Raw genomic sequence first — 110,764 nt, forward strand, 5'->3', positions numbered from 1 at the left:
CGGGCCGGCCAGCTAGCGTGGATGTCGTGGCCGCCGGCGGACGAGATCGGATGTGGGACTTCGCGACGGCCCCACCGCGCACCGCTCCCGGCGTGGTGTCGATGGTGGGGTACCGCAGCGTCGATGACTCAGGGGAGTTGCATCGCGGAATGCCGTCGGCGTCGCTGACATTCATCGTCAGCCTCGACGACGGCGTCGAAGCCGCCGAGAGCGCCGAGGCTCTTCCGGCCGCCAAGCCGAATCCCCTCCTACTGGGCGGGCTGCATGTGCAGGCCGCGCACGTTCGGCAGCGTGGTGGCCAGACCGGAGTGCAGTTGGCAGTCCACCCTCTCGCCGCACGTGCGCTGTTCGGTGCGCCCAGCGCCGAGTTGGCCGCGGCCGAGTGGGATGCGACGAGCGTGCTGGGCCGCAGTGCGATCGCACTGCATCACCGGGTCAGTGAGGCGGTTCAGTGGGGCGACGCATTCGGCTCGATTGCCGGGTACCTGTCGGATTCGTGGCGGCGCCACGACGGTGCGACGGTTCGCCCCGAGCTGGCGCACGCATGGCAGTTGTTGCAGCGCAGCGGCGGCCGTGTCCCGGTGGGCACACTGGCCGACCGCGTCGGTCTGACGGCCCGGCATCTGACCACGCTGTTCCAGCGCGAAGTCGGCCGCTCACCGAAGACCGTCGCGATGTTGATGCGATTCGAGCAGGCAACCGCCCGGATCGCGGAATCGGTGGGGCGCTGCGGGACGGTGGATCTGGCGGCTGTCGCCACCGAGACCGGGTACAGCGACCAGGCCCACCTGACCCGTGAATTCACCCGGTTTTCGGGCGTGCCGCCCACCCGCTGGATTGGCGAGGAGTTCCGAAACATTCAAGACGGTGGCCACACGCTGGGCGCAAACTGCGAGCATGACTGCTGACAATCCGACCGTCTGGCCGACTCTGCAGGCGCACGACGCACCGAAACTCATCGACTACTACGTCGAGACCTTCGGCATGATCGTCGCCGCCCGCTACGGCGAAGGTGAAACCGTTGATCACGCCCAACTGCTCTGGCCCGAGGGCAGCGGCGGCATCATGCTCGGGAGTTTCAAGCCTGGCGCCCAATGGTGCCGGGAGCCCGGAACGGCGGGCGGATACATCGTGACTGCCGATCCGAGCGCGCTGTACGACCGTGTCCGCGCGCAGGGTGCCGACGTCATCCGGCCGCTGGCCGAGACCGACTACGGCGCAAACGAATTCGCTGTTCGTGACCCTGAGGGCAACTTGTGGTCGTTCGGTGACTACCGCGGTGAGCCGCTGCCGAGCTGACCGCAACGCTACGAAAGGGACGCATGCAAGCCACGAAGATCTTCGCCAACCTGCCGGTGGCCGACATCGATGCCGCCAAGAGCTTCTACACCGACTATCTGGGGCTACCCGTCGAGGAATTCAATCTGGGCTGGGTGGCCCGCTTCTCCTCACCCGACGCCCAGGCCAGGCTGCAACTGGTCACCGGTGACCTGACCGCAGCCGAAGACTCGGTGATATCGGTGTGCACGACGGACATCGACGGCGCGTACGCCGAGGCGCAGAACCTCGGCTTCGAGATCGTGCACCCGCTGACTGCGGAAGCCTGGGGACCCCGGCGGTTCTTCGTCCGGGCGCCCGACGGCAACGTCGTCAACGTTGTAGATCATCACGACTGAAATTCGATGTTTTAGGCGTGTGTGCAAGGGGGTAAGTCCCTAGACATGTCCATGTTCAGTGTGTTGAAACCATTTGTTGTTGGTGGCGCTGTTGCTGCAGCGATGGCTGTGATGCCCATTGCTGCGGCAGAGGCCAGCGTAGGTCCGGTCGGCGGGACCCCCACCCACGTGATCGTGAAGCAGGAACCGGGCGGTAGCGGCTGCGACGCCAATGGGGCCTGCGGATCCGGAGGTCAGGACAGTGGTCCCGGAGGCGGCCCCGGCGGGCAGGGCTGTGTGCCCGGCGTCGGCTGTGGGTTCGGCGGACAGTTCGCGGGACCGGGCGGAACGCCGGGTGGTTGTCTCGCGGGCGTCGGCTGCGGTCACGGCTAAACCCAGCTAAAAAGTCCTTAGTTTTTTGGGCTACTTCTGTCCCTTGAGGCTGCCGATGCGCAGCGAGAAGTCGGTGCGCCGAGGCTGCTTTTCGGCTTGCTCGTATTCCTCGACATATTCCTGCGGGTCTCGGTCGACAATGCGAAGCCCTCGTGTGGTCGGATGCTCGGCCATGAACTCGCGGTACTGGCGTCCAAGTGCCTCGCGCAGCCCGATCGGGGCATTGCGGCGAAAATCGGCCAGCCCCTCGCGTTCCTCCTCGGCCATGTGTTCGTCGTTGGCCACCCGGGTCCGGCCGACTGCCGCCCACCACTCGTCACTGGCCACGCCGGCCGCGCCGGCGTCGCGCACTCCGTCGCGAATGTCGTTGTGGTCACCGATCGCATCGAGCGTCTCGCCCTCGGCGTCGTCGCCGCCCCGCGTCAGTAATTGCGGGTAGAAGATCTTCTCCTCGATGTAGGCGTGCACATCGAGCTTGTCGGCAAGTGGGCGCCACACCCGTTCGAGCGCGCGCTGATCGACCGGCGTCTGCGCCTGCAGTTCGTCCAGCTTGGCGAACTGCAGGCGAAACCATTCGTGGTCTTCGAGAATCAACATGGTGATGTCAGCCATCTCGACCAGTAAATCAGGTCGGCTTTGAGTCAGGCGGTCGATGGTGACCCTTCGGCCGCGGGGCGCCAGCCGAAGGCCAATGCGGCGGCGATCAGTGCGGCCGTGCCCGCGGCCGACGCGACGAACACCCATCCCCATCGGACGGCGGCGAGGTCCACACCCGGCTGGTAGATCATCGTCAACGCGGTTGTGCCGAGGACCATGCCCATCTGCCTGGCGGTATTGATAACGGCCGATCCGGCTCCCCACCGATGGGGCGGCAGCGCCACACCCGTGACCGCGGAGAGGCTGGGCATCACCAACCCGACGCCGATGCCGGTGAACAGCTGAGCGGGCAGATACGCGGTGAAGTAGTGCGGTACGGGCCCGATGGTGCACAGCCAGATCCCGATGCCGACCGCGTAGAGCGCCGCGCCGGCGGCGGCCACCGCGCCGATGCCGGCTTTGCCGATCAGCCGACCGGCAACCGTCAAAGACACGACTGCGACGACAATCGGACCCGGTGACAGACACAACCCGGCCATGGCAGGCGGCATACCCCATACGGTGGTCAGCAGCAGGACACCGCTGAGCAGCATGGCACCGTGTGCTGACGAAAAAACCAGCAGCGCAAGGCAACTCGCCCACATCGGCAGGACTCGCACCGCGGCGAGATCGACCGCCGGCGAGGGATGGCGCAGCGAGCGCCACACCGCCAGCGCCATCCCGCCGACGGCGACGGTGAAGCCGGCCGCGATCGCGAAGGTGTTGTGATCGACGACCGGCAGCTCGATGAGCGCCCACACCAGGGCGCCGACGCCGACCACGAGACTCACTGCCCCGTAGAGATCGGGAACGCCGGTCCCGGTGCCGGTGGCTTTGGACAGCACGATGCCTCCGGCGACCACCGCCAGCAGCCCGATCGGCACGTTGACGAAAAAGATCCAGCGCCAGGACAATTGGACGAGAAAGCCGCCTACCGGTGGACCGAGCGCGGCTGCCATCGCACCCACCGCCGACCAAGTGCTGACGGCTGCGGCGCGCCGCTGAGCAGGGACCGCCGCCAGCAGCAGCGCCAGCGAGCTGGGCATCAACATCGCGGCGCCGAGCGCCTGGACGGCCCGGGATATGACGAGCATCGCGAAGGAGCCGGACAGCCCGCAGGTGGCCGAGCCCAACGTGAAGACCACCAGCCCGGAGAGGAAGATCCGTCGATGCCCGTAACGGTCGCCGAGGCGCCCCGCCGGGTTCATGAAGGCCGCGAAGACGAGCGTGTAGGCGTTCAGGATCCACGACATCGCCCCGAGGTCGGCGGTGCCGAAGGCTTGCCGGATCTCGGGAAAAGCGATGTTCACGATGAACAGGTCCAGGCTCGCCAGGAAAGCGGCGGTCGACACCACCAGAATCGTGGCGGTCGGACGCGCGGCCGGCAGCGGCGTGGTGGTTGTTGTCGTCACGCCCGCCTCGCGATTGATTCGATCGGCAGCGGTATCGCCGTCGCCGATTGCTGGATATAGGCAACAATACTTAGGCGGCCGGCGGCGGGATACCGCTGCGCGGGTTGCATTGGTCACTACGCTCGCCTGATGACCATCCCGTACGACGATGCGCTGCGCGAGCAGATTCGCGGCCGGCTCGCTGCTCATCGCCGACGGGTGGTGGCCGACCCGACCAAACGCCACGCCGCTGTCGCGGTGCTGCTGGTCGACTCCGAGGTCGGTGAGGACAGAATCGACCCGGCGCCGGTCGACGACTGGATCGCCGGACGTCCGATGCCGGAGGCCCTCGACGGCCGCATGGTCGACGTGTCAGGAGGAGCAGCTTTTCTTCTGTGTCGCAGGACATCTCGCCTCACGTCGCATCCCGCCCAGTGGGCACTTCCGGGCGGGCGGCTGGACCCGGGGGAGGGTGCGGTCGACGCGGCCCTCCGCGAAGTCGAGGAGGAGGTCGGGATCACCCTGACCCCGTCTGCGGTGTTGGGCCTGCTCGACGACTACCCGACCCGGTCCGGATATGTGATCACACCGGTGGTGCTCTGGGGTGGCGGCCGGCTCGATCCGCAACCCGCTCCCGACGAAGTGGTGGCGGTCTACCGGGTCGGCTTGCACCAACTGCAGCGTTCGGACTCGCCGCGGTTCATCAGCATCCCGGAGAGCCCCCGGCCGGTTGTGCAGATACCGCTGGGCAATGACCTGATCCACGCCCCGACCGGCGCCGTGCTGCTGCAGTTGCGCTGGCTGTGTCTCGACGGCCGCAACGATCCGGTCGATGAATTGGAACAGCCGGTCTTCGCCTGGAAGTGAATCCCGGCTCACTACCGGCGCGTGCGCCGGTCTCCGGCCTGGAGCGGGGCCTGCGCGACGAGCGGTCGGCTCGGAATACGTTGTCGCAGAACGGGTGCGACGTCCGACTGGAAAAGCTCCAAGCTTCGGCGTTGCTGAGCCCGCGTGACACCGTCGGCGTCGGCACTCACATGCATCACTTCGTGGCCCAATTCCTGGTGGTATCGCCCGACCTTGTCGATGACCTGTTGCGGGCTGCCGACCAGAGCGGAGCTGCGCTCGATGAAGTCGTCGATCGTGTCGAACACCACCGGAAGTCCGGCGCGACGGGCGAACGCCCGGCGGGCTTCGAACGTCGGACGATACGCCGACACCGCTTCTTGCGACGTGGGCGTCACATAGAAGCCGGCAGTTCCGGCGCCGACCAGCGCATCGTCGGGGTGATGCCCGTAGTGCTGCCATCGTTCACGGTAGTGACGCACCAACTCGGCGTACGGCTCGACCGAGTTGGTGACGTTCGCGGAGAAGATCGGGTCGCCGTGGCGAGCCGCCAGGTCTACTGATTCCGTGCTGGTCGCACTCCCGTGCCAGATCCGGATCCGGCTTTGCAGTGGACGTGGAAGGGCCTTGGCGTGCACCAGTTCTGGCCGGAATCGCCCGGACCATGTCACGTCGTCGCTGTCCCACAGCAGGCGGAACAGTTCGTATCCCTCGCGATTGCGGTCCCACTGGTCGGCTGTGGAGACGTGGAACAACTCGGCCTGGGCCGCTCCGTTGCCCTTGCCGATGATCAGTTCCAGGCGCCCACCGGACAGGTTGTCCAGAGTCGAGTAGTCCTCGAAGGCGCGGACCGGGTCCAGCAGGCTCAACGTCGTCACCGCGGTGAACAGGCTGATTTCGGTGGTGCGCGCCGCGATGTTGCTGAGCACGACCGGCGGTGAGGACGAGATGAAAGGGTCTTCATGTCGCTCGCCGACCGCGAAGCCGTCGAAGCCCAACTCCTCAGCAACGACCGCCTTGTCGACGACCTCGCGCAACCGGTCGGCCGGGCTTTTCTTCTCGCCCGAGACCGGGTCGGGAACGTGAGTGATCAGGGTGATCAGCAGGAACTTCATTCGCCTATCAGGATTTCCTCGAGGGGACGCGGGCGAAGCGCCCCGGCGTCCCGCGACTGGTCATTCTTCTGCCGGGCAACACCACGTCATCAACATGGCGAGACGCCATCGCATTCCCGACACTTCGAGCCAATCGTCAATCAGTATCCGGTTTTTCGGGTCGTCTGAGAGCTGCCGGCTCCGGGCTGCGGAAGCCCGGCCCGGGTTCGGGTGTCACGTTGTGCGCGGTGATCTCCTGCCGGCAGTGCGCACACACCAGCATCGGCTCGGCGGTCTGCTCGCACGGTTGGTGATGCAGCACGATCGGCGGGCCCTGCGGACTAGGCAGATGCTGGTCGCCCCACTGCATCAACACCACGATCGCCGCGAACAGGTCGCGGCCGGGATCGGTCAGCCGATACTCGTGGCGCTCGGGATCTGTTGCGTAAGGTACCTTTTCGAGTAGTCCCTTGTCGACCAAAGTCCGAAGCCGCGTCGACAACGTCGGCCGCGGGATCTGGAGGTTGCGCGCCAACTGGCCGAAGCGGCGCACCCCGAAAAACGCTTCGCGCAGGATCAGCAGAGTCCACCGCTCGCCCACGACCTCCAGCGCACGCGCGACGGACTCGCCGTCGAAGCGGTGGGACAGGTCGGGATACTCCATGGTTCACATAATGTACCGGTTCAAAAACTGAACCGGTAGTGCTAACGTGACAGAACCACCGCCACCGTCGTGTAAAGCGAGGACGTATGGACACCGACGTCGCAACCGCGTCTGTGTTGGCGCGGGCCCGCGAGATCGCCGAGATGGCCCGCGGCATGGCCGACAAGATCGACTCCGCGCGCCGTCTTCCCGTTGAACTCGTTGACGCGCTACGGGATTCGGGATTACTGCGGGCCGGAGCGCCGGCCGAGGTCGACGCGTTGGAACTACCGGCAGGCACCGCGCTGCGATGCGCCGAAGAGGTGGCACGCGGCGACGCGTCGGCCGGTTGGTGCGTATCGATCGGGATCACCAGCACCTTGCTTGTCGGGTACCTGCCGCCGTCTAGTCGCGACGAGTTGTTCGGTGGCGGTCGGGGACTGGCCGCTGGGGTCTGGGCACCGCAGGGCACGGCGAGACGGGTGGCCGGCGGGGTGATGGTGTCCGGACGCTGGGCGTTCTGCAGCGGGATCACCCATGCCGACGTGTTGTTCGCCGGCTGTCTGCTGGAAGACCGGCCCGCCGTCGTCGCCTTGCCCACCGCGCAACTGCAGATCCTGGACACCTGGCACACCCTCGGCCTGCGCGGCACCGGCAGTCACGACACGGTCGCCGACGAGGTCTTCGTCCCGGACGACCGGGTGCTCTCGATTTTCGACGGTCCGGTGATCGACCGTCCGCTGTACCGGTTTCCGCCCTTCGGGTTCTTCGCGGCGTGCATCGCAGCGGCCGCGATGGGCAATGCGCGGGCTGCGATCGAGAACTTCGTCGATCTCGCCGGCAGCAAGAAGGGTGTTGCCGCGAGCCGTACGCTCGCCGAGCGGTCGACGATCCAGGCGGCGGTGGCGACCGCCGATTCGGCACTCGAAGCCGCCCGGGCGGGTTACTACCAGGCCATCGAAGAAGCCTGGCGGGCAAGCGAAGACGGGTCACCGGTATCGCTGCAGGCGCGGACCAGGCTGCGACTCGCCGCCACGCACGGTGCCCGCGTCTCCGCCGATGTGGTGCGATCGATGTACGACCTGGCCGGTGGCAGTGCCATCTATGACGGCGCACCGCTACAACGACGCCTGCGTGATGCGTTCACCGCCACCGCGCACTTCCAGGTGAACGAGGCCTCGCGTGAGTTGCCCGGCCGCATCCTGTTGGGCCAGGCCGCCGAGGCGGCGATGTTGTGAGGTCGCCGATCGAAGCCGTCCTGCCGTTCTGGCTGGACCGGCCGGATCTGGAGGCGCTGGAAATCGCCGAAGCCGTTCAGGCCGCCGGGATCCGGGGGCTGTGGATCGGTGAGATGGCGACTTTCGACGCGTTCGCGCTGGCCACCGCCATCGGTGTCCGCGCCCCGAGAGTGGGCCTGCGCCTGGGGCCGCTGCCGGTCAGCGTGCGCACGCCCGCCTCGATCGCGCTGGGTGCCAGTTCGGTGGCAGCCGTCACCGGCGCCGAGGTCGACGTCGCGCTGGGGGCCTCGAGCCCGTTCATCGTGTCGGGTTGGCATGACCGGGACTGGTCACACAGTGCCGCGCGAATGCGCGAGACGATCGAGTGCCTGCGGCCGATACTGTGCGGGGAACGAGCGGACTATGACGGCCGGTTTGTCCGCAGCCACGGCTTCCGGTTACGGAACCCGTTGCCGCACAGCCGTATCGGCGTGGGCGCCTTCGGCCCGTCGATGCTGAAGCTCTCGGCTCGGATCGCCGACGAAGTGGTGCTGAACCTGGTTACCGTGCAGCGGGTTTCGCAGATTCGTCAGCAGATCGAGCAGCATGCCACCGCCGCGGGGCGGGTACCGCCGCATGTGACAGCCTGGATACCGGTGGCGGTGCGGCCCGGTGCGGCCGCCTTACGGCAACTCGCCGGCCAGGTCGCGGTGTACCTCGCCCCACCCGGCTACGGCGAGATGTTCATCGAACTCGGCTACGCCGACCTGGTCGAACGGGCCCGCGCGGGTGCGCGGCGCGCGGATCTGGCGGCGGCGATTCCCGTCGAATTGGCCGGGCAGCTGGCGGCTTTGGGTACGCCCGAGCAAGTCGCCGACCGGATCCGGGCCTACCTGGATGCCGGCGCCGACACCGTCGCGGTGATACCCGTGACGGCCGAGGACCCCGCCGGCCGGATCGCGCTCGGATGCGCCGCCGACATCGCCCGCACGACCTCAACCGACCAGGAGAACGCCAGATGAGCACCGTCAACGTCCAATGCCGACTCGCCGAACGGCCGACCGAAGGGCTGTCGGCACGCAACTGGTCATTCGTCGAGGAGGCCAAACCTACTGCCGCCGAGGGTGAATTCGTCGTCGGAGTGGAATACCTCTCGATCGATCCGGCAATGCGCACCTGGATGAATGCCGGGCGCAGCTACATCCCGCCGGTGGAGATCGGTGAAGTGATGCGGGCCCTGGGCGTCGGCCGAGTCTTCGAATCACGGCACCCAGGCTTCGCGGTCGGAGACGACGTGTCCGGGATCTTCGGTGTCCAGCGCTACGCGGTGTCCGACGGCAGCGGGGTCAACAAGATCGACACCAGTCTGGCGCCGGCACCGGTGTATCTCAGTGCGCTGGGCATCAGCGGGTTGACCGCGTACTTCGGCCTGATCGATATCGGACGCCCCGAGCCGGGCCAGACCGTACTGGTCTCCGGGGCAGCCGGTTCGGTGGGCAGCGTTGTCGGGCAGATCGCCAAGATCAAGGGCTGCCGCGCGGTCGGTGTGGCCGGCGGCGCGGACAAATGCCGGTGGCTCGTCGAGGACGTCGGATTCGACGCGGCGATCGACTACAAGTCCGCCGACCTGCGCAAGGAACTCAAGACGCACGCTCCGGACGGGGTCGACGTGTACTTCGACAATGTCGGCGGTGCAACGCTGGAAGCCGCGCTCAACCGCCTGGCCCACGGTGCCCGCATCGTGCTCTGCGGCGCGGTGTCGCAGTACAACGACACCCCGCGGGGCCCGTCGAATTACATGCAGCTGCTGGTGGCACGTGCGTCGATGACCGGCTTCGTCATCTTCGACTATGCCGATCGCTACCCGGAAGCTGTTGTGCAACTGGGTAAATGGCTGAACAGCGGCGAGCTGCGGTCGCACGAGCAGATCGAGCGCGGCGACGTCGCCGACTTCCCCGACACCCTGGCCAAACTGTTCCGTGGAGAAAACACCGGAAAGCTCATTCTCGGGCTGGGGGAATAGCGCGACCGCAGGGACTAGTTGAATTGGGCCATGGCTGCGTTTACCGAGACCCAACGTGAAGAATTCCTTGCCGACAAGCACGTCGCGGTGTTGTCCGTGGCGGCGACCGACGGACGTCCCCCGGCCAGTGCGCCGATGTGGTACGGCTACACACCCGGTGGAGACATTCTGGTCAACACCGGGGTGAAAGCCCGCAAGACCAAGCTGATCGAGAAAGCCGGCGTGGTGACGCTCACCGTGCAACGCGAGGAGCCGCCATATCAGTACGTGGTGGTCGAGGGCACGGTCATCGACGCCACCACGCCCGCGCCGCTCGACGTGCGCGAGGCGATCGCCATCCGCTACCTCGGCGAGGAAGGCGGCCGCGCCTTCGTCCAGGGGATGGCCGATCAGCCGGGGATCCTGTTCACCATTCGGCCCGACCGCTGGATCACCGCGGACTTCTCCGGCGAGTTGTGACCTTCGCGTTTTCGAGCATGCCGCGGCCCGTCGTGTCGCGGCCGCCGGTGACCCGACCCGACATAGGATGACGTTCTCGACAACGTCGGTCGGCAAGCTCGAAAACCCTTAGGAAGCAGCTCAAATGGACCTGGACCGCATCACCAGCCCCATGCGGCTGGCGAGGGGATCGCACCAGCCCGGATCGGGCAAGGGGTGCGCGATGAACGTGATTTCCTACATCAACGGCGACGAACAGATCACCGATTTCCCCGCGACGTCGGCCCGCCCGTTGGCGTCGTTCGTGCAGTTGTGCAACGACCTGCTGGCCGAACCGGATGGTTACCTGTCACCGGAGAACAGCCTGCTGGTGCTCGACCTCGGATGGCTGACCGTGGGAACCGCGGACGTCGCCGACGCGATCCTGCACCTCTGGGTGACCAAACTGCTGACCAGTCCGCCGTGGGGAGTCCTCCGCTATGCCGGCGACGAAGCGGCCAGGGCCATCGCCGACATCGCGGATCTGCATCGAACGTTCGTGCCCGGCGACGTGCCGTCGATCGTGAACTGGGACGGCGCCGCGCGGGCCGGCCGCGCCGCAGCCGAGGCGTCGGAAGGCGCCCAGTTGTATGCGGTGCGGGCAGCCTGCCAATCCACGGCGCTCGTCGAGACCGACGACTGGGACACCCTCGACGCCGTCACCGGAAATGCTCTGCGGGCGCACCGATTGGCCAACGGTGACGCCGGCGCCGCGCGAATCGTCGAGGTGACTCGCAACGCGATTCGGTCGTGGCGGCGCCTCGCCGGCCTGAGCGTGGTGGGCAACGATCCGATCCCGGTCGCCGGTGCCCGGACCCGCAAGGTAGTCGCGGCCTGATCAGTTCTGCCGGTGGCTGTCTCGCCGCAGCCGAACCGCTCGGAGTACCGCCGCGGACGCCGCCAGGCCGGCCATCGCGGCCAGGATGACCTGCGACCCGCTGAAACCGACACTGGTCAGCAGCAGTGGCAGGCCGAAGCCGATATAGGTAGCTGAGTAGAACGCTCCGGTCAGTGCACCCCGAACATGTTGTGGCGCAGCAGCTTCGAGGTCGATCAGACCCTCGCGCAACGATAGACCGGACGCGCAGCCGAGAGTTACGAGCAGCGGCAGCGCCAGCGCGAGCGTCATCGTCGACGGCGCGGCCGCGATCACCAGGTAGGCGAATGCGGCCAACGCCGCCCCGGCTGTCCCGGCCCGTGGACCCCACGAGCCCAGCCGGGCGACGACCTGGACGACGCCGCTGGATCCGTTGACGATCAGCGCGGCGAGTCCGGCCGCCGTCGGCGCCGCGAGGCCGGTGTGCACCCGGGCCGGGATGGTGATGAAACCCAGTGTCGCCGAAGCGAACACCCAGGGCGCCATCGGCATCGCCCAGCTCAGCGCGCGCTTGCTCGACGCTTTCTCAGCGGCCGGTCGGTTCGCATTCGCCGTCGCGGCCGGTGCCGGCACCCGGCGTCGCGCCACCGCGACGGTGACCGACATCGCCACCAGGACGAGTGCCGCCGCCAGCCCGAAGGACAGTCGAACACCGGGATCACCGACGCCGGCGATCAATCCGCCGGCCAACGGACCGACCGCGAACCCGATGATCATCACGGCTCCGGCCGTCGCAGCACCCGCGGGACCGCGGAGGTCGGATGCCCAGGCGGTGCCCGACGTCATCGCCAGACCCACACCGGCGCCCACCACCAGGCGGCCCACCAATAGCACCTCCGGCTGCTGAGACAGCAGCATCGCGACGGTGCCGACCACCGCGGTGGCCGATCCGGTCAAGGCCACCGCTTGGCGTCCGAACTTGTCGGAGGCCCGGCCACCGATCAGCAGGCCGGGCAGTAATCCCACGGCGTAAATGCCGAAGATCGCGTCGAGGGTCGCGGTGCTGAGGTGCTGATGATCGCTGATGCTGGGCATCAGGGCGACGAAGTGATTCGCGATCCAGCCGGTGACGAGCAGCACCGCCAGGACGGTTCTGAATTGCAGGTTGGAATCGGGCGGCGTCGCACCCGGGGTTGGCAGCACAGCCGTCGACCCTCTTGGCGCGGTCATCGATTCCCCTCCTTGACTTGCGATCTGCAACGACCACAACGTCAGGGAAGTTATTCCCGGCCGGCGCGCGATTGCAACGCAATTAACCCAGCGTCGCGGCGCACGACCCGCGTTCGTCGTCGTCGATGCGACCCGTCCGGCTCTATGATTCGGCCATGGCAACCAGCAACGATGCGGTCAGCTGTACTCCGGTGTCAGGCAGACCCGCACTCCTGTTGGGCGCCTTCGACATCGGCGATGTGGGATATGTCGCAGAGGAGTTCTTCGTCTCGGGAACGGCGTCGTCCTACCAGGCCGCCGGCGAACTCGGACCCGATGGCCGGTGGAGCGTGGCTCCGGCGGCCGCGGCGAACTACACCACCCGGATCGTGGCGCTGACGCCGGCGGATGCGTCCCGCTTCAACGGGACGGTGCTGGTCGAGTGGCTCAACGTCAGCGGCGGCATCGACGCGCCCGCGGTCTGGATGATGGCGCATCGCGAAATGCTGCGTGGTGGCTACGCGTACGTCGCGGTGTCGGCGCAGCAGGTGGGGGTCGAGGGCGGTGAAAACCTTACGGGCATCGACATGTCACTGAAAAGTCAGAATCCGCAAAGGTATTCATCGCTGGTACACCCCGGCGACGCCTACGCGTATGACATATTTTCACAGGCTGGGCAACTGGCCCGGCGGCCGGAGGTCCTGCGCGGTCTGCGCGCCGAGCACGTCATCGCGCTCGGCGAATCGCAATCGGCCATGTTTCTGACCACCTACATCAACGCCGTCGACCCGCACGGTGGGGTGTACGACGGGTTTCTGGTGCATTCGCGATTCGGCCCCGCGGCCCCGCTGAACGGCGACTCGGTGTTCGAAGCGCTCGAGAGCACGTCCTCGGACGCGGTCGCGTTTCGGCCGGACGTGGCGGTGCCGCTGGTCACGATCATCACCGAGACGGACCTCTTCGGCGGCCGTCGACAGGGCTACTTCCGCGCCAGACAGGCCGACAACGAACGGCTTCGGGTGTGGGAGATCGCCGGCACCGCGCACGCCGACAACTACACGATCCAGGTTGCGCCGATCGACACCGGTGCCGCGGAATTGGCCGATCTCGTTGCGGCTTATGCGCCGACCGACATGCTGATGGGCCAGCAACTGGATCATTGCGTCAACTTCGCGCCACAGCACCACTACGTCCTGCAGGCGGCGTTGTCGTCGTTGAACGCCTGGGTGAGCGCCGGCCGGCCCGCACCTCACGGTGTGCCCATCGAGCTGGACGGTGGTCAACCAGTGGTCGACGAACACGGTCTGGTGCGGGGTGGGATCAGGACCCCGTGGGTGGACGTGCCGATCGCCCGCACGTCCGGCGTCGGCGGGGAGCAGACCGCGTTGTCGCCGATCTTCGGCTCCGGTGAGGCATTCGATTCCGCAACCGTGCAACGGCTCTACCCGGGCGGGTCGGGCGAATACCTGGAACGCTTCACCGCGTCGCTCGATTCGGCGATCGAGGCGGGCTTCCTGCTGGCCGCGGATCGCGCCGAGATTCTCGAGCTGGCCGCCGCGACTTTCCCGGTCTAGAGGGGAGCGGCGTCGAGCGTCAGATTGAACAAGGCCCACGCCATGCAGAACAAGAAGTTCAGTGTGACGAGGACCATTCCGACGAAGAGCAGCGAGCGTGCGCCGCGGCGCTTCACCCGACGCACGCGTGCCCGGAACTGGTCCCGCTTGAACTGCGCCGCGATCCGCGCGAAGTCGAAGTCGCATACTTCGGCCTGCGCTACCGGCGAGCCGGCCAGCATCTGCCGCAGCCGGTCGGGCGACGTGCTCACGCCGACCCGGGCGAACCGCCGGCTGAGTCGCCGAGCCTGCCAGCGACCGACGACCTGATCGCTTGCCCGCAGGAGCTGTCCACGGTGGTGTCCCCGCGGGGTCGACGGCGTCATCACACGCCGAAGTGTAGCCAGCCGCGGTCGGATATCGGGGGTTTACCGCGCTTTGCGATACTGCCGCCTCGCCCGGCGGGTCAGGTGTGTGGTGTCACCACATCAGGCCGCGAATGAGTTCGGCTGGGGGGATGTCCTCGACGGCGATCAGCCCCTGCGGTGCGCGGCAGACCCAGTCGATCGCGTTGACCACTCGGGCCGCGGTCGACAGACAGCCCGCCTCGGTGACGTCGAGACCCGGATGGGACACGTGCGTGTTCAGCTCGACACGCGGATCCCCGTCGATCACGACGCGGTGGACCCCGATATGGCCGTCCGGCGGATAGGGCCAATCGGGGGCCGAGTCGGCAGTGAGCCGGGTGATGTGTTCCATGGTGATCACCGGGTCGCCGTCGCGAACGCCTTCGACTGCGAACGTGACCGCGGCCATCTGTCCCGGCTCGACCGTGGCCATCGTGCATTCGATCCGTTTGTCGGTGTACCACGGCTCGATGCGTTGCCGAACGTCGTCGAGTTGCACTCCGAGCTGCTCGGCGAGGTTGCGCACCGCGCCGCCCCACATCGTGGTCAGCACGCCCGGCAGGAACAACATCGGTGTGTCGTCCTCGGCGCTGACACCGAAACCCATTTGCTTGCCGGTGAATTCGTAATCGTCATAGTTGGCGTAGTCGAAGATCTCCTGAACGGTGATGGCCCGGGCGCGGGTGACCAGACTCAACGCCGTGTGTACCTCGGTGTCGCCGGAGTAACCCGGGTCGATGCCGTTGACGTACAGCGATGCGTTACCGGCCGCGCAGGCCTGCGCGAGCGGCGCCCGGAGCCAGTCGTCGGCCTGACGAGGAGTCACCAGCCACACCATCGACGTCGCCACGATGTTGATGCCCGCCGAAAGGAATTTCGACATCTGGTCGATGACTTCCATCGGCCGGGTCTCGCCTTGCGCGGTGTAGACCACGCAGTCCGGCTCGAGCGCGATGAGTGCGTCGATGTTGTCGGTCGCGACGATGCCGGTCGGCTCGCTCAGCCCGCACAGCTCGGCGGCGTCACGGCCGATCTTGTCCGGACTGGCGGCGTGCACACCGACCAATTCCAGATCGGGGCGCCCGATGATCGCCGGTAGCGAATGGATCCCGACGTTGCCGGTCGAAAATTGAACCACCCTGCGCATTCCGCGTCCGTCCTTGCTCAGTAGTCAGGAATCGGCAACGGCGAATTGTTGGAGTCGATTCCGCCGTCCACGTGGAAGATCGCGTTGGTCGCGTAGCAGTCCCGCGTGGACAGATAAACGCACAACCGCCCCAGGTCGGCGACGTCGCCCAAGCGATGCAGCGGTGTCGCTTCTTGCATCTTCTCCCGTGATCCGGGCATCAGGTCGAGGCTTCCCTGTAAGCCGTCGGTGGCGAACGAGCCCAGGGCTATCGCGTTGACGCGGATCTTCGGTGCGAGTTCCTGCGCCATCGCCCGGGTGAGAGCCTCGAGTCCGCCCTTGGCGACGCAGTATGCCGTCAGCGCGCGAATGCCGAAACGTGCTGAGCCAGACGAGATGTTGACGATGTTGCCATGACCGGCCTCGATCATGTGGGCCGCTACCAGCTGGCTCATGATGAACGCCGATGTGACACACCAGTCGAAGGTGTGGCGGAAGTCTTCGTCGGTGATGTCGAGGAAGCGCGCGTAGGTCGAACCGCCGACATTGTTCACCAGGATGTCGATGCGCCCGAAGGTGTCCATCGCGGCAGAGACCACACGCTCACTGTCTGGACGACTCATGGCATCCGCGACGATCGCCAGCCCCTTGCCGCCGGCATCTTCGATACCGGTGATCGTCTCGCGGATATCGGATTCCGTACGCGCGGTGCCGACTACGGTGGCGCCCGCTTCCGCCAAGACCCTGGCGATACCCTGCCCGACCCCCTTGCCGGCACCGGTGACGATTGCGACTTGTCCGTCCAGGCTGAATTGCTCGAGCGCCATCGGAATCCTCTCACCGCGTCGTGTGGTGCAGTTCTAACAAACAAAACTGACTAAAGTCAATGACATGAATGCGCAGGTGACCGCTTCGGCGGCTATTCTGCACACTGGGTGGGGAACCCGGACCAGAGGAAACGCACTATGGCAACGGTGGAAAAGCCTTCGGCGCGTGAGACCAAGCGCCTGCAGACCCGAGAGCGCCTGCTGGGAGCCGCCATCGCCGAATTCAAACGGGGCGGTATGGCCGACGCCGACGTCGGCTCGATCGTCACCTCCGCCGGTGTCGCGCACGGCACGTTCTTCTTTCATTTCCCGACCAAGGAACACGTGCTGCTGGAACTCGAACGACGCGAAGAAGAACGCATCGCCAAACAGCTCGACCGCTACGAGGGCGCGGCAGACGATCTGCCCTCCACTCTCAAAGAGGCAGTGCGGCTGATCCTTGGCCTCGAGCGTCGGCTTGGTGCCCGTCTCTTCAAGGACTTTCTTGCCCTGCACTTCTCGCAGACCCGTCCTGCAGACGAAAGCCACGAACATCCGGTCATCGTCCGGGTCGCCCAGGAGATCGAGCGAGCCCAACAGCTGGGCCACGTTGCACCGGAGGTCGTTCCGGTGAACAGTGCCGTGTTCTTCCTGCTGGGTCTGTACGCGTTGCTGACCACGACACACGACTGGCCCACTCAGAGCGCCATGCTCGACGACTACGTGGCCAGCACACTGAGGGGCCTGCACCGTAGCGACTGATTGACGGCAGTCAGTCGTTACGGCAAGATCGGGCCAACCGATCAGGTAGGAGCAGGCCTTGAGTTCGTCCATGTTGACCTCTGCCAACCAACTCGACGAGCACTTCGAGCAGTCGCAGCTCGCCCAGAAGCGGGCGGACAAGTGGCTCATCTCCGGCAGCATCCTGATCGGCACTGCCGCCCTGGGTATTTTCGGTCTCCCCCTGTTCCTCCGCGGGGTGTGGCTGCTGCGCAAGGCGCAGCGCGACGGCTTGTCGGTGCGCCCGATGCTGGTGACGCTGCTCGGCTACCTGGTGATCATCGACGCCGCCATCAACACGGTCGGATGGGCGCTCGACCTGGTGGCCAACCACACCATCCTGGCCCGAATTCTGTTGAACGGCTGGGGCGCAATGTTCGACGCCGGCTATTTCTGGCACTACAACGAGCTCTGGCTCGGCGGCGCGGCAGGGCCGGGTGAGAAGGCACTCGAAGTGGGATTGATCCTCACCGTGTTCACCATGCGGATCGCGGCCGCGATCGGTTTCCTGCAGATGAAGCGCTGGGGGCACCAGTGGATGGTGATCACCTGCTGGATGGGTGTGCTGATCTGGTGTGTCTACGTCTTCAACATGACGATGTTCGCCGACGTCCGCTTCGCCGGCGTCATCTTCCCGGTTGTCGGCTGGTGGCTCTACGACATCTTCTACATCACCCCGTTCCTGGCCATTCCTTACCTGCACACCGTCAATCACGAGATCTTCACCGACTGACCAACCCCGGTTATTGACCTCAATCATTGACTCTGGTCAGCAAAAGCGCTACAAAGACCAGACCATGACGCCACAGCTCAAGGCCACGGCACGCGAGGTGCAGCGGCGACAAACCCGGGAGCGCGTGCTCGGTGCGGCTATCGCCGAGTTCAAGCGCTCGGGAATGAGCCGCGCCGACGTGAATGCGATCGCCGCTGCCGCGGGTGTCGCGCATGGCACGTTCTTCTTCCACTTCCCGAGCAAAGAGCATGTTCTCCTTGCCCTGGAGTCCAGCGAAGAAGCACGTATCGCAGCGGAATTTGCCGCGTATCTCATCAATGCCCACGGCTTGGCCGCCTCGTTGACCGAGGTTGTTCGTCTGGTGGCCGGGCTTGAGCAGCGACTCGGTCCGATCCTCTTCAAAGAGCTGCTTGCGCTGCACTTCTCGCCGACACGTCCCTGTCGGGACGACTGGAGCGATCATCCCGTCATCGTTCTTCTTGTCGAGGAGATAGAACGTGCCCGCAGTGACGGAGAAGCGCACCCGGAAGTGGACGCCTTCTACAGCGCCACCTTTTTTCTACTCGGCATCTACGGCGTCCTGACCACCACCGACGACGCCGCCAAACGCGACACGATGCTGTCGAAGCTGATTGCGACCGCCGTTCGCGGTCTGGAGGTCCGATGACGCAATCGCCTGTGCGACAACCCATCAACAAGGAGGTCTGACGTGGATTGGCTCTGGGAGATTCTGCGCTATGTCGCAGCGTGGGGAGGGACGGGACTGGTCATCTGGTTCTGGTACTGGATGTTCTCCAACCTCGGCACGTTCTGATCGTCGATGATCGAGCTGTCCGATCCGGACGCCATGGGCGCCGAACGCAGTTGTTCGGTGACGGCTGTCGCGCTCAGCGGGCAACGTCGCGAGGGCGCCCGATTGGTGACGGGTGAGCATCGCGAGTTCAGCCTGAGTCCGCGGCTCGATTTCGTCCATGTCCCGTACCCGTCGATCGAACGGGGATGGAACCGCAGAACCCTGACATGTGGTGTTGCCCTTCAATGTTCACCCTCGAAGGAGCGGCTCGCGGAATATCGACTGCACGAGCTGTCCACCCGGGAATTGCGGGCGGTCACCCTCGTCGAGGCGAGCGTCGCGCTGGGGTGGATCGCCGTGAACTGGCCCGGACTGCTGGTCGAGGCGCGTCGAATGCTGCCGGACCTCCAAGCGTTGCCCGCCGACACCGACGCCGGCGAGATGGTCGACCGGGCGATCTCGATGTCGCGTACCGCTGCGCCGCTGAGCGTCCCGCGGCTGGTGGGCCGTCTGCCCCTGGCCCACACCGCGCCGCAAGGACTGTCCGACAAACTGCGCCGCAGCTTCGGCAGAATGCCCTGGACCACAACACAAAAGCGGTTGCCACGCCCGTATTCCGTCCCGGTCGGCGGCGACGGCGGCGTGCGTAATCCGAACCTGCCACCGCCGAGTCGGCCTCAGGACAACGACCTCGACACCACCCCCGAGCACAGGCCTGGCATCCCCTATCCGGAGTGGAATCTGTGGACCAGGAGTTTCCTGCGAGACCATGTCGCAGTACTTGAACGCGCGCATGCCACACCGTCGCGAACCCCCGAGCCCGCGTCGGCGGAATTGCGCAAATGGTTCGAAGAACACACCCACCGGGCGATGAAGAACCGCCTCGAGGACGGTTCAGACCTCGACGTCGAACAGTATGTGCGGCATTACATCGACCTGGCGACCGGCGAGGCGGTCGAGCCGCGCATCTTCCGGGACGTGCTGCCTGCCAGCCGTGACGTCACAACGGCGTTATTACTGGATGGCAGTTCGTCTTTGGGTGTGCATGGCGGGCGGATCTTCAAGCTGGAGTTGGCCTGTGCCGACGCTTTGTCGAAGGCGATGACGCTCGCAAGGGAACGCCACGGAATCTTCGTCTTCACCGGCAACACGCGGCACCGCGTCGAAGTGAGCTGCCTGAAGGACTTCGAGGACCGGCGATTCGTGCCACCGGGCCGCCTGGGCCTGGCCACCGGCGGTTACACCAGGCTCGGCGCCCCGTTACGTCACCTGACCAGTCGGCTGCTGGCCCAGCCCTCGGAGCGGCGTCTGTTGATCGTGATCGGCGACGGACTGATGTCCGACGAAGGATATGAGGGGCGCTACGCGTGGGCCGACGTCGCGCACGCAGTCGAGGAGGCCAACGACGCGGGAGTGTCCATCTACTACCTGGGCGTCGGACCGACTCGCGTCGACCCGCTGCCGGAGGTCTTCGGACCCCTTCGTTCCCAACGTATTCGGCGCGTCGAGGAGCTTCCGCGGGTGTTGGCGCACGTCCACCGCGAGCTGGTGACCGCATGACCGACGACAGCCTGGGGGGCACATGACCACCGACACCTACTATTCGAACGGCAACGAAGTCCAGTTGTTCGAGCAGGCCTACCGCCAACGACTCCCGGTGATGCTCACCGGCCCGACCGGCTGCGGCAAGACTCGGTTGGTCGAGCACATGGGCCTGCTGCTGAGCCGCCCAGTGGTGACGATCAGCTGCCACGACGATCTGACCAGTTCCGATCTCGTCGGCAGGTTCATGGTGACCGGCGGCGACGTGGTGTGGACAGACGGCCCGCTGACCCGCGCTGTGAAGGCCGGCGCGATCTGCTACCTCGACGAGGTCGTGGAGGCTCGCCACGACTCGCTGGCAATCCTGCATTCGCTGACCGACCACCGCCGCGCGCTCTATCTCGACCGGGCCGACGAAGTCGTCACTGCGCCGGAGACTTTCATGCTCGTCTGCTCCTACAACCCGGCCTATCGCAGTTCCCTCAAGGAACTGAAGCCGTCCTTCCGCCAGCGGTTCGTCACCCTTCCGATGCGGTATCTGCCCGCGGATCGCGAAGCCGAGGTGATCGTCGCCGAAGCGGGCATCGACATCGCGGTCGCGAGGAGGCTCGTTGCCTGCGCCACCGCGATCCGGACCGCCGACCACGCCTTCCACTTCGAACCGCCGTCCACCCGGGTGTTGGTCACCGCCGCGCAGCTGATCGCCTCCGGCGCAGGTGAATTCGAGGCGGCAGAAGCCTGCGTGCTGGCGCCGCTGTCTGCCGACGGTGCCATCACGGACGGCTTGCGCGAAGTCGCCGTCGCCAGCCTCGCCGCCGACAAATCGCGCACGTCGCACTAGGAGAACCGCCGAAAGGAGTCACCACCATGGACCAGAAGGAACGGCAGCGCAAGAAGGCCCTGATCATCCTCCAGGTCGTCATCTACGGCTATCTGCTGCTGATGTTCGGTATTCAGCTCTACATGTCATTTGCCCGTGGGTGGTGGGACCTGTGAATCCCAAGCTGCTGAATCCGCGTGCCGACGACCCGGTGAGCCTCGAGGACCATCACGACGAATCACGTCTGGCCCAGCGCCGGGCCGACAAGTGGATGATCGTCGGCGCCGCACTGATGGGGATGTGGGCGCCCGGGCTGATCGGCTTCCCGATCTTCATGCGCGGGGTGTGGTTGCAGCGCCAGGCATTACGGGCCGGACTGTCGGTGCGACCGATGATCGTGACCCTGATCGGATACCTGGTGTTGATCGACGGCGCCCTCAACAGCCTGGGCTGGGCATTGGATCTCGTCGCCAACCACACGCTGATCAACCGGGTGCTGATGGTCGGCTGGGGCAACATGTTCGACGCCGGTTACTTCTGGCATTACAACGAATTGTGGGTCGGTGGCGCCGCAGGTCCCGGTGAAAAAGCCTATGTGGCCGGACTGATCCTGACCGTGTTCGCGATGCGGTGTGCTGCGGCCATCGGTTTCCTGCAGATGAAGCGATGGGGCCACCAGTGGATGGTGATCACCTGCTGGATGGGTGTGGTCATCTGGTGCGCCTACGTCTTCAACATGACCATGTTCGCCGACGTGCGCTATGCGGGCGTCGTGTTCCCGGTCGTCGGCTGGTGGCTGTACGACATCTTCTACATCACGCCATTTCTGGCCATCCCGTATCTACATACGGTCAACCGCGAAATCTTCACCGACTGAACACGTTAAGGAGCCCAGCCGTGACTTCACCTCATGCCTCGCCGGAGTCGACCGAGGACAAGGACCCGGGCGCGGATCTGCCGCCCGGCACGACCCCGTACTACGCCAGGATGCACAAGTACATCAAGAGAGCCGTCCTCGTCTGTCTGGTCGCCCTGGTCATCGAGGGCGCTTTCACCCTGCCCTTCATGGCGGTCTACTACGGGTACCCGACTTTGAGCCTGACTCAGATCTGCAGTGAACTCCTGAAAGTCCGCTATTCCGACGACACCCTGGAATGCAAGGTCCCCTATCCGATGCTGGGGCCGCCGGAAGGCGCCGAGGGCAAGGACACCGCCCGCGACCAGTGGGGCATTCAGCCGGTGCCGAAATACCACCGGCTGAAATTCCGCGAACTGGTACGCATCCACGATGCTCGGGTGGCTCAACAAGGCACGCAACACTATTCGGCGCCGCACCCGTGACATTCCGGGTCGTCCAGTGGACCACGGGCAACATCGGCGTGAAGTCGGTGCACGCGATCGTGGAGAACTCGCAGCTGGAGTTGGTCGGATGCTACGCGTGGTCGCCGGACAAGGTGGGACGCGATGTCGGAGAGTTGTGCGGCATCGAACCGCTCGGCCTGCGTGCCACCGACGACATCGGTGCGCTCATCGCACTCGACCCGAATTGCGTTGTGTACAACCCGATGTTCGCCAACGTCGACGATCTGGTCCGCATCCTCGAGGCGGGCATCAACGTCGTCACCACGTCGGAGTTCATCACCGGTCATCGGCTCGGTGAGGGTCGCGACCGCATCATCGCGGCGTGCGAACTCGGCGGGTCGACCATTTTCGGTACCGGCCTCAACCCCGGCTTCATCGAACTCTTCGCGATCGTTTCCGCTGGGCTCTCGGACAGGATCGACCGGGTGTGCATCGTCGAGTCGTTCGACACCACCATCTACAACTCGCCGGAGACCGAGAAGATCATGGGATTCGGCTATCCGATCGATCATCCGGGCCTGCCGGCGGTGACCGAGGAGGGCTCCGGGATCTTCCGCGAAGCCGTCCTCATCGTGGCCGAAGCGCTCGGGGTGGAGCTCGACGAGATCCGTTGCCAGGCCGAGTATGCCCAAGCCACCGAAGATGTGCGTCTTCCGGGGGACTGGGTGATCGCGAAGGGGTGTGTGGCCGGAATCGACGTGAGCTGGCGAGGATTCGTCGGCGAGCGCGACGTCATCGAGGTGCGTGGGGTGTGGACCAAGGGCCAGTCGCTGGAGCCCACCTGGACGATGGGGTTCGGCTACAACATCACCGTGGAGGGCCGGCCGACGATCAAGACAACGCTGGCGTTCGAACCGCCTGCGGATTTCGTCGCGGAGACGATCGAAGACTATGTCCTGCTCGGTCTGACCATCACCGCGGTGCCGGCCATCACCGCGATCCCGGCGGTCGTCGCGGCTCCACCCGGCATCGCGACGTACAACGATCTGCCGCTGCTACTTCCGCGGGGAGTCCTCAATGTCTGAAAAAACCTATCGAATCATCCAGTGGATGACCGGCGACGTCGGACAGGTCGGGGTCCGCCACTTCGCCGACAGCCCGGTGTTCGACCTGGTCGGCGTTCTGGTGCACAGCGAGGACAAGGTCGGCAAGGATGCCGGTGAGATCGCCGGGATAGAACCGATCGGCGTGATCGCGACCGACGACATCGAGTCGATCGTTGCCCTGGAGGCGGATTGCGTGTTCTACACACCGATCATCATGGATGTCGACACGGTCTGCCGACTCTTGCGCTCCGGGAAGAACGTCGTCACCACGAGCGGCTTCTTTCATCCGACCGACGACTTCCGCGAGGGCGGTGACCAGATAGCCGCCGCCTGCCGAGAGGGCGGGACGTCTTTTCATGCCGGCGGAATCCACCCGGGCTATGCCGGTGACATTCTGCCGCTCACGCTTGCCCGGGTGGTCAGCAAGATCGAGCAGATTCGCGTGTACGAAGTCGTGAACGTGCTCACGGATGCGCCCACCGATCACATCGACTGGCTGGGTTTCGGCAAGGCGAAGGACAAGTTCCTTTCCGAGCCAACGATTCTGGGGTTCGGCATGACGTTCTTCGCGCAGTCGATGCACATGATCGCCGACGGCCTGGGCGTCAGCATCGACGATGTGACCGCCGAGCTCCGAGCCGCGGTTGCGACCGAAGACATTCCGCATGAACTGGGGGCAATCCCCTGTGGCACGGTCGCCGCGCAGCATCACGAATGGACGGCCTGGGTCGACGGCCGACCGCTCATCGTCTTTCATGCGATCTACCTGACCTGCGGTCCGGAAAGCCTTGATCCGGCCTGGGATTGGGGAAGAACGAGGTATCGGATCGTCATCGACGGAGATCCGCCGACCGAAATGACGCTCGAGGGCGTCGCTCAGCCCGACGGCTCGATGACGCATCCCGGCTACAACTGGACCGCGATGGGCGCCATCAACGCGATCCCCGACGTCTGCGACGCCGCGCCGGGTTGGCTCACCCATCTGGACCTCGGACTGATCCGGCCGCGCGGGCTGGTGCGGGCATGACCGAACAACGCGGAACGCAGCTTCATCACGTCGTGTTCGCCGTCTCGCCCGATCGTCAGGCCGACGTGGCGCGGCTGTTCACCGAGCTCGGCTTCAGCTTTCAGAACACCGAGCTGACCGAACTCGGGGTGACGGTGTACCTGGACTGGAACGGCGGTGTCGAACTGATCAGCGCCGTCCCCGGTTCGACCGCGGACGTGGCAACTTCGGTGACTGAATTCGTAGAGCGCAATGGAGACGGCGTGTACACCGTGGTGCTCCGGGTCCCGGGAGCGTCCGACGCCGAAGGCATCGCCGAACGCTACGGATCGAAAACCCGTTTCCGGCAAAGCTTTTCCGGTGACGGCTCCTACCTCGACGAGATCGACCTGTCGGTGTTCGGCCTTCCGCTGACGATGCTGTCGACCAATGTCCCTTGATGGCTCGTCAGCGAGGAGAGTGCCGTGACCGTTGACGCGGCCAAACAGAGTGTGTTCGAGGCTGGACTGCCCGTCCTCAGCTACGCCCTGACCGACACCCCGCAGCAGATCTATCCGCAGTTCCACGCGGCCCAGCAGGTGGCTCCGATTGCAGTGGGGCCCATCGGTCCCGAGATTCTCTCGTACGAATTGGCCCGTGTGGTGCTTCGCGATCCACGATTCGTCATCCCGCCGGGTATCCATCTGTCCGCCCACGGGATCACGTCAGGCCCGTTGTGGGACAGGGTGACTCACAGCATCCTGAACATGGAAGGCGACGAACACCGCCGGCTGCGCAGCCTGGTGTCCAAAGCATTCACGCCACGCGCGACGGCGGGCATGGACGACACGATCCACGCGATAGTCAACGAGCTCGTCGATCGCATCGCGGACTCGGGACGCTGCGAATTCGTCGCGGACGTCGCGCGTCCCTATCCGATACCGGTCATTTGCGCGCTGCTCGGCGCACCTCGCGAGGACTGGGAGCAGTTCTCCCGGTGGGCCGAGGACATCTTCAAGATCGTGAGCTTCGACTGCGATCTCGCTCAGGAAGAGCCCGTCGTCCTCAAAGCCTGGGGTGAGTTCGACGCCTATATCGACGACATGGTCGCGCACCGGCGTCGCCACCTGACCGAAGATCTGCTGTCCGAGCTGATCGTCATCGAGGATGCGGGTGACCGGCTCAACGCCGCCGAGTTGCGGATGCTCGCGTTCAGCATTCTGGTGGCCGGCACCGACACCACACGCAGCCAACTCGCGGCCTCCATGCAGGTGCTGTGCGACCACCCGGATCAGTGGGCGCTGCTGCGCGACCAGCCCGAGCTGGCGATGCGTGCCGTCGAGGAGACCATGCGCCATTCGCCGTCCATGTGCAGCACGGTGCGCAGCGTCAACGACGACGTCGCCATCGGAGACTTCACCTTTCCCGCAGGCACTTTCATCCTGGTGAACACCTACGCGGCCAACCGCGACTCTGCGGTCTACGACGAGCCGACCCGCTTCGACATCACCCGCGATGCGCCTCCGCCGATCCTGACATTCGGCGGCGGAGTGCATTACTGCCTCGGCGCGAACCTGGCCCGACGTGAACTCGCCGAGGCGCTCAAGATCCTGACCCGCCGCCTGCCGAATCCGCGGCGGGCCGGGTCGGCGCCGTGGAAGCCGTTGCTCGGCATGAGCGGGCCTACCAGCCTGCCCATTGAGTTCGGTGCGGCATCACCCACAATCCAGAACTAGAACCTGTTACAGTTTTGCCGCATGAGCCGCAAACGCGTCGTCGTCGCGGGCCTGGGCGATGTGGGTGTCCTTGCTGCGATTCGGCTCGCGAAGCATTTCGACGTGGTCGGCGTTTCGGTCAAGCCAGGCCTGGTCAGCGGGCAGGAACTCGGCGTCCGGCTGGCCCGGCCGCGGGACTGGGCTCGTGACTACTGGATTCCCTTCGACCGGTTCCGGCGACTGGACCGGGTGCGGATCATCCAGGGCACGCTGACCGGCGTCGATCTTGCCGCGCGGACGATCTCCGGTGACGGCGACGACGGCACCCCGTTCGTCGAAGGCTATGACGCGCTGGTCATCTCGACCGGAGTGAGCAACGGCTTCTGGCGCCGGCCCACCCTGCAATCGGCCGCCGACGTCGGCGCCGACCTGCACGCCGCGCATCAGCGCCTGGCCACCGCCGACTCCGTGATCGTCGTCGGTGGCGGCGCGGCCGCCGTCACCAGCGCGGTGAACCTGGCAACGACCTGGCCGGACAAGCGAATCGACCTGTACTTCCCGGCGGATCGGGCGCTGGGCGACTACCACCCGCGGATCTGGCAGCGCATCCAGCGCCGGCTGACCGGGCTCGGCGTCGGCCTGCACCCGGGCCATCGTGCCGCACTGTCCAACGGTTTCACCGGCGACGAGATCACCAGCGGCGGAGTCGACTGGAGCACCGGTCAACCGGCGGCCTCCGCCGACGCCGTGCTCTGGGCGATCGGGAAGGTGCAGCCGAACACCGACTGGCTGCCGGCCGAACTGCTGGACGACAGCGGCTTCGTCCGCGTCAACGCCGAGCTGCGGGTGACCGGTCGTCCGGAGGTGTTCGCTGCCGGCGACGTCGCGGCCACCGACCCGCTGCGCAGCTCTGCCCGCAACCGGGGTGACGCGCTGGTCGCCCACAACGTCCGAGCCGAACTGGCGGGAGGGCGGACGAAGACCTACCGTGCCCCCGGCCGCCGGTGGGGTTCGGTTCTCGGCATCCAGCCCGACGGGCTGGAGGTCTTCCTGCCGACGGGCCAGGCGTTCCGGCTGCCGTCCTGGCCGGTGCAGCGGCTGGTGATGCCGCTGATCGTGCGCCGCGGCATGTACGGCGGTGTCCGGGAGAACTCGCCGCTGGTGTGACGGTCAGTTCCGGGTGCCGCGCACCCACTGGAACGTGCCGACGCTCTTGACCCGCACACCGGTGAAGCCGTGGTCTTCGAAGATGTCGCCGACCTCGTCCTCGTCGAAGATGTGCGCACCACCGGTGGGCAACGCCCGCCACAGGTCGACCGGAGGACGCAGGGTGGGAACCATGACCGCCAGGCGGCTACCGGGTTTCAGGACGCGGCCGATCTCGGCCAACGCCGCCGCCGGATCGGGGATCAACTGCAACACCGCGAGCGAGATCGCCGCGTCGAAGCTCTCGTCGCGGAACGGCAGCTTCTGGGCGTCCGCCCGCAGGAAACCGACCTGCGGACTCGCCGCGGCACGCACCGCGCGGGTCAGCATCGGCTCGGAGATGTCGACACCCAGCGCAAGTCCACCCGGCCCGGCCGCGTGAGCCAGCGAGGTGGTGATGTTTCCGGGCCCGGAGCCGACGTCGAGCGCGACTCCGCCGTCCGGGATGTTCAGCCAGTCGATCGGAAGCTGCATGGCTGCGATGAACCGTCGGGTCAGTGCCTGTGCGTTGTCGTAGAGGAACGACCCGATCGGTGACGCCCAGGCCGCCTGGATCGCGCCGTCGTTCTTCGCGACGTCCGCGTCAGCGCCGCCGAGCAGGTCGAGATAGCCGTGCTGGGCGTCCGGCTCCGCGGGCGGTTCGGCGAGCAGATCCAGCGCCCTGCTCAGCGCCGGCGGCAACGTCGTCGTCAGTTCGGTCATCGTGCGCTACTCCTCCTCATGTTCACGCGCGCGTCTTCGCCCGCGTGCACGGGCATCGCTTCGGCGAAACACTCAGTTGGCCAAGCGTTTACGCGTCGAGAACGGCGACGCGTGGCTCTTGTGGCCCCGTGGGCAGCCTACGCCGCGGTGCCGATCGCCTCCACCTGCCGAGGCCACAGGGGTTACTGTCGAGCGGTGACGACATCGTGGTCGCCGAGCCGACTCGGCAACTTGTCCGGCAAGCGCATCATCGTGACCGGGGCGACCAACGGGGTGGGCCTCGGCACCGCTCGTCTGTTGGCCCGCGCGGGCGCGCACGTGATCCTGGCCGTCCGTAATACCGAGTTGGGTGCTCAACGAGCCGCCGAGATCGGCGGCTCCACCGAGATCGCCAAGCTCGACCTCGCCGATCTCGCCTCGGTGCGGGCGTTCCCCGACCAGTTCACCGGCGACGTCGACATCTTGATCAACAATGCCGGGGGCCTGAGTCAGCATCGCACCGAAACCGTCGACGGCTTCGAAATGACGATCGGCACAAATTATTTGGGTCCATTCGCGTTGACCAACCTGCTGTTGGATCGGGTGCGATCACAGATCATCAACGTCGGATCCGACGCCCACAAGTCCGCGACGCTACGACTCGACGACATGCATCTGCGCTCGCACAAGTGGGCGGCCTACCCGGCGTACGCGCGCTCCAAGCTGGCGGTGATGCTGTGGAGCCTCGAGCTCGATCGCCGGCTGCGGGCGGCGAAGTCACCGGTCGTCACCCAGCTCACCCACCCGGGCTGGGTGTCGTCCAACCTGTCGAATGTGTCGGACAAGAAATTCATGGCGGGTTTCCATCAGGTGGTCGCCGCGCTGGCGGACCGCTTCGGTAACGACATCGAACAGGGCGCGGCGCCGACCCTGTACTGCATCAGCGAGCCGATACCGCCCGGCAGCTATGTCGGTGTCGACGGGCGACTCGGACTCAAGGGTGGCCCGGTGCTCATCGGGCGTTCTGCGCTGGCAGCCGACTACGAGATCGCCGGCCGGGTGTTCGAGTTCGGCGAAAAAGAGACCGGCACAACGTCTCCCGTCTAACTAGACCGGCGTCGCGAAGATGGCCACCGCGTCGCCGCCGACCGATACCCCGGCCGGCCCGATCCGTTCGACCAAGCGCGCGCGCAGTTCGTCGGTCTTGTCGGCGGGGACCAGCAGCTGTTGGGAGAACGTGAACGCGATGTCGACCCATTGCTGCGCGGAGTAGTGCAGATCGTGCGGATACTCATGCTGCGTCACGGTGAACCCCGCCGCGGCGATCACGTCGGCAACCTCGCCGGGACTGCCGTCGCCACTGTGGTTTTCGACGTCGGTGTACTCGGAGTAGATCTCGTCGAACTCGGCCCGCGTCGGACTGGTGGTGCGCAGCCGGTTCCAGATCAGCGCGAGCTTGCCGCCGTCGTCGAGGACGTCACGAATCTTCGGCAGTGCCACTGCGGGGTCCACCCAGTGAAACGACGCCGCGAAGACCACCCGGTCGAACCGGCGGCCGGCCGGCTCCCAGTCCTCGAACGTCGCGAGCTCGACGGCAACGCCCTTGGCCCGCGCGACGGCCGCCATCCGCGCATCGGGCTCGACGGCCAGCAGATCGGCGCCCCGTTCGATGAGCTGCATCGAGGCGATCCCGGTGCCGGCTCCGCCCTCGAGTACCCGTCGCGCACCGGGCGCCAGCACGTCGTCGATCAACTGGTCGGGATAGCGCGGCCGGTGGGTGTCGTAGTTGTGTGCCGCACCTCCAAATGAGTTGGCGCGCTCGCGATTAGTGAACAAATTCAGTCGCGGTGGCATGGCGTCGAGCGTAGCCACGACAGTTGTGACCCGGCTGTGAAGTCGCGCTGCTGACCGTGCTCAGGGTGTCGGTGGCCCGCTGGTTCTTGCACCCGTGAGGTCGTCACCGACGTACTGGGCGAACAGGTCGGCCAGGGCGCCGGCGAACTCGGCCGGAGCCTTGCCCGACGGGACGGCGGCAGCCTGTAGTGCGCCGTCGCGGGTCAGTACCACGAGACCGTGCACGAGCGCCCAGCTGATCAGGGCAAGGGTCGGGGGAGTCTCCGGTTGCGCTGAAGCGTTTCCGGACAGCTCACTCACTGCGGCAGTGAGTGAGCTGATGGCCTGCTGCTGTGCCGCAGCGAGTTCCGGATCGTCGCCGTGCAATTCACCGGGCGTGAACATCAATTCGAAGAGGGCACGGTGGGCCAGGCCGAAGTCGATGTAAGCCCGCCCGAGCGCTGCGAGCTGCTGCCTGGCATCGGACTCGTGCACGGTGGACAACCGCTCGGCGAGGGCGTGGAATCCTTCCGCGGCGATCGCGGTCAGCAGACCGGACCGGTCGCCGAAATGGTACTTCGGCGAGGCGTGCGACAGACCCGCGCGGCGGGCGACGGCACGCAGGCTGATTGCGGCCCGGCCGTGTTCGACGAGTTCCGCTCGCGCGGCGGCCAGCAGGGCCTCACGCACGTCGGGGCGGGATTCAGATGCCATGGGCGGAATTCTCGCCTACGCGTCTTGACAGTGTCAAATACCTCTGAAATGCTGATGGGGGGATTTTGACAGTGTCAAACAAGAGGCCAACATCCAGTCGAGGAGTCAACGATGAACTGCCCAGTCACCATCGCAGCGGCACGGCCGTATCGTCCGTCCCACACCGAGCCGAGCTTCCGGGTCGGGGATCACCAGCGAGAGAAAGTCGTCGCGCGACTCGGTCAAGCGTTCGCCCAGGGGTACCTGTCGATGCCGGACTACGAGACCCGGCTCGACCGGGCTTTCCAGGCGCAGACCGCCGGAGAGCTGACCCAGGTCCTCGGCGACCTTCCGGTCGGTCGCATAGCGCGCGACGACCCACAGCGGCGCGCCGCAAAGGCCGCGGCCGCACGCCGCGGCGTGCGGATCCACGTGGCCGCGTACCTGGCGGCGTCACTGCTGATGATCGGCATCTGGCTGGCCGTTGCGGTCGCCGCGGGCGCCTGGTACTTCTGGCCGGTCTGGCCGATTATGGGGATGGGCATCGGCGTCGTCTCCCACGCCGTTCCGGTCCTGCGTAGCAGGGGCTTTCGCCTCAGCGCGTGACGCCGGCGTGTACACGTTCCAGCGCGCACAGCCGCCACTGGCCCGGGACACCCTTCAGGGTGTGCTCGCCACGATCCGCGAATCGGTGCCGTGAGCCGGTGACGATGTCGCGGACCGTCGAGGACACCAGCACTTCGCTCGGTCCGGCCAGCGCCGCGACGCGCGCGCCGATGTGCACCGCCATTCCGGCGACGTCGTCGCCGCGCACCTCGACCTCGCCGGCGTGAATACCGACCCGAATCTCGATGCCCAGCAACCGGATCGCGTTGATCAGCGAGTCTGCGCAGGCGATCGCGGCACTCGGGCTGGGGAAGGACGCGACGAAGCCGTCACCGGCGGTGTTCACCTCGAAACCGCCGAACCGTTCGAGTTCGTGCCGGACCATCCTGTCGTGGTTGTCCAGCAGGTTCCGCCACCGACCATCGCCGAGCGACGCGGCCCGTTCGGTCGAGCCGACGATGTCGGTGAACATGATCGTGGTCAGCACCCGGTCGGCGCCGAATCCGCCGCGCACACCGGTGACGAACTCTTCGATCTCGTCGAGCATCGGCGCGGTGTCGCCGACCCAGTACAGCGCGTCCGCTCCGGGCAGTTCGATGAAATGCGCTCCGGAAATGTGCTCGGCGATGTATCGACCGTTGTCCACCGGGCAGAAGTCGGAATCCCGTCGATGCAGCACCAGGGTCGGCGCGGTGATCCGTGCGAGGGTGTCGCGGACGTCGGAATGGCGGGCCTTCAAGATGATGGCGCGGGCCATGCTCGGCGAGGCCGCCCGGTTGCCGGCCATGTCCCACCACGAGCGGAACGCGTCGTCGTCGACCATGCTGGGCGCGATGAAACCGAGCATGTCGAACCCCTGGTCGACGGCATCCGGCTCCATCGCCACCGTGGTGTACGGGTCCTCCTCGACGATCTCGAATCCCATCGGGTAGTCATCGGCGCGCAGCGTGCGGGCGGCGCCGTTGATGACGATTAAGTTGGCGACGCGTTCCGGGTAGTCGGCCGCGAGCACGAGTCCGGTCATCGAGCAAGCCGGGGGCGAGAATCGTCGCCCGCTCGCAGCCGATCGCATCCATCACCGAGATGGCATCCTTGGCCCAGAACTCCGGCCCGATCACGTCCTGCGACACCCGCGAGGACATGCCGACACCGCGCTGGTCGAGCCGGATGACCCGGCTGAACGACGCCAATCGCCGGTGGAAGCGGTACATGGACGGATCGGCGTCGATGGTGTCGATCGGAATCGACGGCCCCGGCAACACCAGCACGTCGGTCGGCCCATCGCCCAGGGTCTGGTAAGCGATGTCGGCCTCGCCGCAACTCGCGTAGCGAGTCCGTGGAAACTGCGCCACGCTCTACAGGCTAGATCACCGAAACCGACACGTTTCGGTGTCAGCTGCGCGGTAGTCGCATCGTGGCCGCGCTGCCGCGAGTATGCAGGTAGCAGTAAGCAACGAGAGGAAACAACGCCATGCAGTTGACGGGTAACACCGTTCTGGTCACCGGAGGGGGCACCGGGATCGGCCGGGGCCTGGCCGAGGCATTTCATCGGCAGGGCAACAACGTCATCATCGCGGGCCGTCGCCTCGAGGTACTGAAGGAGGTTGCCGAGGCCAACCCGGGCATTCAATACCTGACCCTGGACCAGGGCGACGCCGGTGACATCAGGCGATTCGCCATCGAGGTCAAGGACAACCACCCCGACGTCAATGTGCTGATCAACAACGCCGCCATCCAGAGGGTCGAGAATCTCGCCACCGGCGGCCCCGGGCGCGCCGAGCAGACCATCAACATCAACCTGCTCGGCCCCATCCGGGTCACGGCGGCGTTGTTGCACGCGTTGCTCGGCAAGCCGCGAGCCACGATCATCAACGTCACATCCGGGCTGGCTTTCATGCCCAGCGCTCTGACGCCGACGTACTGCGCCACCAAGGCCGCGCTGCACTCCTACACGCAGTCACTGCGATTCCAGTTGCGCGACAGCGATGTTCAGGTCATCGAGATCATTCCGCCACGAGTGCAGACGGCACTGCAGGGAGCCCGCGGGTTCGATCCGCGCGGATTGCCGGTCGACGAGTTCATCGCCGAGACGATGACGCTGCTGCAGACCAAGCCTGAGGCCGCGGAGATCATCGTCGAACGCGTCAAAGGATTCCGGTTCGCCGAACGGGACGGCGCATTCGACGAGATCTATCCCGCATTCAACGAGCGGATGACGGCGCAGGTCGACTAGGGCAGCAGCGCCATCTCACGGGCGTTCTTGATCGCCGTCGCGACCTGGCGCTGTTGCTGAACGGTCAAGCCGGTCACCCTGCGCGACCGGATTTTGCCGCGGTCGGAGATGAACATCCGCAGATGTGCGACGTCCTTGTAATCGACGCTGGTGACGCCGAGCGTCCTGAGCAGATTCTTCTTGGCGGGTTTGATCTCCGCGGTAGTGGCCCGGCGGGTGCGGTGGGACTTGCCGGCCATCACCAACTCGCTTTCCGGATGCCGGGAAGTTGTCCCTGGTGCGCCATTTCGCGTACGCGAACCCTGGACAGTCCGAACTTGCGCAGATGTCCGCGGGGCCGTCCGTCGACGGCGTCGCGGTTGCGTAACCGCACCGGGCTGGCGTCGCGCGGCTGCCGATTGAGTTCGCGCTGCGCATCCAGTCGCTGTTCCGCCGTGCTGGCGGGCGCGCGGATGACGCGCTTGAGTTCGGCCCGGCGATCGGCGTGCCGGGCGACGATGTCACGACGCCGGTCGTTCTTGACGATCTTGGATTTCTTGGCCATTCAGCGTTCCTCTCGGAAGTCGACGTGCCGTCGGACCACCGGGTCGTACTTCTTGAGCACCAGGCGGTCCGGGTCGTTGCGCCGGTTCTTGCGCGTGACGTAGGTGTAACCGGTGCCCGCGGTCGAGCGCAGCTTCACGATGGGACGAATCTCATTGCGCGCCATCAGATTCGCTCTCCCGCGCGACGCAACCGGGCGACGACTGCTTCGATGCCGTCGCGATCGATGACCTTGATGCCTTTGGCACTGACCCGCAACGTGATCCGCCGATTCTGCGACGGCAGGTAATAGGTCTTGCGCTGGATGTTCGGCGTCCATCGCCGCCGGGTACGGCGGTGCGAGTGCGAGACGGTGTTTCCAAAACTCACCGAACGTCCGGTGACCTGGCAGCGAGCGGACACAGCCCCTCCCCCTTAATGAAAATCGTTTTCGACAAGCGGTGCGTTGCACTGTAGCGTGTCGGCAGGGTTATTGAAAACCATTTTTAAGAGGGAGTGGGATGCGGACACCTGTGGTTCTGGTCGCCGGCCAGGGCGGAACCGATGCGGTCGCCGGCACGCTGCTGCGCCGACCGGGAACGGTGGTGGTGGAGCACCGCTTCGACGGCCACGTAGTGCGACGAACGGTCGTCCGGTTGCGCGACGGCGACCTGGTGATCGCCGAAGAGGCATTGGAACTGGCGCACGGTTGCCTGGCCTGCACGATCCGCAACGACCTGCTGGTGCTGCTGCGTAAGCTGCACCGCCGGGCCGACATCGAGCGGATCGTCGTCCACCTGGCGCCGTGGCTGGAGCCCGAACCGATCTGCTGGGCGATCAACCACGTCCGCGTGCGCGTGGGGCCGGGATATCTCGACGGCGTGGCCGCCCGTGACGTGGTGATCGCCGGGGTGGTCACGTGCGTGGACACCGTCGACTGGCTGGGTCAGGCGCTGGGCCAAGACGAGTTGTCCGACGGCCGCACGGTGGCCCAGGCGGTCGTCTGCCAGGCCGAATTCGCCGACGTCCTGGTGCTCAACCGGGCCGATCCGTCGACGCTCGCCGTCCTGCGCAGGCTGGCGCCCCGCGCCCGGATCACCGTCGGTGTCGAGCGCGTCGAGATGTCGCTGGCTCACGTCGACGACGAATCACGCCGCGGCCGAAGCGATCACCCGCACGCCCCGCTGCTGGCCGGGCTGCCACCGCTGGCCGCCGAGGGCGCGATCAGGATTCTGGAGTTCAGTGCCCGCCGGCCGTTCCACCCGGAGCGGCTGCACGCCGCGGTGGACACGCTGCTCGACGGCGTGATCCGATCGCGCGGCCGGCTGTGGCTGGCCAACCGGGGAGACCAGGTGATGTGGCTCGAATCGGCCGGTGGCGGACTCCGTGTCGCATCGGCCGGAAAGTGGTTGGCGGCCATGACATCGTCCGAGGTCGCCTACGTCGACCCGGAACGGCGGGCCTTCGCCGACCTGATGTGGGAACACCGGTTCGGCGACCGGCACACCTCCATGACGATTCTGGCCTGCGGCGCCGACCCGGCCGAGATCGCCGATGCGCTCAACGGTGCGTTGCTCACCGATGACGAGCTGGCCGATCCGGATGCGTGGTCTGGCTACGATGACCCGTTCGGTGACTGGCACCAAGACCCGTGCCACGAAACACCGGATATGGCAGGCGAATTCACAGCACATCGCACCAGTAACGGAGAATCCGAATGAAACCCGGCATCCATCCGGACTATCGGCCGGTGGTGTTCCAGGACGCGAACACCGGCAAGCAATTCCTCACCCGATCGACGATGACCAGTTCGCGGATCATCGAGTGGGAGACCTCGACCGGTGTCGAGACCTACCCGCTGGTGGTGGTCGAAGTGTCGAGTGACTCGCACCCGTTCTGGACCGGCACCAAGCGCACGCTCGACACCGAGGGCCGGGTGGAGAAGTTCTACCAGCGCTACGGCCGGCGCGCGAAATAGACTGATGGGCAATCTCAGTCGCGGATGAGCCCCGACCCTCGGGGCGGTGATTGCCACCACCCAGATCGACGTGAGCGCGGTGGTTACTCGCACGTTCTCTCGCTGGCGTCGATCTCGACGAAGTGACGAGCGCTACTGCAGGCAGCCTCAGTCGCGGATGAGCCCCTTGTTGCGCATCAGGAAGTCCGCGAGGTATCCGTCGTGCGGGATCTCGGGTGCTGTGTAGTGGGTCGGGTGGTGACCACCGTAGACGTTGGCGATGGTCGGGTCGGCGAGTAGATCGTCGACCAGATCGTCGTCGGTGGTGATCGCACTGATCACCAGCGAATGCCGCAGCGGCGCCAGCCCGTCGGCCCGCGACCAGGGGGCCACCCAGACGCACGGAAAGGGCAATTCGACGTTCAGCTTGTCGACGTCGGGTGAATCCAGCAGGTGTACCGCGGGGCGCAATACCGCGTAGCCGTCACCGAGCGGCGCAATGACCTGCTCGGCCCCCAGCAGCGCTGTGGCGCCCGCGGCCACCTTGGCCAGGTGACCCGCCAAAGCCGTTGCGGTCTCCATCTTCTGGACGGGCAGGGATTGGCTGTCGATGGTCGACAGGTGCTCGGCGATCGCCGCGGCCAGGGGGGCTGGGTCGCCCTCGTAGAGCACGGCGGTGGTGTTGACGCAGGCGATGCCGCCGAGGTCGGCGACGGAGTCCGTGATCACGTCGAGGTAGTCGCGCCAGTCGTGCTCGGCGGTGATCAGCAGCTTGGCCCGACCCGGTCCGTTGACGAAAACCGTTGCGTCCCCGGCGTATTTGTCGACCACGTCCTGCCCGCCGTAGACCATGCTGAGATCGGCCGACCGGATGATCTCGTCGGCTCCGCGATGATCGGTGGGCAGATAGACGGCGTCATGGGGGCGAAATCCAGCCTGCCGCAGAGCATGCACCAACCGGTGGGCGGTCAGGGGCTCGCGGCGTGACGGGCGGACCGCGACCCGGTAGCCCAAAGCCAGTGCCTGTGGCCACAGGGCGTGCACACCGGGACCGTTTCCGGAGGCCAGCACCGCGAATACGTCGCCGCGACGGGCCCAGACCGCGCCGCCGCGGCGTTTTTCCCGCCAGTCGAGCGCCGCGCCCGCGGGCCGGGCCTGCTGTACTGCGGTGAATGCCGATGCGACGCCGTCGGCGACGCCGCGCGCCCCGGCGCGGGTGACCGAGACCGGAACCCCGGAAATGCGGCCGGCCAAATCGACATAGGCGTCGAAGTCCAATCCCGCGATCACGCCGCCGGCGAACTCGTCGGCGGCCTTGGCCAGCGCGGCCTCGCGCTCACCGGCCGCCAGCGGCCGGACTCTGCGCTGTGCTCCGATCGCCCGCGAGATGTACAGCGGCGGTACGAGACTGAGCTCGGCGACCGCGGCTCCGCTGGTGGTCGACACGGTCTCGCGGGTGCGGGTACGGTATTCACCACCCGGGCCGAGTGCGTCGATCACCAGCAGATCCGTTGTGTCGGTCGCCATCTCAATAGACCCCTTCGATGACCGGCTCACCTTCGAAGGCGGCGACCGGGCTCACCTCGCTGAGCGAATCGCCCACCTGCCCGTCGATCCCCGGTAGCCGGATGGCGCTGTCGCGCTCCAGGTTATTGGGCAGGAACATGCCCTTGCTGACGTGATTCATGATCACCTGACCGCGTTGCCCGTACGGCACCTCGTCACCGCTGTCCGGGTCGACCACCCAGAACGTCGCATACGGACTGCGCGGATGGAACACGAACGGACCGTCACCGTCGATGCGTCTGGTGATCGCCTGCGAGAGGATCATCGTGCTGCCGAACGCCATGGTGATGGCCGTGTCCGGGAAGATGTCGCCGAGCAGGTCGAGGGTGTCGAGATCGACGTGCGCGCCGCTGAGCAACACGAAGCGGACCTTCTCGTTGAGCAGGTTGACCACCTCGTCGTCGCGAGCCATCGCCTCGAGTAGTGGGGGAGTGGTGTGCAGGTTCGCGATGTGCTGGGTGTGCAGCACATGGACCGCCTGCTCGACGACGTGATCGACGTACGCCGTCATCTCCGCGGCGGCGCCGCGGGCAACCAGCTTCTTCACCCAGCGGGGGTCGAGGTCGATGGCGTGAAAGGTCGATCCGAGCCGTTCGGAGACCAGCCGCGAGAAGTAGCCCACTCCATGCGGTCCGCTCGGCATCATGCACAGGAATCCGCGACCCCGCACAAAACCGCCCTCGGCGAAGTCCTCGGTCTGCCACTGCACGACCTGAGCGACCCAATCCGGCAGTTGCACGGTCCGTTTCGGTGCTCCAGTGGTGCCGCCGGATTCGAAGATCTGCGGAACCGGCGGTGGTGACCCCGCCGAGAAGTAGCCCCGCGGGACGAGGTCGTCGACCGACTCATTGCGTAACTCGCTGAGCAGGTTGGGAAATCGTCGGAGATCGGCGAAGGTGGTGACGTCGGTGAGTGGGTCGAAGTCCAGGGTCTGAGCCGCCCGCAGCCAGAACGCGCTGCCGGTCCGTTCGCCGAAATGCCACGCGACGGCGGCGCGCAGGTAGGCGTCCGGGTCGCCGACCCGGTCCGGGCGTGGCACATCCAGCAGCGAGAAGTCGATGTCTGCCATGGCTCCGATCATGTCGCAGGCCAACAGTACGGGCAATTGACGTGTCGCCAATCTGCTTCACCGAGAACGGTTTTCGTGCCACGTTCACCCGCTGTAGCCAAGGTATTCGCTGCGCCGACATCTAGCCCACCGGGTCGACGCCGGGACACCTGCCAGGGAATTCGCAGGACGAACGCTGGCGCACAGCCGACCATCGCGTAAACTCGACCTGGACATTCAGTGAACCAAAAGTGAACAAACGGTTAACATGCCTGGTCGTGGCCATCGCGAAGAGTGTCTCGACTGAACGGAAGGTACCGAGATGTATGTGCCCAGCTTGCCCGCCGTGGTCCTAGACAGCACCGTCGATCCCGCTGACCGGGTCAGCGCCATCGACTTCATCAACCGGGTCAACTGGCTGTTCGATGCGTGGGACGTCGACGCGATGGTGGAGGCCTTCCTCCCCGACTGCACCACCTACCACACCCACGGGGTCAGCCACGGAAAGCTCGAGACGCGACGCTTTTTCCAGGATCAGAGCCCCCACGTGGTGGCCGGAGTCAGCCGGCAAGCTCTCAACCCGATCGTCGATGCCGACGACGACGGCGGGGTGATCGTTCGCTACCACAACCTTCTCGTCCGGCACACGGCGCAGGCGTCGTTGCCGAGAATCGTTTCCGGCCAGGTCATCACGGCCGCTCCGGACGCGCCGGAGATCTGGATCTACTCGGCGATGACGGATCGGCTGCGCCGCACCGAGAACGGATGGCGCATCTTCGAACGACACGTCGGAGCGACGTCAATGAACGAGAGCGGCTCGTCGCGTCGTCACGCCGACCCGCACCTCGAAGCGGCGGGCTGGTAACTAACCCCGGTAGGGCCGCCAGCCGCCTTCGGGCTGGGCGAGCCGGTCGGCCATCACCGACAGTGCCTGCACGTTGTGCCCGTAGCCGAGATGACTGCTGCGCACTTCGATGTTCTCGGTCTGCGGGGCGGGCACGCTGGTGCAGCACTGCCACGCCACGATGCCGTCGGACTTGCTGTAGATGCACGTCGTCGGGACCGACAGCGGCTGCGCGCGACGGTCGAGTGCGCGTTCGGAGACCGACTCGGTGGCATCGGAGCCGCGGTTGACCAGTCGCCACACCCGCCACGCCGTGCTCGCCTGATGATTGCCGCGAAACGGTGAGCCCAAGGTGATCACCGACCGGATGTCGTCGGGCCGCGCGCGGGCGAGTTCGCGGGCGTAGATGCCGCCGGCGCTCCAGCCGATGAGACTGACCCGCCGCCCGTCGTTACGCTCCCGAATGTGTTGCACGCGTGCGGGTAACGACTCTTTCATGCTGGCGCGGTAGCCCATGTTGGTGCCCAGGCCCCAGTCGTAAACGCGATAGTTCAACTGTCGCAACACATTACGCAGTAGGTCGGTCGAGAGCGGTCCGGCCAGGAATCCCGGCAACACCAGGACGGGATGGCCGTCACCGGATTCCCAGCCCGCGATGCGTCGCATCGCCAGCCGAGCCGACAGGTACTCCAGGCCGGTGCGCCACTCGAGCGTGCGGAGCAGATGTCCCGGCGGTGCCGCGTTGGCCGCGTCCGGAAGCTCGGTGACCGGCTCAGGAGTAGAAGCCATCCAGTGTCTCCTTGTTTTGCTCAGCGACCACACCGCGCTTCACCTTCAGCGACGGGGTCAGTTGACCACCGTCGACCGAGAGGTCGTGGTCGAGCACCGCCCACTTCTTGATCGTCTCCCAACGGTTCAGGCTGGCGTTGAGCTTGTCGACGTGCTCGGCGATCATGTCGTGCACCGCATCGGATTTGGTGAGGTCCTCATACGACTTGCCGCTCAGCCCATTGTCTTTGGCCCACCCGCTGATCGAATCCTCGTCCAGGGTGACCAGGGCCGCGGCGAAGTTCTTGCCCTCGCCGAACACCATGAACTGACTGGCATACGGGCACAGCGTCGCGAACTTGGCCTCGATCGCCGGCGGCGCCACGTACTTTCCGTTGGAGAGCTTGAACAGCTCCTTGATCCGGCCGGTGATCGACAGGAAGCCGTCGTCGTCGAGCTTGCCCTGATCCCCGGTCGACAGCCAGCCGTCCTTCAACGACTCGGCGGTGGCGTCGTCGAGGTGGTGGTAGCCGGCCATCACGCAGTCGCTGCGGAACTGCACCTCGCCGGCATCGCTGATCCGGACCTCGGTGCCCTCGAAGGGCAGGCCGACGGTTCCGAGCTTGTAGTTGTCCGGCCGGTTGATGAAACCGGCGCCGGAGGACTCGGTCAGCCCGTAGCCCTCCAGGATCAAAACGCCTGCCGCCTCGAAGAATTCGGCGACGTCACGGTTCAGCGGCGCCGAACCCGAGATGAAGAAGCGGACCCGGCCGCCGAACACGTCGCGAATCTTGGCGAACACCAGCCCGTCGAACAGCTTCTGCTGAGCCACCAGATGCGGCCACACGAACTTGCCCTCACGGCGACGGCGGGCGACCTCCTTGCCCACCGCGACGGCCCAGCCGAACAGCACCTTCTTGGCGCCCTTCTGCTGGGTGATGATCTTGTTGTAGGCCTTTTCGAAGATGCGCGGCGCGGCGCCCATGAACGTCGGTTTGACCACGCCACAGTTCTCGACGATCTTGTCGACGCGGCCGTCGATCGCGCTGGAGAAGCCGCACGCCAGCTGGGTGGCGATCAGCACCTTGCCGAAGGCGTGCGCCAATGGCAGCCACAACAGCTGCAGATCAGTCTCGTCGAGCAGCCCCATCCCGGAGATCACGTCACCGGTGTAGACCCATGACTTGTGGTGCAGCCGAACGCCTTTCGGCTTTCCGGTGGTTCCGGAGGTGTAGATCAGGGTCGCCAGCTGGTCGGGCTTGATGTCGTCGGCGACCTTCTTGACGACGTCGGCGTGCTCGGCCAGGTATTTGGCGCCCTGGTCGGCGAGGTCGTCGAGGGTGATCACCCAATCGTCGTCGGAGGTGCCGTCGATCAGCACGACCTTGGCCAGGTTGGACAGCTCGCCGCGCTGGTCGGTGAGCTTCTTCAGCTGGGTGTCGTCCTCGGCGAACACGATCTTGGAATCGGAGTCGGCCAGGATGTAGGCGGTGTCCTCGGCGTTGGTGCTGGGGTAGACGGTCGTCGTCGCCCCGCCGGCGCACAGGATCGCGAGGTCGGCCAGGATCCACTCCAGCCGGGTGGTGGAGGCGATGCCGATCCGGTCTTCGGGCTCGACGCCCAGCGACAGCAGACCGGCCGCCAGCGCCTCGACCCGTTCGGCGGCCTGACCCCAGGTGACCGAGGTCCAGTCGCCGTTCTCCGGAAAACGGAACGCCTCGCGATCAGCGGAGGTCTTGACGCGCTGCAAGAACAGCTGCGCCAGGTTGTTCGCTCGGTTAGCACTCTTCTCGGCCATGGCAGTTCCTTCTCGGTCGCAGCAATATGCGAATCGCACAACAGTTCCGCAGCGTTGTGTCAGCGATCACCCTATTGATCTTGCTGGGAGTGCCCAACCCGGCGAGGCCGAAACGCGAATCTGCCGCCCGCATCCGCCGAGATCGACATTCCGCAGGCCGCTGGTCGCACTTCTGCTGCAATACGTCAATCTCGGCGGCTTGCCAAGGCCTCGGCCAGTTCGGGCTGGACCACTCCCGCGGTTTTCGCCAACCAGTTGGGCGCCAGCACCGACAGCCCGGTGGCGCCCGCGGTCGCCCCCACGACTGCGGTCCAGGCGACCGGCCCCAGCGGGGTGCAGCCGAAGAAATGGCTGACGCCCGGCGTCTGGACGATGGCCACCAGCACAGCGGAGCTGCCCAGCGCAGTCGCGACCACGAGTGGGCTGTGTCGCCGCGTCAGCAGCGTCTGCGCCAGCTGCGTCGTCACCAGCGCCGTCAATCCCATTGTGGAGGTGCGCCTTTCGGTACCGGGCGTCCATCGTCCGACGGCCCAGGCCGCGGTTGCGCCGGCCGCCGTCACGGCGCCGCGGGTGATGATCTGGCGCATCAGCTCCGCGTCCAGCGACGGCGTCGGCCCGGTCAGCACCGAACGCTGATACGCCAGACGAGCCTCGGCGGCCTCCTCCTCGGTGTCGTATTCGTCGGCGTCGGGCTCCTCGAACTGCGGGGTGACCGCCACCGCGAGCGCCGGGAACATGTCGGTCAGCAGATTCACCAGCAGCAGCTGACGGGTTCCCACCGGTGCCCGGCCGCTGCCCAGCGCGGTGCCGATGATGGTGAACAGCACCTCGCCGACGTTGCCGCCGACCAGGATCGTCACCGCGTCGCGCACCCCGGCCCACATGCCGCGGCCCTCCACCAGCGTGTCGAGCAGCACGCCCAGGTCGTCGTCGGTCAACACGATGTCCGCGGCCCCGCGGGCGGCCGACGAACCGCGGCCGCTGACCCCGATGCCGACGTCGGCCATCCGGATCGCCGCCGCGTCATTGGCCCCGTCGCCGACCATCGCGGTCACCCGCCCGCAGCGCTGCAGCGCCCCGACGATCTGCACCTTCTGCTCCGGGCTGACCCGGGCGAACACCTGTACATCGGCGACCAGCTTGGCGGCCGCGTCCTCGTCCAGGCCGTTGAGTTCACCACCGGTGATCACCCGGGCGTCCTCGGGCAGACCGAGCTGACGGGCGATCGCGCGGGCGGTCACCGGGTGGTCGCCGGTGATCAGCACGACGTCGCGGCCGGCGTCGACCAGGGCTTCGATCAGCGGGCGGGCCGACGGGCGGGCGGTGTCGGCCAGGCCCACGTAGCCGATGAGTTCCAGATCCTGCGCCGCGGCGTCGACGGCATCAGCGTCGGTGTTCTCGTCGTCGGTGTCGTGCTTCCAGCCGCGCTTGGCGACGGCCAGTACCCGCAGACCCTGCTCGGCCAGGTTGTGTACCAATGCCTCTGCGTGGTCGAGGTCGGCCTGCCGATCGGCGAACCTGCAACGCGGCAGCACGACTTCGGGGGCGCCCTTGAGCATCAGCACCGGACCGGCCCCGTTCGTGGTGAGCGTGCCGATCGAGGCGGCGAAGCCACGGCTGGACTCGAACGGGACCTCGGCGAGCAGGTTCCATTCCGGGTCGCTGCTACCGGCATAGGACTCCGCGGCCTTGAGGATCGCCTCGTCGGTGGCGTGGGCGTGGCCCTGCGCCTCATGCGGCTGCGACGATGCCCGCGCCGCGGCCCGCAGCACGCGGGTGGCCTCCGGGTCGGCGGGGCCGGGGAACGGACCTTGCGGACTGGTGGCGGCCGGCACCGAAAGGACCAGGCGCAGGCGGTTTTCGGTGAGGGTTCCGGTCTTGTCGAAGCAGACGGTGTCGACTCGGCCCAGCGCCTCGATCGTCCGGGGCGCGCGGACCAGCACCCCGCGCGTCGAGAGCCGCTGCGCGGCGGCCAGCTGAGACAGCGTCGCCACCAGCGGCAGACCCTCCGGAACGGCGGCGACGGCGATGGCGACACCATCGGAGACCGCCTGACGCAGCGAGGCCCGGCGCAGCAACGCCAGCCCCGACACCGCGGCGCCGCCGGCCAGGGTCAGCGGCAGCACCTTGGCAGTCAGTTCCCGCAGGCGGGCCTGGACGCCGGCCGACGACTCGACGTCGATGACCGCGGAGATGGCCCGGTGCGCCGCGGTGCCCACGCCGGTGGCCACCACGATGGCCCGGGCGTGGCCCGCGACGATCGTGCTGCCTTCGAACAGCATGCTGGCCCGATCGGGATCGGCCGCCGCGACCGGATCGACCTGCTTGTCGACCGGCAGCGATTCACCGGTCAACAGCGACTCGTCGACCTCGAGGTCGTCGGCCACCAGCAACCGGGCGTCGGCGGGCACCACGTCGGGCGCCACCAGGTCGATCACGTCACCGGGACGCAGCGCACGCGCCGACACGGTGACGAGTCGCTCGGCTTTGCGCGCCGCCTCCAGCCGGCGTCGAGCCGTCGCGACGGTCGGGACGACCACCCGGCGGGCGAATTGGTCCTGTTCGGCGAACAGCTCGGCGGCCGCCGCCTCGGCGCGCAACCGCTGCGAACCGCCGATCAACGCGTTGACGGCCATCACCCCGCCGACCAGCAGCGCGTCGACATTGCTGCCGAGGATCGCCGACGCGGCGGCGCCCACGGCCAGGATCGGGGTGAGCGGATCGGAGAGCTCGGCCCGGGTCGCGGACAGCAGCTTGCCGGCCTGACGCGCCGGACCGCGCAGCGGCGACACCAACGGGCTGTCGGACAGGTCCGAGACGACGCGTCGCCAGCCGGGCAAGCCGGGCTCGATGGCCAATGGCAGGACCCGGCCGGCCAGCCGGGCGTAGACGATCTCCGGATCGAGCGCGTGCCAGGCGGTCAGCGGTTGGGGCGTGGGATCGGGTTGGCGCAGCACCCGGGTGGCCGCGAACGCCCCGGACATCAGCGCGCTGGTGGCTGCGGCGTTGACCGGATTGAGCCACCGCTGGAGTGCCAACGGGTTGGTCGAACCCTGCGGATTACCGGTCACCAGCAGCAGACCGGCCAGCGTGGTTCCGCCCTTGGCCAGGTTGACCGACGACTCGCTGGCCTGTCGCGCGGCCGGCAGCGCCGACAGGATGCGCACCGCTGCGGCCAGATCGGTGCCGGTGATGATGTCCGCGCTCCACGGCGTCGCCGCTTTCGGGTCGTCCAGCGCGACACCGACGTCGGCGATGGCCAGCGCCGCCAACGTGTCGGTCGAGGCGAAGTCGCGGTGCAGTGCGGTGATCAGCAGCACCGGTCCGCGGTCGGCCCGCAGGTCGCGGACCAGCTTGAGCAGCGGGGTGCCGCTCTGATGACTGGCCGCGACGCTGGCGGCCAGGTCCTGGGTGCCGGCCACATGCCGCAGCACGACGCGGGCGCCGGTGCGGTTGGCGATCTGCAGCAGCGGCACCGCGAACGGGTCGACCTCCCAGCCGACCTCGACGTGGCCGACGGTCTCCCCGTCGACGACCAGGTCGGCGTGCTCGAGACCTTGAGCGGGCGCGGCCGACGGCCCGGTGGGACGCAGCCAGCGCAGGCGTGCGGTGTTGGCCGGTAACTCGTCGTCGTCCGGCTCCGGCGGCTCCTCGGAGTGCAGCAGCGCGTCGGCCACCTCGTAGACGCGGTCGTCGTCCCAGCCGGCGACATCGCCGCGGGCGAGCAGCACCGCGCGGTGGTCGCCACGCAAGGCGGCGCCGTCGATCACGACCACCTTCACCCGATCCAGCCGTCGCAACGCGCCGGGGTCGAGGATCATCTGGCCGTCGTCGGCCAGCCCGCGGCCCAGCACCGCGGCGAACGCCTGCCGGCCCATGTGCGCGGCCTTGGGGATTCCGGCCAGCACCGCGCCGGCAGCGTCTTCGGGGCCGCCGCCGGCCACCAGCGCGCTGGCCGCGGCGATCAGCGATCCGTTGGCGGCCGAGTCGACGTAGTCCTCGATCGGTCCGGCCATCGAACCCTTCGCGGTGTCGATCGCGGCGTCGATCGATCCGTCGACCATGACGTGCGACGCCTCACCCGCTGATGCTGCGGACCAATTGTGCTGCGGCGCTTGCACTTTGGCGACGCCAGCGGATGATATGACGGGTACGACGGGGGCTTGCGGACGGTCGGGGGAGGCCAGTTGCGGCTCCCGGTCACGCCATCGGCGGCGGTGCGCCTCGGCTTCGGAGATCTGCAGGACGCGTTCGACCAGATTCAGCAGCGGTGTGCCGACGGCCTGGGTCAACCCGTTGGCCGCCGCGGTCGACGCGCTGAGCACCAGGTCCGTCCCGACCCGGCCCAGTCGCGACTCGAGCACGGCGATGATGCGTGGCTGGTTGTTGAGCAGAGCGGCGGCGGCCCGGGTGGTCTTCGGCGCCGCGGGCAGTCTGATCACCCAACCGGTGACCGCGGCACCGATCGCCACCGCGTCGAAGGCGGCGGCGGTCAACGGAACCAGAACCGCCAGCGGGTTCCCTGGATCGGCGAACGGCGCAATCCGAATCTGCGGTTCGCGTCCCGCGGCGAACAGATCGGACGCCGCCGAGTTCACCACGTCGCGGACCGTCTCCAGCACCACGTCGGCGTCGGCTTCGGGTTCGAGTTCGACCACCAGCCGGCCCAGCGCGCCTTCGACATGGGCATGGGCGACGCCGGCGACGGCGCGAACCGGCTCTTCGACCACCGCGGCGTGCTCGTGCCAGCGCGGGAACGGCAGCAGCGGGTCGAGATCGAGGTGTACCCGTCGTCCGCTCTGCCAGCGCACCGTCGCCGAAGCGCTGTCCTTACGGCCGTTCGTCGAGCCGCCGGTGCCCAGCACGCGCAACGTCGAATGAGTCACGGTGTCCAGTACCGGGGTGGTCAGCGTCTGCACAGCTTCGGCGGCGCTCGCCACGCTCTGCGCGCCGGCCTGCAACATCTGGACCGCTCCACCGGCCACACCGCCGACCAACGCGGTCACACCTGGAACCCTCATCAAGCACCCTTCGCTACGTCTGCTGTGTCGATCAGCGCCGCCTGGGCTATCGGGCGGCATTGGCTGTACGACGAAATGGGGAGATCACTGACATCCCCGTCAGACGAGCGTACGTGTTACGCCTGAGTACAGCTGAGCGAAGAAATTGCGATCGCCGCTAGGTCGCTCGGCGGCGACCCGCTGCGCCCGGCTTGTGCCGCGCTTGCGATCGCCGCTCGGTCGGTCGGCGGCGACCCGCTGCGCCCGGCTTGTGCCGCGCTTGCGATCGCCGCTAGGTGCACCCGCTGACGTGGATGCGACGGCCGACACCGACGCAGACGTTGACATTCGGCGGCGGCGGCGGAGGCGGCGGGAAATCCCCCGGCAGCGGCGCGTAGTCACCCGGCGGCGGGGGCTCGGCGAGGTTGGTGCATCCGCTCACCGACACCCGTCTGCCCACGCTCGCGCACACGTCGGCGTTCGCCACGCCGGTGACCGGCACGGCGTAACTCGACGCGACGGCGGTCAACGCGACTGCCCCGGCGATCCACGGCCTCATGCGGCGCCCTGCCCGAGCAACGGCGTCCAGTGGCAGCGCTCCCTGATGTCTTTCATCGGCTGCCGGATGCTCTCGAGTTCCGCTTCTTCTTGGGGGTTGGTGCTGAAGTAGTCCTGGACCTGGCCGCCGATCTCGTCCTTCGGCTGGTCCTGCAGACCGGTGTAGAACCCGTTGACGTCCGGATGGGTGTAGAGGTACGTCGTCAGGGCTGACGCGACCCCGGCGGCGACACCGGCGACATCTGCCGCCGAGCAATTGGGTGGTCGCGGTGCCGGGTCCGCCGCGGCTTGGCCTGCGGTACACAGCAGGGCTCCGGCGGCGATCACGCCGACCACTGCTCGGCGGGAGAACAAGGCGAGGGACATCACGGCTCCTCCATGGTGCGGTCGTCCCCCGGGGCTAAGGCTAAGCAGTTGCGGGCCTGATGCACCTGAGGCGGATCAGCGTGTCGGCGGCAGGCCGAACACCGAGAACAGCTCCGGGTCGAGGAAGACGACCATCCGGGCGATCCCGCCTTCACCGGCGGTCAGGACGTGAATCGAGTGTGCCCGCAATACGTCGTCGGCGGCCCGCCGATACTCGGCGACGGCGGGCTGCCCGTTGGCCGCCGTCTGGACCAGCACCATGTCGCCGGGTTCGGCGAAGGCACGCTGCGCCAGGAAACGGGTTACGGCGTCGCGGCCGATGAACCACGCCGGCAACGGCGGCATTTCGAGCCGGACGTCGGCTGCCAGCAGGTCGGTCAGTGCGTCGAGGTCGGCGTGTTCGAAGGCCGCGCAATAGCGGTCGAGAAGCTCACGACGGTCCGCGTCGTCCGGCTCGGCGACGTCGTCTTCGCTCGGTGCCACCTCGGCGAGGTGGCCGCGGGCCCGCTGCAGCGCGCTGTTGACCGAGGCGGTGCTGGTTTCCAGCAGCTCGGCGACCTCGGCGGCGCTGAACTGCACGACGTCGCGCAGGATCAACACCGCACGTTGACGTGCTGGGAGTTCCTGCAGGGCCGTCGCAACCGCCAGCCGCACACTCTGACGAATGCCGACCTCGGTCTCGGGAGTCAACGTGTCCGGCAGCGGCTCGAGCCAGTGGTGGTGACCGCCGGCTGCGTCGAGGTCGATGTCCGGATCGTCCGAACCGGCGCCCAGACCCGCGGGCAGCACGCGTCGCGCGCGATTCTCCAACGCGCGCAGACATGCGGTGGTGGCGATCCGGTACAGCCAGGTGCGCAGAGCCGCGCGCTCTTCGAACGCCGAGTAGCCGCGCCAGCCGCGCAGATAGGTCTCTTGGACAAGATCTTCGGCGTCGTGGGCCGAGCCGAGCATGCGGTAGCAGTGGGCGATCAGTTCGCCGCGAAACGGCGCCGCCTGCTCGATGAAGTTCTCCTGGGCGGGCACGAACCTTCTCCTATCTCGGGCGATGGGCCCTCATGAATACAGAGACGTGCGCCCCGAAAAATTCATCGGCCGGCCCGCGATGAATTCCAGTCGCGCGACGTATCGAACCCACTATGACCCAATCAGTAGAGAACCTGACGTTGGCCGGCACGACGGCGATCGTGACCGGCGCGAGCCGCGGATTCGGCAATGCCATAGCCGCGGCATTCGCGGCCGCCGATGTAAAGGTCGTCGGCGTCGCCCGCAGTCGAGCGCGCCTGGAAGGCGACCACTTCACCTCGGTCGCGGCCGATGCCGCCGACCCCGAGGTGGCGAATCGGCTCGTTGATGAGCATCAGCCGCAGACACTGGTGTTGTGTGCCGGTGCGACCCCGACGATGAGCCCGTTGCACGAACAGACATGGGAGAGCTTCAGCCAGACGTGGAACGTGGACGTCGCGCAGGCATTCAACTGGTGCCGTGCGGCATTGCGCCGTCCACTGGCACCGGGCAGCACAGTGATCGTGATGTCCAGCGGGGCCGCGCTGAACGGCTCGCCGCTCAGCGGCGGGTATGCGGGCGCGAAAGCCGCCGTGAAGTTCGTTGCTGACTACGCCGCAATCGAATCCGAGCGGGCCGGACTCGGCATCCGGTTCGTGTCGGTGCTGCCGCGATTGACGCCTGCCACCGAGCTGGGCGCGAAAGCGGTTGCGGCGTATGCCGACCGGCAGGGCGTCGACGTCGACGCGTTCCTCGAGGCGGCCGGGCCGGCGTTGACTGCGGAGCAGGTGGGCCGCTCGGTGCTGGAGCTCGCCAACGGGGGGCGCGACGGTTCGTATCTGCTCACGGCGGCAGGCCTGTCGACAATCAACTGAAATCTGAAGGCGGACAACAGATGAAGACACCACCGATCGTGTCGGCGCAGGAGTGGGCGGCGGCCCACCAGGAGTTGCTGGTCGAAGAGAAGAAGGTGATGCGTGCCTATGACGCGCTGGCGGCGCGACGACGACGGATGCCGTGGCTGCCGGTCGACAAGCACTACGAGTTCGAGGGCCCTGACGGCAGGGTCGATTTGCCGGGCCTGTTCCAGGGCCGGCGTCAGCTCCTGGTCTATCGCGCCTTCGTCGGCCCCGACATCGACGGCTGGCCGGATCACGGCTGTCGGGGCTGCTCGATGGTCGCCGACCATATCGGCAATCTGGCGCACCTCAACGCCCGTGACGCGACGCTGGTGTTCGTCTCACGGTGCCCCGCAGGCCGGCATCGACCGGTTGAAGGAGCGGATGGGGTGGCGGATGCCGTGGTACTCGATCACCGACGACTTCGACAAGGACTTCGGTGTGCACGAGTGGCACGGCACCAACGTGTTCATCCACGACGACGACCGGGTGTACCGGACCTACTTCGTCAACAATCGTGGCGACGAGGTGCTGGGAAACACCTGGAGCCTGCTGGACATGACCCCGCTGGGCCGTCAGGAGAACTGGGAAGACTCACCCCAGGGTTACCCGCAGGGCCCGCCTTACGAGTGGTGGGACTGGCACGACACCTACGGCGAGCACGAGCCGTCGCGGTGGTTCGGTGAGCCCGATCCCAACGATCCGAACGACCAGCGCCCACCGCGCTCCTGACCGTCGGCAGTAAGTTCTCCCGGAAAGGTAAACCGGAAGGGAGACGGCATGCCGGGAGCGACCAGCGACGTATGGGAGGCGATGTCGACCGCGCGGACGATCCGCCGGTTCACCGAACAACCGGTCGACGACGCGACGTTGCAGCGGTGCCTGCAGGCGGCGATTTGGGCGCCCTCCGGGGCCAACGCGCAGGCGTGGCGTTTCGTGGTGCTGCGCTCACCCGAGCAGCGGGCGGTGGTGGCCGAAGCAGCGTCACGCGCTCTGCAGGTCATCGAGCCCGTCTACGGCATGAGCCGGCCGGCCGACGACGACGACAGCCGTCGGGCCCGTACCAACCGCGCGACCTACGAGTTGCACGACCGGGCCGGGGAATTCACGTCGATTCTGTTCGCGCAGAAGCACTTTCCGACCGCATCGGAACTGCTGCTGGGCGGTTCGATATTTCCGGCGATGCAGAACTTCTTGCTGGCCGCCCGGGCCCAGGGCCTCGGTGCATGCCTGACCAGCTGGGGTTCCTAAGGCGGTGAGCAGCTGCTACGTGACGCCGTCGGGGTGCCGGATGACTGGATGGTGGCCGGGCACATCGTGATTGGCTGGCCCAAGGGCAACCACGGCCCGGTGCGTCGCCGACCTCTGAGTGAAGTCGTCGATTACGACCACTGGGACGACCGCCCGGTTGAGCGGTTGGTGAACCGACCGAACCCGTGATCCGTCACCACGGTGCCTCCGCCCAGCCCAGGAAGTTGGCGCCCGGCGTCGGATCGTAGGTGTTCATCACCTGGACGTTGTGGCCGGCACCGGCCAGTCCAGGGTAGGACGCCAGGATGCCACCGGAGACGAATGTGCCGTCCCCCTGGGCGATGTCGACGTGACCCGCGCCGCCGTCTGCCGAATTCTCCGAAAACACCAGGGCTCCGCGCGGGAAGTTGTCGTCCATGTGGATGCGACCCTGGGAGAAGAGTTTGTTGCGGAACTCCTTGGCCGTGTTGACGCCCAGGCCCGGCACTCCGTAGGACCAGGCGACGAATTTCCCGCAGCCCTGCGGCCCGAACATGTCGGTGCCGACCGCCGAGTTCGCTTTGGCAAGTGCGGCATTCGCTTTCGAGATGGCACTCGGCGGGGACAGCGGATTACATTCGGGACCAAGCGGTTCCAGCGTGTGTGCTTCGATGTCGACATCGGCGACGTAGTGACCGTCAGACGTCCGATACCAGAGGTCGTCCCAGCCGCCCGGGATGCGAGAGCTGAAAAAGCCCCTCACCCGCTGACCCTTGGCGTGGCATACCAGTGTGAGTAGTTCGCCCACATCGTAAAAGCCATCCTGCGAGCTCAAGTCAGGACCGTTGGTGCGGTGCGTCCTGGCCCTGACGGCAACCGTCGTCTCGGCGCTCGCCGGAGCAGTGAGGCTGCCGACGAGTCCCGGCGCGATCACGACCAGGGCTGCCACCGCAAGTGAGCGCCGGCAGCGGCGTCGGTCGGTCGTCGATGCACGGCACACATGCCCTCCCGTCAGTCCGCTGACAACTTACCTGGAGTGGTTTGCGCCACAAGCGATTTGCCGGCGCCACGCCGACGGAATTCGTCAGCTCTTGACGCCGGCGGTGAACAGGTCGGAGATCGGCCGGGTCCACAGCGGGCGGCGCACCCGGTGCTGTTCGGCCACAGTGAATCCGGCGTTCTCGAACAGCCGACGCATCTCCGGCGGTGTCGGGTTGTGCTGCGGTGTCCAGTTGGTGCCCGGGAACAGCGGCCGCCGAGCACTCATCGTCGACACGGCCACCAGCCCGCCCGGTGCCAGCACGCGGTGGAACTCACGCAAAGCGGCCGGCTGGTCGAAGAAGTGAAACGCCGACGTCGTCACCACGGCGTCTAGTGCCTCGTCGTCGAACGGCAGTTGCTCGGCCGGGCCGCGCCGCCAGTCGACGTCACGCGACCGAGCGTGGGCCTGCTTGAGCATCCCCTCCGACATGTCCACCCCGTAGACCGCAGTGGGATGCAGATCGCGCTGAATGCGGTCGGCCAAGATGCCTGTGCCACAAGCGACATCGGCCACCCGCACCGACTGGTGGTTGCGCAATTGCGCGACCACCTCGTCGTGCGCGGGGCGGTAGACCCACTGCTGCAGGAACGGCAGGTTGTAGGCCGGGGCGGCCACACCCCAGAACCGCGTGACCGCCTCGTTGAACCTGCGTCGTTGCGGAGCCTGCGTCACTTGGTTGAGGTGTAGTAGACGGTGTCGCCCACCGATACCGAGTCGCTGGACTCCGGAACGGGCGGCAGCCCGTGCTCGGCCAGCAGCTGACTCATCGGCCGGCCGGACGACTGCCAACCCAACCCGTCGAGGTATTCGGCGACGTCGTTGCGGTCGCCTTGGTATCCGAGCTCGTCGAAGTCGAGGTCGAAACCGTTGGCGCGCCATTTGTCGGTGGCCGCACGCATCATCTCGCGGACCTTCTCGCGGTCGATGTCGTTGACGTCCGGGATGGCCTCGGTGGCCAGCCGGCTGCCGTCAGCGCTGAGCGCGGAGATGTTGTCCAGCAAGCGATCCTGCGCTTCCGGCGGCAGGTAGCCGAGCAAACCTTCGGCAATCCATGCCGTGGGTCGACTGCGGTCGAATCCAGCCGCGGTCAAGGCCGCCGGCCAGTCGTTGCGCAAATCGACGGCGACCGTGCGGCGCTCGGTCGTCGGGCTTGCGCCCAGCGAGGACAGCGTCTGGGTCTTGAACGCGATCACCTCGGGCTGGTCGACCTCGAAGACGGTCATGTCGCCTGGCCACTCCAGCCGGTAGGCGCGAGCGTCGAGGCCGGAGGCCAGGATCACCGCCTGCCGGATGCCGGCCTTCGTCGCGTCCTGGAAGAACGCGTCGAAGAAGCGTGTCCGAACGGCCATCGCGTCGGGCATCTGCTGGAGTTTCCAGGTGGAGTCGTCGCTGTCGACCTGAGTGATGTCGAGGTCGCCGGCCGCCCATCGAGTGAGGAAGTCGACGCCGACGGCCCGCACGAGCGGCTCGGCATACTGGTCGTTGATCAAGGGGTTGTCGGCCTTGGTGGCGACGGCCCGGGCTGCGGCGACCATTGTCGCGGTGGCTCCTACGCTCGTGGCGAGGTCCCAGGTGTCGTTGTCGGTGCGCGGCATTGCCTGCTCCTTGGGTAGTCGGGACGTTATTTAGTTAGCTTAACAAGTAATTAGCTGATCTATCAAGTTCGGCCACCGATTGCGGCTGTGACCTGGGCGACCCGGCGGCCGACGTCGTCGATCCGCCGCCGCGACAGAGTCTGCAGCGGGTGGACCGCAACGATCATCGGCACCCGGCCACGGTGATCGAAGACCGGCGCGGCGATCGTCGCGACCGGCCGCTCATGACGCGCGGAGTCGTCGTCGGACAGGAAGCCGATCGTGGTGAATTCCGTCAGCAATTGATCGGTGATCTCCCGGACGTGATCGGGCAGCCCGTCGCTGGGCAGAGTTCCCATGACCCGGGCGGCCTGGGTCAACGCCGGCGTAGTGCAATCCACGTCGAACCCACGCTGCCGGGTGCGGGCCAGGACCTCCTCGAGTCGACCGGCGACTACCGGGTTGGTGGTTGCGCTGCGCTCGATCCAGGCCCGCTGTTCCTCTGCGGTGTCCCACGCGGCGAACGCGACTCCGAACGGCGGGGCGTATCGGATCTGCTCACCGGGTGCGCCGATGGACCGCTGACCGGCGTCCTCGAACGAGGTGATCACCAACGAATCGGCAACTCGTTCGACAACTGAACTGGCGTAACCGAATTCGTCGGCGAGAGTGAGTGCCGCCGTTCGGGCGGCATGCGCCGTCGGCCGGGCGGTCTCGACCCGCGCCGCCACCACTGCCAGCGCCGGACCCAGCGAGTAGGTCTTGTCGACCGGATCGCGACTGACCCAACCGCGATCGCACAGCGTGGCCAGGATTGCGTGGGCGGTCGCCTGGGTCAGTCCGAGTTCGCGCACCACATCGGAGAACCGCAGCCGGGCCTCGGTTGAGCCGGCGAGCAATTCGACGACGTCGAGTACGCGCACCGTCGGGGGAGACGAGGGGATGTCTTGACTTCCTTCCGTGGAGGTTCCTACGCTGAGCCTCTGATTATCGAGATGCTATCTCGAATAATCGAAATGCATCAAGCAGAGGAGTGTGCGGATGCGTGCGGTGGTGTTGCGCGACGGTCGCCTCGACGTGCGAGAAATTGACGACCCGGTGCCCGGTTCCGGCGAGCTGCTGTTGCGGACACTGAGCACCGCGATCTGCGCGTCGGACGTGCATTTCATGGACCACCCGGAGATGGGGATCGACGATCCGACGGGACGCTCGCTGTACGACGCGGAGCGCGACATCGTCCTCGGCCACGAGTTCGTCGGTGAGGTCGTCGGGCACGGGCCGGACTGCACGAAACAATTTCCGGTCGGCACCCGGGTCACGTCGTTGCCGATCCGGGTGGTCAACGGCGGCGCGGACGGCGTGCGGATCATCGGCCAGCACCCGGAGGCGCAGGGTAGCTTCGGCGAATTGCTGGTCGTCGCAGAGGCATTGGCCAAACCGGTCGACGGCGACGTATCCAGCGACGCCGCGGCCCTGACCGATGCGTTCGCGGTCGGTGAGTTCTATGTGCGCTCGGCGCGGATGGAGCCCGGCGAGATACCGGTTGTCATCGGCGCCGGCGCGATCGGGCTGTCCGCGGTTGCCGCGCTGGCCGGCCGCGGTGTCGAGCCGATCATCGTGTCGGACTACAACTCTGAGCGTCGAACGATGGCGTGCGACAGCTTCGGCGCGCATGTCGCGGTGGATCCCGCCGAACGCTCCCCGTTCGACGTGTGGCGTGAGCTGCGGGTCGAGCGTGGACTGTGGGGCCCGATGGTCGTGTTCGAATGCGTCGGAGCTGCGGGCCTGATCCAGAAAGTCGTCGACTCCGTCGACATGGGGACCCGGATCTATTGCGCCGGAGGCTGGTACACCGGTGACACGCTGAACATCACCGACGCCACCCGTCAAGGCGTCACCATCCAATTCGGTGGCGGGCCGCACCCCCAGGACTGGTACGGCACGCTCGATGCGATCGCCGCCGGTCGCCTGGACCCGCTGCCCAGCGTCGGCGCGACCGTCGGCCTCGACGAGGTGCCCGACGCACTCGACTCGGCCCGAAAGTCAACCGGCCCAGCACGAATCATCGTCCATCCGAACGGAGACGTGGAGTGAGTGAACGCGAAGACCGTCAAGACATTGCCGACGTCCTGCTGCGCTACGCGACAGGCATCGACCGCAAGGACTGGCCGCTGTTCCGCACGGTGTTCACCGACGACTGCGAACTGAACTACGGCGAAGTCGGTTCGTGGCACGGCGTCGACGCGATCACCGAATTCATGCAGCAGGCACATGAATTCGCCAGCCACACCATGCATCGATTGACCAACCAGGTGATCACCGTCGACGGTGATGCGGCCGAGTCGCGAACCTACGTCGACGCGCTGATCCTGGTCGGCGACGGCAACGCCGGGGTCAACGCCGCCGGGTTCTACGACGACGAGCTGGTACGCACCGACGACGGGTGGCGGGTGGCCCGTCGCCGATTCGTCCAGGTGCGGATCGCGCCGGTGGGCCAGCCGTCATGACCTTCGCAGCCAAGTACGGTCCGTGGGCGCTGGTGGCCGGGGCATCCGACGGGGTGGGCGCCGCATTCGCCGAAGGGCTCGCCCAGCGCGGCGTCAACGTCGTCCTGCTGGCCCGGCGGCAGGCCGTGCTCGACGAGGTGGCGGCCGGAATCGCCGAGCGTACCGGTGTCGAAACCCGGACGCTGGCAGTGGATCTCGCGAGTCCCGACGCCTCGGCGCAGGTGGCCGCCGCGACCGCCGACCTGGAGGTCGGATTCCTGGTTTACTGCGCCGGGGCCGACCCGAACTTCGAACCGTTCCTTGCCAACTCGATCGCAACCGCGGAGGCGATGGTGCAGCGCAATTGCGTCGTGCCGATGCAACTGTGCCACCACTTCGCTCCGGCGATGGTGCAGCGGGGCAGCGGTGGGATCGTGGTGTTCGGCTCCGGCGCCGGCCTCGCCGGTGGCCCGAACATGGCGGCTTACGGCGCCACCAAGGCGTTCGACATGGTGTTCACCGAAGCGCTGTGGAGCGAGCTACACGACAACGGCGTCGATGTGCTCGGACTCATTCTCGGAAAGACCAACACGCCGGCACTGCGCCGCCTCGAACACAGTCGTGGGCAGCTGGAATCCGAAGACGCCGCGCCGACGGACGCCGACAGCGTCGAGCGGGTCATTGCCGAAGCGTTCGAAAACCTCGGCAACGGGCCGACTTTGATGGTTGGTGAAATGATGCGCAATGTCGCCCCGGTGCTGGCATCGCTGACTCGCAACGAGGCCGTCAACCTGATCACTCAAGCCCAAGCCGTCGCCATGGGCACCGGCAGCTAGGAAGGGGCCGAAGATGGATGCCGCCGAGGAACTGCGGGAGATCGAAGCGATCAAACAACTCAAGGCCCGCTACTGCCGGTTCTTGGACGCCAAGGATTGGTCGGCGTGGCGCACCATTTTCACCGACGACTTCATCAGCGACACATCGGAGTCGGGCGGCCAGACAGTGGTCGGGGCCGACGAATTCGTGACCTACATCCGCAAGACGCTCGGGAAGCCGTCGCAACCCACGGTGCATCAGGTGCACGCCCCGGAGATCGAACTGGTGTCGGAAACCACTGCTCGCGGGGTGTGGGCTCTCGAGGATGTGGTGCGCCTGGCGCCCGGCCTGAATCTGAATGGATATGGTCACTACCACGAGACTTACGAAAAGGTCGACGGGCAGTGGCGGATCAAGACATCGAAGCTCACGCGACTGCGTGAGGACATCTTCAATCCCGTTTTCTCGGTGCGGGTTTCGCACCGGATGAGAAAAGCCGGAGCTGCCGCGGCGCGACGGTTCATGTCGTGAGCAGGGCGTCCATCCCCACCTGAACGCCGAACGTCCCAGGCCGGTGAAGACCTGGGACGTTCGGGTGGTGCTGGTCGGTTTTACAGGCCGAGGAAAGCCAGCGGGTCGATCGCGGCGCCGGCGCTGGTGACGGCTTCGGTGAGCCCCGACGTCAACGCTTCGAAAGCGTCACCAGGGTTGAGCAACGACGTGGCATCGACACCGCCGAACAGATCGCCCAGGTCGAGGTTTCCGAACGGTGTTGCCAGGACGTCGCTGATCTGGGCGGCCGCGCCGTCCAGACCCGGGATGGCGGTGTAGATGTTCTCGAATCCGCCACCCAGATTCAGCACGTCGTAGACCGATCCGTCCACCGGAAGTGCCGCGTCGGCCGGAGCACCCGCGAGCAACGAGCCACCGGTGACGGTGAACTCGGTGTTCACCAAACCGAGCAGGTTGGTGACCTGATCGTTGGTGGTGATGCTGCCGATCTGGTCGGCCGCCGCGGTGCCGTCGTAGACGTTGAAGTCCTGCTGGGCCAGCGACAACGTGACACCGAAGATGGTCGGCGTTCCGCCACCGAGGTCCAGCAGCGGTGGCGCACCAAGGAGCTGCTGAACTGGAGTGAAGCCTTCGTCGCCGCCGACCAACGTCGGGTCGAAGGTGAATCCGCCGAGGCTGAACGCGTCGGCCCCGATGGCGCCGTCGCCGGCCTGCAGACCGGTGAGTGCGTCACCCGGGTCGAGTGGGTTGGCGACGTTGATGTTGCCGAACAGCGAGTCGAGGTTGATGTTGCCGTACGGAGTCACCAGCGTGTCGGTGACCGTGCCCGGTGTCGTGACGCCGTCGGCGGTGACGTCCGGGGTGGCGGTGTAGACGTTCTCGTAGCCGTGACCGAAGTTCATCGCATCCAACACTGTTCCCTGCGTGGGCAGGCCGGTGGAGGCGTCACCGGTCGGTGTGACACTGGTGACGAACAGCTGAGTGTTGGTGATACCCAACAGGTTCGTCACGTCGACCCCGGTGTTGACGGTGCCGATCTCGGTCGCACTCGAACCGCTGCCGCTGTATGCCTCGAAATCTTGGAAGGCGAGGCTACCGGTGGCCGGGCCGCCGATCGATCCACCGCCGATCTGGAGCAGTGGCGCCACGGTGGCGAGCGGTGCCACGGTGTTGAAGCCCTCGCCCCCACTCACAGCGCCGGTGAGTTGATCGGTGAGTAAGGGGTCGAGTGTGAACCCGCCGATGCTGAAAGCGTCTGAGGCGCCACTGATTCCGCTGACATCGAGGCCGGTGAAGGCATCACCGGGGTTGAGCGGGTCGGCGGCGTTGAAGGTGAACAGCGAGCTGAGATCTTGACTGCCGAACGGCGTCACGAATGTGTCGGTCACGGTACCGGGTGTCGTGACACCGTCGACGGTGGCGTCCGGGGTGGCGACGTATACGTTCTCGTACCCGCCGCCCAGGTTGAAGACGTCGTACACGGAACCGACCGTCGGAAGGTTCGCGTCGGTGGCGCTGCCGGTCGGGTCGACGCTGGCGACGGTGAACTCAGCGTTGGTCAGGCCGAACAGATTGGCGACGGTCTCGTTCCCGGTGATGCTGCCCACCTCGGTGCCACTGGTGGGGTCGTAGACGTTGAAGTCCTGAGTCGCGAGCGGCAGACCGAGCGCCGTTCCGCCGCCCAATTCCAGCAGCGGGGGAGACGTTGTCAGCTGGGAGACGGGATCGAAGCCCTCACCGCCCGCCGCCAACTGCGGGTCAAAGGTGTAGCCACCGATGGTGAAGGCGTCGGCCCCGGCGGCTGCGGCCGCACCGGTGTCTGCGGCAGCGACGGCCACCTGCAGGAATGCGGTCGCCATCAACCCGCCCGTGGCTGCCAAGCCAGCCATTATCAAGCGATTGTGCATAGGTCTTGCTCCTACGTCTCGTATGTGTGATTCAGGGCGGGCGTGTTGTTACTTGTGAGTAACGTCACGGGAGATTACTCAGCAGTAATATAGAAAGTCAATACAAAATCTTGGGCTTCTCTCAGGTTGACAGCAAACTGCCAGATTATTGACAGTCTGTCAGTAGAACTGAAGGTGCAGTTCACGGCACCGAGGGCCGCCCCGAACGATCGAGCAGGCGGCGTAACGCGAACTCACGGCCGGATCAGCGCTTCCCGGGCCTCAGGTCAACCTCAGTCGAACCCTTCGCGGCACGGCCATTTACTTGAACGGTCGAAAACGGCATTCTCTTCATAGGAGAAGCGGTGTCCGTGGCACGGGAAGAGGGTCCAACGATGGCGGGAGCGTGCGACGGCAAGGTCGCCTTGGTGACGGGCGCCAGCCGAGGACTGGGTAAGGCAATCGCGGTGCGGCTGGCCGCCGAGGGCGCCACGGTCGGGCTCACTGCGCGCACCTTGGAACCCGATCCGAAGTACCACGGATCGCTGCGGCAGACGCTTGAAGAGATCACCGCCGCCGGTGGATCCGCGGTCGCCATCCAGGCGGATCTGTCGAAATCCGAGGATCGGGAGCGTCTCTTCGCGGAGCTGGTCGAGAAAGCAGAGGCGCCAGACATTCTGGTGAACAACGCTGCCGTGACCTTCCTGCGTCCGCTCGACGAGTTTCCCGAACGACGCGCGAAGCTGATGATCGAAATGCATGTGCTGGCACCGCTGCATCTGACCCAGCTGGCGATCCCTGCGATGCGCGAGCGTGGACGCGGGTGGGTGCTCAACGTGACGTCCGTCGGCGGCGACCTGCCCGATGGTCCGCCGTTCTCCGATTTCGACCGCTCGGCCGGCTTCGGCGTCTACGGCACCGTCAAGGCGGCGTTGAACCGGCTCACCAAAAGCTTTGCGGCAGAACTGTATGACGACGGTATCGCGGTGAACGCCGCCGCCCCGTCCAACCCGGTGGCCACCGAGGGGGCGGGGTCCCTCGACTTGGCCAAGGCCGATACCGAAGGCATCGAGCTCATCACCGAGACCGCGTTCACGCTCGTCACCGCAGATCCCAGAACGATGACCGGTCGCATCACTCATACGCAGCCCTTCCTGCGTGAGATCGGGTGGTTGCACTGAGCGACCCGCTGCTGGCGCAGCTTGCTGAGCGACTTGCGCCGCAGCATATTTCGGATCTCCGGCCGTTGAAGGGCGGCGCATCCAGCCTCACCTATGCCGGATGGCGCGCGGAAAGTCGCGTCGTGGTGAAGGTCGCCCCTCCCGGGGTCCCGCCGACCGGACACCGCGACGTGTTGCGCCAGGCGCGCATCCTCAGCGCGTTGAGTGCCACAACGGTTCCGGTACCCGAGATCCTGGTCGAGGACGTCGGTGAACCGCCCGACGTGCCACCGTTGTTCGTGATGTCGTTCCTCGACGGGGTCAGCACTGAGCCGTTGTTCGACGACGCCGATGCCGGGCCCGAAGCCGTTGTGGGGGAACGCCTCCGCGACGCGGCGGCCACGCTGGCCCGGCTACACGGCCTGGAGACTGGACCGCTGGGGCCGGCCGCCGAACCGGTCGCCCGGCCACTCGACGAAGTCGAGCGGTGGGGCCGGACGTTGGAAACGGTCGATCCCGCGCTGGCCCCGGGCTGGCAGGACGTCGCCGACGCACTTCGCACCACCGTGCCGCCGGGATTGCCGGCCGCGATCCTGCACGGAGACTTCCGGCTGGGCAACCTGCTGGCGGACGGCGGCCGAATCACCGGCATCATCGACTGGGAGATCTGGTCGGTCGGGGATCCCCGCGTGGACGCCGGATGGTTCTTGATCAATTGCGACCCCCGTACGTATCGACGCGCGTCGCGCTACGTGAAGGCGGTGCCGCCGGTCGACGAGCTCGCCGAGATCTACCGACAAGAGATGAAAAATGGTCTGCCAGAACTGGATTGGTTCTGCGCGCTGGCGTGCTTCAAATCGACGGCGACGTGGTCGTTGATCGTCAAGCACAACAGGCGACGTTCTGCGCCGGATCCCGAACTGGAGTCGATGGCCTTGGCGTTGCCCGGGCTGCTGTCGCGGGCACGCGACTTACTGCCGGTCTAGCCGTCGGTGTCCTTCGGTGACGGCTCAACCGCGTGGAATACCCGCGAGCTTGTCCGCAAATTTCTTCTCGGCCGCTTCGCGCAGGCGCAGGATGTGCTCCGAGGGGAACACATCCGGCGACGGCTTGCAGTCCTTGAGTAGCAGCCTGGCCAACGTGACCTTGTGAACCTCGGTGGGGCCGTCGGCCAACCCCAGGACGAACGACTCGGTGAGATACTGCACGAACGGCATCTCGTGCGACGTCCCGAGCGAACCGTGGATCTGCAACGCCCGCGCGGACACATCGTGCAGCACCTTCTGCATCATCGCCTTGACCGCCGAGATGTCGCCCCGCACCGCCTGATAGTCGTTGAACTGATCGATCTTCCAGGCGGTCTGCAGGGTCAGCAGTCGAAACGCCTCGATCTCCATCCACGAGTCCGCCACCATCTCCTGGACCATCTGCTTGTCGGCCAGCACGCTGCCCTGGGTGTATCGCGACACCGCTCGTTCGCAGATCATGTCGTAGATGCGGCGCACCAATCCCACTGTGCGCATGGCGTGGTGGATACGCCCGCCACCGAGCCGGGTCTGCGCCACCGCGAACGCGCCCCCTCGTGGTCCGAGCATGTGGTCATCAGGCACCCGTACGTTCTCGTAGCGGACATACCCCTCCCGACCGCCGCCTCCGAGCGGCTGATACCCCAGCCCGACGTCGCGCAGTACATTGATGCCCGGGGTGCCGGCCGGCAGAACGAACATCGAATACCGTTGGTACGGTGAGGCTTCCGGGTCGGTCATCGCCATCACGATGATGAAGGACGCCATCGATGCGAATGACGAGTACCACTTCTCGCCGTTGATCACCCAGTGGTCGCCATCGCGGGTGGCGGTCGTGGTGAACACCTTCGGATCGGCGCCACCCTGTGGCTCGGTCATCGAGAAACAGGAGATGATCCGATTGTCCAGCAGCGGTTCGAGATACCGGCGTTTGAGTTCCGGTGTGCCGTAGTGAGCCAGGATCTCGCTGTTACCGGAATCCGGTGCCTGGGAGCCGAAAACGATCGGCGCACACTCGGACCGGCCCAGGATCTCGTTCAGCAACGCGAGTTTCACCTGGCCGTAGCCGGGCCCGCCCAGGTGTGGGCCCAGGTGAGTGGCCCACAGCCCGCGCTCCTTCACGATCTTCTGCAGCGGCGGGATCAGCGCCTGACGGACCGGGTCGTTGAGGTCGTGAGATTCCTTGACGATCAGATCAATTGGCTCGCACTCCGCACGCACGAACTCGTCGACCCAACGGAGCTGTTCCGCCCACTCCGGGTCGGTGGAGAAGTCCCAAGCCACAATCGTCCTTCCGCTAGTTCACGATCCGCACACCGTGCCGCGGAATCGTCATGTCGACCACGACTGCCGCAGCGCTGACGCCTCCTCGGTCGCGTGGCTGAGAATCTGGTTGCGGTTCTCGAGTTCCAGAGCAGGGTCGAGGCCGGCGGCATCGATGTTGACCTGCAGCGCGCGCTTCGTCAGTTGGACTCCCAGTGGAGTCAGTTCGGCAATTCGAGCAGCGATGTCGAGGGCTCGGTCGACAAGTTCCTCCGGTTCGGCGATCTCGCTGACCAAGCCGCGACGATCGGCTTCCTCGGCAGAAACCATCCGGGCGGTCAGCATCCAATCGGCGGCCACGCTGGCGCCGACGATGCGCGGCAGGAAGTAACTCATGCCCATCTCGGCACCGGACAGCCCGAGCAGGATTGCGCCGTTGCCGAATGACGCTGCAGTCGAACAGATTCTGATGTCTGCGGCCAGGCAGAGCGCCAGGCCGGCGCCGACGCACGGACCGTTCACCGCCGCGATCACCGGCTGTGGGATGCCCCGAATCGCCTGTGGCAGGGCCGCCATCGTCTCCTGGAATCGCAGCTTGTCGATCGCGGGATCGGTCGCCTCGGGCAGTCGCGGACCGAAGCCGCGCATATCGATACCCGAGCAGAAACCCCGTCCGGCGCCCGTGATGACCACGGCGTTCACCGAGGCATCGGAGCCCAACGCGGCGAGGGTGCGGGAGAGTTCGTCGACCATCACTTCGTTGATCGCGTTGAGCCGCTCGGGCCGATTCAGGTGCAGCACGACAACCCCGGCATGGGGCCGCTGGACGCTCAACGTCTCGGTCAAGCGAGCTCCCTCCGTCGCGAGCTCTGGAACACGGATTCGCACTTTAGGAGAATGCTATTCTTCGCGACCGCCGCGGCGCAAACGCCCCTAGATGAAATCCGATCCGCCGTCGACGTTCACCGTTGCGCCGGTGACGTAGCCATTGCGCTTCGACGCCAGGTACGTGGTGATCGACGCGATCTCCTCGGGGAGTCCGGCGCGCCCGAGATCGCAAGGGTGATGGAAGTTCGTATCGATCCATGCCATGACGTCGTGCGGGTCGGACGCGTCGAGACCGTCGGCGGCGAGGATGTCCTTGAGGTTCTCGGTGAAACTCGCGGTGACGATGGTTCCCGGACACACGCAGTTCACCAAGATCTGGTCTTTGGCAAGGCTTTTCGACAGGTTCTTGGTGACGCTGGTCAGCGCTGCCTTCGACGCGGTGTAGGCGACGATGCGTGGGCTCTGCCGTTGGATGGAATGCGCCGACAAGGTGACGATGCGGGCCCAGTCCGCGGCACGCAGCATCGGCAGGGCGGCCCGCACCGATCGGACCCCGGACATGGTGCCCAGGGTGAAGGCCGCATCCCAATCTGCGTCGTCCATCTGCTCGAAGAATCCGTCCCCCGGCCCGATCGTGTGGACCAGGCTGTTCAGCCGCCCCCACCGCCTCGACACTTCGTCGAAGCCGGCCGCGATCGATGCCGCGTCGGTCATGTCGACGCTGATCCCGACGGCATCAGGCGCGCCTGCCGCGCGAAGCGACTCCACGGCGGAGTCCAGAGCGGCTTGGCCGCGCGCCATCACCGCGACGCTGGCTCCGTCGGCCGCCAGCGTCTGCGCGATCGCCAGTCCCATGCCCTTGCTGCCGCCGGTGACGACAGCGGTCGCTCCAGCCAATCCCAGATCCATTGCTACTCCTTTATTTTCGGACGAGGTCGTTGATAGTGGCGGCCCGCACCCCGAGCCCGCGCAGGCAGAACCGGACGGCGCGACGTCGGACTTCGCTGCGCGCGCAATCGCCTGCCGCCCAATGGCGTTCCGTACTGGCCCACACCACGGCCTGGATGGATCGCGCTTCACTGACCGGTTCGATGTCGTGGAACACGCCGGTGCTCAGCCCGCGGTGCAGCTGCTCGGTCAGGGGCTTGAGCATCTCTTCGAACGCGGGCTGGATCAGCTCTGGGGATGTGAACACCTGCGACAGCGCCTCCAGGGACAACCGCCTCAGATCGGACCTGATGTGCTCGTCGAAGGCCAGGTCGAGGCGCCCGTCGATCCACGCCGCAACCGCCTCGACCGGGTTGGCGGCCTTCGCCATCCTCCGTTGCAGACGGCGCCTTTCACCTCGGGCCAGTTCGAGAAAGGCGGCGGCGACCACTTGGTCCTTGGATTCGAAGTGCCGGTAGAACGCCCGGGTGCTGATTTCCGCGCCCTCGAGGACCGTCGCCACGCTGAGCCCGCGAACTCCGTGCTCGCGCAGCGCCTCGGTGGCCGCCTCGACGATTGCACGGTGCACGTCAGGATCGGGGGCGAGCTTGCTGCGTCGCCGCGTCCGTGGGGCAGTCATCCTGTCGCCTTAAATGAGAATCGCATTTTCGGTTAGTGCCCGACCACTCTGTCAGCGGGTTGCCCGGACTGTCAACGGCCGGTTTCGGACCTTCCGCGTCGAAGCGGACGTAAGGGCGGTAAGAAAGACAGGTGATAGATCTCGAAGCCGCCGACGGCGTGACGATCGTCCGGTTCGACAACGCGCCGGTAAATGCTCTCGACCTGGAGTTACTCGAAGCGATCATCGCCGCGATGCGCGATGTCACGGGCCCGGTCGTACTCACCGGTGCCGGCCGCGCCTTTTCGGCGGGAGTCGACCTGCGGGCACTGATCGACGGCGGGACCGGGTACGCCGAACGTTTTGTCGCCGCGTTGTCGACGGCCTTCCTCGCGGTCTACGACCATCCCGCGCCGGTCGTCGCGGCGATCAACGGGCATGCGATCGCCGGTGGCTGCGTGCTGGCGATGTGCGCCGACGTGCGACTGATGTCCGGCGGGACGATCGGGCTCACCGAGCTCTCGGTCGGTGTCCCGTTCCCGGTGGCGGCGCTGGAGATATGCCGCGACGCCATGGGTGTGTCTGCCGCACGGGCGGCTTTGCAGGCCAAGACAATCGACGCCGACACCGCGCTGGCCCGCGGCTGGATCGCCGAGGTGGTCGGTAAGGACGACCTGCTCGAGCAGGCGCTGGCCACCGCGGGTGAACTCGGTCGGTACTCGCCGGCGGCCTACGCCGCCACCAAAAAGCAGCTGCACAGGCCGGTTCACGCCGCGATCGAGGCGAGCGCCGATGCGGACGCCGAAGTCACCGCCAGCTGGATATCGGAGGAGACGGGTTCGCGCATCGCGGCATTCCTCGAGGCCCTGGCCCGCGGACGCTAGAACATGAGCCTCTGGATCGCCCATGCCGAGCAGGCGATCAGTGCAGAGATTCCGGCTCCGCCGGAGGTGGTCCGCGACTTCTATGTCGACCTGGACAACATCAAGCAATTCCATCCCCTGGTGGTAGCGGTCGAGGTGCTCGCCCACGACCGCACCGCGGACGGTTACCAGACGACCTATCGGGTGCGCGATCGTATTCCATTGGGGGCGTTGACGTTACCGATCACCTATTGGGCGCGGGTCCGGGTGCCGGCACGCGGCGACGTGACCACCGAGGCGCGTCAGTTCCCCAGGGTCCGACTCGCCGGAACAGTGAGCTTCGAGCCTGTCGAGTCGGGCACCCGCCTCACCGAGCGACTCAGTATCGAGGCACCCCGCCCGCTCGCCTCGACGACCGTTCGCGAAGCTGTGGGTGCGCACGTCAAGATGCTCTCCGGCATTCGAGACCACTTCGAAAGCCGTTGACTCTCAGACCAACTGCTGACGCAGATCCTTTTTGAGCACCTTGCCGTAGCTGTTCTTCGGCAGCTCGTTCACCACGAGGTAACGCTTCGGCCGCTTGAAGCGCGCGATCCGGGCCAGCAGATGTGCATCGAGGTCGTCGAGGTCGATGGCGGCCGCGTCGCCGATGACTATGAACGCGACCACGACCTCGCCCCACTCCGGGTCGGGTGCCCCGACCACGCACACCTCCGAGACGTCCGGGTGTTCGAGCAGCGCCTCCTCCACCTCGCGCGGATAGATGTTGGAGCCGCCGCTGATCACGACGTCCTTCGAACGGTCATGCAGGGTCAGAAAGCCACGGGCGTCGAACGAGCCCAGGTCGCCGGTACGCAGCCAGCCGTCCCGCAGCGCCTCCTCGGTGGCCGCCGGATTGCGCCAGTAGCCGGCCATCACAACGTCACCGCTGCAGACGATTTCACCGATCTCACCGGTTGCGGCGGGGGTGCCGTCGTCGCGCAGCACCGCGACCTCTGCGCCCGAGCGTGGGTATCCGACCGACCCGAGAACCGCGTCATCGGCCGCCTCGTAGTCACTGCGTCGCAGGCCGGTGATGGTCATCGGCGATTCGCCCTGACCGTAGATCTGAGCGAACACCGGACCGAATGCCTCGAGCGCCTTCTTGATGCTCTCCACGTACATCGGTCCGCCGCCGTAGATGATCGACCGCAGTTGTTCGGGACGACGGCGTCCCGTCTCGACCACCCGCTGCACCATGGTGGGCGCCAGAAATGCACTGCTACCAGGATGGTGGCCGCAGAGGTCGAGAAAGTCGTCCGCATCGAACCCGCCACGCTCCGAGATCACCTGACGTGCGCCCCGCGAGACGTAAGCCGGGATGTAGAGGCCCGAACCGTGCGACATCGGCGCGGCGTGCACCAGGCTGCAATGCTGGTCCGGTGCATCCATGTCGGCGAGGTGGGCGACCGTCATCGCCATCAGATTGCGGTGGCTGAGCATGGCACCCTTGGACTTGCCGGTCGTGCCGCTGGTGTAGAACAGCCAGGCCAGCGTCGAAGGATCGGTGCAGGGAACCGTCCCGGGCGCGGCTTCGAATCGGCGCGAATACGCCTCGGAGTCAACGGCTTCCGCCACCGGCGTGTCGAGCTGCGCGGCGATCACGGACGATGCGAAAACCAGGGCGGCCTCGGCGTCGTCGAGTATCTGCGCCATCTCGCGGGCGTGCAGTTTGTAGTTGATCGGGACCGCCACGCATTCGGCAGCCCAGATTCCGAACAGCAGCTCCACGATCTCCGGCCGGTTTTCACTGGCGATCGCGATCCGCGTGCCGGCAGGGTGTTCGCGCCGGATCGAGCCGGCCAGACGCAACACCCGCTCGCGCAGCTCGTTCCAGGTGCAGCAGCGGCGGCGGCCGTGATACACCGCGCCGTGATCCGGAAAACGTTGCGCGGCTTGATCCAGCAACGCAAACAGATTCACTCGGCGATCCACTCCGACGTCAGGCCGTACTTCGACAGGTACTTCGTCGAACTCCAGCCGCCGTCGACCACGATCGTCTGGCCGTTGATGAAACTGCCGCCCGGCGAACACAGGAACGCCACCGTGCTGGCCACGTCGTCGACGGTGCCGAGTCGGGTGTGCGGGGTCATCTCGACCTGCATCCGGCGAAAGCGGGGGTCCTGCAACCGGTCCTCGGTCATCGGGGTCTGGATCACCCCGGGTGCCACGGCGTTGCAGCGGATGCCGTGCGCCCCGTACTGGGCGGCGATATGTGTGGTCAAGGCCGTCAGGCCCCCTTTCGCCGCGGAGTACGGCCCGCCGCGCAGCCCGCCCACCACCGCGAACGTCGACGTGATGTTGATGATCGCCGAACCGGGCTTCATGTGCGGCAACACATCTCGAGCCAGCCGGAACGGCGCCTTCAACATCACGTCGAGGAAGTAGTCGAGGGTCTCGTCGTCGGTGTCGTGCAGGGGTGTCGGATTGCCCACCCCGGCGTTGTTGACCAGGAAGTCGACGTGGCCCCAACGCTCGATCGCGGCCAAGACGACCCGGGCCGGCCCGTCGCGGTCGGTCAAATCGACTGCCACGGTGGCGATGCGATCGCGGTCGCCGATCGTCGCGGCCAGCTCGTTGAGCCGGGTTTGGTTGCGGCCGGTCGCCACCACGGCCATCCCGGCCTCGGCCAGCTTGGTCGCACAGCCGAATCCGATTCCGCCGGTTGCACCGGTCACGATCGCTACCTGCATGTCATCCGTCCGTCGTTGTCAGGGCCGCCTGGATCTGGTGTTTGAGCACCTTGCCGGCATCGTTTCTGGGAAGAGCCTTCCAGATGACCACCTGCTCGGGCGCTTTGAAGACGGCGACTCCCTGCGATTGCAGGAAGGCGCGGAGGCTGTCCACGTCGGGTCGTGGTTGGTCGGTGGGAACGACGACGGCGCAGGCCCGCTCGCCGGTGCGGCGGTCGGGCAGCCCGACGACGGCAACTTCGGCGACACCGGGATGGTCGGCGAGGATGTCCTCGATTTCCTTGGGTGCGATGTTCTCGCCGTTACGGATGATGAGGTCTTTCGCCCGCCCGGTGACGACGAGGTAGTCGTTGTCGACCCAGCGCGCCAGGTCACCGGTGCGGAAATACCCTGCGTCGTCGAATGATTCGACCTCGTCGACGGCATGTAGATATCCGACCAGCATCTGCGGGCCGCTGGCGTGGATCTCTCCGTCGTCTCCGCGCAGAGCGACCCGCGCGAAGCCGGGCCGGCCGTCGGTGTCGGCGGCGCGGTCAGGATCCATCGGTGCCCCGACCGTGGTCACGGGGACTTCGGTCGAGCCGTACACCCGGGTGACCGCCGCGTGGTCGAAATAGTCGGCCGCTCTGCGAATCAACGACGGCGAGACCGATGCGCCGCCGCAGACGAAGAGTTTCAGCTCCGGCAGCCTGGTGCCGGCTCGCTCCGCGGAGGCGAGCAACTGCTCGAGGAAGGGGGTCGCCCCGGCGATGTGCGTGCATCCCTCGTCTCCGATGAGTTCGACCGCGACGTCTGCGTTCCAGCGGTCCATCAACACGGCCGACGTGCCGAGCAGTAGCGGACATTCGAAAGCGTAGATGGAGCCGCCGATGTGGGCGATCGGGGAGGGGACCAGGAACCGGTCACCGGGCTGCACCTGCCAGTGATCGCGGAGTTGCACGATCAACGCATGTAGTGAGTTATGGCTGTGGAGAACACCTTTCGGGCGTCCGGTGGTCCCCGAGGTGTAGAGAATCATCCGCACCGCGTCGGGATCGAGGGTGGGTAGCTCGGGAGCCGGTGCGCCGGGCAGCGGCGCGCCGTCACCCACCACGACCACGTCCGGCGGATCGTCCAGCTGCGCGATCACCCGGTCGAGCATCGCTGCGTAGTCGTGCCGGCCGAACATCCGCGGTACGAAGATCATTCGGGTGTTGGCGTCGCCCAGAATGAACTCCAGTTCGCGATCCCGCAACGAGGGCAGAATCGGGTTGACCACCATGCCCGCGATCGTTGCCGCGTGATAGATCACGGCAGCCTCGGACCAATTCGGCAACATGAAGGAGACCACGCTGCCGACCGGAATCCGATCCAGCATCGCCCCGGCCAGTTCGGTCGCCTGCGTGTAGAGGCTGCGGCAGTCGATTCGGCGCTCGCCGTCGATCAGCAACACCCGCTCCGGAGTGCGTCGCGCGGCGTCAGCCAGGGAATCGGCGAGCGTGCCGCGCACCCACCAGCCGCGCGCATAGGCTTCCGCGGCCCGCTCGTCGTCCCAGCGGACCGCCCGTCCACCGATCAGCCTGGTGTTAGACATCGCCGGATGTGAGATTAACCGCGAACCCGTCGCATCGTCATCGAGTGACGGAAACGCGACGCCGGATGCGTGTTGATGGTCAGCTGGGCGATTTCGCCGTCGGAGGTCGCGTAGCTGCGGTGCACCTCGAGACCGGGGCTGCCGGGCTCGACGCTGAGTTGGCCGGCCAGCGTCGGCGGGATCAGCACCGCGGCGATCTCCTGGCGGACCTCGACGATGCTCACCCCGAAGATGTCCTCGACCAGCGGAAAGATCGGGCCGGTGTGGCGGGGCAGCAACCGGCCCACCCCGGCGAACGTCCGATTGATGTAGTACTCGGTCCGGCAGACCGGATACGCGCCGCCCTCGATACGGCGAAATCCACTGACGGCCAACCACTCCTCGCCGCCGGCGAGTCCGGTCCGCTCGGCCAGTTCGTCGTCGACGATCGTCATGCCCGTCGATTCGATGGCGAACTGCGCGCCGGTGGCGAAAGCCAGCAGGTCGTTGATCGAGACGACGTCTTGGACATAGGAGTCCGACGACGGCCGTGGCACCACGAGAGTGCCGGCCCGCGGCCGGGATGCGACCAGGTTGTCGTCACGCAGCCGGCGCAGTGCCTCGCGAACGGTGTACCGGCTGACCGAAAAACGCTCGCACAGTTGATGTTCGGTGGGCAGTTGGGATCCGACCGGGTACACCCCGTCGACGATCTCCTTCCGCAGTGCGCGGGCCACCTGCAGGTAGCGGTGGTCGGCGGGGTCAGCCATCGCGCCGGTCCGGTCGCAACGCCAGCAGGCTGCCGTCGGCGTCGGCCGACACGTACAGCGTGCCGTCGGGGCCTGACGCGATGCCGGCGAACGGGCCCTGCGGCCCGGAGAACGGCGGCATGCCCTTCAGTGGTTTGGGCACCACACCCGGGGCGGCGCCGAGCGGTAGCCCGGCGGCGATGATCTGCCGCGATCCGTCGTCGAGGTTCACCGCGACCAACGTCCTGGCGCCGGCATCGACCACGTACAACGTGTGCCCGGCGACCAGGATGCCCTGCGGACGGTCGAAGTCGGCCGCCACGGTCTGCGGGCGGGAACCGGCGAGCGTGAGCACCCGTCCGGCGCCGGCCTCCGACACCAGCCACTCGCCGTCGGGCCCGACCGCGACCCCGATCGGGTCGGCCAACCCGGACGCGATCACCTCGACCCGTCCGTCCCGGATCGACACCACCCGCCCCGTGCCGAGTTCGGCAGCGGCGATCGTCCCGTCGGCGCCGATCGCCACCCCGTAGAGCTGATCGAATCCATCGGCCAGTACGTCACTTTCGCCGTCGGCCGGTCGGTAGCGGGACACCTGGCCGCCGGATGTCGTGACGATGAATTCGCCTGGCCCCGCCGGTGCCAGCCCGCGCAGAAAGCCTGGATAGCCCGGACTGAACAGCATTCCCACCGTCTGCAATGTCCGGTCCGGGCGCAACACGTAGAAGTAGGTGCCGTCGGCGACATACAGGTTGCCGTCGGCACCGACCGCCAGATCCAGCGGCCAGGTCAACCCACCGGGCAGCAGGGCCTCGGTGGTGCCGTCGGCGAGAATCTCGGTGATCTCGCCGGAGAAATTCGAGACGAACAGCCGATCGCCGACGAACGTGCAGTTGTCCAGGCCGGGGCTGAGATCGGCGAGCACGGTCTGCTGCCCGGTGCGCGGATCGATGCGCAACACCTGGCCGCTGTGGACCTGGGTGGAGACGATCTGGCCGGCGGAGTCGAACTTCACCGAGTCAGGTACGCCGAGACCGGTCGCGACGGTTTCCGGATCGCCGCCGTCGAGATGGACACGCCAGATTTCGTTGGCGCCCATCACGGGGAAATACAACGTGCCGTCCGGGCCGACCTCCATCGCATTGGGAGACGGAACGTTGTCCAGCAGGACCCGCGGTGTTCCGCCGGCCAGGTCCAGCTCGAGAAGCCGGCCGCCCTCCCGGCATTCGCCGACGAACAACCGGTCCCGGTGCACGGTGACACCGTTGGCCGACGGGACGTCGGCGCGCAGCACTCGAGTGTGTCCGTCGGCGCCGCGCACGCTGACTCGGCCGTCCATCACCTCGGTGGCGTAGAGATCACCGTCGCGGCCGAACGCCACGTCGTCCGGCGCGATGATGTCACCGCCCTTGGCGCTGACGATCTCCAGTCGGCCGGTGTCGACATCGAGCGCGCTGATCTGGCTGCCGGTCACCTGCGCGATGTAGACCCGGCCGTCTGGTCCGGTCCGCAGACCGTTGGCGCCGAACAGCCGACTCGGCGGGGTGAGTCGCTGCATGCGCCACCCGTCGGCGAGGGTAGGCGAGGTCCCGGCGCCGGAGCGGCCTTCGTGCGGCAACATCGGTGATCACTCCTGTGGGCCTGGTTACCGGGGCTGGTGGCAGTTTCCGCCGGTGACGTTAGCAACCGGGTCTGGTCCAGACAATAGCGAGGCAACCTTCGAACCAGGCAACTTGACGCTCGGCCATTTGCAGAGAATCATATTCTCAATTATGCACATCTCGATGCTTTGTCCGGACAAAAGTGGGCGATAACCTGCTCGGTCTGCAGGGTCGCGTGGTCGTTGTGGCCGGCGCGGCCGGCGGCGGCATTGGGACCACGGTGACCCGCATGGTGGCCGAAGCGGGCGCGACCGTCGTCGCGGTCAGCCGGGGCAAGGACAACCTCGACACCCATATCTCTCCGCTGGTCGAGCGCGGTCTGTCGATCATTCCGTTGGCCGCGGACGTGTCCACCGAGGATGGCGTGGGCGCGGTCATCGAACGGGCCGTGGACGCCGACGGTCGACTGCACGGGCTGGTCAATGTCGCGGGCGGGGCCGGACCGGAGACCTGGATGCCCTCGACCCGGGTGTCCCGCACCGACTGGCGCGACCTGTTCACCCAAAATCTCGAGACGGCGTTCTTCATGAGTCAGGCGGTGGCGGCCGAGCTGAAGGCCGCCGACACCCGTGGGTCGATTGTGTCGATCTCCTCGATCAGCGGCATGAACACCGCGCCGTTCCACATCGCCTACGGCACCGCCAAAGCGGCGATTGCCGCGATGACCCGCACCATGGCCGTCGAGCTGGCCGCCGACGAAATCCGGGTGAATGCCGTGGCCCCCGGCGTCACCGCGACCCCGGCTTCGCTCACCTACGTCGACGACGACGCCGAGCGGGATCGGCAGGCGATCGCGATGGGCCGACGCGGCCGCCCCGAGGAGGTCGCCGGCGCGATTCTGTTCCTGTTGTCCGACCTGTCCAGCTACATCACCGGCCAGACTCTGCTGGTGGACGGTGGGCTGGACCTGAAGTGGACGCACCTCGGCGCCGACAACACCTCACTCTTCCTCAAGGACGACTCCTTCCGAGCGGCGATGAAGGGACCGGGATGACCGACATCAAAGATGCAGCAGTCGAAGCGCCGGAGCTGCTTTCGGAGCCGGTGACCATCGGGGTCGAGGCTTATCTGTCCGAGGACTACGCCCGGGCGGAGCGGGACAAGTTGTGGCGCAAGGTATGGCAACAGGTTGGCCGGGTCGAGGACCTGCCGAAGACCGGCAGCTTCCTGACCTACGACATCCTCGACGACTCGGTGATCGTGGTACGCACCGGTCCGGACACCTTGGCGGCGCACCACAACGTCTGCGTGCACCGCGGGCGCAAACTCGTCGATGTTCCCGAGCGCGCGAAAAGTGCCTGTGGACACAAGAAGTCGTTCGTGTGCGGTTTTCACGGCTGGACCTACGGCCTGGACGGCACCTGCACGCACATCCCGGAGCAGCAGGACTGGCAGGACTCGCTGACCCCACGCAACACTCACCTGGCCCCGGTGCGGGTCGACACCTGGGGTGGCTGGATCTTTGTCAATCTCGATCCGAACTGTGAGCCGCTGCGCGACTATCTCGAACCGGCGGCCACCATGCTCGATCCGTTCGGCCTGCAGAACATGCGCGTCAAGTGGCGCAAATGGCTGACCTTCCAATGCAATTGGAAGGTCGCGATCGAGGCGTTCAACGAGACCTACCACGTCGCCACCACCCACCCGCAGTTCAACAAGTTCGGGACGTTCCGCGGCTGGGCCAAGGCGCAGGGCAAGCACAGCAACATCGGTTACGACGCGCCCAAGGATCTCTCCGAGACCAAGTCGAAAATCCGCCTCGGAACCGGAGATCCGCGGATCTCGACGGCGGAGATGCAGATCTACACCCTGGAAGAGACCAACGCGACCACCACCCGGACGCTGGTGGAGGCCGCGAAGCGACTGGCCGACGAGTTACCCGAGGGCACCCCACCCGAGAAGGTGCTCGGTCACTGGCTGGCCGCGGCGCGCGGTGACGACGCCGCCCGCGGGGTGATCTGGCCGACCATCGATCCCGAACACCTGGCCAAGAGCGGCACCGCCTGGCAGATCTTCCCGAACTTCCAGATCGGCCAGGGTCTGACGACCGCCCTGTGCTACAGCGCGCGTCCCAACGGCTACGACCCGAACAGCTGCATCTTCGAAGCGGCGTGCTACGAGCTCTACCCGGAAGGCCAAGAGCCGCAGACGGAATGGGAGCACCTGGAAGCCGACGATCCCGGCTGGCGCACCGTCTTTCCGCAGGACTTCTCGAATATGGCTGCCGTACAGCAAGGCATGAAATCGCTGGGCTTCACCGGAACCAAGCCCAACCCCTATATGGAACGCAGCACCGCAAACCTGCACCGCAACCTTGCCGAATACATGGGCACCGGTGCGCCGCGGGACGTCGCAAAGGAGCAATGATGAAAGTCAACCTCGGATTCGGAACCCACAACTCGCACGACTGGGACGATCGCGTGCTGGCCGGCGACTTCAGCCGACCGCCCGCCACCCCGGACTGGGAGTGTGTACAGGGCACGCTCGAAATCGCCGACCTGGCCGAGCCGCTCGGGTTCGACGGCATCTGGATGCCCGAGCACTGCGGCACCCCGTACGGCATGACGCCCAACCCCATTCAGACGTTGAGCTATTTCGCCGGCCGGACCGAGCGGGTCGGTCTGGGTACCTTCGTCGCGGTGGCGCCGTGGTGGCACCCGATTCGGCTGGCGCACCAAATCGCCTACCTCGACATCATTTCCAAGGGCCGCTACACCACCATCGGCATCGGCCGCGGGGTGTCGAAGAGCGAGTTCGACGCCGTCGGGGTGCCGCGGGAGGAAAGCCGACAGCGGTTCAACGAGACCCTCGACATTCTGGAGCTGGCTTTCTCGGGCAAGCGGTTCTCCTACGACGGCGAGATCTTCAAGGTCCCGGAGATGTCCCTTCGGCCGGAACCGCTGAGCAGCGACCTGTTCTCCCGGATCTACAGCTCGTCGTCGACGGCGGAGTCGATGGAGATCCTGGCCCGGCGCGGGATGATCCCGCTGTTCGTCGGCAACAAGCCGATCGAAGATGCCGGCCGGGAAGTGCAGAAGGTCAACACCTTCCGCCAAGAAGAAGGGTTCGCGCCCTGCCAGCCGAAGAACGTCATGTTCATGTACTGCACGCCTGACGCCGCCGACGCCGCCAAGACCGAGGAGTGGATCTGGACGGCCAACCGCGATGTCACCGTGCACTACGGATTCGCCGACGCGTCGAACTTCAAGGGCGTCAAGGGCTACGAGGCCTACGCCTCGCGTGAAGCCACCGCGACGGCGGTGCTGGCCTCCGAGGTGACCGCGGCTGAAGCCGAAGCCAAGGGCAAGCCGAAGACGCCGGGCTACCACGCATCCAACCTGCTGATCGGAACACCCGAGGAGATCTTCAGTCGGATCCAGGCCGCGCAGGAAGCCTGCTCGTTTCAAGAGCTCACCATCGTCCCGCAATTCGGCACCATGCCCAACGAGGAGGCGATCGCGAGCACCAAACTGTTCGCCAGGGAGGTGCTGCCGCATGTGCAGAAGATGGCCGCGCCACTGCATCCCGCGGCACTGCCGGAGAACGCCCTGGCATGACCGACTGCCCACAGCCGACTGACACACCCGACGACGTCGACATCGCGGCCCTTCGTGAGAAGTATGCGAGCGAGCGTGAAAAGCGACTTCGCTCAGAAGGTTCCAAGCAGTACGTGGAGCTCGAAGACGACTTCGCCGGGTACTACGAGACCGACCCGCACTCACCTCAACTGGTACGCGACCCGATCGACGAAGACATCGATGTCGCGGTGATCGGCGGCGGCTTCGCCGGCCTGCTCTGCGGAGCGCACTTGAAGAAGGCCGGCGTCGACGATGTGCGAATCATCGAGCTCGGCGGCGACTTCGGCGGAGTCTGGTACTGGAACCGCTATCCCGGCATCCAGTGCGACAACGAATCCTATTGCTACATACCGCTACTCGAAGAGCTCGACTTCATGCCGAGCAAGAAGTTCGCGGACGGCGCAGAGATCTACGAGCACTGCCGGAACATCGGGAAGCACTTCGGACTCTACGACGGGGCGATCTTCTCCACCCAGGTTCGCGACATGCGTTGGGACGACGCGATCAAACGGTGGCGGATCAGCACCGACCGCGACGACGACATCCGCGCCCGCTTCGTGGTGATGGCCTCCGGGCCGTTCCACCGGCCGAAGCTGCCCGGCATCCCCGGCCTCCGAGATTTCAAGGGGCACAGCTTCCACACCTCACGCTGGGACTACGCCTATACCGGCGGTGACAGCACGGGTGGGCTGGACAAGCTCGCCGACAAGACCGTCGCCCTGGTGGGCACCGGAGCGACCGGCATCCAGGTGACCCCGTTCATCGCACGACATGCCAAGCACCTTTATGTCTTTCAACGCACGCCGTCCACCGTCGACGTCCGCAACAACACCCCCACCGATCCGGAATGGGTGAAGACGCTGCGGCCCGGCTGGCAGAAGGAACGGCAACGCAACTTCCACTCGTGGACGTTCGAGGGGATGGCGCTGGGACAGCCGGACCTGGTCTGCGACTTCTGGACCGAACTCGGACGCAACACCGCGGCAAGGGTTCTCGCGCTCGACGACCCGGCCTCGCTGAGCCCCGAACAGTTCATGGCGATCCGCGAGCAAGAGGACTACAAAGTCATGGAGCGGCTGCGGCGCCGCGTCGAGAGCATCGTCAGCCATGAGGACACCGCGGAAGCGCTCAAACCGTACTACCGGTTTCTGTGCAAGCGGCCGTGTTCGAACGACGACTACCTGGAGACGTTCAACCGGCCCAATGTCACGCTGGTCGACGTCTCCGCGACCAAGGGCGTACAACGGGCCACCGCAACGGGACTCGTGGCCAACGACGTCGAGTACGACGTCGACTGCATCATCTACGCCAGCGGGTTCGAGATCACCACCGAGATGAGTCGCCGGTATTCGATCGACGCCATCGAGGGCCGCGACGAGCGCGCGCTGTTCGACTACTGGGCCGACGGCTACCAGACCCTGCACGGCATGATTAGCCGTGGCTTCCCCAACCAGTTCTTCACCGGCTTCACCCAGGTGGGGATCTCGGCGAACATCGCGGCCAACTACGAACTGCAGGGCGAGCACATCGCCTACATCGTCGCCGAGGCGATCCGGCGGGGTGCGCGCACCGTCGAGCCCACCCAACGCGCCCAGGATGACTGGTGCACGACCATCGAAGAGAATGCGATCGACAACTCCGCGTTCGATTCTCAGTGCACGCCAGGCTATTACAACAACGAAGGCGGCGGTGGGGGCGAAGGTATCCGCTCTCACCTCGGCCAGCCCTACGGGCCGGGGTTCTACGCGTTCGGCGACCTGCTGGCGCAGTGGCGTGCGAAGGGCGACCTGGACGGGCTCGTCTTAGGGCACGAATGAGTGAGCTGAGGTTCGACGATCGGGTCGCCGTCATCACCGGCGCCGGCCGTGGACTCGGTCGCTCCTACGCGCTGCTGCTTGCCTCGCGGGGGGCCAAGGTGGTGGTCAACGACACCGGTGCGAGTCTGACCGGAGACGGTACGGACACCCGCCCGGCCGACGAGGTCGCGCGCGAAATCGTCTCCGCCGGCGGACAAGCCGTCGCCTGCACCGAATCGGTCGCGACGGCGGACGGCGGCCAGGCGATCATCCAGCAGGCGCTGGACCACTACGGTCGCATCGACGTGCTGATCCACAATGCCGGGACAGTCCGGCGCGCGGCGCTGGGCGAGATGAGTTACGACGACTTCGACGCCGTGCTCGACGTCCACCTTCGCGGTGCGTTTCACGTTGTGCGGCCGGCCTTTCCGGTGATGCGCAAAGCTCGCTACGGACGCATCGTTCTGACGTCGTCGATCGGCGGGCTCTACGGCAACCACGACGTGGCCAACTATGCCGTGGCCAAGGCGGGCGTCATCGGGCTGGCCAATGTCGCCGCGCTCGAAGGCGCCGCCGACGACGTCAAATGCAACGTCATCGTCCCCTCGGCGGTCACCAGAATGGCGGAAGGGCTCGATACTTCGGCGTATCCGCCGATGTGCCCGGACCAGGTGGCCCCGGTGGTCGGGTGGCTGGCCCACCAGTCCTGTTCGATCACCGGTGAGATGCTGGTCGCGGTCGCGGGCCGGGTGGCCCGTGCCACGGTCGCCGAATCGGCGGGGGTATATCGTTCGTCCTGGTCGATCGAAGACGTCGGCGAGAACCTGGATTCGATTCGGGATCTCAACGCGCCCTTGGTTTTTCCGGTCGTTCCGGGTGGTCATGCCGAACATCTGCGCTACAGCTTCGCTCGGGTCGAGCGGGAAGGAGCCGGTGATGTTCAACGGCGTTGAATCCGGTCGCACCGGACATACCGGCCCGCTGGCCGGAGTCCGGGTGGTCGACCTCACCGCGATGGTGATGGGCCCGTACTCCACGCAGATCATGGCTGACATGGGGGCCGACGTGATCAAGGTCGAGTCGCCGGACGGCGACGACACCCGCTACATCTCGGTCGGTCCGACCCCGGGAATGAGTGGGGTGTTCGTCAACGTGAACCGCGGTAAGCGCAGCGTCGTGCTCGATCTGCGCTCGGAGGCCGGCAAGCTGGCGCTGCGCTCGCTGATCGAGACCGCCGACGTCTTCATCCATTCGATGCGCGCCAAGGCCATTGCGCGACTCGGGTTCAGCTACGACGAGGTGGCCGCGATCAATCCGTCGATCGTCTACACCAACTGCTATGGCTATGGTCGCCGCGGGCCCGACCGCGACCTGCCGGCCTACGACGACACCATCCAGGCCGAGTGCGGGTTGCCCGCCGTCCAGGAACTGCTGACCGGCGAGGCCAACTATGTGGGCACAATCATGGCGGACAAGGTCGCCGGTCTGACCGCGCTGTATGCGACCACGATGGCCCTGTTCCACCGCGAAAGAACCGGCGAAGGTCAGGAAGTTGAAGTCGCCATGTTCGAAACTATGGCATCTTTCATGTTGGTCGAGCATGCCAACGGTGCCATGTTCGACCCCCCGTTGAGTCCCGCGATCTACCCGCGCACCGTCGCACCGAACCGCAAGCCGTACCGCACGAAGGACGGCTTCATCGCCGCCCTGATCTACAACGACCGGCACTGGTCGGCCTTCGTCGAGGCGGTCAACCCGCCGTGGGCCGGCGACCTGTACGCCACCCTCGAGCGCCGGGCCCGCCAGATCGACACGGTGTATTCACTGGTCGCGGAAACCCTCCTGGAGCGAACCACCGACGAGTGGTTGGCGCTGTTCCGTGAGTTGCAGATCCCCGCGGCCCCACTGCAGACGCCGGCGGAGCTTTTCGATGACCCGCACCTCAACGCCGTCGGTTTCTTCGAGACGGTGGACACCGAGCACGGGCCGGTGCGGTTCCCCGGTGTGCCCACCTGGTTCTCCCGGACGTCCGGTCGCGTCGCGGGCCCGGCGCCGCAGCTGGGCGCCGACACGGCTGCGGTGCTCGACGAACTCGGGCTCGGCACCCAGGCCGCGCACGACTCGGCGTAACGCGGAGTTGGCGCGCGCCAGCATATTTCGACCGCCCCCCGCGTCGTGTCTGCCGCTGATGCGGTCGGCCCGCACCTAAACTGGCGCCTGCATCAAGCAGGGAAGGGGCACTCGCGTATCGGCGCCAAAAAAGCCGCCGACCAGGAAACCGGTCGGCGCGCTGGAGAGGTGAACACAGAACCGGCCGGGGCGTACCCCGTGCCGGTTCATTCTGCTCGGAAGCCCCGCTGGGTCGCCCCGCCGCCGATCAGCCGTCCTTCCCGAAAGGCGAGCGACGACGCTGCCGAGCGCCGCCCGGGCATTCGAGCGCTGGATGGGCTGCGCGCACTCGCCGTCGGGTTGGTGCTCGCCGACCACGGCGGTATCCCCGGGATGTCCGGCGGCTTTCTGGGTGTCGACGTGTTCTTCGTGCTCAGCGGGTTCCTGATCACGTCGCTGCTGCTGGACGAACTCGGCCGGACCGGACGCATCGATCTGGGCAATTTCTGGATCCGCCGGGCCCGCCGCCTGCTGCCCGCGCTGGTCCTGATGGTGCTGACAGTGGCCGTCGGGCGTCAACTGTTCGCGCCCGAAGCGATCGCCAGCCTGCGCAATGACGCCGTCGCCGCCTTCTTCTGGGTGGCGAACTGGATGTTCGTCGCAGACAAGACCGGCTACTTCGCGCAGGGCTCCCCGCCGTCGCCGCTGCAACACGCCTGGTCGCTCGGCGTCGAAGAGCAGTACTACATCGTCTGGCCACTGATGCTGGTCGCGGTGGCCGTGGGGCTGTCGGTTCGCGCCCGGCGCCGCAAGAGCCGGGCCACTGTCGGCGCGGTCCGCCTGACGGTGTTCGTGCTGGCCACCCTCGGCGCGCTGGGGTCGGCGGCGACGGCCATCCTGCTGGCGTCCGACTCCACCCGCGACCGGGTCTACTTCGGCACCGACACCCGGGCCCAGGCGCTGTTGGTCGGCGCGGCGGCATCGGCGCTGCTGGTCGGGGACTGGCCGGCGCTGAACCGCGGTTGGTCGCTGATCCGTTCGCGCACCGGAAAGTGGATCGCCAGGACGCTTCCGGCGATCGGTCTGGCCCTGCTCGGGGTGGCCGTGCACTACGCCACGGGCAACGCGCGGGAATTCCGCTACGGGCTGCTGATCGCGGTCGCCGTCGCGGCAGTGCTGGTGATCGCACCGGTGGCGCTGGATCAGCGCGGGCCCGTCGCGACCGTGCTGGCGTGGGGTCCGCTGGCCTGGCTGGGCGGTATCTCCTACGGCATCTACCTGTGGCATTGGCCGGTTTTTCTGGTGCTCAACGGGCAGCGGACCGGATGGCACGGGCTGTCGCTGTTCGCGGTCCGCTGCGCCGCCACGCTGGCGGTGTCGGTGGTGTCGTGGTGGGTGATCGAACAGCCCGTCCGCAAGTGGCGGCCGGTACGGGTGCCGTTGTTGCCGCTGGCCGGCGCTACCGCCGCGACCGCCGCGGCGGTGACGTTGCTGGTGGTCCCGGTGGTTCACAAGCCCGGGGTGAGCGCCCTCGACGCCAGCCTTCCGCCTGGCGTGTCACCGGTGGCCGTGGTGTCGCCGTCGACTCCGGAAGGGGTGCGGCCCGCGCGGGCGATCACCAAACGAGATCCGCGACGTCCGTTCACCGTCTCGGTGTTCGGCGACTCGATCGGCTGGACGATGATGCATTTCCTGCCGCCGACGCCGGGTTTTCAATTCGTCGACCACACCGTGATCGGCTGCAGCCTGGTGCGCGGCGGGCCGTACAGCTACCTCGGCCAGACCCTGGACCAGAAGGGTGAGTGCGAATCGTGGCCGGGCCGCTGGACGCAGCAGATCGCCGCCGACCAGCCCGACGCCGTCCTGCTGGTCATCGGCCGCTGGGAGACCGTGGACCGGGTCAACGAGGGGCGATGGACCCACATCGGCGACCCGGCCTTCGACTCCTACATCAGCACCGAATTGCGGCGCGCCATCGACATTCTCAGCTTCAGCGGAGCGCCGCTGACCGTGGCGAACCTGCCGTACAGCAGGCGCGGTGAGCGCCCGGACGGGAGCCTGTATCCCGAGGATCAGCCGCAACGGGTGGACGAATGGAACACCATGTTGGGTAAAACCGTCAGCGATCGCCCCGACGTTCGCATCCTCGATCTGAAGAAGAAGCTGTGCCCGGACGGCACCTACACGGCTGACGTCGACGGCATCCACGTCCGCAGCGACGGCGTGCACCTCACCGAGGAGGGCGTGCAATGGCTGACGCCCTGGGTCGAGCAGTCGCTCAAGCCGCGCTGACGTCCTGCGGCCGCAAGATTTACGTCGCGGCGTAGCAGCTGAGCTCCATGCTGTCGCTGTCGCGGACCGCGAAATTGAAACTCACGTAACCACTTTCGCTGCCATGCACATAATCGAGGTAGGTCCGGGTTTCGGGGCTCTCGGTGTTGTCGGCGATGACCAGCGCACCGGGCGACAGCTTCGGCTCCAGCAGCTCGATCACGGGCAGGTACAGCTCTTTCCACCCATCGAGCAGGACGAAGTCGACCGGCCCGTCCAGGTCGGCGAGTGTTGACAGCGCGTCACCCTCGAGAATGGTGATCAAGTCGTCCAAGCCGGTGTCGGCGAACGTCTGCTTGGAGGCGGCGATCTTGGTGTCGTTGATCTCGGTCGTGATCACCCGGCCGGCGCCGTTGTCACGCACGGCCGAGGCCAGGTGTAGCGCCGAAATACCAAAGGACATACCGAATTCCACGATGGTGGCCGGCTTGGTCGCTCGCACCAGCGAGTACAGCAGCCGACCGGACTCCGGCGTCACGGGAATGTAGAACTCGCTCATCGCTTCGGCGCGTTCCTTGACGGATACCGAGGCCGACATGTTCGGAGGCCGCTCGCGCAGTGTCGACATCTGCTCCTGCGCCTCGGCGTACATCCGGTGCAGCGTGTCGGCGACTCGGGGTTGTTGCAAAGTAGTAGCCATGCCGTCGAGCCTAGCTTGATCGTTAATGAACGCCAGCGGGCACTTCTTTCATTCGGCCGACTGCGGCAGCAGCACGATCTTGCCGTGCGTGTGGCGCCGCTCGAGTTCGGTGAACGCGTCGACGACCCGGTCCAACGGGTAGGTCGCGGCAACGTCCAGCTCCAGGTCGCCGGCGGCGATCAGGTCGGCGAGTTCCTGCAGGACAGCCGGGGTGGACGCTTCGGCGCTGCCCTCGGTTTTGGCGCCCAGTTCGGCGGCCTTGGCAAAGGAGATGATCGTGTTGATGCGCTCGCGCGGCACACCGAGTTCGACCGCCAGCTCGACATATTGCGGACCGAACAGATCGATGAACGCATCGATGCCGTCCGGGGCGGCCCGCCGCAAGTGGTCGGCCAGCCCGTCGCCGTATTCGACCGGCTCGACGCCGTGTGCACGCAGCCACTCCGCGTTGTCCGACGACGCGATGCCCAGCACCCGCACGCCGCGCCGGGTCAGGAGTTGCACAACGATGCTTCCGACGCCACCGGCGGCCGCGGAGACCGCCACCGTCTCGCCGCGTTGCGGTGCCACCGCGCGAACCGCGGCGTAGGCCGTCGCGCCGACGACGTACAGCGAGCCCGCGACCTGCCAGCTCAGCTCCGCCGGCTTGTGGATGAGCTGGTCGGTCGGCACGTTGGTGTGGGTGGCGTGGCTCGACCGCTGGAAGCTGAACCCGAGCACCTCGTCACCCACGGCGAAATCGCTGACCCCGTCCCCGACTTCGATCACGACGCCGGCCAGGTCGCTGCCTTCGCCGGAGGGGAATGTCGTCGGGAATTGCTCGTGCAGCGCGCCGGTGCGAATACCGGCCTCGCCGGGATTGATTCCGGCAGCTCGAACTTCGACAAGCACCTCGCCGGCATCTGGGACGGGTCGGTCGATGTCGGTGACGTACAGGACGTCAGTGCCGCCGTAGCTGTCGAACCGGACCGCTCGCGCTGCTGAATTCGCCATGCACGCGCCAACTCGGCCCTGTGCGAATGTATTCCGCGGTGGTTGGACCGGGGTCAGGCCACCACGTTGATCGGGTCGCCCAGATGGACCATGTCGAAGTACCACGCGGCGTTGTCCGGGCTGAGGTTGATGCAGCCATGGCTGACATTCGCGTAACCCTGTGAATCCACCGACCACGGAGCCGAATGCACGTAGACACCTCCCCAGGTGACTCGGACGGCGTACTGCGCGGTGATCTTGTACCCATCTGACGACTCGAGCGGGATGCCGATGGTGCGCGAATCCATCACGACCGAGCGCTCTTTCGACAGGGCGGAAAAATCGCCGATCGGCGTCGGTCGGGTGGGCTTACCCATCGATGCCGGCATGGTTCGCAGCACCTCGCCGTTCTGGGTGATCGTGAACGTGTGCGCGGAAATACTCGCCGTGCCGACCACCTCGTCGCCGGTCTCGAAACCTGTCGACAGGGCATGCACCCGAACGCCGACGTGGCTGTGCGCCGGCCAGTAGCCGGCCGGCTTCCACACCACGACATTCGGCTCGGGCCACTCGAAGTGGCCCGACATACGCTGTGGCGCAGAGACTTTGATTGCCCGTTCGGCTGTCGTGCGGTCGGCGACCGGGCCGGTGAAGGTGACGATCACCGGGTGTGCGACGCCGACCACCGCGCCGCTGGCCGGCTGGATCGAGGCGACGGTCTCGGCCGGGTCCGGGGGCGCGATCGCGGCCATGCCAGGGGCGGCCGAACCCATTAGGGTCAGCGCGGCGACCGCTGCCGCGCACCAACCCATTCGAATCGCTCTACCCACGTGTCCACCCTCCGAGGCGATGCGAGCCCCCGCTCGCATGTCGTATCACCAATATGCCCTACCCGGCGCTCAGCAAAGGGCGCTGATGTTGCGCACGGCCCGATCGATGCCTCATAGTACAGGGCATATGCCCAGTTGAGCGCCGTATTCTCCGGCGTGACCGGCGGCTCGGGCAACTGAGCTGGGACTGGCCTGGCAAGCGGATAGCCGGTCGTCAGGCGCGCCAGCTGCTCCATTGCCGCACGGCGATGGCAATCACCGGGCCGGGCAGCGAAACCGACTGATACTGAGGATATTTGGCGCGCAGAAATTCGCGCGCCGCGTGCGTGGTGTCATCGTCGTGATGGATGGCGGCCAGACCATCGGCCCGGACCCACCACAGCTGCGTCCAGTCTTCGGTGTAGTGGTCGACCAGAACGCTCACCTGTGGATTCTGCTCGATGTTGGCCAGCCGCTTGAGCCGTTGCGTGGTCTTGGGTTTGGCGTCGACCGCGGTGTAGACGACCCCGTCGTGCAGAGCGAACACCACCGGCACCAGATGCGGGCGCCCGTCGGCGGCCGCGGTGGCCAGCCGGGCGACCGGCGCCTGCGCGAAGTGAGCCTGCGGGTCGAAGTCGGCCATAACTAGGTGATGGTCAGACCGCCGTCGACGACGATCGTCTGCCCGGTGACGTAGCCGCCGGCCGCCGAGGCCAGCCAGACCGCGGTGGCCGATAGTTCGCGGTCGTCGCCGAGGCGGCCCAGCACCAGTCGGTGTGCCTGGCTGTCCAGGTACTCCGGTGGATACTCGTCGGTCATCTCGGTCTTGAAGAAGCCCGGAGCGAGGGCGTTGACGCGAATTCCCTTGCGCGAGCCCCACTGTTGAGCCAAGTCGCGGGTGAGTCCGATGATCGCGGCTTTGCTCGAGCTGTAGGCGGCCTGAGGCAGGCCTGCCGTGGTGATTCCGAGGACGCTGGCGATGTTGATGATCGAGCTGCCGGGTTTCATGACGCGGCCGCAAGCCTGCGCCATCCAGTACGAGCCGTTGAGGTTGACGTCGATCACCGAGCGGAACTCGTCGGGCGTCTCGCGCGTGGCCGGGTGGGCGGTGCCGACGCCGGCGTTGTTGATCAGCACGTCGACCTTGCCGAATTCCTGCACCGCGGCATCGACCAACGCCTGACCCTGCTCGGGCTGGCTGACGTCGGTGGCGACCGTCAACGCCTTGCGGCCACCGGCTTCGACCAGCGCCGCGGTTTCGGCCAACCGGTCGACCCGGCGGGCGCCCAGCACCACGTCGGCACCGGCCTCGGCGAAGGCCTGGGCGAACGACACCCCCAGCCCGGACGAGGCGCCGGTCACGATCACCACTTTGTCGTCGAGCCGGAACGAATCGAGAACGCTCATGTCAGATGACACCTTTGCCGTCGGGTTGGGCCGTCCTGCTAGAGCTCTGAAGCTACCGCCAGGGGGCATGTCGGCCGCGACGGAGATCGCCAACCTGCTCTGACCGCAACGCCGCTGTCGGAGCTCCGGCAGAACGTCGATATGCCCGATCCTGCGACGCAGGCTACGGTTAGATGGACGAAGCTGTGCCGGGCGTCACGGCATTTTCGGTTGAACCAGGGACGTAACTCACGCAGGAGGTGACGGGATGCGCGGATCGCTCCGCCGCACACCGCGGAGGTCGCTGAGGTTGTTCAGCCTGTTGGCAGCGGCCGGGCTGGGGTTGGCGACAGCGCCCGCCCACGCGTCGCCCGTAATGCCCCCGCTGCCGCGTGACGCGGCCGCGGCCGCCGCTCAGGTGGGCCCGCAGATCGTCGACATCGACGCCAAGCTGGGCTACCAGAGCGCGATCGGCGCCGGCACCGGCATCGTGATCGACCCGAGCGTGATCCTGACCAACAACCACGTGGTCGCCGGCGCTACCGACCTCACCGCACGGTCCATCGCCAACGGCCAGGTCTTCCCCGCCACCGTCATCGGCTACGACCGCCAGCACGACATCGCGGTGCTCCAGCTCGCCGGCGGCGGCCTGCCGGTCGCCAACATCGGAAACTCCGACTCGGTCAGCGTGGGTGAGGCCGTGGTGTCGCTCGGCAACGCCGGCGGCGTCGGTGGAGCGCCCAGCGTCGAGGAGGGACGGATCGCCGCGCTGAACCAGACCGTGTCGGCCAACGACGCGCTGACCGGCAGCACCGAGACCCTGGTGGGCCTGATCCAGATCGACGCGAACATCCGCCCCGGCGACTCGGGTGGACCGACCGTCAACGGCGCCAACCAGGTGATCGGCATGAACACCGCCGCGTCGCAGAACTTCCACCTCGGCCGCGGTCAGGGTTTCGCGATCCCGATCAACGAGGCGATGGCGATCGCCGGTCAGATCCGGTCCGGCGCCTCCTCGCCGAGCGTGCACATCGGGCCGACCGCTTTCCTCGGCGTCGGCGTCAACGACGCCCCGGGCGGTGGCGGCGCGATCGTCCGCCAGGTGATCTCGACCGGGCCCGCCGCCGGCGCCGGGCTCAACCCGGGCGACGTGATCAACTCGATCAACGGCCAGCCGGTCAATTCCGCGACGGCGCTGACGAACATCCTCGACCAGCACCACCCCGGTGACCACGTCAGCGTGGGGCTGCAGGGCCGGGCGGTCGACGTGACCCTGGGCGACGGCCCGCCGGGCTGATCCAACACCCCAGCTCAGCGGCTACGCTCAATTCGTCTGGCGCATAAGGTTTTCGCCGCAGCACCCCGGGTACGTGTAACGTCGTGGACTTGACCAAGGGCAGAGAGCACTCGTCCGAACACGACCCCGTCGAGGGAAGCCACGTCGAGCACGGCGTGGTCGAGCATCCCAACGCGGACGAATTCACCGAGGCGAAATCGCTTCCCGCCGACCGAACCTGGTTCAAGCACGCGGTCTTCTACGAGGTGCTGGTTCGGGCATTCCTCGACGGTGACGCGGACGGTTCGGGAGATCTCCAGGGTCTGCTGCAGCGGCTGGACTACTTGCAGTGGCTCGGCATCGACTGCATCTGGCTGCCACCGTTCTACGACTCACCTCTTCGCGACGGCGGCTACGACATCCGCGACTTCTACAAGGTGCTGCCCGAATTCGGCACCGTCGAAGACTTCGTCGCGTTGCTCAACGCGGCTCACGAACGGGGCATCCGGGTGATCACCGATTTGGTGATGAACCACACGTCGGACTCGCATCCGTGGTTCCAGGAATCCCGCCACGACCCCGACGGCCCCTACGGTGACTTCTACGTGTGGAGCGACACCAGCGAGAAGTACACCGACGCGCGGATCATCTTCATCGACACCGAGGAGTCGAACTGGACGTTCGACCCGGTGCGAAAGCAGTTCTACTGGCACCGATTCTTCTCGCATCAACCCGATTTGAACTACGACAACCCCGCGGTGCAGGAAGCGATGATCGACGTCCTGCGCTTCTGGCTCGACCTCGGCATCGACGGGTTCCGGCTGGACGCGGTGCCGTATCTGTTCGAGCGTGAGGGCACCAACTGCGAGAACCTGCCCGAGACGCACGCCTTCCTCAAGCGTTGTCGCAAAGTCGTCGACGACGAATTCCCCGGCCGGGTGCTGCTCGCCGAGGCCAACCAGTGGCCCGCCGACGTCGTCGAGTATTTCGGCGATCCCAGCACCGGTGGCGACGAGTGCCACATGGCGTTCCACTTCCCGCTGATGCCGCGGATCTTCATGGCCGTCCGGCGCGAATCGCGGTTCCCGATCTCGGAGATCCTCGGGCAGACGCCGGAGATCCCGGACATGGCGCAGTGGGGCATCTTCTTACGCAACCACGACGAGTTGACGCTGGAGATGGTCTCCGACGAAGAGCGCGACTACATGTACTCCGAATACGCCAAAGATCCGCGGATGAAAGCCAACGTCGGGATCCGCCGGCGGTTGGCCCCGCTGCTGGACAACGACCGCAACCAGATCGAACTGTTCACTGCGCTGCTGCTCTCGCTACCCGGATCGCCGGTGCTGTACTACGGCGACGAGATCGGCATGGGCGACGTGATCTGGCTCGGTGACCGCGACGGGGTTCGCACCCCGATGCAGTGGACACCGGACCGCAACGCCGGGTTCTCCAAGGCCAACCCCGGGCGGTTGTACCTGCCGGCCAGCCAGGACTCGGTCTACGGCTATCAGGCCGTCAATGTCGAGGCCCAGCGCGACACCTCGACGTCGCTGCTGAACTTCACCCGGATGATGCTCGCGGTCCGCCGCCGGCACGAGTCCTTCGCGACCGGCAGGTTCGAAGAACTCGGCGGCTCCAACCCGTCGGTGCTGGCCTTCCTGCGCGAATCACCCGACGATGGCGACACGGTGCTGTGCGTCAACAATCTGTCGCGCTTCCCCCAGCCCCTGGAGTTGAACCTGCAACACTGGAGCGGCCACATACCCATCGAGCTCACCGGGCACGTCGCGTTTCCGCCGATCGGCCACCTGCCCTATCTGCTGACACTGCCGGGACACGGGTTCTACTGGTTCCAGTTGTGCGGTTCGGAGGAGTCACGATGAACCTGCCATGGTCAGAATGGCTCCCGCAACAGCGTTGGTACGCCGGTCGTAGTCGCGAAATATCCACTGCCGAGCCGGTTTTGGTGGTCGGGTTGCGCGAGGGCCTGGATCTCGTTCTGGTCGACGTGGCATACACCAACGGGTCGACCGAGCGCTACCAGGTGATCGTCGGCTGGGATTCCGAGCCGCCCAGCGAGTTCAGCGACGTCGCCACCATCGGCGCGGACGGCGACCGGGTCGGATTCGACGCACTGTTCGATCCGAGCGCGGCGGCGTTTCTGCTGTCGCTGATCGATTCGTCGGCCACCCGGGCAGACGTGTCGTTCGGCAAGGAGCCTGGCGTCACCCTGCCGCTGAAGGCCTACCCGCGAGTGTCGGACGCCGAACAGAGCAACACCAGCGTGATCTTCGACCGGGACGCGATCTTGAAGGTGTTTCGCCGGGTCAGTCCGGGTATCAACCCCGATATCGAGCTCAACCGGGTGCTCGGCAGGGCCGGCAACCAACACGTCGCGCGGCTGCTGGGCACTTACGAGCTGACCGCGTCCGACGGCGAGGTCCCGCTGGGCATGGTGACCGAATACGAGGGCAACGCCGCCGAGGGGTGGGCGATGGCCACCACCAGCGTCCGCGACCTGTTCGCCGAGGGCGACCTGTATGCCTACGAGGTCGGCGGCGACTTCGCCGGCGAGTCCTATCGCCTGGGTGAAGCAGTCGCTTCGGTGCACGCCGGCCTGGCCGAGGCACTGGGTACCTCGCAGGCCCCGTTCCCGGTCGACACCCTGGCGGCCAGGTTGTCGTCGGCGGCCGCGGCGGTGCCCGAACTCGGGCAGTACGTGACGGCGATCGAACAACGCTTCCAGAAGCTCGCGGGGCAGACCATCACCGTGCAGCGGGTGCACGGCGACCTGCATCTGGGGCAGGTGCTGCGCACCCCGGAGTCGTGGCTGCTGATCGATTTCGAGGGCGAGCCCGGCCAGCCGCTGGAGGAACGGCGCGCGCCGGACTCTGCGCTTCGCGATGTGGCCGGGGTGTTGCGATCGTTCGAGTACGCGGCCTATGGGCCACTTGTCGAACAGTCGGCCGACAAGCAATTGGCTGCCCGCGCCCGAGAGTGGGTGCAGCGCAACCGCACTGCGTTCTGCGACGGGTACACGGCGGCATCCGGGGCGGACCCGCGTGACTCCGAGCCGATCTTGGCGGCGTACGAACTGGACAAGGCGGTCTACGAGGCGGGTTACGAGGCCCGGCACCGCCCGGGCTGGTTACCGATCCCGTTGCGGTCGATCGAAAAATTCGTAGCAGATTGATGTGATTGTCGCCTGAAAGGCGCTTCCAGCGCTGCGCAGGCCGTCGTTGCGATGGAAACATGGCGGCATGCCCCGCGCGACCCTTGATATCCGTGAGACCTTCGACAGCGAGGCGCGCCTCGCGTACCTGTTGGCAGTGCTGGCCGGTGTACTGGGCGCGACCGCGTTCACCCACTCGGCCGGATACTTCGTCACGTTCATGACCGGCAACGCCCAGCGCGCCGTCCTCGGATACTTCCGTGACGACGTGGTGTTGTCGATCACGGCAGGCCTGCTGCTGCTGAGCTTCGTCGCCGGGGTGGTCGTCGCGTCGATCTGCCGGCGACACTTCTGGGTGGCGCATCCGCACGGGCCGACGATGCTGACCACCTTCAGTCTGCTGGCGGCCACCTTCGTCGACGTGTTCGACGAAGGATGGACGGAAAGTCAGCTCGACTTCCCGCCGATCATGTTGCTCACCTTCGGGATCGGCGCTCTGAACACCTCATTCGTCAAAGACGGCGAGGTGTCGGTGCCGCTGAGCTACGTGACCGGCACGCTGGTCAAGATGGGCCAGGGCATCGAGCGACACATCGCCGGCGGAAGTCTGGCCGACTGGTTCGGCTATTTCTTGCTGTGGGGTGGCTTCGTCTTCGGCGCCACCTTCGGCGGGTTGATGAGCTTGTTCGTCAACGGCACCGGCATGCTGGTGTTCGCCTCCGCGATGTGCACGCTGGCGACCGGTTACACGTACTTTCACCAGGATCGCCGCGCCCTGCTGACTTGACTTCTCGCACAATGACATCGGCCGCAGCGCTGGGGGGAGCGCTGCGGCCGATGCGTGTGGTGGGTCGATCAGGTGGTGCCTTGGCCACCGCCAAGCGTCCGCTGAATGTCGGGCTTCATGGCGACGAGTTGCTGGTTCCAATAACCCCAGTCATGCGTGCCGTTGGGCGGGAAGTTGAACGTGCCGTTGCGGCCGCCCGCGGCGGTGTAGTTGTCGCGCCACTGCTCGTTGGTGCGCAGCGTGAACTGCTCCAGGAACTTGGCCGGCATGCTGTTGCCACCCAGGTCGTTCGGAGTGCCGTTGCCGCAGTAGACCCAAACGCGGGTGTTGTTCTGCACCAGCCGTGGAATCTGCACCATCGGGTCGTTGCGCTTCCAGGCCGGGTCGGTGGTCGGACCCCACATGTTGGTGGCGTTGTAACCGCCGGCATCGCCCATCGCCAACCCGATCAGCGTCGGCCACCAGCCCTCGGAGGGGTTCAGGAAGCCGGACAGTGATGCGGCGTAGGAGAACTGCTGCGGGTAGTACGCGGCCAGGATCATCGCTGATCCACCTGACATCGAAAGACCCACCGCGGCATTGCCGTTCGGCGAGATGCCGCGGTTAGCCTGCAGATATGCGGGAAGCTCCCTGGTGATGAAGGTTTCCATCTTGTAGGTCTGGCAACCGCTCTTGCCGCACGCCGGCTGGTACCAGTCGCTGTAGAAGCTGGACTGTCCACCGATGGGCATGATCACCGACAGGCCGGACTGGTAGTACTCCTCGAACGCCGGAGTGTTGATGTCCCAACCATTGAAGTCGTCCTGTGCGCGCAAGCCGTCGAGCAGGTAGACCGCGTGCGGTCCGCCGCCCTGGAATTGCACCCTGATGTTGTGGCCCATCGACGGGGACGGGACGCTCAGATACTCGACCGGCAGACCCTTTTTGGAGAACGCCCCCACGGTCGCCGAGTCTCCGACAGCACCGACCAGGCCGGCCAGCAGTGCTGCGCCGACGGTCGCGATTGCCAATCTGCGCGGCAGACGTCCTGCCGCACTACGGAACTTCTCTGCGAACTTCATAGCTCCTATCCCAACTTCCGTCTGCCGCATAAGCGGTCGAATAGCGGTCTGTTGCAGTCAAACACGCAAGTAACTACAAGCGTGTCACTCGACGCGGGCTGTGGGATCGCGGTTGGCTAACGATTCAGTCGCGAGTGTCACCGTCGTATAACGATCGCGACTCGGCGTTATCGGACTCGAAAATCGCTTCTGCTGAGAAGAATTCGGTTCGCGGCGACATCGCGCGGCATCGCCCGATGTGAATAGGACCGTCCGCCATCGCGAATTCTGTTGCGCGGCAGAGGTCGTGGGGATCTCAACTCGTGGTGGCCCCGGGCGTCCAGGTCCGCTCGTGGACGGAGACGGTTCGGGCGACGATGAACAGCAGATCGGATAGGCGGTTGAGATACCGGACGATGGCGGGGTTCAGGTCGTCGACCGCCACCGCGCGGCGCTCCGCCCGGCGACACACGGTGCGGGCCACGTGCAGTTCCGCGGCGGCTGAACCGCCCCCGGGCAGCACAAACGATGTCAGGGCGGTGAGTTGCGCGTTGGCTTCGTCGCAGCGTCGCTCCAGCCGGGTGACGTACCCGTCGTCGATCCGAAGCCCGTCGCTGTCCGCCGGGCCGGAGAGGTCGGCGCCGAGATCGAAGAGCTCGTTCTGGATCTCGGCGATCCAGCCGGCGAACGGATCCGTGTCCAGATGAGTGAGGACCACTCCGAGCTGGGCGTTGAGCTCGTCGACGTCACCGCCGGCTTCGATCCTCGGGTCATCCTTGGGCAGCCGTAACCGCCCGGCGGTCGAGGTCTCGCCACCGTCGCCGGTACGGGTGTAGATCGTCGTCAGGTTCACCGTCACTGTCGCCTCCGTTGCGTGGATGATTTCTTCGGTCGGATGATCGGAGGTCTCGAGTGCGGACAGCAGGCGCTCGAGCCGGTGGTTCAGCTCCGAGGTCTCCCGCAACCGGTCTCGCACCTGCTGTCGATGGAGCCGGACCACCGAGCGGAGATCCTCACCGTCCAGCGCCCGGCGGATCTCCTCCAAGTGGAAGCCGAGGCTGCGCATCGCGGTGATCTGATAGAGCTTTTCGGCCTGAGCGGCGCGGTATCGCCGATGGCCGGCGCCGGTCCGCGACGCCGGTGTGAGCAGGCCGACCTGCTCGTAGTGGTGCAGGGTCCGCACGGTGATGCCGGCCGCGTCGGCGAGTTCGCCGACGCTCCATTCCTGGTTGCCGTGCCCGCTTTCCGTCATCGCAATGAACCTACGACCTGACGCTACGTGAGGTGCAAGTCCGGACGCGCCCGTCGTGTGAACGGTGCGCCGGGCAGCCTGAGCTAGGTGACCAGTCGACGCAAGAAGGTTGACGCAGTGGCGATCCCGACGATCGCCGCGACCACCAGCACCACGATGTCCACCGGGTTGAACGCGGTGCCGATCAGCAGTGCCCGCAGCGCGTGGACTTCATAGCTGAGCGGGTTGACGGTGCTGAGCACGTGCAGCCAACCCGGCATCACGTCGACCGGGTACAGCGCATTCGACGCGAAGAACAGCGGCATGGTGATGGCCTGCCCGATTCCCATCAGCCGGTCACGGTTGCGCACCAGCCCGGCCAGTGTCATCGACAGGCAGGCGAAAAAGGCGGAGCCCAGCATCACCACCGCCATGGCTGCGACGATGCGCAGGGGATTGACCGTCATGCCGATGCCCATCACGTACGCCAGCGCCAGGACGCCGACGACTTGAGCCACCGATCGGACGCCGGCCGCGAACGCCTTGCCGGTGATCAGCGCGGATGCCGGTGCCGGTGTGACCATCAGCTTGGCCAGGATTCCGGCGTCCCGGTCCCAGATGATCTGGATGCCGTAGAAAATCGAGATGAACAGCGCCGACTGGGCGATGATCCCCGGTGCCAGGAAAGCCAGATACGACACCGGACCGGTGTCGATCACCCGCAGCTTGCTGAATGTGGTGCCGAAGATCAGCAACCACAGCACCGGCTGCACCATGCGTGTCACGAGTTCGGTGCGATCGTGGCGAAGCTTCTGCATCTCCACGATCGCGAAGGCGCCGACCCGGCCCAACGTCGCCGAGATGCGCTGGCGTCCCCGCGGCGCCCGGGCCAGGGCGACGGGCATGGGCTTGACTGCGGAATCAACCGGCACGGCTGGCAACCTTTCGGCTGGAACGGATTTCGCGAAACGAGCCGACGTCCGCCGACTGCTTCGACAGCTGCGAGGCGGTGTAGTGGCGGAACACGTCTTCCAGAGTCGCACCCACCGACACCGTCCCCTTCAACTTCGACGGGGTGCCGACCGCGCGCAGCGTGCCCTCATGCATCAACGCGACGCGATCGCACAGTGCGTCGGCCTCCTCCATGTAGTGCGTGGTCAGCAGGACTGTCATCCCGAATTGGTTCTGCATGTTCAGCACATGAGCCCACACCCGGTCGCGCGCAATAGGATCCAGGCCCACCGTCGGTTCGTCGAGGACCAGCAGTGACGGCCGGTTGACCAGCGCCTGGGCCACCTCGAGGCGGCGCACCATTCCGCCGGAGAATGTTCCGGCCGGGCGGTCGGCGACGTCGAGTAACTCCATGGCGTCCAGCGCCTCGTCCACCCGCGCGGACCGTTGCGAGCGTGGCACGCCGTACAAGCGCGCGAACCAGGCCACGTTCTGCCGTCCGGTCAGCGCGGGCTCAATCGAAAGCTGTTGCGGCACATAGCCGATATTGCTTCGGATATCGGTCGTCTGGTCGCGGGCGTCGAGGCCGAAGATGCGTAGCTCGCCGCGCTGCACCGGGGTCAGGGTGGTGAGCATCCGCACCACGGTGGTCTTGCCGGCGCCGTTGGGTCCGAGCAGTCCCATCGTCTCGCCTGGCCGGACTTGCAGGGTGACGTCGTCGACCGCGGTGAACCGGCCGTAGCGGTAGGTCAGGTTCCGGGCGTCGACCGCCATCGGCAGTGCGCTGGTCATCGTCATCGCTCCTGGAGTCGTCGGGTCATCGTCTCGAGCACTGCCAGACCCTTCGTCAGGGCCTCGATCTGGTCGTCGCCGAGCTCGGCCAGCACGTCGGCGAGCATCGCTCGGCGGGCCGTGCGGGAGGAGTCGACGATCTGGCGGGCCGCCCCGGCCAGTCGCAGCTGACCGACCCGCCGGTCGCTCTGGTCGGCGGTCCGGATCAACAGGCCCCGGTCCACCAGCTTGGACACCAGCGTCGACGCGGTGTTGGCGACCAGACCGAGCTCCGCGGCAGCGGCGCTGACGGAGATGCCCGGCTGCCGGGCGACCAGCCACAGCAACTCGGACTGCGATTCGGTCAGGTGTGCGGAGTCGAATTGCCGCTCTGCCGATCGGCGGAGTTGGCGTCGGAATTTGCCGACGACGCGTGATACCTCGTTGACCGGATCGATGAGTGTGCTCACAAGTATCTGTTTACGAGCTAAACATGTGTAGACACTATGTCCGAGCTAGCAGCGAGCTACTTCTCCAGACGATGGAGCACGACGTCGGCCAACGAACCGTTTTCGATGCGAGCCGTCATGTAGGTGCAGAACGGCTGCCGGCGGCGATCGGTCGGCGAACCGGGGTTGAGCAGCCGCAGGCCGGTGTCGGCCGTGGTGTCCCATGGGATGTGACTGTGGCCGAACACCAGTACGTCGGTGTCGGGGAACAGGCGCGCCATCCGGGCGTCGCGCCCGGCGCTCGAACCGGTCTCGTGAACCACGCTGAATCGCAATCCATCCAGTACCGCGTCGGCTCGTTCCGGCAACCGCGCCCGCAGTTGCGGCCCGTCGTTGTTTCCCCAGCAGGCGACGAGGCGCTTCGCTTTGCCCACCAGTCGGTCGAGTAATTCGGGATCCATCCAGTCGCCGGCATGGAAAACGACGTCGGCGACAGCGACCTCGTCCCACACCCGCTCGGGAAGATCGCGGGCCCGCCGGGGGACATGTGTGTCGGCGAGCAGCAGCAACCTCACCGGTTCATCCTGCTACGCACCGGCTGCTAGGTGTCCTTGCTGCGGGCTTCGGCGCCGGTCTCGCCGACATCGAGCGCGTCGTCGACCCCGATTGTTCGGCCGACGTAGCTGCCGTCCCCATTGACACTCTTGCGGCTGCGCGCCTCGTGCGTCTCGGGCTCGACGTCCGACTCGGCTCGATGACCCTTACGCCCCCAAAATCGCATGCTGGGGGTTACCCGGACGACGTTGCGGGCGAAACATCCCGGTGGATCACCCGTGCCGGTGGAGTGGCACGATGCTTAGCAGCGCCGCACGCATCAGGCTCAAAGGAGAGACACGCCATGCGCACTTTCGATTCAGTCGCCGACCTCGCCTCGATCAAAGGCGAAAGCATCGGCGAAAGTGACTGGGTGACGATCACCCAGGACGACGTCAACCTGTTCGCCGACGCGACCGGCGATCACCAGTGGATTCACGTCGACCCGGAGCGCGCCGCCAAGGGACCTTTCGGCAAGACGATCGCGCACGGCTTCATGACGCTGGCGCTGCTCCCGCGGCTGCAGCACCAGATGTACACCGTCAACGGCATCAAACTCGCAATCAACTACGGCCTCAACAAGGTTCGCTTTCCCGCGCCGGTGCCGGTCGGGTCGCGGGTACGGGCGAAGAGCTCGCTGGTCGACGTCGAGGACGTCGGTAACGGCGCCGTGCAGGCCACCGTGTCGACCACGGTGGAAGTCGAGGGGGGCGACAAACCGGCGTGCGTCGCCGAGAGCGTCGTCCGCTACATCTCCTAGGCCGCTCGAATCATGGACGCGGAGTTGACTTCCTGGCTGGACGCCGGGCTCTACTTCGACTACCTAGGCTTCGACATCTTCTACCGGGTCGAGGGCAGCGGCCCGCCGTTGCTGCTGATTCACGGCTACCCCTTCAATACGTTCGACTGGCAACCGATCTGGCCTACGTTGACGCAACGGTTCACGGTGATCGCGCCGGACATGATGGGCATGGGATTCTCTCCCAAGCCGATGGCCTACGAGTACTCGGTGCACGATCACGCCGATATGCACGAAGCGCTACTCGCCCACCTCGGTATCGGCAACGCGCACATCCTGGCCCACGATCTCGGTGACTCCGTGGGACAGGAACTGTTGGCCCGCCACGAGTTCGGCCAGCAGGCGTACGGCAAGCTGGGCATCGACTCGATCACCTGGCTCAACGGCGGCATGTTCGTCGAGACCTACACGCCGCGCGCCGCGCAGAAGCTGCTGTCGGGAACTCCGTTGGGCGACATACTGAGTCCCTTGCAGAACAGTTCGTTGTCACGTCGGTTGCTCGAGCCGACGCTGCGTGAGATGTTCGGCCCGAACACCAAGCCGACTCCGCACATGATGGACGTCTTCAGCCAGATTCTGAATTACAACGACGGCCGGCGCGTGCTGCACAAGGTGGGCCGCTTCATCAAAGATCGCCACACGCACCGCAATCGGTGGGTCCGGGCGATGCGCGAGACGAAGGTGTCGATGCGGCTGATCGACGGGCCGATCGATCCCAATTCCGGTGCGCACATGGCGCGGCGCTACGCCGAGGTGATTCCCAACGCCGACGTGGTGATGCTGGCCGACGACATCGGTCACTGGCCCCAGCTCGAAGCGCCGGAGGCGGTGCTGGAGCACTTCCTGGCCCACATCGACCGCATCGGTTAGCGGGTCGCGTCATTTCCGTCGAGACCTACGCCGGCGCGAAGAACTTCGAGTGACGTGAACGCTGGCGTCGATCTCGGCGTGCGAGGTGAGCTAGAACTCCGCGACCGCATGCTCCAAACGCTCGGCCAACCGGGCCTGCGCCGCGGCGCGCCGGGTAGGCAGATGCTGCGACGGGAAAGGTGTTGAGACCGGCTCGTATTCGCGCAGCGTGCGACGGGCCACCGTCATCTTGTGCAGTTCGGTGGCGCCGTCGGCGATGCCCAGCGATTCCGCGGCGATCATCATCTTGATGAACGGCATCTCGTTGGACACCCCGAGCGCTCCGTGCAGGTGCAGCGCCCGCTGCACGACGTCGTGCAACACCGTGGGCATCGCGACCTTGACCGCGGCGATGTCACGGCGCACCTTCTGATAGTCGTGGTGCTTGTCGATCAGCCAGGCGGTCCGCAGCACCAGCAACCGGAACTGCTCGATCTGAATCCAGCTGTCGGCGATTTTCTCCTGCGTCATCTGAAAATTCGAGAGCGGACCCATCCGGGTCTGACGGGATACCGCCCGCTCACACATCATGTCGAATGCCTTGCGGGCCAACGCGATCGTGCGCATGGCATGGTGGATGCGGCCGCCGCCCAACCGGGTCTGCGCGATCGCGAACGCCTCGCCCTCACCGCCGAGGATGTGATCCGCCGGCACCCGAACGTCGGCGTAGCGGACGTAGCCGTGGGTGGCGTGTGACTCGGTTCCGACCCCGACGTTGCGGATGATCTCCACGCCCGGTGTGCCGGCCGGGACGATGAACAGCGACATCTTGTCGCGGGTGCGCGCCTCGGGATTGGTGACTGCCATGACAATGAAGAACGTCGCGTGCCGGGCGTTGGTGGAGAACCACTTCTCCCCGTTGATCACCCAGTCGTCGCCGTCGCGTACGGCGCTGGTGACGAACAAGCCCGGGTCGGAGCCACCCTGGGGTTCGGTCATCGAGTAACACGAGGTGATCTCGCCGTCCAGCAGCGGCCGCAGGTAGCGGGTCTTCTGGTCTGGCGTACCGAACAGCGCCAGGATCTCGGCGTTGCCGGAATCCGGCGCCTGCGACCCGAACACCGACGGGGCCCAGCGCGAACTGCCGAGGATCTCGTTGAGCAGCGCGAGCTTGACCTGGCCGTAGCCCTGTCCGCCGAGCTCGGGTTTCAGATGCGCGGCCCACAGCCCGTGATCGCGGACCTGTTGCTGCAGAGGCCGCAGGACCGCCATAGTCTCGGGATTCTTCTTGTCGTACGGGTCGAGCGACGCCAGGTCGAGCGGCTCGAGCTCGTCGACCATGAAGTCTTTGACCCAGTCCAGTTTCTGCTGGAATTCAGGGTCGGTTTCGAAGTCCCACACCCCGTGGACGCTACTACTCTGGCGTTCGATGACCATCAATACGCGTCCGGCGCGCAAAGCCGACGTTACCGAGCTGTCGCATGCTCTCGGCCGTGCCTTTTTCGACGACCCGGTGTCGATGTGGATCATGCCCGACGACAAAGTCCGGGCAGCTCGTCAACGGAGGTTCTTCGCCGCGATCACCCGGCACCACCACCTGGCCGGCGGCGGCGTGGAGGTGGCCACCGACGGGTCGACGATCGGCGCGGCCGCACTGTGGGATCCGCCGGGCCATTGGAAGCAGTCGACCCGCGAGCAGCTGGCGATGCTGCCGGCGTTCATTTTCGGATTCGGGTTGAGCCTGTCGACGGCCCGCAAGCTCGGCCGGCTACTCGATCAAATGAAGTCGCAGCACCCCGAGGAACCGCACTGGTATCTCGCGGTGATCGGCAGCGATCCGTCCGTTCGCGGCAAAGGCTACGGCCAGGTGCTCATGCAGTCCCGGCTCGACCGCGTCGACGCCGAACACGCGCCCGCTTATCTGGAGTCCAGTAAGTCCGAAAACATCCCGTATTACCAGCGATTCGGATTCGAGGTGACCGGCGAGCTGGTCGTTCCCGGCGGCCCTACGCTGTGGCCCATGTGGCGCAAGCCGCGATAGGGGTTTAGCAGCCCGAACTCGAGGGCAACCGACCGACCATGCCTGACGACGAGACCCTGAGCCCGAGCGAGTCCACCGATTCCGACGAGGTTCGCAACGACGACGGCGACACCGTCGTCACCCCGCCGGACGACTGGAGCGAGGCCACCAAGTTCGGACTGACGGCCAGTGAAGAGGAAGAGGGCGAGTCCCTCGAGTACAAATTGAGCGCGGAACGGCCCGACGTGCTCGAGGACGCGGGCCCCGACGAACGTCCAGCCCGACAGCACCACGGTCAGATCAGCGGAACTCCCGAGGACGGCGAATCCCTTTTCGACGTCGAGGAATGACGGACCCGGGTGGTGTCATGCAGGGTCGCGCGGAATTGCATTGCGCGGTAAGGCCATCCGTGTGCGGTGTTCCACTGCGACACCACCAGGCCGACACCGCCGACCACGTCTAACGTCGACCCCGGCAGTACGTAGCCGCCGTAGAGTTGCGCAACGCGGCTGCCGGCGTGGTCTTCGTTGTCCCAGCCGGACCCGACCACCGCACGTTGCGGCGGAGCAGTGCGCATCGCCGTTGGCGAGTTCGCCACGCGGTAGGCCAGTGCGTACTGCGAGGACAGGAACCCGCCCAGAATCCACCGGCCGCTGTCCAGGCGGCGCAGCGACAGCTCACCCCAGGTCTCGCCCGCCGGGGTCAGCGGCGTCGGTCGCGGGCCCCACGACCACAACCCTCCGGTCCGGCCCCAGCCGACATATCTGCGCCGGTCGCCGATGTGCTCGGGCCGAACCCGCTGCAGGATGATCCCCTTGTCGCGCTGAAAGCCGGTGGACGCCACGTAGATCCAGCCGTCGACCGGGTCGTGGTCCCAGGACCAGCACTGGGCGTGACCGCCGTGCAGCCCGGCCGGGAACGTCGCCGTCAGACGTCGCCACGAGACGCCGCTGTCGTCAGATCGCCAGATCTCGGTCCAGACCACGTTGCCGAAGCCCCGGTTGACGATCGCGTGTAGGTACAGCGCATCGCCGACACGCAGCAGGTCTGACGGAATCACCGTGCTGATGCCGCGGCGCGGCCGTCCGTTCGGCCCGGTCCGATGCGCGTAATGCCATAGCTGCTGGGCAAATTCAGCGTCGGGACCCCCGGCCCGATGGTAGGTGATCGGATGGTGGGCATCGCCGCTGCCGATCAGAATCACCGGTGAGCGCCAATACCCCTGTCCGACAACCTCGCCCGAGAAGGTGTCGCCGAACACCGAGACCAGGGATCCATCCGGGGCGATCACCGATGCGCCCAGATCGGTGCCTGTCACACCCCACCGGTCGGTGCGGCCGGGCCCGGTGATGTCGGCCACCTTGCCCTCGCGGCGATGTGACTCGGCCACGGCGGTCAGCGTGAAAATGGACTGATCGGCCGCTGCTGTCGTTCGCCGTCGACGACGACGTCGACCCGCTCGTTGAAGAACGCGATGTGATCGCGGATGGGCGCCGCCTCGCGAAGCGGATCGCGGTACGTCCAGGCGATGTCGGTGGGGCCGGACGGAATCGAGAAGTACGACGCCCGGCCCTTGTAAGCGCAATCGCTGACGGAATCGGTCGGTTCCATGGCCACGACCACGTCGTCGGACGGCAGGTAGAAACGCGTCGGCAGCCCGGTTTCGAAGAGCAGCAGCGGTCGCGACGACTCGGCGAGAAGCCGACCATCGACCTCCACCCGGACGTGGCGACTCGCGCTCAGGATGTCGATACGTTTGAACGGGTCGTGTGGGTGCGAGATGATCGGCTCTTCTTCCTCACGCCATTGGAAAGCGCTGAAGTCGACGGTGAGATAGCCGGACAGGTCCGGGTCGTCGGCCTGGAAGGCCGCCGCCGGGATTCGCCGGTCACCGATGAGGATGTCGAACATCTCACCGGAACAGCTGTGCGCCGCAAAGGGATTGGTTGGCATCAGCACCGGCGGATCGGATACGTCGTCGAACCGTCCGGCTGGCTCCAGCGCCGCCAGGAAATCCGCCCTCGGGACCGCGTAGTCCGGGACCAGCCGGCGCGGTTCCCACACCAGCAGCCCGCGGACGGTGTCGGCTACCGGTTCGCCGGCCAGCAGAATCCGGAGACGCTTCTCGCAGGTTTCGTAGCGCAGCGACGCCAGTGCCTCGTCGAACAGGTCTCGCATTCGGGTGCCCATTGCTCCATCATGGCGCGGCGGCTAGGCCTCGTGCACCGACTCCACCGTGTAGAGGTGCGGCTCGAAGCTTTCGGCCACGTCGGCACACTGCGCCATGTGCTCGCGGGCGACCGGGTTCTGCCGCATGGCCTGCATCGCCTCGGCGCTGCGCCACTGCGCATAGTTGACCACCCGCGTGCCGTCGGTGCTGACGTGGATGTTCGCTGAGATGAATCCGTCGATGTGCTGCATGACTTCGTCGGTGGCCGCGGTCAGCAGGTCGGCGAGCTCGCGCGCCCGCTCGGGTCGCACGGTGAACACGTTGATCAGCGTCGCGTGGTCGGCGTGTGCGGTGATGGTGCCCATGTCGTCTCCTATGTCAGGTTCTTGACACGAGCATAGGTGTAAGGTTCCTGTCATGCAACCGTCTGACGCCGAACGCTCGATCGGGTATCTGGTGAAGCGGGTCCAGCAGGGACTGCGAAGACAGTGCGACTCCGCGCTGAAGTCGACCGGGATGTCGATGGCCCAGTACTCCACGTTGCGGGCGTTGCACGAACACCCGGAGGCCTCGGCCGCCGAACTCGCGCGACTCTGCTTTGTCACCCGCCAGTCGCTGCAGGACGTGCTGGCCGGTTTACGCGCAGCGGGGCTGGTCGAGAACGCCGACGCCGAGCCTCGCGGACGCGCGCAATCGCTGGCGTTGACCCGGCTGGGTTCGAGGCGGCTCAGCGCCGCACACACAGCTGTGTTCGCTGTAGAAGACGTTATGCTGCAGGGTATTTCAATGAAAGACCAGCGCACCGTCGCTGAGGCCCTGCTGCACTGCGCCGAAAACGTCGAGGGCGCCTAGGGTTTGCTGCTCCAGCCGGTGATGCCGATCACGATCATCCGCAATTGCTTGACCGCGGTCTGACGGATCTCGTCGATCGCCTCAGGGCTCTGGGCGTCTTCGAGTGCTTCGGCGATCACGATCATCGAGTTGACGAACAGCTGTGCCAGCACGTTGAGGTCGTCGGTGCTCCAGGTGTTCAACCCGGGGAAGCGCGCCAGGTCGGTGGCCAGTTCGGAGGTGACCAACCGGAACTCGGTGCGAATGGCATACCGCAGCACGGTCACCCCGCTGGAGCGCTCGCGTCCGATGAAACGCCAGTGCTCGCGGCGCTCGGTGACGCTGGCCACCACGGTCTCGACCGACGACTCGATCACCCGGCTGGGGTCGAGTCGGCCGGCACGAGCGCCGCGCAACATGTCTCGCAGGGTACGAAACGACTCGTCGATCAGGACCAGTCCGAGGGATTCCATCGACTCGAAGTGACGGTAGAACGCACCCGGCACGATGCCCGCTTCGCGTGTCACCTCGCGCAGGCTCAATCCGCTGAAACTGCGCTCGTCCAGCAGCTTGAGTGCAGCAGCGACAATGGCCCGCCGGGTCGCTTCTTTGCGTTCCTCGCGGGAGGGTCCTTCGCGGCTACGGCCGCGACTCGATCGGTGCGGCCGTGAGCTAGGCGCACGACTGTTCACTATGTGAAGCCTAACACAGACCAGGGTAAACCCTTGACGAGCTGGGCCATGTGGGCGCACGGTATACACATGTTCACCGAAACTTTGAAGCGGCGGGTGCTGGGGTCCGACCTCATCAACCTGCTCACCGGTCCGCATGGCGTCGACCGGTACACCGAGGTGGTAGACCCCGCGTGGACGCGGGCCGAGGGCCGTGCCACGGTCGTCGACGTGCGACGGGACACTCCTCGCAGCGTCACCCTGGTGCTCGTCCCGAATCAAGCGTTCACTGACACGGTCGCCGCCGGGCAATATGTCAACCTCGCCGTCGAGATCAACGGCCGCCGGCACACCCGGTGCTACTCGCCGGCCAACGCCGAGGGCGCCTCGCAGCTCGAGATCACCGTCGGCAAGCACCATGGCGGCCTGGTCTCGACCTTCCTCTACGAGCACGCGCGCCGCGGCATGGTGGTCGGCCTCACCGGGGTGGGCGGCGACTTCGTCCTCCCGACACAGCGGCCCCGCCGCATCCTGTTCGTGTCGGGCGGCAGCGGGATCACCCCGGTGATGGCGATGCTGCGCACGCTGGTCGACGAGGGTCACCCGGGCGAGATCGCGTTTGTGCACTACGCGCCTAACCGTGCCGCGGCGAACTACCACGACGAGCTCGCCGCCATGGCCGGTGTCCGGGTGCTGCACGGCTACACCCGTTCGGCCGGTGGTGACCTGGAGGGCCGATTCGGCGCCGAGCACCTCGCCGCGGCCATGACCGAGCCCGATGCCGTATTCGTCTGCGGTCCAGAGGCTTTGGTCGATGCCGTCCGCGAGCAGTGCCCGGACGCGCAGTCGGAGAGCTTCGTTCCACCGAAGCTCGACGTGCCGGCTGAACCGTCCGGCGGTCGAGTCACCTTCGCGGACAGCGCTGTCGAGGTCACCGACGATGGTCGTTCGTTGCTCGAGCAGGCCGAGTCGGCCGGACTGAATCCCGCAAGCGGATGCCGGATGGGTATCTGCCACACCTGCACCCGCCGCAAGACCAGCGGCGTGGTTCGCAACCTGACCAGCGGTGCGGTGTCGACCGCCCCCGGCGAAGACGTGCAGATCTGTGTGTCCGTTCCCGTCGGCGATGTCGATATCGCCCTTTAAGCCCGCAAGGGACTAGGAGGCTCCACCATGTCGCAGCCCAAGATCGCCCTTACCGCCGAGCAGGCCGACGCGTTCGGCGCCGAACTCGACGCAATCAAAGAACGCGTGATGGCCGACCTCGGCCAGCGCGACGCCGACTACATCCGTCGCGTCATCAAGACGCAGCGCGGCCTCGAGGTCGGTGGCCGTGCCCTGCTGATGGCCGGGATTTTCCCGCCGGCATGGCTGGCCGGCACCGCCATGCTCGGGATCTCGAAGATCCTGGACAACATGGAGATCGGCCACAACATCATGCACGGCCAGTACGACTGGATGCGCGACCCGTCGATCCGCGGCCAGGAGTTCGAATGGGACACCGCGTGCCCGGCCGACCAGTGGCGGCACTCGCACAACTACATGCACCACACCCACACCAACATCGTCGGCATGGACCGCGACATCGGCTATGGCATCCTGCGGATGAGTGAAGACCAAAAGTGGCGGCCCTACTACCTGGGCAACCCGGTCTACGCCTTCCTGCTGATGGTGCTGTTCCAGTACGGGGTGGCGCTGCACGAAATGGAAAGCGAGCGGATCACCTCCGGTGAAATCCGGCTCGCCGACAAACGTGAAGTCCTGCAGGAGATCTGGCGCAAGACCCGCAAGCAGGTGCTCAAGGACTACGTTGCCTTCCCGCTGCTGGCCGGGCCGTTCGCCCCATTCGTGTTCACCGGCAACCTGACCGCCAACCTGATGCGCAACGTGTGGTCGTACATGATCATCTTCTGCGGCCACTTCCCGGACGGCACACAGGAATTCAGCGTCGAAGAGACGGCAGGTGAGTCGCGTGGCCAGTGGTACTTCCGTCAGGTGTTGGGTTCGGCGAACCTGACCGGCGGCAAGCTGTTCCACATCCTGTCCGGCCACCTGTCGCACCAGATCGAGCACCACCTGTTCCCGGACATGCCGGCGCACCGCTACTCCGAGATCGCCGACGAGGTGCAGGAGATCTGCCGGCGCTATGGCATCCCCTACAACGCGGGATCGCTGCCCAAGCAATTCGGGACCGTCGTTCGCAAGATCGTCAAGCTGGCCATGCCGCCGAAGAAGCGCAGCGATGCCCAGCCGACCGAACGCGAGCGCGTCGCCGCCTGACGCCTCGTTGCTCTACAACGGACCGGAACCGCGACACCGTGGTTCCGGTCCGTTGTGTTGATCGGCTACGTTGCAAGCCATGGTGCAGATGCCCGCGCTCGACGGTGTCGATCACAAGTACATCGAGCTGGGCGCGGGCGTGACGATTCACGTCGCCGACGCCGGTCCCGCCGATGGGCCGCCGGTGATGCTGGTGCACGGCTTCCCGGAAAACTGGTGGGAGTGGCACGACGTGATCGGGCCGCTGGCCGCTGACGGATACCGCGTGCTGTGCCCGGACTTGCGCGGCGCCGGTTGGAGTTCGGCGCCCCGGTCGCGTTACCTGAAGAACGAGATGGCCGACGACCTGGCCGCGGTACTGGACCAGCTGGGTGTCGGGCCGGTGAAATTGGTCGCCCACGATTGGGGCGGTCCGGTCGCGTTCATCATGATGCTGCGCCACCCCGCGAAAGTGAGCGGGTTTCTCGGCTTCAACACCGCCGCCCCGTTCGTCAAACGCGACCTGTCGGCGATCCGCAACGTCTGGCGGTTCTGGTATCAGGTCCCGATGCTGTTGCCGGTGATCGGGCCGCGGCTGATCGCCGACCGCAAAGCGCGCTACTTCAGGATGCTGGCGTCCTGGGTCGGCGCCGGATTCCGGGTTCCCGACGACGACGTCGCGCTGTACGTGGAGTGCATGAATCAGCCCGGTCACGCCGTCGCCGGCTCACGGTGGTACCGGACGTTCCAGAGCACAGAGCTGTTGCGTTGGCTGCGAGGCGAATTCGACGACGTGCGGGTCGAGGTGCCGGTCCGCTGGGTGACCGGCACCGAGGATCCGGTGCTCACCCCGGACCTGCTGGACGGCTACGCCGCGCACATCGACGATTTCGAGGTCGAACTGGTCGACGGCGTCGGCCACTGGATTGTCGAGCAGCGGCCGGAGCTGGTGCTGGACCGGCTGCGGAGCTTCCTGGCGTCCTAGCTCAGCCGCGATAGCCGAGCATCGCGATCGCGGCCTGCACGGCGGGATCGACGATGTCGCGCGGGCTGTGTCCGTCCTCGACCACCTGAGCCGTCAACTCGCGCAGGCCGCCGACCAGGATCACCGCCTTCGCCGGCGTCAACGGCGGCAGGTCGGCGTTGCGCATCGCGGGTGTGTCGCTCAGGTGCACGATCAGACTGGTCAGCAGCTGGGTGTTGCGCCGCTGCGACGGTCGCGCCGAGGCGTCCAGCGACGGCAGCTCGCGAATCCAGGCCAGAGTCAGCCCCGGCGTCGATTCGATGTGCTCGACGTAGGCCTCGACGGCTTGGCGGATCTGGGTCTGCCAATCGCCTTCGGGGTCGACGGCGTCGCGAATCTGCTCGCCGAGCTTCTCCGTGCTGGCGTGCAGCAGCTCGTGGAAACACTGCTCCTTGCCGGCGAACTGGTCGTAGAAGGTGCGCTTGGAGGTGCGGGCGTGCCGGACGATGTCGGCGACCGTGCTGGCGCGGTATCCCCGCTCGTCGATCGCGGCCGCGAGGCCGTCGAGCAGCCGCTGCCGGAACGGATCGACCCCGGTCGAACCGGCGGACGTCGCGTCGTCAGCGACGGTCGTGGCCACGTCGCCTCCTTTGACAACACCCCTTGCCAGCGCTTGGTACCAGACGGTACCGTACCGGACAGAATCGTGGTACGGCGCGGTACCGCGCGACGACGTTGGGAGCGCACCAGCATGAGCACCGTCGAAACTCACGTGGCGCCGCCCGCCTCTGCGGCCTCGTTACCGCCTGGTCCTCGGATTCCAAAACTCCTGCAGGGCTTGGCATATGGCTTCTTGCGCAGACCTTTCGTGCATCTGGTCGCGCGCCGCTACGGGAACGTTTTCACCCTGCACGTGCCCATCTACGGCGCAATCATGGTGGTGGCGGATCCGCAATTGGCCAAGCAGGTCTTCACCACCAGCCCCGAGGTGCTGGGCAACATCCAGCCGAACCTGAGCCGACTACTCGGCCGGGGTTCGGTTTTTGCGCTCGACCGCGAGGATCACCGGCAACGCCGCCGGCTGCTGGCGCCGCCCTTTCACGGCAAGAGCGTCAAGAACTACGAGACGATCATCGAAGAGGAGACGCTGCGCGAGATCGCCAAATGGTCGGAGGGCACGCCGTTCGCCACTTTGCCGTCGATGATGCACATCACCCTCAATGCGATCCTGCGCGCGGTATTCGGCGCCGAGGGCCTCGAACTCGACGAGCTGCGGCGCATCATCCCGCCGTGGGTGACGCTGGGTTCGCGGCTGGCACCGCTTCCGAAACCTTCCCGGGATTACGGGCGCTACTCCCCGTGGACCCGGTTGGCGGAGTGGCGGGCTCGCTACGACGCGATCGTCGACAAGCTGATCGACGACGAACGCGCCGACCCCTACTTCGAGGACCGCAACGACGTACTGGCGCTGATGCTGCGTAGCACCTACGACGACGGCACGGCCATGACCCGCGAGGACATCGGCGACGAGTTGTTGACTCTGCTGGCGGCCGGACATGAGACCACTGCGTCGACGCTGGCGTGGGTGTTCGAGCGGGTGAGCCGGCACCCGGACTTACTCACCGCGCTGACCGCCGAGGCCGACACCGAGGGCAACGAGCTACGCCAGGCGACGATCCTCGAGACGCAACGCAGCAGAACGGTTATCGACGCGATCGGCCGCCAAGTCTTTGCGCCGACTTACGAACTCGGAGACTGGACGATCCCACGCGGACACACCATCATGGTCAGCATTTCGCGGTTGCACGGTGATGGCGAGTTGTTCCCCGAGCCGGAGCGGTTCGACCCGCAGCGCTTTGTCGGGTCCAAACCGCCCAGCTTCGCCTGGATTCCGTACGGCGGCGGCACCCGACGCTGCGTGGGCGCCGTATTCGCCAATGTCGAGATGGACGTGGTGTTGCGAACCATCTTGCGCCACTTCACAATCGAGGCCACCACCGCACCTGCGGAGGAGCTGCATGCCCGCGGCGTCGCCTTCACCCCGAAAGACGGCGGAAAGATCACGGTTCGTCGGCGCTAAGATCAGCGACCGTGACTGACCAGCTTGTCGAGATGATGAACGCCGCGCTCGGATCCACGATTCCGACCGCGCACAACATGGGCGTGCAAGTTGTCGAGGCCCGACGGGGCTTTGCCGCGGCGACCGTCCCCGTCGAAGGCAACGGGAACCACTTCGGCGTGATCTACGCCGGGGTGCAGTTCACCGTGGCCGAAATCCTGGGCGGCATACTCAGTTTGAGCACCTTCGACAGTGCCAAGTACTTCCCGCTGGTCAAGAACATCGACATCTCGTTCGTCGCGATGGCCAAGTCGCAGCTGCGAGCCGAAGCCAGCCTCGACGACGACACCATCGCCCGGATCGAGGCCGAAGCCGCCGAGCGCGGCAAGTCGGATTTCACCCTCGAGGCCACCGTGACCGATGCTGACGGCAAGACGGTCGCGACCAGCCGCGGGCTGTATCAGCTCCGCGCGATCGGCGGCTGACCCTCGACGCCGGCCCGCCTCGAGACAGCTGTCTAGGTTGTCCGCAGGCGGAAATCGCAGCCGTGGAATCTATCTCGCGGCTAACTCTCGACGCCGGCCCGCCGCGGCAGCTTCCAGCCCGGGCGGATGAAGTGACAGGTATAGCCGTTGGGGTAGTGCTGCAGGTAGTCCTGGTGTTCCGGCTCGGCCTGCCAGAAGTCGCCGGCCGGGCTGACCTCGGTGACCACCTTGCCCGGCCAGAGGCCGGAAGCCTCGACGTCGGCAATCGTGTCGAGCGCGACCCGGTGCTGATCCTCGTCGACGTAGAAGATCGCCGAGCGGTAGCTGGGGCCGACGTCGTTGCCCTGCCGGTTCTTGGTGGTCGGGTCGTGGATCTGGAAGAAGAATTCGAGAATGCCCCGGAAGTCGGTTTGCGCCGGGTCGTAGATGATCTCGATGGCCTCGGCATGGGTGCCGTGATTGCGGTACGTGGCATTCGGTACGCGCGGGTCGCCGGTGTAGCCGACTCGGGTGGAAATCACGCCCGGCTGCTTGCGGATCAGGTCCTGCATGCCCCAAAAGCAGCCGCCGGCCAGAATTGCCTTGCTGGAGTCCGTCATCTCTCGATTATTCCGTGTCCCGCAGCGCACTGCCAGAAGTGCCGGTCGGGCGTCCGCCGTTCGGGCCATTGCTCGACAAATTGCAGTAGAACGTGTTCTAGTTTCTGCGTGAGCCAGGTTTTTTCCCGGGATGAACTCGCTGCCGCGTTCGCCACCTTCGAGCAGACCGTGGCCCGCGCCGCCGAGACCAAAGACTGGGACCAGTGGGTGCAGCACTACACACCGGACGTCGACTACATCGAACACGCGGCCGGCACCATGAAGGGCCCCGACGAAGTGCGCGCCTGGATCCGCAGGACGATGACCACATTTCCGGGGAGCCACATGACGGAGTTCCCTGCGCTGTGGTCGGTGATCGACGAGGCCACCGGGCGGATCATCTGCGAACTGGACAACCCGATGCGCGACCCCGGTGACGGCACCATCATCAGCGCCACCAACATCTCGATCGTCACCTACGCCGGCGACGGTAAATGGTCGCGGCAAGAGGACATCTACAACCCGCTGCGCTTCATGCAGGCCGGTATCAGATGGTGCAAGAAAGCAGAACAGCTAGGCACGCTTGACGATGACGCAGCCCGATGGCTG

At 66.4% G+C, this 110,764-nt stretch carries 117 protein-coding genes and 3 pseudogenes (1 of these 120 cut by a window edge); 63 read left to right on the forward strand and 57 right to left on the reverse strand.

The features are described from left to right. Positions 1 to 101 precede the first annotated feature (101 nt). From CYU59_RS10210 to CYU59_RS10225, 4 genes are all read left to right on the forward strand, one after another. On the forward strand, positions 102 to 908 hold the full coding sequence (locus CYU59_RS10210; RefSeq protein ID WP_292989050.1) for a helix-turn-helix domain-containing protein: 807 nt from the start codon (positions 102 to 104) through the stop codon (positions 906 to 908). Beyond that, the gene (locus tag CYU59_RS10215) at positions 898 to 1,299 is read left to right on the forward strand and encodes a VOC family protein (RefSeq protein ID WP_292988790.1); all 402 of its coding nucleotides are present in this window, start codon (positions 898 to 900) and stop codon (positions 1,297 to 1,299) included. Before CYU59_RS10210 ends, CYU59_RS10215 begins: the two co-directional genes overlap by 11 nt. A gap of 23 nt (positions 1,300 to 1,322) precedes the next feature. Next, positions 1,323 to 1,676 (forward strand): VOC family protein, encoded by a 354-nt coding sequence (locus CYU59_RS10220; RefSeq protein WP_292988792.1) that lies wholly within the window; start codon positions 1,323 to 1,325, stop codon positions 1,674 to 1,676. 63 nt (positions 1,677 to 1,739) lie between these two features. Continuing rightward, a complete protein-coding gene (locus tag CYU59_RS10225; RefSeq protein ID WP_292989052.1) occupies positions 1,740 to 2,048 on the forward strand; it encodes a PE-PGRS family protein in 309 nt (102 codons plus the stop codon). A 30-nt stretch (positions 2,049 to 2,078) separates the two neighbouring features. Here the strand turns inward: CYU59_RS10225 and CYU59_RS10230 are convergent, their stop codons facing one another. Continuing rightward, positions 2,079 to 2,660 carry a hemerythrin domain-containing protein gene (locus CYU59_RS10230; protein ID WP_292988794.1) on the reverse strand — a complete coding sequence of 194 codons (582 nt, stop codon included), beginning with the start codon at positions 2,658 to 2,660 and terminating at the stop codon, positions 2,079 to 2,081. 29 nt (positions 2,661 to 2,689) lie between these two features. Then, positions 2,690 to 4,096 (reverse strand): MFS transporter, encoded by a 1,407-nt coding sequence (locus CYU59_RS10235; RefSeq protein WP_292988796.1) that lies wholly within the window; start codon positions 4,094 to 4,096, stop codon positions 2,690 to 2,692. A 129-nt stretch (positions 4,097 to 4,225) separates the two neighbouring features. Here CYU59_RS10235 and CYU59_RS10240 point away from each other — a divergent pair, with 129 nt between their 5' ends. Then, entirely contained in the window at positions 4,226 to 4,942 is a 717-nt protein-coding gene (locus CYU59_RS10240) for a CoA pyrophosphatase (RefSeq protein ID WP_292988798.1), read from the forward strand. Between the two features lie 11 nt (positions 4,943 to 4,953). Here the strand turns inward: CYU59_RS10240 and CYU59_RS10245 are convergent, their stop codons facing one another. After that, entirely contained in the window at positions 4,954 to 6,036 is a 1,083-nt protein-coding gene (locus CYU59_RS10245; RefSeq protein ID WP_292988800.1) for an LLM class flavin-dependent oxidoreductase, read from the reverse strand. 136 nt (positions 6,037 to 6,172) lie between these two features. Next, positions 6,173 to 6,679, reverse strand: a complete 507-nt coding sequence (locus tag CYU59_RS10250) for a helix-turn-helix domain-containing protein (RefSeq protein WP_292988802.1) — start codon at positions 6,677 to 6,679, stop codon at positions 6,173 to 6,175. An 86-nt stretch (positions 6,680 to 6,765) separates the two neighbouring features. Between CYU59_RS10250 and CYU59_RS10255 the strand changes: the two genes are divergently transcribed. The 5 genes from CYU59_RS10255 to CYU59_RS10275 all read left to right on the forward strand — a co-directional run bounded on the left by CYU59_RS10255 (position 6,766) and on the right by CYU59_RS10275 (position 11,213). After that, positions 6,766 to 7,896 (forward strand): acyl-CoA dehydrogenase family protein, encoded by a 1,131-nt coding sequence (locus CYU59_RS10255; protein ID WP_292988804.1) that lies wholly within the window; start codon positions 6,766 to 6,768, stop codon positions 7,894 to 7,896. Further along, the gene (locus CYU59_RS10260) at positions 7,893 to 8,897 is read left to right on the forward strand and encodes an LLM class F420-dependent oxidoreductase (RefSeq protein ID WP_292988806.1); all 1,005 of its coding nucleotides are present in this window, start codon (positions 7,893 to 7,895) and stop codon (positions 8,895 to 8,897) included. The genes CYU59_RS10255 and CYU59_RS10260 overlap by 4 nt, the downstream gene beginning before the upstream one ends. Further along, entirely contained in the window at positions 8,894 to 9,898 is a 1,005-nt protein-coding gene (locus CYU59_RS10265; RefSeq protein WP_292988808.1) for an NADP-dependent oxidoreductase, read from the forward strand. The genes CYU59_RS10260 and CYU59_RS10265 overlap by 4 nt, the downstream gene beginning before the upstream one ends. Before the next feature lie 30 nt (positions 9,899 to 9,928). Continuing rightward, positions 9,929 to 10,357, forward strand: a complete 429-nt coding sequence (locus CYU59_RS10270) for a pyridoxamine 5'-phosphate oxidase family protein (RefSeq protein ID WP_292988810.1) — start codon at positions 9,929 to 9,931, stop codon at positions 10,355 to 10,357. A gap of 124 nt (positions 10,358 to 10,481) precedes the next feature. Next, a complete protein-coding gene (locus tag CYU59_RS10275) occupies positions 10,482 to 11,213 on the forward strand; it encodes a hypothetical protein (protein WP_292988812.1) in 732 nt (243 codons plus the stop codon). Here the strand turns inward: CYU59_RS10275 and CYU59_RS10280 are convergent, their stop codons facing one another. Further along, on the reverse strand, positions 11,214 to 12,422 hold the full coding sequence (locus tag CYU59_RS10280) for an MFS transporter (RefSeq protein WP_292988814.1): 1,209 nt from the start codon (positions 12,420 to 12,422) through the stop codon (positions 11,214 to 11,216). Positions 12,423 to 12,577: 155 nt separating this feature from the next. On the opposite strand from CYU59_RS10280, the gene CYU59_RS10285 reads away from it, so the two are divergent. Then, positions 12,578 to 13,975, forward strand: coding sequence for an alpha/beta hydrolase domain-containing protein (locus CYU59_RS10285; RefSeq protein ID WP_292988816.1), 1,398 nt, complete (start codon positions 12,578 to 12,580; stop codon positions 13,973 to 13,975). Here the strand turns inward: CYU59_RS10285 and CYU59_RS10290 are convergent. The 3 genes from CYU59_RS10290 to CYU59_RS10300 form a co-directional block, all read right to left on the reverse strand. After that, positions 13,972 to 14,340: a hypothetical protein gene (locus CYU59_RS10290; RefSeq protein ID WP_292988818.1), complete on the reverse strand. Its 369-nt coding sequence runs from the start codon at positions 14,338 to 14,340 to the stop codon at positions 13,972 to 13,974. The two genes, CYU59_RS10285 and CYU59_RS10290, sit on opposite strands and share 4 nt — an antisense overlap. Positions 14,341 to 14,434: 94 nt before the next feature. Continuing rightward, on the reverse strand, positions 14,435 to 15,508 hold the full coding sequence (locus CYU59_RS10295) for a dihydrodipicolinate reductase (protein WP_292988820.1): 1,074 nt from the start codon (positions 15,506 to 15,508) through the stop codon (positions 14,435 to 14,437). A gap of 17 nt (positions 15,509 to 15,525) precedes the next feature. Continuing rightward, positions 15,526 to 16,314 (reverse strand): SDR family oxidoreductase, encoded by a 789-nt coding sequence (locus tag CYU59_RS10300; protein WP_292988822.1) that lies wholly within the window; start codon positions 16,312 to 16,314, stop codon positions 15,526 to 15,528. Between the two features lie 138 nt (positions 16,315 to 16,452). Here CYU59_RS10300 and CYU59_RS10305 point away from each other — a divergent pair, with 138 nt between their 5' ends. From CYU59_RS10305 to CYU59_RS10365, 13 genes are all read left to right on the forward strand, one after another. Next, positions 16,453 to 17,055 (forward strand): TetR/AcrR family transcriptional regulator, encoded by a 603-nt coding sequence (locus CYU59_RS10305; protein WP_292988824.1) that lies wholly within the window; start codon positions 16,453 to 16,455, stop codon positions 17,053 to 17,055. Positions 17,056 to 17,125: 70 nt separating this feature from the next. Next, the gene (locus tag CYU59_RS10310) at positions 17,126 to 17,806 is read left to right on the forward strand and encodes a hypothetical protein (RefSeq protein WP_292989054.1); all 681 of its coding nucleotides are present in this window, start codon (positions 17,126 to 17,128) and stop codon (positions 17,804 to 17,806) included. 64 nt (positions 17,807 to 17,870) lie between these two features. Then, positions 17,871 to 18,473 (forward strand): TetR/AcrR family transcriptional regulator, encoded by a 603-nt coding sequence (locus tag CYU59_RS10315; RefSeq protein WP_292989056.1) that lies wholly within the window; start codon positions 17,871 to 17,873, stop codon positions 18,471 to 18,473. A 153-nt stretch (positions 18,474 to 18,626) separates the two neighbouring features. Continuing rightward, positions 18,627 to 20,159, forward strand: a complete 1,533-nt coding sequence (locus CYU59_RS10320) for a MorD protein (RefSeq protein ID WP_292988826.1) — start codon at positions 18,627 to 18,629, stop codon at positions 20,157 to 20,159. Between the two features lie 22 nt (positions 20,160 to 20,181). Next, positions 20,182 to 20,982, forward strand: coding sequence for a CbbQ/NirQ/NorQ/GpvN family protein (locus CYU59_RS10325; protein WP_292988828.1), 801 nt, complete (start codon positions 20,182 to 20,184; stop codon positions 20,980 to 20,982). Positions 20,983 to 21,008: 26 nt separating this feature from the next. Next, positions 21,009 to 21,137, forward strand: a complete 129-nt coding sequence (locus CYU59_RS10330) for a hypothetical protein (protein WP_292988830.1) — start codon at positions 21,009 to 21,011, stop codon at positions 21,135 to 21,137. Positions 21,138 to 21,232: 95 nt separating this feature from the next. Continuing rightward, entirely contained in the window at positions 21,233 to 21,838 is a 606-nt protein-coding gene (locus CYU59_RS10335) for a hypothetical protein (protein WP_292989058.1), read from the forward strand. 20 nt (positions 21,839 to 21,858) lie between these two features. Continuing rightward, on the forward strand, positions 21,859 to 22,302 hold the full coding sequence (locus tag CYU59_RS10340; RefSeq protein WP_292988832.1) for a hypothetical protein: 444 nt from the start codon (positions 21,859 to 21,861) through the stop codon (positions 22,300 to 22,302). After that, positions 22,299 to 23,348 carry a dihydrodipicolinate reductase gene (locus tag CYU59_RS10345; RefSeq protein WP_292988833.1) on the forward strand — a complete coding sequence of 350 codons (1,050 nt, stop codon included), beginning with the start codon at positions 22,299 to 22,301 and terminating at the stop codon, positions 23,346 to 23,348. Before CYU59_RS10340 ends, CYU59_RS10345 begins: the two co-directional genes overlap by 4 nt. Continuing rightward, positions 23,341 to 24,396 carry a dihydrodipicolinate reductase gene (locus CYU59_RS10350; protein ID WP_292988835.1) on the forward strand — a complete coding sequence of 352 codons (1,056 nt, stop codon included), beginning with the start codon at positions 23,341 to 23,343 and terminating at the stop codon, positions 24,394 to 24,396. The genes CYU59_RS10345 and CYU59_RS10350 overlap by 8 nt, the downstream gene beginning before the upstream one ends. Next, positions 24,393 to 24,815 carry a hypothetical protein gene (locus tag CYU59_RS10355; protein WP_292988837.1) on the forward strand — a complete coding sequence of 141 codons (423 nt, stop codon included), beginning with the start codon at positions 24,393 to 24,395 and terminating at the stop codon, positions 24,813 to 24,815. Before CYU59_RS10350 ends, CYU59_RS10355 begins: the two co-directional genes overlap by 4 nt. Positions 24,816 to 24,839: 24 nt before the next feature. Next, positions 24,840 to 26,090: a cytochrome P450 gene (locus tag CYU59_RS10360; protein WP_292988839.1), complete on the forward strand. Its 1,251-nt coding sequence runs from the start codon at positions 24,840 to 24,842 to the stop codon at positions 26,088 to 26,090. 21 nt (positions 26,091 to 26,111) lie between these two features. Beyond that, complete coding sequence (locus CYU59_RS10365; protein ID WP_292988841.1) at positions 26,112 to 27,236, forward strand: FAD-dependent oxidoreductase; 1,125 nt, start codon at positions 26,112 to 26,114, stop codon at positions 27,234 to 27,236. A gap of 3 nt (positions 27,237 to 27,239) precedes the next feature. Here the strand turns inward: CYU59_RS10365 and CYU59_RS10370 are convergent, their stop codons facing one another. Then, the gene (locus CYU59_RS10370; RefSeq protein ID WP_292988843.1) at positions 27,240 to 27,977 is read right to left on the reverse strand and encodes a methyltransferase domain-containing protein; all 738 of its coding nucleotides are present in this window, start codon (positions 27,975 to 27,977) and stop codon (positions 27,240 to 27,242) included. Positions 27,978 to 28,172: 195 nt separating this feature from the next. Here CYU59_RS10370 and CYU59_RS10375 point away from each other — a divergent pair, with 195 nt between their 5' ends. Next, positions 28,173 to 29,063 carry an SDR family NAD(P)-dependent oxidoreductase gene (locus tag CYU59_RS10375; RefSeq protein WP_292988845.1) on the forward strand — a complete coding sequence of 297 codons (891 nt, stop codon included), beginning with the start codon at positions 28,173 to 28,175 and terminating at the stop codon, positions 29,061 to 29,063. Here the strand turns inward: CYU59_RS10375 and CYU59_RS10380 are convergent, their stop codons facing one another. Both CYU59_RS10380 and CYU59_RS10385 read right to left on the reverse strand, forming a co-directional pair. Then, complete coding sequence (locus CYU59_RS10380; protein WP_292988847.1) at positions 29,064 to 29,810, reverse strand: class I SAM-dependent methyltransferase; 747 nt, start codon at positions 29,808 to 29,810, stop codon at positions 29,064 to 29,066. Between the two features lie 60 nt (positions 29,811 to 29,870). Further along, positions 29,871 to 30,503, reverse strand: a complete 633-nt coding sequence (locus CYU59_RS10385; protein ID WP_292988849.1) for a TetR-like C-terminal domain-containing protein — start codon at positions 30,501 to 30,503, stop codon at positions 29,871 to 29,873. A gap of 111 nt (positions 30,504 to 30,614) precedes the next feature. On the opposite strand from CYU59_RS10385, the gene CYU59_RS10390 reads away from it, so the two are divergent. Next, a complete protein-coding gene (locus CYU59_RS10390; protein ID WP_292988851.1) occupies positions 30,615 to 31,088 on the forward strand; it encodes a DUF1707 domain-containing protein in 474 nt (157 codons plus the stop codon). On the opposite strand, the pseudogene CYU59_RS10395 reads toward CYU59_RS10390, so the two are convergent. Beyond that, a pseudogene (locus CYU59_RS10395) lies at positions 31,078 to 32,440 on the reverse strand (adenylate/guanylate cyclase domain-containing protein). The gene CYU59_RS10390 and the pseudogene CYU59_RS10395 sit on opposite strands and share 11 nt — an antisense overlap. A 119-nt stretch (positions 32,441 to 32,559) precedes the next feature. Between CYU59_RS10395 and CYU59_RS10400 the strand changes: the two are divergent. Beyond that, a complete protein-coding gene (locus tag CYU59_RS10400; RefSeq protein ID WP_292988852.1) occupies positions 32,560 to 33,321 on the forward strand; it encodes an SDR family NAD(P)-dependent oxidoreductase in 762 nt (253 codons plus the stop codon). On the opposite strand, the gene rpsR is transcribed toward CYU59_RS10400, so the two are convergent. Genes rpsR through rpmB form a run of 4 tightly spaced genes read right to left on the reverse strand, consistent with a single transcriptional unit; the run spans position 33,318 to position 34,266 of the window. Beyond that, positions 33,318 to 33,560, reverse strand: coding sequence for a 30S ribosomal protein S18 (gene rpsR, locus CYU59_RS10405; protein ID WP_292988853.1), 243 nt, complete (start codon positions 33,558 to 33,560; stop codon positions 33,318 to 33,320). The two genes, CYU59_RS10400 and rpsR, sit on opposite strands and share 4 nt — an antisense overlap. Further along, complete coding sequence (gene rpsN / locus CYU59_RS10410; RefSeq protein ID WP_292988854.1) at positions 33,560 to 33,865, reverse strand: 30S ribosomal protein S14; 306 nt, start codon at positions 33,863 to 33,865, stop codon at positions 33,560 to 33,562. The genes rpsR and rpsN overlap by 1 nt, the downstream gene beginning before the upstream one ends. After that, the gene (gene rpmG, locus CYU59_RS10415) at positions 33,866 to 34,030 is read right to left on the reverse strand and encodes a 50S ribosomal protein L33 (protein ID WP_285186362.1); all 165 of its coding nucleotides are present in this window, start codon (positions 34,028 to 34,030) and stop codon (positions 33,866 to 33,868) included. Then, positions 34,030 to 34,266 carry a 50S ribosomal protein L28 gene (gene rpmB / locus CYU59_RS10420; RefSeq protein ID WP_292988859.1) on the reverse strand — a complete coding sequence of 79 codons (237 nt, stop codon included), beginning with the start codon at positions 34,264 to 34,266 and terminating at the stop codon, positions 34,030 to 34,032. Before rpmB ends, rpmG begins: the two co-directional genes overlap by 1 nt. Positions 34,267 to 34,364: 98 nt before the next feature. Here rpmB and CYU59_RS10425 point away from each other — a divergent pair, with 98 nt between their 5' ends. Both CYU59_RS10425 and CYU59_RS10430 read left to right on the forward strand, forming a co-directional pair. Continuing rightward, positions 34,365 to 35,564 carry a GTP-binding protein gene (locus tag CYU59_RS10425; RefSeq protein WP_292988861.1) on the forward strand — a complete coding sequence of 400 codons (1,200 nt, stop codon included), beginning with the start codon at positions 34,365 to 34,367 and terminating at the stop codon, positions 35,562 to 35,564. Continuing rightward, positions 35,561 to 35,821, forward strand: coding sequence for a type B 50S ribosomal protein L31 (locus CYU59_RS10430; protein WP_292988863.1), 261 nt, complete (start codon positions 35,561 to 35,563; stop codon positions 35,819 to 35,821). Before CYU59_RS10425 ends, CYU59_RS10430 begins: the two co-directional genes overlap by 4 nt. 147 nt (positions 35,822 to 35,968) lie before the next feature. Here CYU59_RS10430 and CYU59_RS10435 read toward each other — a convergent pair whose 3' ends face one another. Further along, positions 35,969 to 37,306, reverse strand: coding sequence for an aldehyde dehydrogenase family protein (locus CYU59_RS10435; protein WP_292989060.1), 1,338 nt, complete (start codon positions 37,304 to 37,306; stop codon positions 35,969 to 35,971). A gap of 22 nt (positions 37,307 to 37,328) precedes the next feature. After that, positions 37,329 to 38,435 carry a phenazine antibiotic biosynthesis protein gene (locus CYU59_RS10440; protein ID WP_292988865.1) on the reverse strand — a complete coding sequence of 369 codons (1,107 nt, stop codon included), beginning with the start codon at positions 38,433 to 38,435 and terminating at the stop codon, positions 37,329 to 37,331. A gap of 301 nt (positions 38,436 to 38,736) precedes the next feature. Between CYU59_RS10440 and CYU59_RS10445 the strand changes: the two genes are divergently transcribed. Beyond that, the gene (locus tag CYU59_RS10445) at positions 38,737 to 39,279 is read left to right on the forward strand and encodes a nuclear transport factor 2 family protein (protein WP_292988867.1); all 543 of its coding nucleotides are present in this window, start codon (positions 38,737 to 38,739) and stop codon (positions 39,277 to 39,279) included. Here the strand turns inward: CYU59_RS10445 and CYU59_RS10450 are convergent, their stop codons facing one another. The 6 genes from CYU59_RS10450 to CYU59_RS10475 form a co-directional block, all read right to left on the reverse strand. Further along, positions 39,280 to 40,047 (reverse strand): alpha/beta hydrolase, encoded by a 768-nt coding sequence (locus CYU59_RS10450; protein ID WP_292988869.1) that lies wholly within the window; start codon positions 40,045 to 40,047, stop codon positions 39,280 to 39,282. Beyond that, positions 40,031 to 41,824, reverse strand: coding sequence for a long-chain fatty acid--CoA ligase (locus tag CYU59_RS10455; RefSeq protein ID WP_292988871.1), 1,794 nt, complete (start codon positions 41,822 to 41,824; stop codon positions 40,031 to 40,033). The genes CYU59_RS10450 and CYU59_RS10455 overlap by 17 nt, the downstream gene beginning before the upstream one ends. A gap of 185 nt (positions 41,825 to 42,009) precedes the next feature. Then, positions 42,010 to 46,845, reverse strand: a complete 4,836-nt coding sequence (locus tag CYU59_RS10460) for a cation-translocating P-type ATPase (RefSeq protein WP_363114348.1) — start codon at positions 46,843 to 46,845, stop codon at positions 42,010 to 42,012. Between the two features lie 271 nt (positions 46,846 to 47,116). After that, entirely contained in the window at positions 47,117 to 47,383 is a 267-nt protein-coding gene (locus CYU59_RS10465) for a hypothetical protein (RefSeq protein ID WP_292988873.1), read from the reverse strand. After that, complete coding sequence (locus CYU59_RS10470; protein ID WP_292988875.1) at positions 47,380 to 47,748, reverse strand: hemophore-related protein; 369 nt, start codon at positions 47,746 to 47,748, stop codon at positions 47,380 to 47,382. Before CYU59_RS10470 ends, CYU59_RS10465 begins: the two co-directional genes overlap by 4 nt. 75 nt (positions 47,749 to 47,823) lie before the next feature. Continuing rightward, positions 47,824 to 48,771: a sigma-70 family RNA polymerase sigma factor gene (locus CYU59_RS10475; protein ID WP_292988877.1), complete on the reverse strand. Its 948-nt coding sequence runs from the start codon at positions 48,769 to 48,771 to the stop codon at positions 47,824 to 47,826. 113 nt (positions 48,772 to 48,884) lie between these two features. On the opposite strand from CYU59_RS10475, the gene CYU59_RS10480 reads away from it, so the two are divergent. From CYU59_RS10480 to CYU59_RS10490, 3 genes and pseudogenes are all read left to right on the forward strand, one after another. After that, the gene (locus tag CYU59_RS10480; RefSeq protein WP_292988879.1) at positions 48,885 to 49,625 is read left to right on the forward strand and encodes an SDR family oxidoreductase; all 741 of its coding nucleotides are present in this window, start codon (positions 48,885 to 48,887) and stop codon (positions 49,623 to 49,625) included. 20 nt (positions 49,626 to 49,645) lie between these two features. Further along, positions 49,646 to 50,381 (forward strand): annotated as a pseudogene (locus tag CYU59_RS10485) (DUF899 domain-containing protein). A gap of 48 nt (positions 50,382 to 50,429) precedes the next feature. Next, positions 50,430 to 51,089, forward strand: a pseudogene (locus tag CYU59_RS10490) (nitroreductase family protein). 4 nt (positions 51,090 to 51,093) lie between these two features. On the opposite strand, the gene CYU59_RS10495 reads toward CYU59_RS10490, so the two are convergent. The 4 genes from CYU59_RS10495 to CYU59_RS10510 all read right to left on the reverse strand — a co-directional run bounded on the left by CYU59_RS10495 (position 51,094) and on the right by CYU59_RS10510 (position 54,418). Further along, on the reverse strand, positions 51,094 to 51,828 hold the full coding sequence (locus tag CYU59_RS10495; RefSeq protein WP_292988881.1) for a hypothetical protein: 735 nt from the start codon (positions 51,826 to 51,828) through the stop codon (positions 51,094 to 51,096). A gap of 135 nt (positions 51,829 to 51,963) precedes the next feature. After that, positions 51,964 to 52,593, reverse strand: coding sequence for a class I SAM-dependent methyltransferase (locus CYU59_RS10500; RefSeq protein ID WP_292988883.1), 630 nt, complete (start codon positions 52,591 to 52,593; stop codon positions 51,964 to 51,966). After that, a complete protein-coding gene (locus CYU59_RS10505) occupies positions 52,590 to 53,516 on the reverse strand; it encodes a class I SAM-dependent methyltransferase (protein WP_292988885.1) in 927 nt (308 codons plus the stop codon). The genes CYU59_RS10500 and CYU59_RS10505 overlap by 4 nt, the downstream gene beginning before the upstream one ends. Positions 53,517 to 53,578: 62 nt before the next feature. Next, a complete protein-coding gene (locus CYU59_RS10510) occupies positions 53,579 to 54,418 on the reverse strand; it encodes a helix-turn-helix domain-containing protein (RefSeq protein WP_292988887.1) in 840 nt (279 codons plus the stop codon). 127 nt (positions 54,419 to 54,545) lie between these two features. Between CYU59_RS10510 and CYU59_RS10515 the strand changes: the two genes are divergently transcribed. Genes CYU59_RS10515 through CYU59_RS10530 form a run of 4 tightly spaced genes read left to right on the forward strand, consistent with a single transcriptional unit; the run spans position 54,546 to position 57,328 of the window. After that, a complete protein-coding gene (locus CYU59_RS10515) occupies positions 54,546 to 55,589 on the forward strand; it encodes a zinc-binding dehydrogenase (protein ID WP_292989062.1) in 1,044 nt (347 codons plus the stop codon). After that, positions 55,586 to 56,002, forward strand: coding sequence for a nuclear transport factor 2 family protein (locus CYU59_RS10520; RefSeq protein ID WP_292988889.1), 417 nt, complete (start codon positions 55,586 to 55,588; stop codon positions 56,000 to 56,002). The genes CYU59_RS10515 and CYU59_RS10520 overlap by 4 nt, the downstream gene beginning before the upstream one ends. After that, the gene (locus CYU59_RS10525) at positions 55,999 to 56,817 is read left to right on the forward strand and encodes an SDR family NAD(P)-dependent oxidoreductase (protein WP_292988891.1); all 819 of its coding nucleotides are present in this window, start codon (positions 55,999 to 56,001) and stop codon (positions 56,815 to 56,817) included. Before CYU59_RS10520 ends, CYU59_RS10525 begins: the two co-directional genes overlap by 4 nt. Positions 56,818 to 56,830: 13 nt before the next feature. Further along, the gene (locus CYU59_RS10530) at positions 56,831 to 57,328 is read left to right on the forward strand and encodes a nuclear transport factor 2 family protein (protein WP_292988893.1); all 498 of its coding nucleotides are present in this window, start codon (positions 56,831 to 56,833) and stop codon (positions 57,326 to 57,328) included. An 80-nt stretch (positions 57,329 to 57,408) separates the two neighbouring features. On the opposite strand, the gene CYU59_RS10535 is transcribed toward CYU59_RS10530, so the two are convergent. Beyond that, entirely contained in the window at positions 57,409 to 59,190 is a 1,782-nt protein-coding gene (locus CYU59_RS10535) for a hypothetical protein (protein ID WP_292988895.1), read from the reverse strand. A 401-nt stretch (positions 59,191 to 59,591) separates the two neighbouring features. On the opposite strand from CYU59_RS10535, the gene CYU59_RS10540 reads away from it, so the two are divergent. Both CYU59_RS10540 and CYU59_RS10545 read left to right on the forward strand, forming a co-directional pair. Continuing rightward, positions 59,592 to 60,377 (forward strand): SDR family NAD(P)-dependent oxidoreductase, encoded by a 786-nt coding sequence (locus CYU59_RS10540; RefSeq protein ID WP_292989064.1) that lies wholly within the window; start codon positions 59,592 to 59,594, stop codon positions 60,375 to 60,377. Next, entirely contained in the window at positions 60,374 to 61,342 is a 969-nt protein-coding gene (locus CYU59_RS10545) for a phosphotransferase family protein (RefSeq protein WP_292989066.1), read from the forward strand. Before CYU59_RS10540 ends, CYU59_RS10545 begins: the two co-directional genes overlap by 4 nt. Positions 61,343 to 61,366: 24 nt before the next feature. Here CYU59_RS10545 and CYU59_RS10550 read toward each other — a convergent pair whose 3' ends face one another. The 4 genes from CYU59_RS10550 to CYU59_RS10565 all read right to left on the reverse strand — a co-directional run bounded on the left by CYU59_RS10550 (position 61,367) and on the right by CYU59_RS10565 (position 65,039). Next, positions 61,367 to 62,665, reverse strand: coding sequence for an acyl-CoA dehydrogenase family protein (locus CYU59_RS10550; RefSeq protein WP_292988897.1), 1,299 nt, complete (start codon positions 62,663 to 62,665; stop codon positions 61,367 to 61,369). Positions 62,666 to 62,713: 48 nt separating this feature from the next. Beyond that, positions 62,714 to 63,490 (reverse strand): enoyl-CoA hydratase/isomerase family protein, encoded by a 777-nt coding sequence (locus CYU59_RS10555; protein ID WP_292988898.1) that lies wholly within the window; start codon positions 63,488 to 63,490, stop codon positions 62,714 to 62,716. Between the two features lie 87 nt (positions 63,491 to 63,577). Beyond that, positions 63,578 to 64,381 carry an SDR family oxidoreductase gene (locus tag CYU59_RS10560; RefSeq protein WP_292988900.1) on the reverse strand — a complete coding sequence of 268 codons (804 nt, stop codon included), beginning with the start codon at positions 64,379 to 64,381 and terminating at the stop codon, positions 63,578 to 63,580. Between the two features lie 10 nt (positions 64,382 to 64,391). Beyond that, a complete protein-coding gene (locus tag CYU59_RS10565) occupies positions 64,392 to 65,039 on the reverse strand; it encodes a TetR/AcrR family transcriptional regulator (protein WP_292988902.1) in 648 nt (215 codons plus the stop codon). 131 nt (positions 65,040 to 65,170) lie between these two features. Here CYU59_RS10565 and CYU59_RS10570 point away from each other — a divergent pair, with 131 nt between their 5' ends. Both CYU59_RS10570 and CYU59_RS10575 read left to right on the forward strand, forming a co-directional pair. Next, positions 65,171 to 65,902 carry an enoyl-CoA hydratase/isomerase family protein gene (locus CYU59_RS10570; RefSeq protein ID WP_292988904.1) on the forward strand — a complete coding sequence of 244 codons (732 nt, stop codon included), beginning with the start codon at positions 65,171 to 65,173 and terminating at the stop codon, positions 65,900 to 65,902. A 3-nt stretch (positions 65,903 to 65,905) separates the two neighbouring features. Continuing rightward, positions 65,906 to 66,367: an SRPBCC family protein gene (locus CYU59_RS10575; RefSeq protein WP_292988906.1), complete on the forward strand. Its 462-nt coding sequence runs from the start codon at positions 65,906 to 65,908 to the stop codon at positions 66,365 to 66,367. Between the two features lie 3 nt (positions 66,368 to 66,370). Here the strand turns inward: CYU59_RS10575 and CYU59_RS10580 are convergent, their stop codons facing one another. The 5 genes from CYU59_RS10580 to CYU59_RS10600 are packed head-to-tail and all read right to left on the reverse strand — an operon-like array spanning position 66,371 to position 72,535. Further along, positions 66,371 to 67,843 carry an AMP-binding protein gene (locus tag CYU59_RS10580; RefSeq protein ID WP_292988907.1) on the reverse strand — a complete coding sequence of 491 codons (1,473 nt, stop codon included), beginning with the start codon at positions 67,841 to 67,843 and terminating at the stop codon, positions 66,371 to 66,373. Further along, entirely contained in the window at positions 67,840 to 68,613 is a 774-nt protein-coding gene (locus CYU59_RS10585) for an SDR family oxidoreductase (RefSeq protein WP_292988909.1), read from the reverse strand. The genes CYU59_RS10580 and CYU59_RS10585 overlap by 4 nt, the downstream gene beginning before the upstream one ends. Position 68,614: 1 nt before the next feature. Beyond that, positions 68,615 to 70,186 carry an AMP-binding protein gene (locus tag CYU59_RS10590; protein WP_292988911.1) on the reverse strand — a complete coding sequence of 524 codons (1,572 nt, stop codon included), beginning with the start codon at positions 70,184 to 70,186 and terminating at the stop codon, positions 68,615 to 68,617. A gap of 14 nt (positions 70,187 to 70,200) precedes the next feature. After that, on the reverse strand, positions 70,201 to 70,935 hold the full coding sequence (locus tag CYU59_RS10595; protein WP_292988913.1) for a GntR family transcriptional regulator: 735 nt from the start codon (positions 70,933 to 70,935) through the stop codon (positions 70,201 to 70,203). Continuing rightward, positions 70,928 to 72,535: an SMP-30/gluconolactonase/LRE family protein gene (locus CYU59_RS10600; protein ID WP_292988915.1), complete on the reverse strand. Its 1,608-nt coding sequence runs from the start codon at positions 72,533 to 72,535 to the stop codon at positions 70,928 to 70,930. Before CYU59_RS10600 ends, CYU59_RS10595 begins: the two co-directional genes overlap by 8 nt. Positions 72,536 to 72,717: 182 nt before the next feature. On the opposite strand from CYU59_RS10600, the gene CYU59_RS10605 reads away from it, so the two are divergent. From CYU59_RS10605 to CYU59_RS10635, 7 genes are all read left to right on the forward strand, one after another. Next, a complete protein-coding gene (locus CYU59_RS10605) occupies positions 72,718 to 73,569 on the forward strand; it encodes an SDR family oxidoreductase (protein WP_292988917.1) in 852 nt (283 codons plus the stop codon). Beyond that, the gene (locus tag CYU59_RS10610; protein ID WP_292988919.1) at positions 73,566 to 74,942 is read left to right on the forward strand and encodes an aromatic ring-hydroxylating dioxygenase subunit alpha; all 1,377 of its coding nucleotides are present in this window, start codon (positions 73,566 to 73,568) and stop codon (positions 74,940 to 74,942) included. The genes CYU59_RS10605 and CYU59_RS10610 overlap by 4 nt, the downstream gene beginning before the upstream one ends. Next, positions 74,942 to 76,132, forward strand: a complete 1,191-nt coding sequence (locus CYU59_RS10615) for an LLM class flavin-dependent oxidoreductase (RefSeq protein ID WP_292988921.1) — start codon at positions 74,942 to 74,944, stop codon at positions 76,130 to 76,132. The genes CYU59_RS10610 and CYU59_RS10615 overlap by 1 nt, the downstream gene beginning before the upstream one ends. After that, entirely contained in the window at positions 76,129 to 77,970 is a 1,842-nt protein-coding gene (locus CYU59_RS10620) for an NAD(P)/FAD-dependent oxidoreductase (protein ID WP_292988923.1), read from the forward strand. Before CYU59_RS10615 ends, CYU59_RS10620 begins: the two co-directional genes overlap by 4 nt. Further along, positions 77,967 to 78,902 (forward strand): SDR family NAD(P)-dependent oxidoreductase, encoded by a 936-nt coding sequence (locus CYU59_RS10625; protein WP_292988925.1) that lies wholly within the window; start codon positions 77,967 to 77,969, stop codon positions 78,900 to 78,902. The genes CYU59_RS10620 and CYU59_RS10625 overlap by 4 nt, the downstream gene beginning before the upstream one ends. Continuing rightward, positions 78,886 to 80,079, forward strand: coding sequence for a CoA transferase (locus CYU59_RS10630; RefSeq protein ID WP_292988927.1), 1,194 nt, complete (start codon positions 78,886 to 78,888; stop codon positions 80,077 to 80,079). Before CYU59_RS10625 ends, CYU59_RS10630 begins: the two co-directional genes overlap by 17 nt. A gap of 246 nt (positions 80,080 to 80,325) precedes the next feature. Then, positions 80,326 to 82,350: an acyltransferase family protein gene (locus CYU59_RS10635; protein WP_292989068.1), complete on the forward strand. Its 2,025-nt coding sequence runs from the start codon at positions 80,326 to 80,328 to the stop codon at positions 82,348 to 82,350. A 19-nt stretch (positions 82,351 to 82,369) separates the two neighbouring features. Here the strand turns inward: CYU59_RS10635 and CYU59_RS10640 are convergent, their stop codons facing one another. The 5 genes from CYU59_RS10640 to CYU59_RS10660 form a co-directional block, all read right to left on the reverse strand. Continuing rightward, positions 82,370 to 83,029, reverse strand: coding sequence for a class I SAM-dependent methyltransferase (locus CYU59_RS10640; RefSeq protein ID WP_292988929.1), 660 nt, complete (start codon positions 83,027 to 83,029; stop codon positions 82,370 to 82,372). A 48-nt stretch (positions 83,030 to 83,077) separates the two neighbouring features. Next, on the reverse strand, positions 83,078 to 84,022 hold the full coding sequence (locus tag CYU59_RS10645; RefSeq protein ID WP_292988931.1) for an NADP-dependent oxidoreductase: 945 nt from the start codon (positions 84,020 to 84,022) through the stop codon (positions 83,078 to 83,080). Between the two features lie 53 nt (positions 84,023 to 84,075). Further along, positions 84,076 to 84,774, reverse strand: coding sequence for a L,D-transpeptidase (locus tag CYU59_RS10650; RefSeq protein ID WP_292989070.1), 699 nt, complete (start codon positions 84,772 to 84,774; stop codon positions 84,076 to 84,078). A gap of 271 nt (positions 84,775 to 85,045) precedes the next feature. Then, on the reverse strand, positions 85,046 to 85,453 hold the full coding sequence (locus tag CYU59_RS10655) for a TIGR03668 family PPOX class F420-dependent oxidoreductase (protein WP_292988933.1): 408 nt from the start codon (positions 85,451 to 85,453) through the stop codon (positions 85,046 to 85,048). Between the two features lie 2 nt (positions 85,454 to 85,455). Beyond that, positions 85,456 to 86,217: a glucose 1-dehydrogenase gene (locus CYU59_RS10660; RefSeq protein WP_292988935.1), complete on the reverse strand. Its 762-nt coding sequence runs from the start codon at positions 86,215 to 86,217 to the stop codon at positions 85,456 to 85,458. Positions 86,218 to 86,464: 247 nt separating this feature from the next. Between CYU59_RS10660 and CYU59_RS10665 the strand changes: the two genes are divergently transcribed. The 4 genes from CYU59_RS10665 (at position 86,465) to CYU59_RS10680 (ending at position 91,434) form a co-directional block, all read left to right on the forward strand. Next, a complete protein-coding gene (locus tag CYU59_RS10665; RefSeq protein WP_292988937.1) occupies positions 86,465 to 87,493 on the forward strand; it encodes a trypsin-like peptidase domain-containing protein in 1,029 nt (342 codons plus the stop codon). 89 nt (positions 87,494 to 87,582) lie between these two features. Next, entirely contained in the window at positions 87,583 to 89,358 is a 1,776-nt protein-coding gene (gene treS / locus CYU59_RS10670) for a maltose alpha-D-glucosyltransferase (protein ID WP_292988939.1), read from the forward strand. Next, entirely contained in the window at positions 89,355 to 90,668 is a 1,314-nt protein-coding gene (locus CYU59_RS10675; RefSeq protein WP_292988941.1) for a maltokinase, read from the forward strand. The genes treS and CYU59_RS10675 overlap by 4 nt, the downstream gene beginning before the upstream one ends. Before the next feature lie 67 nt (positions 90,669 to 90,735). Further along, positions 90,736 to 91,434: a YoaK family protein gene (locus tag CYU59_RS10680; RefSeq protein ID WP_292988942.1), complete on the forward strand. Its 699-nt coding sequence runs from the start codon at positions 90,736 to 90,738 to the stop codon at positions 91,432 to 91,434. Between the two features lie 68 nt (positions 91,435 to 91,502). Here CYU59_RS10680 and CYU59_RS10685 read toward each other — a convergent pair whose 3' ends face one another. The 7 genes from CYU59_RS10685 to CYU59_RS10720 all read right to left on the reverse strand — a co-directional run bounded on the left by CYU59_RS10685 (position 91,503) and on the right by CYU59_RS10720 (position 96,657). Next, positions 91,503 to 92,495 carry an alpha/beta hydrolase family protein gene (locus CYU59_RS10685; protein WP_292988944.1) on the reverse strand — a complete coding sequence of 331 codons (993 nt, stop codon included), beginning with the start codon at positions 92,493 to 92,495 and terminating at the stop codon, positions 91,503 to 91,505. A gap of 295 nt (positions 92,496 to 92,790) precedes the next feature. Then, complete coding sequence (locus CYU59_RS28995) at positions 92,791 to 93,726, reverse strand: cob(I)yrinic acid a,c-diamide adenosyltransferase (protein ID WP_363114357.1); 936 nt, start codon at positions 93,724 to 93,726, stop codon at positions 92,791 to 92,793. Between the two features lie 83 nt (positions 93,727 to 93,809). Further along, the gene (locus CYU59_RS10700; RefSeq protein ID WP_292989074.1) at positions 93,810 to 94,610 is read right to left on the reverse strand and encodes an ABC transporter permease; all 801 of its coding nucleotides are present in this window, start codon (positions 94,608 to 94,610) and stop codon (positions 93,810 to 93,812) included. Positions 94,611 to 94,626: 16 nt separating this feature from the next. Beyond that, complete coding sequence (locus tag CYU59_RS10705) at positions 94,627 to 95,448, reverse strand: ATP-binding cassette domain-containing protein (protein WP_292988946.1); 822 nt, start codon at positions 95,446 to 95,448, stop codon at positions 94,627 to 94,629. A 2-nt stretch (positions 95,449 to 95,450) separates the two neighbouring features. Next, positions 95,451 to 95,897 (reverse strand): MarR family transcriptional regulator, encoded by a 447-nt coding sequence (locus tag CYU59_RS10710; RefSeq protein ID WP_292988948.1) that lies wholly within the window; start codon positions 95,895 to 95,897, stop codon positions 95,451 to 95,453. Between the two features lie 56 nt (positions 95,898 to 95,953). Continuing rightward, complete coding sequence (locus tag CYU59_RS10715) at positions 95,954 to 96,451, reverse strand: metallophosphoesterase (protein WP_292988950.1); 498 nt, start codon at positions 96,449 to 96,451, stop codon at positions 95,954 to 95,956. 26 nt (positions 96,452 to 96,477) lie between these two features. Next, positions 96,478 to 96,657: a hypothetical protein gene (locus tag CYU59_RS10720; RefSeq protein WP_292988952.1), complete on the reverse strand. Its 180-nt coding sequence runs from the start codon at positions 96,655 to 96,657 to the stop codon at positions 96,478 to 96,480. A 117-nt stretch (positions 96,658 to 96,774) separates the two neighbouring features. Here CYU59_RS10720 and CYU59_RS10725 point away from each other — a divergent pair, with 117 nt between their 5' ends. Both CYU59_RS10725 and CYU59_RS10730 read left to right on the forward strand, forming a co-directional pair. Then, entirely contained in the window at positions 96,775 to 97,230 is a 456-nt protein-coding gene (locus CYU59_RS10725; protein WP_292988953.1) for a MaoC family dehydratase, read from the forward strand. A 12-nt stretch (positions 97,231 to 97,242) separates the two neighbouring features. After that, positions 97,243 to 98,139: an alpha/beta hydrolase gene (locus CYU59_RS10730; protein WP_292988955.1), complete on the forward strand. Its 897-nt coding sequence runs from the start codon at positions 97,243 to 97,245 to the stop codon at positions 98,137 to 98,139. A 90-nt stretch (positions 98,140 to 98,229) separates the two neighbouring features. On the opposite strand, the gene CYU59_RS10735 is transcribed toward CYU59_RS10730, so the two are convergent. Next, entirely contained in the window at positions 98,230 to 99,519 is a 1,290-nt protein-coding gene (locus tag CYU59_RS10735; RefSeq protein WP_292988957.1) for an acyl-CoA dehydrogenase family protein, read from the reverse strand. 28 nt (positions 99,520 to 99,547) lie between these two features. Between CYU59_RS10735 and CYU59_RS10740 the strand changes: the two genes are divergently transcribed. Next, positions 99,548 to 100,159, forward strand: a complete 612-nt coding sequence (locus tag CYU59_RS10740; protein WP_292988959.1) for a GNAT family N-acetyltransferase — start codon at positions 99,548 to 99,550, stop codon at positions 100,157 to 100,159. Positions 100,160 to 100,197: 38 nt separating this feature from the next. Further along, positions 100,198 to 100,488, forward strand: coding sequence for a hypothetical protein (locus CYU59_RS10745; RefSeq protein WP_292988961.1), 291 nt, complete (start codon positions 100,198 to 100,200; stop codon positions 100,486 to 100,488). Here the strand turns inward: CYU59_RS10745 and CYU59_RS10750 are convergent. Genes CYU59_RS10750 through CYU59_RS10760 form a run of 3 tightly spaced genes read right to left on the reverse strand, consistent with a single transcriptional unit; the run spans position 100,434 to position 102,673 of the window. Then, the gene (locus tag CYU59_RS10750; RefSeq protein ID WP_292988963.1) at positions 100,434 to 101,528 is read right to left on the reverse strand and encodes a DUF4185 domain-containing protein; all 1,095 of its coding nucleotides are present in this window, start codon (positions 101,526 to 101,528) and stop codon (positions 100,434 to 100,436) included. The two genes, CYU59_RS10745 and CYU59_RS10750, sit on opposite strands and share 55 nt — an antisense overlap. A 5-nt stretch (positions 101,529 to 101,533) precedes the next feature. Next, positions 101,534 to 102,328, reverse strand: coding sequence for a DUF427 domain-containing protein (locus CYU59_RS10755; protein WP_292988965.1), 795 nt, complete (start codon positions 102,326 to 102,328; stop codon positions 101,534 to 101,536). Positions 102,329 to 102,349: 21 nt separating this feature from the next. Next, positions 102,350 to 102,673 (reverse strand): antibiotic biosynthesis monooxygenase family protein, encoded by a 324-nt coding sequence (locus tag CYU59_RS10760; RefSeq protein ID WP_292988967.1) that lies wholly within the window; start codon positions 102,671 to 102,673, stop codon positions 102,350 to 102,352. Between the two features lie 52 nt (positions 102,674 to 102,725). Between CYU59_RS10760 and CYU59_RS10765 the strand changes: the two genes are divergently transcribed. Beyond that, a complete protein-coding gene (locus CYU59_RS10765) occupies positions 102,726 to 103,160 on the forward strand; it encodes a MarR family winged helix-turn-helix transcriptional regulator (protein ID WP_292988969.1) in 435 nt (144 codons plus the stop codon). Here CYU59_RS10765 and CYU59_RS10770 read toward each other — a convergent pair. Continuing rightward, on the reverse strand, positions 103,157 to 103,831 hold the full coding sequence (locus CYU59_RS10770) for a TetR family transcriptional regulator (protein WP_292988971.1): 675 nt from the start codon (positions 103,829 to 103,831) through the stop codon (positions 103,157 to 103,159). The two genes, CYU59_RS10765 and CYU59_RS10770, sit on opposite strands and share 4 nt — an antisense overlap. A 69-nt stretch (positions 103,832 to 103,900) precedes the next feature. On the opposite strand from CYU59_RS10770, the gene CYU59_RS10775 reads away from it, so the two are divergent. From CYU59_RS10775 to CYU59_RS10785, 3 genes are all read left to right on the forward strand, one after another. Further along, a complete protein-coding gene (locus CYU59_RS10775; protein WP_292988973.1) occupies positions 103,901 to 104,956 on the forward strand; it encodes a ferredoxin reductase in 1,056 nt (351 codons plus the stop codon). Between the two features lie 27 nt (positions 104,957 to 104,983). Then, a complete protein-coding gene (locus CYU59_RS10780) occupies positions 104,984 to 106,090 on the forward strand; it encodes an acyl-CoA desaturase (RefSeq protein WP_292988975.1) in 1,107 nt (368 codons plus the stop codon). 79 nt (positions 106,091 to 106,169) lie between these two features. After that, positions 106,170 to 107,054, forward strand: coding sequence for an alpha/beta hydrolase (locus tag CYU59_RS10785; protein WP_292988977.1), 885 nt, complete (start codon positions 106,170 to 106,172; stop codon positions 107,052 to 107,054). A gap of 1 nt (position 107,055) precedes the next feature. Here the strand turns inward: CYU59_RS10785 and CYU59_RS10790 are convergent, their stop codons facing one another. Continuing rightward, complete coding sequence (locus tag CYU59_RS10790) at positions 107,056 to 107,673, reverse strand: TetR/AcrR family transcriptional regulator (protein ID WP_292988979.1); 618 nt, start codon at positions 107,671 to 107,673, stop codon at positions 107,056 to 107,058. A gap of 111 nt (positions 107,674 to 107,784) precedes the next feature. On the opposite strand from CYU59_RS10790, the gene CYU59_RS10795 reads away from it, so the two are divergent. Then, positions 107,785 to 109,113, forward strand: coding sequence for a cytochrome P450 (locus CYU59_RS10795; RefSeq protein WP_292988981.1), 1,329 nt, complete (start codon positions 107,785 to 107,787; stop codon positions 109,111 to 109,113). 32 nt (positions 109,114 to 109,145) lie between these two features. Next, positions 109,146 to 109,577, forward strand: a complete 432-nt coding sequence (locus tag CYU59_RS10800) for a PaaI family thioesterase (RefSeq protein ID WP_292989076.1) — start codon at positions 109,146 to 109,148, stop codon at positions 109,575 to 109,577. 80 nt (positions 109,578 to 109,657) lie between these two features. Here the strand turns inward: CYU59_RS10800 and msrA are convergent, their stop codons facing one another. Then, positions 109,658 to 110,176, reverse strand: coding sequence for a peptide-methionine (S)-S-oxide reductase MsrA (gene msrA / locus CYU59_RS10805; protein ID WP_292988983.1), 519 nt, complete (start codon positions 110,174 to 110,176; stop codon positions 109,658 to 109,660). A 108-nt stretch (positions 110,177 to 110,284) separates the two neighbouring features. On the opposite strand from msrA, the gene CYU59_RS10810 reads away from it, so the two are divergent. Further along, positions 110,285 to 110,764 carry the 5' portion of a nuclear transport factor 2 family protein gene (locus tag CYU59_RS10810; protein WP_292988985.1) on the forward strand. The gene runs 36 nt beyond the window's last position, so the window shows 480 of its 516 coding nt (coding positions 1-480); the start codon lies at positions 110,285 to 110,287; the stop codon falls past the right edge of the window.

This window comes from Mycobacterium sp. (genome assembly GCF_002863225.1).
GTDB lineage: Bacteria > Actinomycetota > Actinomycetes > Mycobacteriales > Mycobacteriaceae > Mycobacterium.

What these genes read in the sequence shown, in the direction of transcription:
- CYU59_RS10210 (WP_292989050.1), top strand. Translation starts at nt 102, where the DNA reads ATGGTGGGGTACCGCAGCGTCGATGACTCAGGGGAGTTGCATCGCGGA.
- CYU59_RS10215 (WP_292988790.1), top strand. Translation starts at nt 898, where the DNA reads ATGACTGCTGACAATCCGACCGTCTGGCCGACTCTGCAGGCGCACGAC.
- CYU59_RS10220 (WP_292988792.1), top strand. Translation starts at nt 1,323, where the DNA reads ATGCAAGCCACGAAGATCTTCGCCAACCTGCCGGTGGCCGACATCGAT.
- CYU59_RS10230 (WP_292988794.1), bottom strand. Translation starts at nt 2,660, where the DNA reads ATGGCTGACATCACCATGTTGATTCTCGAAGACCACGAATGGTTTCGC.
- CYU59_RS10240 (WP_292988798.1), top strand. Translation starts at nt 4,226, where the DNA reads ATGACCATCCCGTACGACGATGCGCTGCGCGAGCAGATTCGCGGCCGG.
- CYU59_RS10245 (WP_292988800.1), bottom strand. Translation starts at nt 6,036, where the DNA reads ATGAAGTTCCTGCTGATCACCCTGATCACTCACGTTCCCGACCCGGTC.
- CYU59_RS10250 (WP_292988802.1), bottom strand. Translation starts at nt 6,679, where the DNA reads ATGGAGTATCCCGACCTGTCCCACCGCTTCGACGGCGAGTCCGTCGCG.
- CYU59_RS10255 (WP_292988804.1), top strand. Translation starts at nt 6,766, where the DNA reads ATGGACACCGACGTCGCAACCGCGTCTGTGTTGGCGCGGGCCCGCGAG.
- CYU59_RS10265 (WP_292988808.1), top strand. Translation starts at nt 8,894, where the DNA reads ATGAGCACCGTCAACGTCCAATGCCGACTCGCCGAACGGCCGACCGAA.
- CYU59_RS10270 (WP_292988810.1), top strand. Translation starts at nt 9,929, where the DNA reads ATGGCTGCGTTTACCGAGACCCAACGTGAAGAATTCCTTGCCGACAAG.
- CYU59_RS10275 (WP_292988812.1), top strand. Translation starts at nt 10,482, where the DNA reads ATGGACCTGGACCGCATCACCAGCCCCATGCGGCTGGCGAGGGGATCG.
- CYU59_RS10280 (WP_292988814.1), bottom strand. Translation starts at nt 12,422, where the DNA reads ATGACCGCGCCAAGAGGGTCGACGGCTGTGCTGCCAACCCCGGGTGCG.
- CYU59_RS10285 (WP_292988816.1), top strand. Translation starts at nt 12,578, where the DNA reads ATGGCAACCAGCAACGATGCGGTCAGCTGTACTCCGGTGTCAGGCAGA.
- CYU59_RS10290 (WP_292988818.1), bottom strand. Translation starts at nt 14,340, where the DNA reads ATGACGCCGTCGACCCCGCGGGGACACCACCGTGGACAGCTCCTGCGG.
- CYU59_RS10295 (WP_292988820.1), bottom strand. Translation starts at nt 15,508, where the DNA reads ATGCGCAGGGTGGTTCAATTTTCGACCGGCAACGTCGGGATCCATTCG.
- CYU59_RS10300 (WP_292988822.1), bottom strand. Translation starts at nt 16,314, where the DNA reads ATGGCGCTCGAGCAATTCAGCCTGGACGGACAAGTCGCAATCGTCACC.
- CYU59_RS10305 (WP_292988824.1), top strand. Translation starts at nt 16,453, where the DNA reads ATGGCAACGGTGGAAAAGCCTTCGGCGCGTGAGACCAAGCGCCTGCAG.
- CYU59_RS10310 (WP_292989054.1), top strand. Translation starts at nt 17,126, where the DNA reads ATGTTGACCTCTGCCAACCAACTCGACGAGCACTTCGAGCAGTCGCAG.
- CYU59_RS10315 (WP_292989056.1), top strand. Translation starts at nt 17,871, where the DNA reads ATGACGCCACAGCTCAAGGCCACGGCACGCGAGGTGCAGCGGCGACAA.
- CYU59_RS10320 (WP_292988826.1), top strand. Translation starts at nt 18,627, where the DNA reads ATGATCGAGCTGTCCGATCCGGACGCCATGGGCGCCGAACGCAGTTGT.
- CYU59_RS10325 (WP_292988828.1), top strand. Translation starts at nt 20,182, where the DNA reads ATGACCACCGACACCTACTATTCGAACGGCAACGAAGTCCAGTTGTTC.
- CYU59_RS10330 (WP_292988830.1), top strand. Translation starts at nt 21,009, where the DNA reads ATGGACCAGAAGGAACGGCAGCGCAAGAAGGCCCTGATCATCCTCCAG.
- CYU59_RS10335 (WP_292989058.1), top strand. Translation starts at nt 21,233, where the DNA reads ATGATCGTCGGCGCCGCACTGATGGGGATGTGGGCGCCCGGGCTGATC.
- CYU59_RS10350 (WP_292988835.1), top strand. Translation starts at nt 23,341, where the DNA reads ATGTCTGAAAAAACCTATCGAATCATCCAGTGGATGACCGGCGACGTC.
- CYU59_RS10355 (WP_292988837.1), top strand. Translation starts at nt 24,393, where the DNA reads ATGACCGAACAACGCGGAACGCAGCTTCATCACGTCGTGTTCGCCGTC.
- CYU59_RS10365 (WP_292988841.1), top strand. Translation starts at nt 26,112, where the DNA reads ATGAGCCGCAAACGCGTCGTCGTCGCGGGCCTGGGCGATGTGGGTGTC.
- CYU59_RS10370 (WP_292988843.1), bottom strand. Translation starts at nt 27,977, where the DNA reads ATGACCGAACTGACGACGACGTTGCCGCCGGCGCTGAGCAGGGCGCTG.
- CYU59_RS10380 (WP_292988847.1), bottom strand. Translation starts at nt 29,810, where the DNA reads ATGCCACCGCGACTGAATTTGTTCACTAATCGCGAGCGCGCCAACTCA.
- CYU59_RS10385 (WP_292988849.1), bottom strand. Translation starts at nt 30,503, where the DNA reads ATGGCATCTGAATCCCGCCCCGACGTGCGTGAGGCCCTGCTGGCCGCC.
- CYU59_RS10390 (WP_292988851.1), top strand. Translation starts at nt 30,615, where the DNA reads ATGAACTGCCCAGTCACCATCGCAGCGGCACGGCCGTATCGTCCGTCC.
- CYU59_RS10400 (WP_292988852.1), top strand. Translation starts at nt 32,560, where the DNA reads ATGCAGTTGACGGGTAACACCGTTCTGGTCACCGGAGGGGGCACCGGG.
- rpsR (WP_292988853.1), bottom strand. Translation starts at nt 33,560, where the DNA reads ATGGCCGGCAAGTCCCACCGCACCCGCCGGGCCACTACCGCGGAGATC.
- rpsN (WP_292988854.1), bottom strand. Translation starts at nt 33,865, where the DNA reads ATGGCCAAGAAATCCAAGATCGTCAAGAACGACCGGCGTCGTGACATC.
- rpmG (WP_285186362.1), bottom strand. Translation starts at nt 34,030, where the DNA reads ATGGCGCGCAATGAGATTCGTCCCATCGTGAAGCTGCGCTCGACCGCG.
- CYU59_RS10425 (WP_292988861.1), top strand. Translation starts at nt 34,365, where the DNA reads ATGCGGACACCTGTGGTTCTGGTCGCCGGCCAGGGCGGAACCGATGCG.
- CYU59_RS10430 (WP_292988863.1), top strand. Translation starts at nt 35,561, where the DNA reads ATGAAACCCGGCATCCATCCGGACTATCGGCCGGTGGTGTTCCAGGAC.
- CYU59_RS10440 (WP_292988865.1), bottom strand. Translation starts at nt 38,435, where the DNA reads ATGGCAGACATCGACTTCTCGCTGCTGGATGTGCCACGCCCGGACCGG.
- CYU59_RS10445 (WP_292988867.1), top strand. Translation starts at nt 38,737, where the DNA reads ATGTATGTGCCCAGCTTGCCCGCCGTGGTCCTAGACAGCACCGTCGAT.
- CYU59_RS10450 (WP_292988869.1), bottom strand. Translation starts at nt 40,047, where the DNA reads ATGGCTTCTACTCCTGAGCCGGTCACCGAGCTTCCGGACGCGGCCAAC.
- CYU59_RS10455 (WP_292988871.1), bottom strand. Translation starts at nt 41,824, where the DNA reads ATGGCCGAGAAGAGTGCTAACCGAGCGAACAACCTGGCGCAGCTGTTC.
- CYU59_RS10460 (WP_363114348.1), bottom strand. Translation starts at nt 46,845, where the DNA reads ATGAGGGTTCCAGGTGTGACCGCGTTGGTCGGCGGTGTGGCCGGTGGA.
- CYU59_RS10465 (WP_292988873.1), bottom strand. Translation starts at nt 47,383, where the DNA reads ATGAGGCCGTGGATCGCCGGGGCAGTCGCGTTGACCGCCGTCGCGTCG.
- CYU59_RS10470 (WP_292988875.1), bottom strand. Translation starts at nt 47,748, where the DNA reads ATGTCCCTCGCCTTGTTCTCCCGCCGAGCAGTGGTCGGCGTGATCGCC.
- CYU59_RS10480 (WP_292988879.1), top strand. Translation starts at nt 48,885, where the DNA reads ATGACCCAATCAGTAGAGAACCTGACGTTGGCCGGCACGACGGCGATC.
- CYU59_RS10505 (WP_292988885.1), bottom strand. Translation starts at nt 53,516, where the DNA reads ATGCCGCGCACCGACAACGACACCTGGGACCTCGCCACGAGCGTAGGA.
- CYU59_RS10525 (WP_292988891.1), top strand. Translation starts at nt 55,999, where the DNA reads ATGACCTTCGCAGCCAAGTACGGTCCGTGGGCGCTGGTGGCCGGGGCA.
- CYU59_RS10530 (WP_292988893.1), top strand. Translation starts at nt 56,831, where the DNA reads ATGGATGCCGCCGAGGAACTGCGGGAGATCGAAGCGATCAAACAACTC.
- CYU59_RS10540 (WP_292989064.1), top strand. Translation starts at nt 59,592, where the DNA reads ATGGCGGGAGCGTGCGACGGCAAGGTCGCCTTGGTGACGGGCGCCAGC.
- CYU59_RS10560 (WP_292988900.1), bottom strand. Translation starts at nt 64,381, where the DNA reads ATGGATCTGGGATTGGCTGGAGCGACCGCTGTCGTCACCGGCGGCAGC.
- CYU59_RS10565 (WP_292988902.1), bottom strand. Translation starts at nt 65,039, where the DNA reads ATGACTGCCCCACGGACGCGGCGACGCAGCAAGCTCGCCCCCGATCCT.
- CYU59_RS10575 (WP_292988906.1), top strand. Translation starts at nt 65,906, where the DNA reads ATGAGCCTCTGGATCGCCCATGCCGAGCAGGCGATCAGTGCAGAGATT.
- CYU59_RS10585 (WP_292988909.1), bottom strand. Translation starts at nt 68,613, where the DNA reads ATGCAGGTAGCGATCGTGACCGGTGCAACCGGCGGAATCGGATTCGGC.
- CYU59_RS10590 (WP_292988911.1), bottom strand. Translation starts at nt 70,186, where the DNA reads ATGTCTAACACCAGGCTGATCGGTGGACGGGCGGTCCGCTGGGACGAC.
- CYU59_RS10595 (WP_292988913.1), bottom strand. Translation starts at nt 70,935, where the DNA reads ATGGCTGACCCCGCCGACCACCGCTACCTGCAGGTGGCCCGCGCACTG.
- CYU59_RS10600 (WP_292988915.1), bottom strand. Translation starts at nt 72,535, where the DNA reads ATGTTGCCGCACGAAGGCCGCTCCGGCGCCGGGACCTCGCCTACCCTC.
- CYU59_RS10610 (WP_292988919.1), top strand. Translation starts at nt 73,566, where the DNA reads ATGACCGACATCAAAGATGCAGCAGTCGAAGCGCCGGAGCTGCTTTCG.
- CYU59_RS10615 (WP_292988921.1), top strand. Translation starts at nt 74,942, where the DNA reads ATGAAAGTCAACCTCGGATTCGGAACCCACAACTCGCACGACTGGGAC.
- CYU59_RS10620 (WP_292988923.1), top strand. Translation starts at nt 76,129, where the DNA reads ATGACCGACTGCCCACAGCCGACTGACACACCCGACGACGTCGACATC.
- CYU59_RS10625 (WP_292988925.1), top strand. Translation starts at nt 77,967, where the DNA reads ATGAGTGAGCTGAGGTTCGACGATCGGGTCGCCGTCATCACCGGCGCC.
- CYU59_RS10630 (WP_292988927.1), top strand. Translation starts at nt 78,886, where the DNA reads ATGTTCAACGGCGTTGAATCCGGTCGCACCGGACATACCGGCCCGCTG.
- CYU59_RS10640 (WP_292988929.1), bottom strand. Translation starts at nt 83,029, where the DNA reads ATGGCTACTACTTTGCAACAACCCCGAGTCGCCGACACGCTGCACCGG.
- CYU59_RS10645 (WP_292988931.1), bottom strand. Translation starts at nt 84,022, where the DNA reads ATGGCGAATTCAGCAGCGCGAGCGGTCCGGTTCGACAGCTACGGCGGC.
- CYU59_RS10650 (WP_292989070.1), bottom strand. Translation starts at nt 84,774, where the DNA reads ATGGGTTCGGCCGCCCCTGGCATGGCCGCGATCGCGCCCCCGGACCCG.
- CYU59_RS10655 (WP_292988933.1), bottom strand. Translation starts at nt 85,453, where the DNA reads ATGGCCGACTTCGACCCGCAGGCTCACTTCGCGCAGGCGCCGGTCGCC.
- CYU59_RS10660 (WP_292988935.1), bottom strand. Translation starts at nt 86,217, where the DNA reads ATGAGCGTTCTCGATTCGTTCCGGCTCGACGACAAAGTGGTGATCGTG.
- CYU59_RS10665 (WP_292988937.1), top strand. Translation starts at nt 86,465, where the DNA reads ATGCGCGGATCGCTCCGCCGCACACCGCGGAGGTCGCTGAGGTTGTTC.
- CYU59_RS10675 (WP_292988941.1), top strand. Translation starts at nt 89,355, where the DNA reads ATGAACCTGCCATGGTCAGAATGGCTCCCGCAACAGCGTTGGTACGCC.
- CYU59_RS10680 (WP_292988942.1), top strand. Translation starts at nt 90,736, where the DNA reads ATGCCCCGCGCGACCCTTGATATCCGTGAGACCTTCGACAGCGAGGCG.
- CYU59_RS10685 (WP_292988944.1), bottom strand. Translation starts at nt 92,495, where the DNA reads ATGAAGTTCGCAGAGAAGTTCCGTAGTGCGGCAGGACGTCTGCCGCGC.
- CYU59_RS28995 (WP_363114357.1), bottom strand. Translation starts at nt 93,726, where the DNA reads ATGACGGAAAGCGGGCACGGCAACCAGGAATGGAGCGTCGGCGAACTC.
- CYU59_RS10700 (WP_292989074.1), bottom strand. Translation starts at nt 94,610, where the DNA reads ATGCCCGTCGCCCTGGCCCGGGCGCCGCGGGGACGCCAGCGCATCTCG.
- CYU59_RS10705 (WP_292988946.1), bottom strand. Translation starts at nt 95,448, where the DNA reads ATGACCAGCGCACTGCCGATGGCGGTCGACGCCCGGAACCTGACCTAC.
- CYU59_RS10720 (WP_292988952.1), bottom strand. Translation starts at nt 96,657, where the DNA reads ATGCGATTTTGGGGGCGTAAGGGTCATCGAGCCGAGTCGGACGTCGAG.
- CYU59_RS10725 (WP_292988953.1), top strand. Translation starts at nt 96,775, where the DNA reads ATGCGCACTTTCGATTCAGTCGCCGACCTCGCCTCGATCAAAGGCGAA.
- CYU59_RS10730 (WP_292988955.1), top strand. Translation starts at nt 97,243, where the DNA reads ATGGACGCGGAGTTGACTTCCTGGCTGGACGCCGGGCTCTACTTCGAC.
- CYU59_RS10740 (WP_292988959.1), top strand. Translation starts at nt 99,548, where the DNA reads ATGACCATCAATACGCGTCCGGCGCGCAAAGCCGACGTTACCGAGCTG.
- CYU59_RS10745 (WP_292988961.1), top strand. Translation starts at nt 100,198, where the DNA reads ATGCCTGACGACGAGACCCTGAGCCCGAGCGAGTCCACCGATTCCGAC.
- CYU59_RS10755 (WP_292988965.1), bottom strand. Translation starts at nt 102,328, where the DNA reads ATGGGCACCCGAATGCGAGACCTGTTCGACGAGGCACTGGCGTCGCTG.
- CYU59_RS10760 (WP_292988967.1), bottom strand. Translation starts at nt 102,673, where the DNA reads ATGGGCACCATCACCGCACACGCCGACCACGCGACGCTGATCAACGTG.
- CYU59_RS10765 (WP_292988969.1), top strand. Translation starts at nt 102,726, where the DNA reads ATGCAACCGTCTGACGCCGAACGCTCGATCGGGTATCTGGTGAAGCGG.
- CYU59_RS10775 (WP_292988973.1), top strand. Translation starts at nt 103,901, where the DNA reads ATGTTCACCGAAACTTTGAAGCGGCGGGTGCTGGGGTCCGACCTCATC.
- CYU59_RS10780 (WP_292988975.1), top strand. Translation starts at nt 104,984, where the DNA reads ATGTCGCAGCCCAAGATCGCCCTTACCGCCGAGCAGGCCGACGCGTTC.
- CYU59_RS10785 (WP_292988977.1), top strand. Translation starts at nt 106,170, where the DNA reads ATGGTGCAGATGCCCGCGCTCGACGGTGTCGATCACAAGTACATCGAG.
- CYU59_RS10795 (WP_292988981.1), top strand. Translation starts at nt 107,785, where the DNA reads ATGAGCACCGTCGAAACTCACGTGGCGCCGCCCGCCTCTGCGGCCTCG.
- CYU59_RS10800 (WP_292989076.1), top strand. Translation starts at nt 109,146, where the DNA reads ATGATGAACGCCGCGCTCGGATCCACGATTCCGACCGCGCACAACATG.
- msrA (WP_292988983.1), bottom strand. Translation starts at nt 110,176, where the DNA reads ATGACGGACTCCAGCAAGGCAATTCTGGCCGGCGGCTGCTTTTGGGGC.